The organism is Sporomusa termitida, assembly GCF_007641255.1.
Taxonomy (GTDB): Bacteria; Bacillota; Negativicutes; order Sporomusales; family Sporomusaceae; genus Sporomusa; species Sporomusa termitida.
Genome location: NZ_CP036259.1, coordinates 1,153,432 through 1,268,774 on the forward strand (window position 1 = coordinate 1,153,432; position 115,343 = coordinate 1,268,774).

A 115,343-nucleotide genomic window follows, 5' to 3' on the forward strand; every position below is an offset into this window, starting at 1 on the left:
GGGGCCGGCGTTACCGCTGCCTGGAATGCCGGCGACGGCGCCAACGGCTATATTCAGCTGACCTCCACTGCTGCCGGCAGCACGGCCGCCATTGAATTAGGCGGCACCAATGCCACCTTGGCCAAGCTGTTCGGGGCTATTGACGGCACGACCGACACAACCAGCACCAGTGTGGCGGCAGCCGGCACCGACTATGACAGCAGCAATCCGGACGCAACGACGACGCTGCAGGTATATGATGCCTTGGGGAATAGCTATGATGTGCAGGTAAATTTGTATAAATCGCAGGTTGCCACCTCGGATGGCCAATCGGTAACAACCTGGCATTGGGAAGCGGACTCAGCCGATTCAGGGCTGAATTTAAGCAACAGCAGCGGTACGATCGCCTTTGACGGCAGTGGCAAGATCGTGGACAATGATACCTACGATACCTCGTTTACCCTTAACCTGACGCCAACAAACGGCGCGGCGGCCTCCACCGTTACCCTGGATTTGTCCAAAGTGGCATCTTATGCCACCAGCAGCAGCGACAGCCTGACTAATACTACCGACGGTTATGCTTCCGGTACGCTGGAGGATTTTACTATCGGCAGCGACGGAATTATCTACGGGACTTACAGTAACGGCCAGACCGAGCCGCTGGGCATGATTGCCCTGGCCAGTTTCTCTAATCCGGCCGGGCTGGAGAAGATTGGCGGCAGTTTATATGTTGCCAGCAATAATTCAGGTAATTTTACCGGTGGTGTGGTGGCGGGGACCAATGGTACCGGCGCCTTGAGCGCCGGTACGCTGGAGATGTCCAATGTGGATTTATCAGAACAATTCAGTGAGATGATGATTACCCAGCGGGCCTATCAGGCCAACAGTAAAATAATCAGTGCGGCCGACGAGTGTCTGAAAGCTGCCATTAATATGGTCGGTTAGCCATGGGGTCAACATTTGGCGGTTATAGCATCGCCCTTACGGGCATGAGAGTGAACCAGGCGGCATTAACAGTCACCAGCCATAATATAGCCAATGTGGATACTGCCGGTTATTCCCGGCAGGCAATAGCCCTGACCGAGACTGTCAACGACCCGGCCGGCAGCAATTCGGCCGGCACCGGGGCGACTGTGGCCGAGGTAAAGCGGGCCCGCAGCCAGTTGCTGGATAATACCTATCGTCAGCAGAATACGACAGTCGAGTATTGGTCAAGCAAAAGCGGCACACTGGACTATCTCCAGGAAATTCTGGATGAGTTCGCTATCAGTGATGCGTCTGATGAGGACGCGTCTGCCGACGGCCTGCAGCAGACTATCCAGAATTTCTTTGACAGCTGGGATAATCTGGCTTCAGATCCCAGCAGTGTCAGCACCCGTCAGTCAGTAGTGGAAAATGCTGCTTCCCTGCTGGACACCCTCAGCCAGATTGACGAACAGCTGCAGTCATTGCAGGCCGATGCGCTTACGGCAGCCGGGGATATAGTTGATGAAATCAATGGGATTGCCGGTCAGATATCAGCCTTGAATTTACTAATTGCCAAAGCCGAAGCCAACAGCGGCGAAGCCGGCGATCTAAGAGATCAGCGCGATGACCTCCTGGATCAGTTATCAGCCTATACGAATTTCAGTTCTCAGGAAGCAGGCAGCGGCATGGTAGCTGTCTTTATTGGCGGGGTAGCGCTGGTAAGCGGAACGAAGGCCAACAGTTTAAGCATCAGCGGCGACGGTTCGACCGCGAATCCTTTGCAGGTAACCTGGACAAACACGCAAACCACGGCGAAAATTGCCGGCGGCTCTTTGCTGGCTTGTCTGGAAGAAGCCGATCAAAGCGGGTTTTCTGCAATCAGTGATACTGATAATTATAACTTTACCGCCACGGCAACCAGTTCAATCAGTACGCTGCGGCAGGGGTTAAATGACCTGATCACCACGATTGCCGGCAAAATCAACTCACTCCACAGTGCCGGCACTGATCTTGAGGGCAATACCGGCCTCGATTTCTTTGTCGTTGTGGATGCCGGTCAGCCTCTGAGTATCAGCAACATCCAGGTTAATCCGGAAATAGCGGCCAATAGCAATAAACTTGCTGCCGGTTCAACCGATGCTGCCGGCGATAATACGGTTGCCAACGCCATCAGCAGTTTGCTTGATGAAAAGATTTTTCAATATAATGGCTTATCGCAGGATCTTACCGGTTTTTATCAATCAATCATTGCCTGGGTGGGCACTGCGGGCAGCAATGCAACAAACGCCTATGATGTATATTCCACGTTGGCAACCCAGGCTGATAACCAGAGACTGTCAATCTCATCGGCTTCACTTGATGAGGAAATGTCTAATATGATTAAGTATCAAACTGCCTATAGCGCAGCCTCACGGGTATTAAGCACGATTGACAACCTGATCGGCGATTTGATTGAAGAATTAGGATGACAGGGGGTGGGGGAATGGCATCGACATTCGCCGGACTAAGTATTTCCACGCGGGGATTGTTCACAAGCGCAGCGGCGCTGGCGGTTACCAGCAATAATATGAGTAATGCCAATACTACGGGGTATTCCCGGCAGGTAGTCAATCAACAGGCCGTAGGGCCTGCTGCCGTTTACAACGGCAACTATGTCGGCGCCGGTTCTGAGGTAACCTCGGTTACACATATCCGTAACTTCCGGCTTGACCAGAAATACTGGCGGGAAACCGGACAGCTGGGCGAGCTGCAGACTAAATCAGATATGTTAAGCCAGATTGAAGCGGTTATGGGGGCCACGGATGACAGCTCACTTAGTGCGGTCATGGAGGATTTTTATGCGGCCATGGAGGACCTGGCCTCAGACCCGACCAGTGCGGCAACCCGGGCGGCCATGAAAGAGGCCGGTGTGGCTGTCTGCGAATATCTGAATACAGTATCCTCCCAGTTATCTCAGCTTAAGGAGGATATCAACTCTGAGGTGAAGACCGGAGTCGATCAAATAAACGCTTATGCTACCCAAATCGCCGAGTTAAATGCAAAAATCCGGGTAGCGGCCGCAGCCGGTTCTTCGACCAACGAACTGGAGGACCAGCGGACACTGCTTATTGACCAGCTGTCCGGTTTAGCCGATGTTGAGGTCACACAAACTGTTGTTGGCACCCTGCCTAATGGGGCGGACGATGTCAAATTCTCGGTTGCCATAAGCGGAATCACTCTGGTCAGCAATGACCAGGCCAAGCAACTGGAATGCTACGAGAACGGGGCTGGTATGTATAGTATCCGGTGGCAGGACACCGGCGCAGATTTTGCGCCGGAAGGCGGTCTGCTAAAGGCTTGTTTTGATTTAAGGGATGGCGATGGTACCGGCTCCCAGTATAAGGGAATCAGCTATTACAGTAATCTCCTGGACCAATTCGCCGGCACCTTTGCCGCAGCTTTCAATGCTGCCCATAGCAGCGGCTATGGCCTGGACGGTTCGACCGGTGTTGCGTTTTTTGCCGCCAGTGAATCGGCAGCCGGCATTACGGCGGCGAACATCTCCGTAGCGGCGGCGGTACTGGCCGATACTAATAAAATTGCGGCTGCTTCCGCGGCCGATGGTGGCACCGATAATAATGAAAACATGAATGCGTTGATTAAATTATGTGAAGAATCCAAGCTGTTTGGCAACAGTACGGCGGAAGATTTTATTAATTCTATCGTTTCGACACTGGGAACAGCCAGCCAGCACGCCCAGACGATGACCAATAAACAGAGCTCCTTTGTCACAAATATTGATACCCGCCGGGCGTCGGTAGCCGGTGTTTCCCTTAACGAGGAAACGGCTAATCTGACTAAATATGAGGCGGCCTATAACGCCTCGGCGCAGATGATTGCTGTTTGGCAGGAAATCTATCAAACGACCATCAGCATGGTTAATACCGAGTAAGGGAGGAGGACTATTGTGCGTATTACTAACATAATGATGACTGACGCTTCTGTACGGAGTATCAATAAAAATATGGAGCGGCTGAGCAAAGCGCAGGCGCAGGTATCGACACAATCCAAGATCCAGCAGCCGTCCGACGATCCGGTGGTGGCCTCACGGGCCATCCGCTATCGCAGCTATGTTGCCAGGGTCGAGCAATTTCAGGAAAACGTGAATAATGTTACCTCCTGGCAGAAGGTGACTGACAGTGCTTTGAGTGACCTTAGTGATACGATTGTGCAGCAGTTGAAGGAACTGGTGGTTAAAGCTGCTTCAACCGGTACGCTTAACAGCTCTGATCTGAGCGCCATCAAAGAAGAGGTCACCCAGCTGCAGCAGTCGGCGGTAGATGCGTTAAATACCACCTACGGCGGGCGCTATGTTTTTGGCGGCTATGCTACCGATGTGGCGCCATATTCATTGGACAGTGATAATAATGTGCTGTTCAAGGGCCAGCTGGTCAGCGATTTCACCGATAACGGCGAAGAGCAGGCCATCAAAGCCAATATTGGCTATGGCAGTGCCGTCAGCATCAATGTGGAAGGCCAGGCTGTAACCGGTACCGGCGACAGCAATCTGTTCGCGACCTTTGCCAAGGTGTTGGCCGGGCTTGACAGTGGCGACGGCGAGGCTCTAACAAGCTGTCTTGATGATATTGAAGCAAATCTGGACACAATTCTGGCAGCGCAGGCGGATCTGGGGGCCCGTATGAACTATGTGAGCATGGTGGGGGACCGGCTTGCTAATGACTATACAACCTATAAGGAGATAATGAGCAGTAATGAGGATGTTGATATAGCCGCAGCCAGTGCCGAATCGGCGACAGCTCAGGTTGTATACGAAGCATCTTTGTCTGTCGGTGTCAAAGTAATGAGTAAATCGCTGCTGGATTATCTGGCGTAGATCTGGCAGCTAAAGGAGGAGGGAGTTACATGGCCAGTTCCAGCGGAACAGTCACGACAACCACCGTCAATGGCACGACCAGGCTTACCGGGCTGTCATCCGGCATTGACGTGGATTCTATCGTTGAACAGCTTATGGCTGCTGAGAAAACGAAATTAAACCGGCTTAATCAGCAGGCCCAGTTAATTGAATGGAAACAAGAAGCCTACCGCGATGTAATCAGTGATATCCAGACCTTTGCCAATACCTACTTCAATGTGACTTCGAGCAGCAGTATTATGCGGAAGAGTACCTTCCAGGCCTTTTCCGTCAGCAGCAGCAGCAGCGCGGTTACTGCTGCTTATAGCAGTGATGCGGTTGCGGGCTCGCACACCATCAGCGTCAGCCAGCTGGCTACGGCGGCAGCCAAGCAGACCAGCGGCCGCCTGTCCAAGGACATTGAGGGGACGGCGCAAGCCAGCTTCACGGCGGCAGCCGGAAAAAGTTTCGTTATGACTGTCGACGGCACTGACTACACGATTGTCCTGGCGGACACTGTCACTGATGTCGACGGGCTGCAGGCCGCCGTCGATACGGCTGTCGGCGGCGGCAAAGTGGCAGTCGGGGCTGACAGTGACGGTGTCCTTACGATCGCTGCGGCTGACGATAGCGGTGTCCAGTCCATAAGTATCAGTGATGCCGACAGTGACAGCGCGTTGAGCGATTTGGGCCTGACCGCCGGGGCCGCGAACCGGATTGATACCGCAAGCACACTGGCCGAAATGGCCGCCGCGATGGCCGGCAGTTTCGACTTTGACAGCGATGGGCAGGTTGCTCTGACCATTAATGGGGTTAGTTTTGCTTTTGACCAGGATGTGACGCTGGCGGCAATGCTGACAGAAATCAATGACAGCGACGCCGGCGTTACCATGAAATATGACGCACTTGCCGATCAACTGGTGCTGACGGCGGATAAGACCGGGGCTGGCAACACGCTGGCGGTTACCGAGACCGGCAGCAGTTTTTTGACGGCCGCCCTGGGCCGGGAAACCGTAGCCGGGGTGGATGCCAAGCTGACCGTGGACGGCGTCAGTCTGACCCGCAGTTCGAATACAGTTACTGTGGACGGTATTACCTATACTTTGAACAAGGAAACCACGGAAGAAGCCACTGTCAGTGTGGCCCAGGACGTCGATACTGTTTACAATAATATTACCAGTTTTGTCGATGCCTATAATGAGTTGATCAGTTCCCTGAACAGCCTGCTGTCAGAAGCCTATGATTCTGATTATCCGCCGCTGACCGAAGACCAAAAGGCGGAAATGTCGGAGGACGAAATAGCAAGCTGGGAGAAAAAGGCCAAGGTAGGATTATTGACCGGGGATACAACCCTGCGCAGTTTTCTGAGCAATATGCGCAATGCGATTATTGACTCTGTTGCCGGGCTTGCCACCAGTATTACCAGTATTGGCATTACCACAGGCACCTATGACGAGAAGGGGAAGCTGTACATTGACGAAGACACGCTAAAGGAGGCTATCCAGAGTAACCCGGAAGGTGTTATGACGTTGTTCACGCAGACTTCTGCCAGCTATCCCGGCACTACCTCGGTGCGTAAGCTCAATGCCGGTGCCCGGGCTGTACGTGCCAGTGAAGAGGGGATCGCTTACCGCATCTACGATATCCTGCAGGATAATATTTCCACAATCAGCGACCGTAATGGCAATAAAGGGTTGCTGCTGGTAAAGGCCGGGACGGAAAATGACACATCGGCCAGCGACAACATGCTTACCGAGCAGCTGGAAGCGCTGCAGAAGCGGATTACTAAGGAAGAAAACAGACTGGACGATAAAGAAGACCAGCTTTATGCGCAGTATACCACACTGGAAACATATATCAGCACCATGAATGCCCAGCTGTCGGCTCTGTCTTCGTATCTTTCGTCCTGACAGGAGGTGACCTGATGCTTTACAGAGATAGTAAAGAGCTTTTAGGCAGGAAACTCACGATTATCAGAAAGCTTAATACCAATACGGCAACGCAAAGCCGTTTTGTCCGCAGGCGGGAGCTAAGGGGGCTGAACCGCCTGCTCAGAGAACGGGCAGTTTTGATCGATGAACTTGTTACTGTCAACGCTAAGCTGCAAGGTGATAAACATTGCCAATACTCCGCTGAATTGCAAGCAATGGCTGCTGCCATCGAAAAGGAGCAAAAAGCGGCCCTGACTGCTTGTGATCAGGTTCTCCGGGAAGCGCTGGTCGAGCATCGGCAGATTGCGGCGGAACTCAATAACATCAAGGTACTGCGTCAGGCCAAAGGCCGCTATCTTCAGCAGTGGACGGTAATGGCGGCAGGGGCCAATTTTAATGCCAGAGGCTGAACAAAAATCTCACTTCGACTCGAAGTGAGATTTTTGTTCCCCCAGTGGTCGCAGGAAAAACTCCCCGCTTCTAAGGAAGGGGGAGTTTTTTTCCTATTCCTGTTGTTATTGCAGGAGAGACAATACTTGCTGGGGCAGCTGGTTGGCCTGCGCCAGCATGGCGGTGGCAGCCTGGTTGAGGGTGCTCAGTTTGGTATACTCCGCCATCTCGGAAGCCATATCAACATCACGAATGCGGGATTCGGCCGAAGTCAGGTTTTCGCTGGAGGTCGTCAGGTTGTTGATGGTGTGCTCCAGACGGTTCTGCACGGCGCCCAGTTTGGAGCGCTCAGCGGATACGGTGCTGGTAGCGGCATCAATAACACTAATGGCGGCTGTTGCTTTGTCGGCACTGGAGACGTCAAGGGCGTACTCGGTATTGGTGTCTGAAGTCCCGTCAGTTACTTCCGATACGGCTTTATAGGTAGCGGTTACATCATTGCCGTCATTGTCTTTTACCGTAACGCTGCTGCCGGAGGCTGTCGAAGACACCAGCAGGGCCTGGGAACGCATGTCATTAATGCTGAGGGACATGGTTTGGCCGGTGTTGGCACCGATCTGGAAGGTTGCCTTGAAGGCCTCCTGCACGCCGCCGTCTTTAACGGTAATGCTGTTGCCGGCTTCACCCAGAGAATCGCTGCCGGCGGTAATGACCAGCTTGCTGGCGGTAGTGGCGTCCTGGCTCAGGACAACACCGTCAATTTTAGTACCTACCTGGGCCACGATGTTTTTCACAAGCTCATCGGCTTTGTCGGTATACGAGCCGGCCGCGAGTGCGGTGCTGATATTAACGCCAATGGCGCTGCCGGTGTAGGCGCCGTCATCGGCATTGTAGAATTCAATCTGAGTGCCGTTGATGGTCAGGCCTGTCCCCACCAGGGCCTTAATGTTGGCATCGGTTGTAGCTGCATCAGTCTCTTCCAGGGAAGTGAAATCAATGGCTTTCGTTGCCTGGGTATAGGTGGTGGTGCCGACACTGGCGGTGGCACCAGTCAAAGCGATAGTACCGCTTGCAGTGGCGGCGGCAATATTGCCTTTGGCGCCGTCCAGCGTGCCGCCATCATCAGTTTTCACCGCAGTAATGGCTACAGCGTCGCCTGTAACTGTGACGGTGTAATTGCCTTTCAGCGTGCTGTTGGCGTTAATCATTTCCTGTAAAGCGCTGCCTAAGCCGGCTGCGGTAGTTGCGGCAGTAGGCGTCCCGTCAATAGCCACACTGGCGCTGTTGGCAGTCACCTCATAGCCGGTATTGTCGGCAGTGCCGGAGCCGCTGGCTGTAAAGGTAACTTTCAACGACTCACCGTTAATGGTAAATGTGGCGGTATCGCCGGCAGCAGCAGCGGTTCCAACTGTAGCTGTCTGGGTTGCCTGCGTATAGTCGGTTTTACCGGCAGTGTTACCGGTTCCCACGCCCAATGTTCCGTCAGTAACCAGCTTGGTGGCTGTTAGATTTGTCTGGCCGTCCCCTTTTAGCAGGTTTTTGGTATTAAATTCGGTTGTATTGCCAATCCGGTTCAGCTCTGAGGTTAACTGGGTCATTTCATCCTGCACGGCAGTGCGGTCATCATCGGTTAAGGTGTCGGTGGAAGCCTGAACCGCCAGTTCGCGCATCCGCTGGAGGATACTGGTGGATTCGTCCAGGGCGCCTTCTGCGGTTTGCACTAAGGAAATCGCATCCTGGGCGTTGGCGCTGGCCTGATCGAGACCGCGGATCTGGCCGCGCATTTTTTCGGAGATGGCCAGGCCGGCGGCATCGTCGGCGGCACTGTTAATGCGGTAGCCGGAGGACAGTTTCTCCAGGGACGAGTTCATGAGACCGTTGTTTTTGTTTAACTGATTGTAGGTGTTCAGAGCGGACAGATTGGTGTTGATTACCATTCCCATAATAAATTCCTCCTTGAATTTTGCGTGTTAGCATCCGTGCCGTTTTCGCAACGGGTAAAGCTGGATTCACTCCTTTCCTGCTTGTCTGTTAATTAAATCGCCCCCGTTTATTTAGCAAATGTTTATTAAGCTGTTAGAAAAGTATTAAGAAACAGAAATACAGCTTCCCGGCCAAAAATAAGAAGCCACCGGCGTGTTACCGGTGGCCTGGCATTATGGTTCGTGATAATGACTGTTGCCGGCTAATGCGCAGCACCAGCCCCTTTATCCTTGGCATATAGAGAATACCCGACCCCCCAGATTGTTTTTAGATTAGATATGTTGAGTTTTTTGCGTAGGTAATGAATATACAGATTTACGGTTGTAAATTCAGCTTCCGAGTAATAGCCCCAGACTTTTTGGATAATCTGCTCTTTGGTCACTACCCGGTCATAATTGCGGATTAAGAGCTCCAGCAGCTGGGATTCCTTGAGGGTGAGCTGAATGATCTCGCCGGCTTTGCTTACCTGGCAGCGCATCGGGTTGAGCACCAGGTCACCGGCAGCCAATACGTTTTCGGTCAGTTCCTTACCGCGGCGGCGGGCGAGGGCCTGCAGCCTGGCCAGTAATTCCACGGAAAAGAAGGGCTTGATTAAGTAGTCGTCGGCCCCGGCATTTAAGCCTTCGGCCCGGTCATCAGGCGAATCCTTGGCCGTTAGAAAAAGCACCGGTGTGTCATGGCCCAGACTGCGGAATTCCCGCAGGACGGCCAGGCCGTCCTGATAAGGCAGCATCCGGTCCAGGATAATAATGTCATAGACGCCCGTGCAGGCCATATCGATCCCGGTCTGGCCATCCAAAGCGGCATCGACCACATAGCCGTTTCTTTTCAATAAATGTGATAATGAGTCGACTAATCTACTCTCATCCTCTACTAGCAGCAGTTTCATCCCAAACATCCTTTTTAATGCCACAACCTTGTGAATGATTATCCGTCCGTGGATGTTTTTTAACCCCATCAGAATTATAAAAATTCGATGCTATATCTAAGCGATAAGAAAAAGCTTTACCCTAACGGACCCCGCGGCCTGAAGGGCTTGGCATCAGCCGTACGAGGCCTCGGCAATGTCGGTATCCTGCAAGGAATACCCAATACCCCGCAGGGTCTTGATACCCGGGATATTTAATTTTTTCCGCAGATAATGAATGTACAGGTCAACATTGGCCCGGGTTGCCGGGGAGGAGAGGCCCCAGATTTTTTTTACTATATACTCCTTGGTAACCACCTGGCGGTAATTACGCATTAACAACTCCAGCAGCATTGTTTCCTTGGCGGTCAGCTGAAAGGTGGCGGCGCCCTTAATGACTTCACCCCGCTGAGGGTCTAAGGTGAAGCCGGCGGCACAGAGTGTTGTTCCCAGGAGCTTCCGGTCTTTGCGGCGGGCCAGGGCCCGCAGTCTTGCCAGCAATTCTTCGCCGGTAAAGGGTTTGGTCAGGTAATCATCGGCACCGGCATCCAGGCCGGCGATGCGATCGGCGGCAGTAGACTTGGCTGTTAAGAACAGGACTGGAGTTTCATGGCCTTGACTGCGAAACTCTTTTAATAAGGTCAGATCATCCTTGCGGGGGAGGATTCTCTCCAGGATGATCAGGTCATAACTGCCCGTGCCGGCCATTGCGGCGCCCCTGTCGCCATTAGGGGCAGAATTGACCTGGAACCCGTTTTTACATAATAAACAGGATAAGGCGGCAACCAACTGCCCTTGGTCATGTACCAGCAGCAATTTCATATACGACTTCCTTTACGCCACAACCATGTGAAAAATTTTCCGTCCCTGGATACTTTTCCTAAGTCTATTCTGGCAGATATTTATTGGAATTTTGTTTGGTTTACTGAATGTCTCTGTTTAAAGTTAATAAACTGTTAATATTTACGGGGGTTATGGCGGCTTGTCAGGGCAAATAAATAAATGGGGCCAGCCTAAGCGAGCCCCAAAGAAAAAGCGACGACGCAGCCCGGCAGTAGCCGGGGCGTCTCGCTGTTAACAATAAAATAAACAATACTTATCAGAGGGAAAGCCGGCGACCAAAGGCGGGACCGCCTTCCCGGGCCGCTTTACTGTAGCCGGCATCGTTGGTGCCGGCCAGGTTGAGGATATGATCGACTCTGGCAAAAATGTAGCGGTTAAAAGCCTGGATTAACATCCTTGTTAGCATAACCCGGTCCTCCTGTCCGGCCCCGGGCCGGTAGCGCCCGCCCGCCGCCTGGCGCCTGCGGCCCGGCCGGCAGAGTGGCGGCCGGCGTCGGGGTCCGGTAGCGCAGACCGTTGGCTTGAGCCGGGTTCTATATATATACCCCCTATTGGGCTGGGGCAGAGGCTGCAGGGCAGCCCTGCCGTCAGCTTTTTACAGGGGGAAATCAAAAAGCGCATGCGAGGTTTTTTACCCTACACATGCGCTTGGCTTTGATGTCTGCTATATCCTCATCAATCCCAACAAACCGGACCTGCCCGGCAGGTCCAGCAAGGGCGCAAACCGGCCAGCCCAAATGGCTGCCTTGCTGCCGGCAATTGGCGATCAGGAGAGGCTGAATGTTTTGCTGCGTCCAGTCGCACTCACAGCCGGAGCCTGCCGGCAACGTCCTTCCTTTTATACCCGGCTCCCCGCTTGTCTTGCGGCAGAAGCGCGGTGTATAATAGTAACGTCGTCGTGGACAGCTTGACTGTTACGTGTAGGTGCTTGGTTCACCTGGCGCGGGCCTGGAAGTGCTTGCGACACTTTCGATTTCCATATATTTCCGATTAGAGCTTGTTTCCGGGCAATTGCAAGCAAAGTTATGCTTTTTCCGGTTCGGGGCGGAAAAAGGCGGGCCGCCTGGCGTTTTTTAAACGGTTGGCGACACGCCCGCAGGGGTATAGTTGGTTTCGGCAGCTCGCCTGTTAATTACAGAGAAAACTGCAGGGCCGGCTCCGGCCGCAGCGCTGTGCCGGCGGCGTTTAAAAATATCAGCGAATAATTAAACATTAGATATTTCACAGGCAGATTGCCAAGGACAATCCTGCCTACAGTTAACTAAGCTGTTGTTGGCCATGCTATTTCACCATATAAGGCTGAATCTTTTCCTGCAGATGGCTCCAGGAGCGTTTGGAGAAGACAACCGGTAAAGAAGCTTCTTTGGCTTTGCGTTTAATTAATTCGGCGATATTATGGGATATGTAATCTGTTATCACTAAGACCAGATCGGTATTGGCCGGTATTTGAATATCCTCAGATATCCGCTTGCGACCTTTAAAATGCAACAGCGTTTTGACACCTGCTTTGGAAAGATTGGAAGGTATATTGCCTAACACATCGGCACCGACGATAAATACTGACATAATATCACTCCTATCAATTGAAAATTATTATCATTCTCAATTACATTATAATGGACTTGATGCCTCACGTCAATAGGACAATCGGACTATATTTAAAATATAGCCATGGCGGCGGCAACAGCAGCCACAATCCCCGGCGGTGTGCCGTTAAGGCTTGTCCTGGGCTTGCTCGACGGCTACTAGTTTTACATCAGTCTGGTAGGTAAGCGGCATTGTGCTGGCCACTTCAAAATAGGCGTCGGCATAATTGCCGGCAATGACAGACTCACCGGTTTCCCGGCCGTCAATAATAACGCGGTATACTGGCATGTGTTTTTTCACCTCCCCGATTAGTTTGCCCCGTTTAATGACTAATCCGCCATTGACAAAAATGCCCAAGAAAAGTACAATAAATACGTAAATTCTTCTACCAGCATGCTGATAGCGTGCTTTTTTTCTTACCCCATTTCGCAGCCAGAATCTTAAGGATAAGAAAAATCTATACCTAAAGGGCACAGGTGGCTTCTGCCGGCGTCCTGAGGGACTTGCCACAAACCAAGTTTTTTATAATCAATTAATTTAGGAACGGGATAGCTGATGATTACAGTACGGGAAAAGGTCAGATTTGTGGAAACAGACATGATGGGCGTGGTCCACCATGCCAACTACTTTCGCTGGTTTGAGATGGCGAGGGTGGAGTATTTGCGGCAGGCCGGGGTACTGCTTAACGATTTAATGGCTGAGGATATTGTTTTTCCGATTACCGATGTAGATTGCAAATATCGCCTGTCAGCCAGGTTTGATGATATTATAGTTATCGAAGCGGTGCTGGCGGAAATGTCCAAAGTAAAGATGGTGTTTACCTACCGGGTGCTGCGTGAGCATGACGGCGCCCTGCTGGCTACAGGCCGTACGCAAAATGCTTTTACTAACAGACAGGGGAAAATTGTCCGTCTGCCGGACCACTATTTTAAAAAAATAAGCAGCTCGCTGCCAGATAAGGGTTGTTGACGACACTGCTGCAACAATCCCTGTCTTTTGCATATTATATATGGCGCCAAGGGAGACTAACTTGATAGGAGGTGGCGTCATTGGGAGATAATGCGCCAATCGGGATTTATGATTCCGGGCTGGGCGGGCTGACGGTGGTCAGAGAGGTCCTTAGCCTGCTGCCGGGAGAAGATATAATATATTTTGGCGATACTGCCCGTACCCCTTATGGCTCACGGCCGCCAGCAGAAATTCTGGGATTTATGCAGGAGATTTTGGCTTTTTTTGCGGGACAAAAGGTTAAAATGGCGATAACGGCCTGTAACACGATGACTGCTCTTGGTCTGGAGCAAGCCAAAACAGAGTTTCCGTTTTTATTGATCGGGGTGGACAATGGCGTGCCTGCTGCTTTGGCCGCCAGCCGGAAGCAGCGAATCGGGGTCATTGCCACCGAGGCGACTATCAATAGCGGCAATCATGCCCGGGCCATTAAGGCCGCGGCGCCGGCGGCCCGCGTATTTGCCCAGCCCTGTCCAAGCTTTGTTTCCCTCATTGAGCAGGAAAAGCTGTCCGGACCGGAGATTGAAACCGCCGCCCGTGAGTATCTTATGCCGCTGGCCGCCAGCGGGGTTGATGCGTTGATTCTCGGTTGTACCCATTATCCGTTTATCAGCCCGCTGATCCGGGAGCTTATGGGACCGGCGGTTGTCCTTATCGATCCGGCCCGGGAAACGGCAGCCGCGGCGCGTACTCAGCTGGCCCACACCGATAAGCTCGCCACCCGGGCGCGGGGGCAGGTGCGGTTATGCTTTTCCGCTGACTTGCCGCGGGCCAAGCGGGCGGCGGCCTGCGTGATCGATTTTCCCCGGGCCCGGAGCCAGGCTCCGAGTTTTGCATTGGTTAATTTACAGGCGTATTATTCGGAAGTTTAAAATACAAGGGTTTCCTGGCCGATACCCGATGTGGAGGCATTAGTATGGAAGTTTTAGCTGTTTTACTGATTCTCGTGGCAGGGGCAGCGGTGGCCGTCTGGCTGTATATTGCCAACCAGGGTGATGCTCATTTCCAATTTATTGTTGATCAGCGTACTGATTTTACGCTTGCGGAAATTACCCAGGCGGCCGCAACGTTTAAGGCCACGGTGCCATTTGTCAATAATGGTACGCAGGATGGTACGTTGATGGATGTTTTTCCCCGTCATTTTTTGCCGGGCGAGCAATTTGACGCCGTTGATACTGATGTACGGCTGACGCTGAACAGCGCGAACCGCAGTGATGGTTACTGGGAAGCCTATATTGTTCCTTTCAATACCGGCGGGGCTGTTATTTTAACCGTAACCTTCACCGCCAAAAGCGGCGACATCCGGGAGGCCCTTAAGGATATGGTTGATATGCCGATTGATATTATTTTTCAGGTAGTCGCCCGCAGCCCCTGGTATATTGATAAAAACCGGCTGGTAATGACAGCGGCTGAAATCCACAAGGCTCTTGCCGCCGGGCAGCAAGCTGCAGTCAGATAGGGGGGGATAGATATGACAGAGCAGGCCTTAGCGCTAAAACCGGTACCAACCCGGATTCTTACCGATAAAGATAATATTGTTGATATTATTGAGCACTATGCAAAAGAGGATATCGGCCCCAATGACGTTGTGTCGGTTGCGGAAAGTGTTGTGGCGATTACTCAGGGGCGGATCGTGCGGCCGGAAGAGCTCCAGCCGTCGCTGTTAGCCCGGATACTGTGCCGCTTTGTGCCGCAGAAAGGCAGTTTGTCTTCCGTATATGGCATGCAGGCGGCCATGAATGCCGAAGGCAGCGGCCGGGTTGCCTGGGCCATGTTCCTGGGGATGCTGGGCAAACTGGTAGGCAGGCACGGCCTCTTTTATGAACTGGCCGGTGAACAGGCGGCTTTGATTGATGATGTGACCGGAACGATGCCGCCGTTTGATAAATATTTGGTGTACGGTCCGGCTGACCCTAACGGTGTGGCTGAGGCGATCAAAAAACGTCTGGGCTGTTATGGGGCGGTTGTAGCCGATGTCAACGATCTCAAGCGGGCGGCAGTACTGGGGGTTACCCCGGGGCTTAATCCGCAAGAGATTGCCCGGCTCCTCATTGATAATCCGTTTGGCAATGCCAGTCAAAAGACACCGATCGTGATTATCAAAAACTACGGCTCAGCCGCCCAACGGGCAACAGGACAATAAATTTTGCTTTTTTCCGTAAACAGAGGGTAGGCAGTCTATCCTCTGTTTTAAATATCTATGTGCCAGCCCGGCGTTTGCTTACTAAGCACCGGTGGTGTTTAATCGCCTGGCGTTTCAGCACCCGAGAATCCCCGGCTTTTAGTCAGGGGGAGTGTCAACTTACCAATAGGAGATGTGATTGATATGGCCCGCATCGGCATTACGACTACTGTGCCGGTCGAGATTATTCTGGCCGCAGGGCATACCCCTGTTGACTTAAACAATATATTTATTACCAGCCCCGACGCCGGGCGCATGGTGGAAACGGCCGAGGAGGCCGGTTATCCCCGGAATATTTGCGGCTGGATAAAGGGATTATACGCGGTTGTGGTTAATAAGGAACTAAATGCCGGTTTTGGCGGTATTGATAAGGTCATCGCCGTTACGCAGGGGGATTGCAGCAACACCCATGCCCTGATGGAGACCTATGAGCTGGCCGGGGTCGAAACCATTCCCTTTGCCTATCCCTTTGACCGTGATTATGACCTGTTAAAACTGCAAATGGAAAAACTTATGGACGTCCTGGGGACAGACTGGGCAGCGGTTAACGCCGTTAAAAAACAGTTGGATAAGCTGCGTCTGCAAGTGGCTGAGATTGACCGGCTGACCTGGCAGGCCAATACGGTAAATGGTTTTAATAATCACTTATATCAGGTAAGCTGCAGTGATTTCAACAGTGATGCCGGTGTTTTTGCCCAGGATGTGGACCGGTTCCTGACTGTGGCCGGCAATGCCTGTGAATATGCTGAGGAATTGCGGCTGGGCTATATCGGCGTGCCGCCAATCTTTACTGATTTATATCCTTACCTGGAAACGATGGGGGCCCGGGTTGTCTTTAATGAGGTGCAGCGCCAGTTTGCCATGCCGTTTGCCACTGCTGACCTTGTTGAGCAATACCGGCTGTATACCTACCCTTATGGCGTATTTGGGCGCATCAAGGATATTGAGGCCGAGATTGAGCGCCGCAACCTTGACGGTATTATTCATTATGTGCAGAGTTTTTGTTTCCGGCAAATTGAGGATATGATTCTGCGGCAGAAACTGGCGGTGCCTATTCTGACGATCGAGGGCGATAATCCGGGGCGGCTTGATGCCAGAACCAGACTGCGGCTTGACAGCTTCCTGGAAATGCTGCGTTAAACCAGGACGGTAAAGGAGGAATAGTATGCGATGCGGCATAGATTTAGGCAGTCGCAGCGTTAAAGTGGTGGTTATGGCGGCCGACACACAACAACTGGCCGCAGCTACTGTTTATGAGACTGCCACATTTTACCGTGAGTACGGTCACAGGACGGACCGCGGTTTGGCTGTGGATTTTGCCGCCCTGGGCCTGCCGGCGGTAGCACAGCTGACTGCCACCGGTTATGGGCGCAATACTATTAATATTGTGGGGGCCACGGTCATTCCGGAACTAAAAGCCCATATGCTGGGCGCAATTGCGCAAACCGGCCTGACTGACTTTACCTTGCTGGACTTAGGCGGTCAGGACAGCAAGGTGATTAAAGTACGCAACAGCAGGATGGTGGATTTCCAGACTAACGACAAGTGTGCGGCCAGTACCGGCCGCTATCTGGAAAACATGGCCACTGTGCTGGGGATTGGCCTGGCCGAGCTGGCCGACTATAGTGAGCAGCCGGTCGAACTCAGTGCCACCTGCGCGATCTTTGGCGAGTCCGAGCTGATTGGGCGGATTGTGGAGGGCTTTAGTGTGGCGGAGCTGGCTGCCGGTGTCAATTACACGATCTATAAACGGATAAAACCCATGCTGAATGCCCTGAAGAGCGATATAATTGTGTTTACCGGCGGCGTGGCCTTAGGGGGGGCAATTCAGCAGTTTATTACCCGGGAAATGGGGCTGGAGGTGGTTGTGCCGGCCCACCCTCAGCTTAACGGGGCAATTGGCTGTGCTGTATATAAATAGCCGGCCGCAAGTGTTGGGAGGCGAACAGTTTGTTGTTGGGAATTGATGTGGGTGGAACCTTTACCGATGCCGTAATCATTGCCGACGGCCGCATAATGGCGTCAGGAAAAACGCCGACTACGCATTCGGCTTTGTTAAACGGTATTGTGACTGCGCTTGATAAGGTGCTGGCCGGCCTGGACGCCAGCCGGATAAAGCGGGTGGCCTTATCAACAACGATTGTGACCAATGCCCTGATCGAGGGGACAACCGATAAAGCCGCCCTGCTGCTCATGGCCGGGCCGGGGCTTAATCTTACCGGCCTGGTGCCGGCGTCTCCCTATTTTTTGTCAGGGTATACCGACCATCGCGGCCGGGAGCAGGCGGCCCCTGACCGGACCGAGGTTGCGGCCGCCTGCCGGGAGTTAAGCGGCACGGCCGTGGCGGCCGTGGCCGGCAAGTTTGCTGTGCGCAATCCGCTGCAGGAACAGCTGGTAGCCGGCTGGGTAGCGGAGGAGCTGAACCCGGCCTGTATTTCACTGGGGGCCCAGGTTTCAGGCTCATTAAATTATCTCCGGCGGATTAATTCCGCTTATTATAATGCTGCCGTCTGGCGAATATTCTCCCGGTTTGCTGCGGCCATGGAAACGGCGCTGACGGAACGGGGGCTCATCGCTCCGGTCTATATCCTCAAGGCGGATGGCGGCACACTGCCGCTGGCGGCGGCTAAAGCCAGACCGGTCGAGGCTGTGTTTACCGGCCCGGCGGCCAGTGTGCTGGGGATTATGGCCCTGGCGGCGCCGGCCGGGCCGGCAGTGTCGCTGGACATCGGCGGCACAACCACCGATATCGCTTTATGGCAGCACGGTGTCCCGCTGCTGGCGCCAGGCGGGGCGGCTGTCAACGGCTATCCGACGGCGATACGCTCGTTCTGGCTGCGGTCAGTGGGGATTGGCGGTGACAGTTATGTCCGCCGGGAAAATGGCAGCCTGGCGGTGGGGCCGATGCGCCGCGGGCCGGCGATGAGCAACGGCGGCACGGAACCTGCGGTCGCGGATGCGCTGCGGGTAGCCGGTCTGATTGACTACGGCAATCCGGCGCTGGCCCGGCAGGCGATGGCCAGCGTGGCGGCAGACGGCCAGACGCCGGAAGATGCTGCCTGGGCAACGCTGCGTGTGGCCACAGGTGTTGTGAGCCGGACAATAAGGGCGATGCTGACTGAGCAGGCGGAAAAACCGGTGTATAAAGTGGAAGATATTATCGCTGGCGAAGTCTATCAGCCGGAGCTGGTTATCGGTGTGGGCGGTGCCGCCCTGGGGCTGGCGCCGCTGGTGGCTGAGCAGCTGGAACTGCCGTGGCAGGTGCCGCCGGGATATATGGTGGCTAATGCGGTGGGGGCGGCGTCAGCCCGGTCGACAACGGAAATTACCCTGCGGGCGGATACGGCCCAGGGGTTTTATACTGTGCCGGAGCTGGGCATCAAGCGGCCGGTTGATAAAAAGAATTTTACGTTACAGCAAGCCTGGGCGGCGGCGGCTGTCCATCTGGGCGAACGGGCGGCCGCGGGCGGCATGGCTGAGGCGGCGGCTCACAGTGAGCGGATCTATGAGGAAGAATTTAATGTAATTCGCGGGTTTACGACCATTGGCAAGATTATGACCTGCAGGCTGCAGGCAACCCCCGGCGTATTGATGCCGGTACGGGTGCGGGAGGCGGGAGTATGAGCGGAAAATCTTTGGGGTTAGTCTTTTTTCCGGCTTTTGACTGGGCGATAACACCGGCGCATCCGGAACGCGAAGAGCGTCTGCTCTATACCCGGGACCAGATTGTGGAAGAAGGGCTGCTGGATTTGCCGAATATTAAGGAATTCCGGCCCCGGCTGGCCCGGTTGCAGGATGCCGAGCGTGTCCATATCGGTGTGCCGGGGCTGGCCCAGCTGATTACCGATGCTCACCTGGTGTCGGCCGGCGGGGCCATAACCGCCGCCGAGGCGGTTATGCGCCGGGAAGTACACAGCGCCTTTGCCCTGGTGCGGCCGCCCGGGCATCACGCCATGCGGGTGGTTCATGGTACGCGGGGCTTTTGTACTATCAATATCGAAGCGGTTATGGTAGAATATCTCCGGCGCCATTATGGCCTTAACCGGGTGGCGGTCGTGGATACCGATGTTCATCACGGTGACGGCACGCAGGATGTTTTTTATCATGATCCGGACACTCTGTTTATATCGCTGCATCAGGATGGCCGGACGCTGTATCCGGGGACCGGGGCCATGTCCGAGCTGGGCAGTCCCGGCGCATTCGGCGCCACCGTTAACATCCCGCTGCCGCCGGGCACCACGGACCAGGGCCTGCATGTTGTGCTTGATCAGCTTGTCTTGCCGATGCTGGAAGATTTTAAGCCGGACATGATTATTAACTCGGCCGGGCAGGATAATCATTATAGCGACCCGCTGGCCAATATGGCGATTACAGCCCAGGGCTATGCGCGGCTGACGGAAAAGCTGGGCGCCGATATTGCCGTGCTGGAGGGCGGCTATGCCATCGAAGATGCCCTTCCCTATGTAAATACCGGTATCATCCTGGCCATGGCCGGTTTGGACTATAGCCGGGTGGTGGAGCCTGATATTGCCCGCTGCCCGCGCCAGTCAGAAACCAATACCCGCTATATTGCCAAGCTGGTAGCAGAGTGGCAGGACATCTGGCGCCGGCGGGACGAACTTAAGCGTGAGGCTGTTGCCAAAGCCGGAGACCTTTGGCAGCGCCGGCGGAATATCTACTATGACGACAGCGGCATCCAGGAACAACAGCAGGAAACAGTACGGCAGTGCCCATTCTGTCAGGGCTATCAGACTGTAGCTACCCAGGCTGACAGCAGGGCCGGCGGCAGCAGGTCGGCTTTTGCCGCTATTATTCCCCGCCAAAGCTGCGGCGTCTGCCGGCGTCAGGCCCAGGCCGCCGTACATAATGCCAAACAAGATGGCCGGCACGATCACTACTACCTTCAGGATAAAGAGCAGGATACACTGGAAGAAATCTAAAAAATATCTATTCTTTGAGGAGGTCATTATGACCAGAGCAGACGGACGGGCAGTGAACGAACTGCGGCAAGTTAAGATTACCCGCAATTATTTAAAATATGCTGAAGGCTCAGTGCTGGTGGAGTTTGGTGATACCAAGGTTATCTGTGCTGCAACCATTGAGGATAAAGTCCCGCCCTTTTTAAAGGGGTCGGGTGAAGGCTGGGTGAGTGCCGAATATTCGCTCATGCCGCGCTCCACCCAGAGCCGCAATGTGCGCGAGGCGGCCAGGGGCAAGCTGACCGGCCGTACCCATGAAATCCAGCGGTTAATCGGCCGGGCCCTGCGGAGCGTGATTGACCTTAAGGCCCTGGGGGAAAAAACGATCTGGCTGGACTGTGATGTTGTCCAGGCCGATGGCGGCACCCGGACAGCGGCCATTACCGGCGCCTTTGTGGCGCTGGTTGATGCGGTTAACAGCATTTGGGGGGAGAGCCCCAAGCCTTTTCCGGTGAAAGACTTTTTAGCGGCCGTCAGTGTCGGTATTCTTCCGGCCGGCGTTTATCTGGATTTGTGCTATAGCGAGGACTCCACGGCGGTCGTGGACATGAATCTGGTTATGACCGGCAGCGGTCAGTTTGTCGAAGTCCAGGGAACCGGCGAAAAAGGAACATTTACGCAGACCCAGTTACATGAGCTGCTGGCTGTCGGTGGTCAGGGCATAGAGGAATTACTGGATATACAGAAAGAAACGCTGGGCCAGCTGGCCTGGAAAGTAGGCCGGGAGGGATAACAAATGCCGCAGGCAAGCCAAGAGATTATTATCGCCAGCAAAAATGCCGGCAAAGTGGCTGAATTTAAGGTGGCGTTAAGCCGCCTGCCGTACCGGGTGACTTCTTTAGCTGATTTAGGCAATTTTCCGGAGGCCCCGGAAAACGGCCTGACTTTTACTGCCAATGCCTGTGCTAAAGCGAAGTTTTACGCCCGGCTGACCGGCAAGCTGTGTCTGGCTGACGACTCCGGTTTAGAGGTCGATTACCTAAAGGGGGGCCCCGGGGTTTATTCGGCCCGGTATGCCGGGGAGCATGCCGGTGATAGTGATAACAATAAAAAGCTGCTGGCTAATCTGACCGGCGTGCCGGCGGCAAAACGCAGCGGCCGCTTCCGGTGTGTGCTGGCCTTGGCTGATGCCGACAAAGTAATCCTTACCGCCGAAGGGACCGTGGAAGGCATTATTCTTTCTGAGCCGCGCGGCACGCAGGGATTCGGTTACGACCCGCTGTTTTTGCTGCCGCAATTTGCACGTACGCTGGCGGAAATGAATCAGGAAGAAAAAAATGCCATCAGCCATCGGGGCCAGGCCATCAGAGAATTGGTTAACCAACTGGCGGCGCTGGCCAAATGAGAATAGGCGTTGTCAGTGACAGTCATGGCGACGCCGGGGTGCTGCACCGGGTGCTGGCCGATGCCGGGACGGTTGCGCTATGGCTGCATGCCGGCGATTATTACCGGGACGGCCGGCGGCTGGCTGAGCTGTCAGGGCTGCCGGTGACCGGGGTGGCGGGGAATTGCGACCGGACCCAGGACGTACCTGCCGATGAGTACATCGAAGCGGCCGGCAAGAAAATCTGGCTGACCCACGGCCACCGGCAGCATGTAAAATACGGTGTCGATGAGCTGGTCTGGTGGGGCCGGCAATACGGTGTCGATATCGTGGTTTTTGGTCATACCCATATTCCGTACAATCACCGGCATCAGGAAATACTGATCTTTAATCCCGGCAGTCCGGGAGCGCCGCGGGGCGGAGCAGCGCCAAGCTACGGCATCTTAGAGATCCATGCCGGCGGTACAATTGAGGGAACTATCAGGGAATTATAACCTTGCCGGCCGGCAAGGTTTTTCTTTTTGCCTCAGCAGAATGTAAAAAAATCAATGCTATGTCTAAGCTGAGAAAAATCTATGTTCTAAAGGGCACAGGCGGCTTAGGCCGCTGCATATATTAGTACACAGCGATGCCACAGTAGGGGAGGTGAACAGAGATGGAAGGAGCTGGTGTCGGCATTCGGGCTTTGTCCACAATTGTTGACGGGATATTGCTGGCGGTGATCGGCGGGGCCGTCGCCGCCGCCCTCGGGGGAGCGCATTATTTGTGGTCGTTGGTCATTGGCTTTTGTTACTACACCTACTTTGAAAGCAGTTATGGGGCTACGCCCGGTAAAATGCTGTGCGGGCTTAAGGTTGTGAAAGCTGACGGGTCAGCCTGTGATCTGCGGTCGGCAGCTGTGCGTACTGCCTGCAGGCTTATTGACGGTTTATTTTTCTATTTTATCGGTGCGGTGCTGATCTGGACTTCAGTGAATAATCAGCGTCTGGGAGACCGGCTGGCCGCTACGCTGGTGATTAAGGTACAATAAAATTATCCGGCAAGCCGGCAGCGATAACACCGGCATATATAAGGCATAATAAAGGGGCAGAGCGAGTTCTGCCTTTTTATTATGCTGTTCTTCCGGTGGCTGCCAGCGGGGGCCGCAATGTTAAAGGCATGACTAATTGGCAGAGAAGAGAGAAAAATATAAATTTTTTCTTTTCGTGGTGGATTTTTGCTAAAATGTTCTTGATTTTTGACACATGCTATGGGATAATAATAATGTAAAACAAAATTGGATTAATCCATTAATCCAATAAATTAGGATGATGACTGTGATTGTACAAAAACTTGGCGTGCCGATTTACCTGCAAGTGAAAGCGCACATTTTGGACAAAATAAAAACAGGTTATTACAAACACGGTGACAAGCTGCCAACAGAACGCCAGTTATCAGAACAACTGGGCATTAGCCGGAATACGGTCAGCGCCGCTTACAAAGAACTGCTGCTGGAGGGGGTTTTGGAGGCGCAGCAGGGACGAGGGACCTTTGTGCGCGAACAGACGGCCGATCCCATGGTTGCCGGGGCCGATATTGCCGGCAGCAGGCTGGAGCGGGCTCTTAAGGTGATTGATGCGGCTATGCTGCAGGTAGTGGAATTTGGTTTTACGGTGGAGCAGTTTGCGGCGCTGGTTGCTATCCGGGCCAAAGAAAAGGAGTTTGCCGTCAGGGCGCTCAGGGTTGCGGTTATTGACTGTACCTTTGAATATGTGGAACGGTTTGTGGCGCAGCTGGGGCAAGTGGCCAAAGTACACTTTGAAGCGGTTACGCTGGCCGATGTACTGACAGGAATTGTTAAACCGGAGTTTCTCGCGGCCTGCGATCTGATAGTGACGACAATGGAACACCAGGCGGCGATTGCCGAGCGTCTCGGCAGCGGTAATAAACTGATGGTTGTGGCTACTACGCCGAACCTGGAGGCGGTAATCAAGTTAGCCCGGTTAGCGGCAGGTACGGAAGTGGCTGTTGTTGCCAAGACCCGGGAATTTGTCACAGCCCTGAACAGGCTGCTGGCCAAAATTGGCTGCAGCGGCCTTGTGCTGAACCCGTGCGTCGGTCAGGGCGGCGAGCAGGTAAAGCAATGTATTGCTCATCACAAGGTGGTTGTTACTGCCGACTCAATGCACAGCATTGTGCGCCAGGCAGCCGGTGCAGACCAGGACATCATCACCTTTTATTATGAAATCGACCAGGGATCACTCCAACAGGTTATTAGCCGGTTGGTTACTGAGTCCGATAAAGCAAAGGAGTAGTGGAAATGACAAACAAGGTAAAGGTTATATTAGGTGTGATTGGTGCCGACTGTCATGCTGTGGGTAATAAAATCCTCAATCATGCGCTTACCGCTGCCGGCTATGAGGTAATTAACCTGGGTGTACTGGTTCCGCAAGAGGAATTTGTTAATGCCGCCATTGAAACCGACGCGAAAGCCATTCTGGTTGCTTCTCTGTATGGCCATGGTGAGATTGACTGCCGGGGGCTGCGTGACCGCTGCCGTGAAGCCGGCATTGAAGATATCCTGCTCTATGTTGGCGGCAACCTGGTTGTCGGCAAAACAGATTTTAAAGAGGTAGAAGAAAAGTTCCTGGCGATGGGATATGACAAGGTTTATGAGCCGGGAACGCTGCCGGACGTGGTACTGGCCGACCTGCAAGCGGATTTGATATAAAAAGGGGTCTGGTATTTTGAATAATGTATTGCTCATCGACTTCGGCAGTACTTATACCAAAATTACAGCGGTAGATATTGAACAGGAACAGGTATTAGGTACTGCCCGGGGGATTACTACTGTTACCACCGATATCATGGACGGCCTTAATCAGGCCCTGGCCGCGTTGTTTGCCCGGACCGGCAAGCTTGATTTCAGCCAGGTGCTGGGCTGTTCAAGCGCGGCCGGCGGGCTGAAAATGATCGCTGTCGGCTTAGTGCCGGAGATGACGGCCGAGGCTGCCAAGCGGGCGGCGTTGGGGGCCGGCGCCAAGGTGCTGAAGGTGTTCAGTCATGAGTTAAGTGAATATGAGCTGGAAGAGATTGCCGGGCTACAGCCTGATATTATTCTCCTGGCCGGCGGTACCGACGGCGGCAATCAAAAAGTCATCGTCCATAATGCTCAGATGCTGGCCGGGCTGGGCCTGGACATACCGGTAGTGGTAGCCGGCAATAAGTCGGTAACGCCGGCGGTGGTTAAAATCCTGGCGGCGAAAATGACCGAGGTCCGGCCCACCGAAAACGTTATGCCCAGGCTGGATGAACTTAATATTGAGCCGGCCCGGGTTGTTATCCGGGATATATTTCTGAACCGCATCACTGAAGCCAAGGGCTTAAACCGGGCCAATAAAATGGTTGACCGGCTGGTTATGCCGACACCGGCTGCCGTTTTGAAAGCGGCCGAGCTGTTAAGCCAGGGCGGGGGCGGGGAAACAGGCCTCGGTGATTTAATGGTAATGGACATCGGCGGCGCCACCACCGATGTGTACTCGATCGCTAAAGGCGATCCCACCGTGGGCGGGGTTTCGTTAAAGGGTCTGGCTGAGCCGTTTGGCAAACGCACGGTGGAAGGGGACCTGGGCATGCGCTATAGTGCCGGCGCCCTGTTAAAAGCCGCCGGGGCGGAGATGATTGCCGGCTATGCCGGTGTGACGCCGGCCGCCGCCGCCGCCTATGTCGCCAAAGTGGAAGCCGATATCGATTATCTGCCGGCAACGGAGGCCGAAGCGGCCGTTGAGATTGCGATGGGCAAAGCCTGCGTAAAGCTTAGTGCCGACAGGCATGTGGGGCATCTGGTTATTTACTACACGCCCTTTGGCATCAGCCATGTCCAGAATGGCAAGGATCTGACCAGGGTGGCCACGGTGATCGGCACCGGCGGGGTGATTGTCAACAACCCCAAGCCGGCGGAGATCTTGAAGGGCATATTATTTGATGAAAATAGCCCGGAGGTACTCAAGCCACAGCAACCGGAGTTTTTCATTGACCAGGATTACATCATGGCATCGATGGGCCTGCTGGGCGAAGAATATCCTGCTGCAGCGGTGCGAATGATGAAAAAATACATTATCAAGCAATAGTTGATAAGAGGAGGCTTTTGTTCACATGGAACTTAAGAATAAAAAGTGGACGCATGACGAGTTTTATGCCACCCGCGAGGAAGTCCTGACCCACTGGCCGACAGGCAAAGAGGTCGATTTTGCAGAAGCGGTCAAATATCATGAAAACATCCCGGCCAAACGCCATTTTGCCAAACGCCTGGTCAAAGCCAAAAAAAACGGCGAGACCCTGACCCAACCGCGTGCCGGTGTTGCCCTTATTGATGAACATATAAATTTGCTTAACTTCCTGAAGACGGAAGGGGAAGCCGACCTCCTGCCCAGCACTATTGACAGCTATACCCGCCAAAACCAGTATAAAGAAGCCCAGAACGGTATTGAAGAAAGCCTGAAAGCCGGGCGCTCCCTGTTAAACGGCTTCCCGGCTGTTAATCACGGGGTTGCCGGGGTACGCCGGGTTGTGGAAAGTGTTGACGCGCCGCTGCAGGTTCGTCATGGCACCCCGGATGCCCGCTTGTTAGGTGAGATTACGATTGCCGCCGGTTACACCTCTTACGAGGGTGGCGGTATTTCCTACAATATTCCTTATGCCAAAAGTGTGTCGCTGGAAAAGACGATCTACGACTGGCAGTATTGCGACCGGATGATTGGCATTTATGCCGAACATGGTATTGAGATCAACCGGGAACCGTTTGGGCCGCTGACCGGTACCCTGGTGCCGCCCAGTGTTTCGCACGCGGTAGCGATCATCGAAGGTATTCTTGCGGCCGAACAGGGTGTAAAGAATATCACCCTTGGCTATGGTCAGTGCGGTAATCTGATTCAGGATATTGCCGCCATTCGCGCCCTGGAACAGCTGGCCGAAGAATATATGAACAAACACGGCTACAATGGTTGTGTACTTACCACTGTGTTTCATCAATGGATGGGCGGATTCCCGCAGGATGAGGCCAAGGCCTTTGGGGTTATTTCCTGGGGCGCGGCGACGGCAGCCCTGGCGAAAGCCACCAAGGTTATTGTCAAGACCCCTCATGAAGCCTTGGGTATTCCGACGAAGGAAGCCAACGCCCAGGGGCTGCGCACCACCAAACAGATGATTAATATGCTGAAGGATCAGGCTTTCCCGCTGACGAGTGAGCTGGAGCTGGAAATCAATATAATTAAAGCTGAAACCCGCTGCATTCTGGATAAGGTATATGAGCTGGGCGGCAATGATTATGCCGTCGGGGCGGTGCGGGCTTTCGAGGCCGGTGTGCTTGATGTGCCGTTCGCGCCCAGCAAGTTCAGCCTGAACAAAATCCTGCCGGCCCGTGATAACAACGGGGCTGTGCGCCTGTTCGATGTCGGCAATCTGCCGTTTACGCCGGACCTTGTTGCTTTCCATCAGGACAAGATGGCGGAGCGGGCCAGAGCCGAAGGCCGTTCCGCCAGTTTCCAAATGGTGATTGACGATATCTATGCTATCTCCAAAGGTAATCTGGTAGGCCGCCCGCGGTAAGCCGCCGGTTCTGCTGCTGAACCAGCCGGGTGCGGCGGCCGGTGATTAACCTGACCGCACGCCTGCCTCTTTTTATTGTTAACATAAATACTAAGGAGCGATACAATGAAAATAGTTGATGTAGTTTGCGCCAAAGGCCGGACCGGTTTTTACTTCGATGATCAGCGGGCCATTAAGGCCGGGGCTGCTCATGATGGCTTTACCTATATCGGACAGCCTGTCACTGCCGGTTTCAAGGCTGTCCGTCAGGCCGGGGAAGCCGTATCGGTTATGATTATGCTGGAAGACGGCCAGATTGCTTGTGGCGACTGCGCGGCTGTGCAATATAGCGGCGCCGGCGGCCGGGATCCCTTATTCCTGGCAGAGGATTTTATTCCGGTTATTGAGAAAATGATTAAACCCCGGCTGGTTGGCCGGGAACTGGCTTCTTTCAAGCAGCTGGCGGAAGAGATCGACAACCTGACCTACGACGATGGCAAACGGATTCACACGGCTTTGCGGTATGGGGTTACCCAGGCGATTTTGGCTGCGGTGGCCAAAGCCAAGAAACAGCTGATGTGCGAAGTGATTGCCGCTGAATATAACACCCAGGTAAGTGAGCAGGAAATTGCTATCTTTACCCAGTCGGGCGATGACCGTTATAATAATGTTGACAAAATGATTATTAAGCATGCTGAGGTATTACCCCACGGCCTGATTAATAATGTGCAGGAGAAGCTGGGAGAAAACGGCGAACTGCTATTAGAATATGTGGGCTGGCTGCGGGACCGGGTGGCTCAGCTCAAAACCACGGCCGACTATGCGCCGGTACTGCATATTGACGTATATGGCACAATCGGCCTGGCCTTCCAAAATAATGTTGACCGGATGGTGGAATTTTTCCGCCGGCTGGAACAGGCGGCCGCGCCCCTTACGCTCCGCATTGAAGGCCCGGTGGATGTTGAGGACCGGGAACAGCAGATTGAGGTGCTGGCCGCGATTACTTCCCGCCTGCATGCCGAGCAAATTAATGTTGAGATTGTTGCCGACGAGTGGTGCAATACCTTTGATGATATTAAGGATTTTGCCGACAAAGGCGCCGGCGACATGCTGCAGATCAAAACCCCTGACCTTGGCGGCATTAACAATATTATTGAAGCTGTCCTGTACTGCAAGCAGAAAGGGGTTGGCGCTTATCAGGGCGGTACCTGCAATGAGACCAACCGCTCGGCCGAGGTCTGTGTCCATATCGCGATGGCAACCCAGCCTGTACAAATGCTGGCTAAACCGGGCATGGGCGTAGACGAGGGCTATATGATTGTTTATAATGAGATGCAGCGCATTCTTGCAGTGCGCCGGACTCGCAAACACTAAGAAACTAACTGCTAGAGGTTCCGGGTGCCAGGCAAAACCAGGCCGCTGACAGGGGTTTAGCAGTGCAGAGGGGGGGACCTGTCATGAAATCCACGGTTACACTAGGTCTTGGTGACCAGCTTATGTATTCCAGCTACTTTGCTCCCCGCGGCCGCAACCGCATGTACATCCTGGGGCAGCAGCTGAGTGAACGCTATTTGTCGCCGCTTGACCGGCTTATCGGGATCATCGGCGATGCCGGTGCCGGTAAATCATCGATGGTAAAGGGGATGTTTCCGGGACTGGAGCTTACGAATGATGACGACGGTGTTAATATCAGGCCGCTGCCATTGCTTAAGAATATCGACCGGGGATTTTTCTCCAGCCACACCTATCATCTTGATATGCGGTTTGAACTGGCTTTTACGCAGATCCATGTTTTGGCGGAGGCTGTCCGGCAGGCCCTGGCTCATGATAAACGGGTCATTGTCGAGCACTTTGACCTCCTGTATCCCTTGCTCAAAACCAATGCCGATGTCCTCATCGGCGTTGGCGGCGAGGTTATTGTTGTCCGGCCAACCGTGTTTGGCCCTGTACCGCAGGAAATCAGGGATGTTGTCGTAAAAACCCTCCAATACCGGAAAATGGCGCACACGGCCGAAGACCTTACCACCCGGGTCCTGGTTAACGACTACGGGGCGATCCTGGAATTCCGCCACCGCGATGTTCATCATGGCTTTGTGCTGGAATACCCGCTGGAGTTGTCGGCTGCCTTGCCGGAGGTGGAGCGGAAGGTGAAAAAGCTGATTGAGGAAGAGATCAATATCAGCTATTGCGATGAGGGCCATATTAAGATTGGCGATATGACCTGGGCCTGTTCGGGGCCGCGCACGCATGTGCGCAATACGGAAGAGATTGAAAACTTCCGTCTGATGCCTGAATATAAATTTGATCCCAAAACCCGGACCTATCTTATTATCGGCCTTGTCGGTCCCATGTCGGATACGCTTGATGGGTTTAACCTGTTAAACACTGTCAATTGTTAAAAGGCTGATTACCTGCTTAAGGCTGATCAGTCTTGTTTTTCTTATCCCGGCAGAATTTATAAAATTTGCTGCTATGGGCTAAGGGCAGAAAAATTTTTACCCTAAAGGACACGGCTGGCTTTAGCCGGTGTCCTGGGGGACTTGGCACAAGCCAGGTTTTTTTAACATGATCAGAAAGTATAGCGGTTTCTGATCATAAGTAAGAACGACTAAGACTTCTGCCAGCGTCCTGCCGGACTTGGCACAAGTCAGGTCTTTTCTTAAGGAGGGGTAGTATGAATGAGCTTAAGCCGGCGCAAGCCGGAACTCTTGAATCCAATGATATTATGATAACCGTGGCGCCCGGGGCTCAGGGCAGTGGCATAAGCATTGAACTGGAAAGCATTGTTTTCGCTCAATACGGCCAGGCTATCCGGAAGACAATTACGGCCGTCATTGCTGAGCAGGACATTACTGATATATATATTAAGGCGGTGGACCGGGGGGCGCTGGACTGCACAATCCGGGCCCGTACGCTGGCCGCCCTCACCCGGGCCGGCGTTGTGCCGGCAAAGGAGCTGATATAATGGATTTGCGCCGGACGATGTTATTTATGCCGGGCAATAACCCCGGTATGCTGCAAAACGGCGGTGTCTTCGGGGCTGATGCCATTATTCTTGATCTGGAAGACGCAGTGGCGCCACAGGAAAAAGACGCCGCCCGGCTGCTGGTGGCCGAAGCCTTGAGAACTATCGATTACCGGGCCAGTGAGAAGGTAGTGCGGATTAACCCGCTGGACACCTTTGCCCGGCAGGACATTAAGGCGATTGTGCCTTGCGGCCTTGATGCCATTATAGTGCCGAAAGTGGAGAGCCCGGAAGATATCCGGCAGGCCGCCCGTCTGGTGGCGGCGGCGGAAACGCCGGGGCAGGCGCCGGTTAAACTGATCGCCCTGCTGGAAACCCCCTGCGGTATTGCCGAGGCCTATCCGATTGCCAGGGCGGATAAGCGGGTGGCAGGACTGGCTTTTGGCGCCGAGGACTATACAGCAGCCCTGGGGGCGAAACGGACTAAAGAAGGCACTGAGATATTCAGCGCCCGGACCATTGTGGTGAACAGCGCCGCCGCTGCCGGCATTCAGTCTATTGACACCCCGTTTACCGATGTCAATGACCGGGATGGCCTGCTGGCGGATACTGCTTTGGCCAAACAGCTGGGGTTTAAAGGCAAATTGGCCATTAACCCCCGCCAAATTGATGATATTCATCGTGTGTTTGACCCCACTGCCCAGGAAATTGACTGGGCCCGGCGGGTCATAAAAGCGATCCGTAAAGCGGAGGCCGAAGGTGCAGGGGTGGCTTCGCTTGACGGCAAAATGGTCGATGCCCCGATTGTTGCCAGGGCTGAGCGTACACTGCATCTGGCCCGTTTGCTGGGTTTGGCCGAGGGAGGCTTATTATGAACCAATTAACAAATGCAATCGGCCGCAGTCTGCCGGCCGATGTTGACGGCTACGGACCGGTACAGCCCTTTGCCGGGGCCTTTGCCACCGTCCCTGCTATGCGGCGGCAGGCGCCTAAGGTAAAACGGATTCTGCCGGGCGAGCAAAAACTGACGGCAGACCTGGCCGCAGTCTTCAAGCGTATCCCGGTTACCGATGGGATGACGCTGTCGTTTCATCACCACCTGCGCAATGGCGACGGGGTTGTCAATATGGTGCTGGCCGTGGCGGCCCGGCTGGGACTTAAGAACCTGACTGTCGCTTTAAGCTCGGTTTTTCCTGTTCATGCCCCCCTGGTCGAGCATGTTAAAAACGGCGTGGTAACAGGTCTTGATACGAATTACCTGTCAGGGCCGGTGGCCCAGGCGGTGTCCCACGGTGTGTTCCCCCGGCCGGTGGTGCTGCGAACACACGGCGGGCGGGCCCGGGCCATTGAATGCGGCCAGTTGAAAATTGACGTTGCTTTTATTGCCGCCCCGGCGGCTGATGAGTACGGCAATCTCAACGGTGTTGCCGGTCCGGCGGCCTGCGGCTCACTCGGCTATGCGATGCCTGATGCGCAGTATGCCGACCATGTTGTGGCCATTACCGATTATCTGCTGCCGTTTCCGCTGGCACCGATATCGATCCCGCAAACGCGGGTCGATTATGTAGTGAAGGTTGATTGTATCGGCGACCCGAAGGGGATTGTTTCCGGCACCACCAAGATAACCAGGGACCCGGTCGGCCTGAAAATTGCCGAAACAACCGCCAAAGTGATTAAAGCCACCGGTCTGATTAAAGACGGATTTTCCTTCCAGACCGGTGCCGGCGGCGCATCGCTGGCCGCTGCCTACTATGTCCGGCAGATGATGGAAGAAACCGGCGTAACCGGCAGCTTTGCCCTGGGGGGGATAACCGGTTATATGGTGGAGATGCTGGAAAGCGGACTTTTTAGAAAACTGATTGATGTTCAGGGGTTTGATCTTGAGGCGGTACGTTCGTTAGCGGCCAATCCCAATCATTTGGAGGTGGGCGCCGATTTTTATGCCAGCCCGTTTAACCTGGGCGCCGCTGTCAATAACCTGGATGTGGTGGTCCTGGGGGCGACTGAGATCGATACCGGGTTTAATATTAATGTGGTAACAGGCTCGGACGGGGTGGTTATGGGCGGTTCCGGCGGCCACAGTGATGCGGCGGCGGGGGCGAAAGTGACGATTGTTGTTGCCAACCTGCTGCGCGGCCGTCTGCCTATTATTATGGATAAGGTGCTGACAGCGACCACGCCGGGGGAAACGGTGGACGTACTGGTCACCGAGCGTGGTGTTGCCGTTAACCCGCGCCGCCGCGATTTATATGAGAAACTGCAGGCTGCCGGCTTGCCGTTAAAAACGGTAAACGAGCTAAAGGCCCTGGCTGAGGAAATTGCCGGTATACCTGCGGCTGTGACCACGCAGGCGAAGATTGTTGCCATTGTTGAGTACCGTGACGGGACCGTAATTGATGTGGTCAGGCAGGTCAAATAAAAGATTAAGCAATACGGTGGCCAACAAGCTGGCGATGATCCCGGGCGGGAGAGCAAACCCTCAGCCAGGTGGTCAGCGTCAGCCTGATAATCCGGTGTTGCTGCTGCCGGCGGGTGAACGGGGAGGGGATTGGTATGTGGGCAAACTATGATATCAGAGAGATTAACCTTGATAATACCAGGGAAGTTGAGGCTGTCCGTACTTTTTTGGCCGGTTTTGATCTGACTTATGATGGCAGTGCCGATTATACGGTGGCCTTTTATCAACAGGCCGAGATGATCGCTACCGGTTCCCTGGCCGGCGAGGTATTGCGCAATATTGCCGTTGCCCCTAAGCTGCAGGGGGAGGGGCTGACTGCCAAGGTTGTCAGTCAGCTGATGCAGCAGGCCGGGCAACGGGGAATTTATCACTATTTTATCTATACCAAGCCCGCTGCCGCGCCGCTGTTTACGGCCTTAGGCTTTAAAGAGGTAGCTCGCTGCGAGCCCTTTGCTGTGTTACTGGAATCCGGGCTGGGTTCCATTGACAGTTACTGCCGGCAGGCGGCAGCTCAGGCCGCGCAGTTACCGGCCGGCCCCAGAGCCGCCCTTGTTGTTAACTGTAATCCGTTCACCTTAGGCCATAAAGCCCTGATCGCCCGGGCGGCAGGTGAAAACCAGGGGGTGGTTGTCCTGGTCGTCAGTGAAGAAAAGTCACTGTTTCCCTTTGCGGTGCGGGAGCGCTTAGTCCGGGAGGGACTGACGGAGTACAATAATGTTTTAGTATTGCCGGCCGGCAAATATATTGTTTCCGCTGCGACCTTTCCCGGCTACTTTACCCGCGGCGCAGACACAGAGCAGGCGCAGGCGTGCCTTGACGCCACCATTTTTGCCCGTTATATTGGTCCGGCCCTGGGTGTGAACAGGCGTTATGTCGGCGATGAGCCCTATTGTGCAACCACCAGTGGCTATAATCAGGCATTAGCGGCCATACTGCCGCAGCACGGCATTGAGCTGGTAATGATATCTCGCATCAAGGATGGGGACGAGGCGATCAGCGCCTCGCGGGTGCGGGAGCTGATCCGCCGTCAGGACTGGGCTGCTGTTAAACAACTGGTGCCGGCAACAACCTACCAGTATCTGCTGTCACCGGCAGCGCAGCCCGTCATTGACCGTATTCAGGCCAGCCGTTCGCGGCATTGACAGTCCAGCCGTTCCGCAGTAGCCGCAGCTGTTTACGATAGCCCTTATGCCGGCCAATCAACTGGTCTGTCAGCCAACAGCAAATATATTTAGGGGGTATTTATATGGATGTACGCGAAGCTGCTTTACAACTGCACCGCGATAATCAGGGCAAGCTGGCGGTTGCGCCCAAGGTGCCGCTTTCCAGCCGCTATGATCTCAGCCTGGCCTACACTCCCGGCGTCGCTGAGCCCTGCCAAGAGATCAAAGACAATAAGGAGTTATCCTTTGAGCTTACCTGCCGGGGCAATATGATTGCCGTTGTTTCCGACGGGACACGGGTACTGGGGCTTGGCGACATTGGCCCCGAGGCGGCGCTGCCGGTTATGGAAGGCAAAGCGGTATTGTTTAAAGTATTTGGTGATGTTGATGCTGTGCCTATTTGCCTTGACACCAAAGATCCGGACAAGATTATTGAGACTGTTACCTATCTGCAGCCTACTTTTGCCGGCATTAATCTGGAAGACTTTTCGTCACCCAAGTGTTATGACATAGAAGATCGATTAAAAGAGAAAATGGATATACCGGTGTTTCATGACGACCAGCACGGTACCGCGATTGCCGGCGTGGCGGCTCTGATCAGTGCGTTGCGGTTTGTAAACAAAGACCTGGCTGCCGCCAAAATAGTTGTTAATGGCGCCGGTGCGGCCGGCACGGCCATTGGCCGTCTGCTGGTCAATGCCGGGGCGAAGAATGTAATTATGGTGGATATTCACGGTGCCCTCTATCAGGGGATGCCTGGTCTGAACCGGGTTCAGGCCGAGCTTGCCCAGGTCACTAATCTGACAAAGCTGGCAGGTAAGCTGGAAGTTGCGGCCAAAAATGCCGACGCCCTGATCGGGGTATCGGCATCGGGTGCCTTTACCCAAGCGATTATTAAGCATATGAATAGCGATGCGATTGTTATTGCCATGGCCAATCCTGTCCCGGAGATAAGCTATGCAGAAGCGAAAGCAGCCGGGGCCAGGGTTGCCGGCACCGGCCGGTCCGATGCGCCTAACCAGGTAAATAATGTGACTGTGTTCCCCGGCGTATTCCGGGGCGCGATTGATGTCAGAGCCCGCCAAATCAATGAAGCGATGAAACTTGCCGCTGTGTATGCGCTGGCTGACCTGATTCCCGTGTCCGAACTGCGGGAGGATTATATTGTACCTGATGTCTTTGACCCGCGTGTGGCCCCGGCGGTGGCGGCCGCCGTCGCCAGGGCCGCCATGGAGACTGGTGTGGCCAGGGTTAAGGTTGACCCTGAAGACATTCGGCGAAAAACAGCAGCGCGCATTAAGCAGAACCGCTAAGTAAGGAGGAAAGCATGCGTACAATCGACGCCGCACAAATTACAGCCGCTGTCGCTAAGCTGGCTGTTGACGCCAACTATTATTTGTCCGACGATATTCGCACCGCCTTAGAGTCAGGCCGCGAACGGGAAGAATCCCCGTTAGGCCAAGCGATTCTCGGGCAGCTGGTGGAAAACGCCTGTATAGCCCGGGACGAGCAGATGCCTATCTGTCAGGATACAGGTATGGCCGTTATCTTCATGGAGATTGGCCAGGAGGTCCACATTACCGGCGGCAGCCTGGCTGAGGCCGTCAATGCCGGTGTAGCCAGGGGCTATACGGAAGGCTATCTGCGAAAATCAGTTGTCGCCGAGCCGTTATTCAATCGAAAGAATACCGGGGACAATACGCCGGCAGTGCTGCATACCAGCATTGTAGCCGGTGACAAAATAAAAATTGTGTTAGCACCCAAAGGCTTTGGCAGCGAAAATATGAGTACCCTTAAAATGTTTAAGCCGGCAGATGGCTTGCCGGCCATCCGGCAATTCCTGGTTGATACTGTTTTTAACGCCGGGTCCAATCCCTGTCCGCCTATTGTTGTCGGCATCGGTATCGGCGGCACGATGGAAAAAGCAGCGATTATTGCCAAACAAGCCCTGCTGCGGCCGATTAATCAGCGTAATCCCCAGCCGGAGTATGCCAAGCTTGAACAGGAATTTTTAGAATTGGTTAATAAGACCGGTGTAGGCCCGCAGGGTCTTGGCGGCCGGGTGACAGCCCTGGCTGTCAATATAGAGTATTATCCAACCCACATTGCCGGTCTGCCTGTGGCGATTAACATCAACTGTCATGCCACCCGCCATGCCGAAGTGGAATTGTAAGGGGGACTGGAAGATGGAAGAGGCAATTAAGCTTGTCACCCCGCTGGCGGCTGCCAAAGCGCGTCAGCTTAAAGCCGGAGATTTGGTGTTGATTACCGGTACGATTTATACCGCCCGCGATGCCGCTCACAAACGGATGGTGGAAGCGCTGGCTGCCGGCGAACGACTGCCGGTTGATTTCACAGACCAGATTATATACTATGTCGGCCCGGCACCGGCTAAACCCGGTCAGGCAATAGGTTCGGCCGGCCCCACCACCAGCGGCCGTATGGATGCCTACACCCCGCGCCTGCTGGACCAGGGGCTGCGCGGTATGATTGGCAAGGGCTACCGCTCACCGGCGGTGGTTGCAGCGATGCAGCAGCATGGTGCCGTCTACTTCGCCGCCACTGGCGGGGCGGCCGCCCTGATCGCCAAAACCATTAAAAAATATGAGATCGTGGCCTACGAGGACCTTGGTCCGGAGGCCTTGTCCCGCCTGACGGTCGAAGATTTTCCGGCCATTGTTGTTATTGACAGCGAGGGGCGTAATTTTTACACAGCAGGTCAGTCCAAGTATCGCGAGCTCTGAAAACTGCCAGTGGTGCCCGGCACATAAAAAGTGCCGGCACCAGCTTAAAACATAGAACGACGGGCCATAATCCTCGCTTGACAAACAATCCAATAATAAAGTATAATATATTTTGTGACTACGGGGCGTGGCTCAGTTTGGTAGAGTACCTGGCTTGGGACCAGGGGGCCGCAGGTTCGAATCCTGCCGCTCCGACCACTTAATGTGCGGGTGTAGCTCAATGGTAGAGCACTAGCCTTCCAAGCTAGCTACGAGGGTTCGATTCCCTTCACCCGCTCCATTTTATTTTCAATAATATAAAAATGCGCCTGTAGCTCAGCGGATAGAGCAACCGCCTTCTAAGCGGTTGGCCGTAGGTTCGATTCCTACCAGGCGTGCCAGGAAAATTAAGGCTTCTGGATTCGGAAGTCTTTTTGTTGTGTAAAGAAGTGACTCGAGGGGACGGTTCGAAAGCACTGAAAAAGTCAATAAAGCAAGCGCCCCTGAATTATGGTAAAATATAACGGTAGATATTTGCGTAATGGAGGGGCTTGCCTTGCTAAAAAATGTGCCGCACCAATTAAGTATATATAGCGTGCTCTATGATAAAATTCCCAGTAATCATATTCTGAAGATTATCGCTGGTAATGTGGATTTTAGCTTCATTAACGAGTTGCTGAAGGATTCGTACTGCCAGCATCTGGGGCGGCCGGCCAAAGAACCGGAAATGCTGGCCAAGATCCTCATTTTGCAATATCTATATAACTTATCCGATGTCAAAGTCATAGAAGAAGCCCGATTAAACTTAGCCTATATGTGGTTTTTGGGACTCAATCCCGAAGAGGATCTGCCGGACGCCAGCCTGCTGGCCAAGTTTAGGAAACATAGACTAAAAGAAACCAGTGTGGATGATATGATTCAGGAAGTGGTTCGCCAGTGTGTGGAAAAAGGCATAATTAAAGGAACCGGACTAAGCATTGACGCCACGCATACCCAGGCCAATACTAAAAAAAAAGTGCCGGAAAGAATCATGAAGCATCTGGGAAGAAGAATCATAAGGGCCATTGAGAAAGAAAACGGGGTAATCCCCGCCGAGCTCATTAGCGAAGTTCCCGACTATAAGCTCATAGAAGACCACAACGAAGCGAAGCAGAAAATGAAGTCCTATGTGGAAGAACTGATCGGGAAAACCGAAAGCCATGTCGATTTGTCTATCCTGCCCAACAGCCAACAAGCGGTTAACGAAGCCAAAGAAATCCTGGAAGATCCGAAATTTATGGTCCAAAAAGGAGTCCGATCACTGGTAGACAAAGAGGCGCGCGTAGGCTACAAATCAAAAACAGACAGCTTTTACGGCTATAAAGTAGAATTTGCCATGCTCCCGGAAACAAGGATCATTACGGCGGTAACAGTGGAAAGCGGCGCCTATGTGGACGGCAGCCAATTTGAGGAATTGTATCAGCGAAGTAAAGCCTGCGGCTTACCCATCCAAGAGGTGTATGGAGATAAGGCCTATTTTCGCAAACCGATCTTAGATACCTTACAAACCGAGGCGGTAGAAGCCATCATTCCCGTAAACGCCTGTGTCTACAAGCTAGACGAAAGCCGGTTTAGTTACAACAAAGACAGCGACCAGTGGTTTTGCGAAATGGGCAATCATACCGAGAAGAAAGTGCGCCAAAAATACAAGAACAAAAATGACGTGTACCGCTATCATTTTGTGAAATCGCACTGTGTGCAGTGTCCGCAACGGCTGACCTGTGCTGGCAAGAATACGAAGAAAAAAGTACTGCGCGTCAGTGAACACTGCGCGCAATATTACGAACATAGTCAGCTTGCCAAGAGCGATCAGTTCAAGCTAAAGTACAAAAAGCGAGCCAGCCATGAGTGGAAGAACGGGGAAATGAAACGTTTCCATGGATTAGACCGTGCACGGGGGGTATGGTCTAAAAAGCATGTCCCTGCAAGCCAAACTGACGGCCTTAGCCGTAAATTTGAAAAGGATAGCAGTCCTGATATCCTTTTGCGGCCATGCGTTTATGCAACAAATTGTCAATTTTGCAGCCTATTGCCGATTGACTCCGATTTTTACCCAAGGTTAGTTAAAAAAAACAGGCTTATATCAGTGGTTTCGAACCGTCCCCGTGAGTCTGTGTTGACTTAGTCTAAGATATGTGATAAGTTTTACTCATACCTTTAGTGAAATTCTGGAAAGCTGCCAATAATGTCTAGTGAGCACAAGCAATGATGCTGTAATAATTGCTTGTGCTATTGTTTTTTAACAAGATTGCGCAGGGAATCCAATGATTTGTCAGTCAATGCCCAGAATAAGAGTAATCACGAAAGGAGCCAAGCATATGCAACAAATGGAACGGCCTCTTCTTTATTTTGCTTACGGCATGAACCTCAATTCGCAGCAGATGCAACTGAAGTGCTCGAATTTTCAAAAGGTGGGAATTTCCCGGCTGCCTGGCTACAGAATGGATTTTTTTGAGTATTCCCCTGTTTGGGACGGTGCTATGGCGACGCTCATTCCTGATTCGCAGTCAGAGGTATGGGGCGTTCTTTATCGGCTGACCGACTACAGCTGGGATGAACTGGACAATTGTGAGGATGCCCGTCTGGATGGTACCGGTGCGTATTTTCGCTATCCGGTTGAAGTTCATAGTACCGATGGTATTACCAGGCTGGCGATGCTTTATCTAAAGAACCGGTTGGGGAAAGCCACTCTTGCCAGCTCCGAGTATATGGCGCAGGTGCTGCAAGGAGCAGTGGAGCAGGGCTTACCCGTTTCCTACATTGAAAAACTCCAGGCAATCGCAACAAAACCTGCTGCTTATCCGGTACCGAGGCGGCCGGCTTATGCGCGCGGCGGTTGCAGCTCAATGGGGTGCGAGGCTTGCGGGGCTGATTGTGACGGCAGTACTGAATAAATTCTAAGTCAGCCAATTCCTGATGAACGGAGATAGCAAGCCGGCTATTGTCAGAGCAGGAACCGACAGAGCGTATGGTGGGCCGTAAGAATTCTGCGAAGAACTGAAAGCTTCCCTTCTTCAGGCCCTGCAGGGATAAGCCTGCATAAAAGCGCTTGTTTGCGCCGACGTAACCGATAGGGCAGCTTTTTTTTACAAATGTTAAGGAAGTGACTGGTATGCAGCAATGGCTAAGTACGCTTATTAAAGACTATGTAAGTGAGTATTCACGGCGAAACGCCTGCAAAAGCGAGTGGCAGGAGCCTTTGGTCGGGTTCGTAAATGCTGCTGATGAACGTTTTGCCGGCCTGAAAGAAAGTGTTAGCGCCACGCATGCCTTGCCGGGCGACCTCCTGCCTGACGCACGCACGGTGATTGTATATTTTATACCTTTTGTTGAGCCTATTGTGGTCAGCAATATTCAGGGAGAGGCATGCTCCTACGAGTGGGCGGCGGCGTACATAGAAACCAACAAGCTCATTTTTGACCTGAACACCTATCTGCGTGGGCAGCTGAACCGGCAAGGCTATGCAAGCTGCATTATTCCCGCCACTCATAATTTTGACAAAGTAAAGCTGATCAGTGACTGGTCCCATCGGCATATTGCCAATTTAGCAGGCTTGGGCACATTTGGTCTGAATAATATGCTGATAACGGAAAAAGGCTGCTGCGGACGGGTTGGCAGCCTGATTACCAACGCCGCCGTGGAACCAACGCCGCCGTTGGACCAGGAAAACTGTCTGTACAAACACGGGGGCCTGTGCCAAAAATGTATCGGCCAGTGCCCGGAACAGGCCCTTACCTTAGCGGGGTTTGACCGCCATAAATGCTATTCGGCCAAATGCCTTGAAAATGCTAAAATTTACAGCGAGCTGGGCGTGGCCGATGCCTGCGGCAAATGCCTGGTTAATGTTCCCTGCTCTAAACGTAACCCGGCTCGTGACTCAAGGGGACGGTTCTCTTGAGTCATTGCAAGTGCAAATAATCTTATGCAACAGCCAGGCGTGTACTTAACCGCTAGTTGGTGAATAGGTACTTTATGCTGGCATAACCGGTTATTCAGTACGTGAAACCTAGCTCGGGGGCTTGCATATTCCTTTAGTTTCCATACTGACACCTTCCTCTAAGATTATTATAGATTGCCAGGACATGCGAAGTGACTCAAAAGAACCGTCCCCTTGAGTCATTCCCCTTGATGTACAGCAAGTGATTGGTTATACTAGAATTACAAAGGGAGGATGGGCTGGAAGTGGCTGGTAGGGCCGGGTAAATTATCTCACTTTCATCCTCGAAAAATATGCAATGGCTTAAAAAGCTCCTGTGGTCTGACTTCACAATGGTTATAGTGGCCGGGCTGTATTTCCTTACCCGCACACCAAGAGGGAATCAATTGCAGGTTATAGCAGATACAGTAATCGTTGTTGCGTTGATTGTTATCGGTGTTAAATGGGCGCTAAGGAAGTGGCGGCCGTGAATTACTGTTTTAAGACCAAAGATGATCGGCTGGCTTTTATCCGGAATGAGTTGTTAATACAGCAGGTTATGCAGTTATATACTGCAGCCGGCAGAACGCGTTTGATTTAATTAGTATATATAGCGTGCTCTATGACAAAATTCCCAGTAATCATATTCTGAAGATTATCGCGGCCCATGTGGATTTTAGCTTCAGTAACAATTTGCTGAAGGATTCCTACTGTAAACATCTGGGGCGGCCTGCCAAAGAACCGGAAAATGCCGGCCAAGACCTCATTTGGCAATATCTAATAACTTATCCGATGCCAAAGTCATAGAAGAAGCCCGATTACACTTAGCCTATCTGTGGTTTTTGGGACTCAATCCCGAAGCGGAGCTGCCGGACGCCAGTCTGCTCGCCAAGTTTAGGAGACATAGACTAAAGAGAAAAGTGTGGATGGATGATACAATATCCTTTTATAGCCATGCAGTTTTGGAACAGATGGTCACTTTTGCAGCTTATCGCAGATTGACTCCGCTATTTAGGCAAGTATGTAAAAAAAAACGGGGATATATCAGTGCTTTCGAACCGTCCCCTTGAGTTGCCCTACGGTCGGAAAAGCCAGCTTCCTTTTACAAGGTCGCTGGCTTTTTGTAGTTTATTTTACCTGATTAAAACACTATCGGTACACTGCCGGCAAAGGTTTTTTACTAATTCTTTGAGAATCCAAATTGTATCAGCCACCAGCAAGAATAGGTGAAGACAGATTTATGGTATCGGAGAGTGAAAATTGCAGATGAATAATTCGCTTAAAGCAGTCAAATCCCTGGAGCTTTTCGCTCGGTATGTCTCCTTGTTAGATAGTTTTGCTCAAGCTGTATCCGCCACAATTTTTGTTTCCGACGGGAACGGAAGTTTCCATCAAATCTGGGGCGGTGAAATAATGTTATTTGATACTATTCCCCAGGAGCAGATCAATCTGTTAACCGCGGAACTCAGCCTGGCCGTAGCCAGTCAGTCACCCCGGGGGTTCCGCTACACCACGCAGGACAATCTCACCCTGTTGCATCACATTGTTCCAATGGATTATCAGGTAAATGGTAAAAAGACCGTCGCGGTAATTCTAATCGATATCACCGCTCAGGAAGACGCCCGGCAGATGCTGCAAACGGCTTATGAGCTGCAGCGCCGCAGCGAATTGCTTAACGAAATATTTTATGAACCACAGTCAATCAATGAAGAAAAACTGGCTTATGCGGCCAATCTTGGGCTGAGTTTTACCGGTACATTATTTTGTTGTGCCATAACAATTGATTTTGCCGACAGGGCTCATCATTTTAATAATAAGGATTTTGCCATTATCCAGGAAATCAAAACCAAGCTGCTAACCGATTTATACCCCCTGAAGGGCTGTACATTGTGGCACCACCGTAATGAGCTCGGTGTTTTATGCATACTGTCAGAGCTTGATCCCCGGTATAACCGTGATAACAATGAGCTGGCCCAATATATAAAAGACCGGATTCACTTCCACTATACGGATCTCATTGTGAATATTGGCATCGGTTCCTGCCAGCAAGGCATTGATGGTTTTAAAAAAAGTTTTCAGCAAGCCCTGGAGGCCTCCTTTGCTGCTAAAGCGCTGCGGGGCAGAAGCGGACAAATCGCTCATTACGCCAATCTGGGAATTCTTCAGCTCTATCTGGAGCGGGGAACACGGCTGCGAACCACGGATTTTATTCAAACAACGCTTGGCAAACTGATTGATTATGATGCGCAGAAAGGCACCGATTATCTAATCACCCTGGAAACCATTCTGCGCAGCTCCAGCCTAAAGCAGGCGGCATCGGTATTATTTCTCCATTACAACACCATTGTTTTCCGGAAGCGGCGCATTGAGAAACTGTTGCAAATCTCCTTTGATGATTATGAAACCAGGCTGGCTTTGTCTACTGCCATAAAATTACACAAATTAACAGGACTTTAAAGCATTCCTTTTTAACATTGTTGGTGTTTTTACCTAATAGCAGGGCCTTATTGAGTGGGAAAAATTATACGAGCAACACAATGGCGTTTTAGACTTGTTTCCTTTAAACTAATGAAGATAGCCCTTGGCTGCCTGCTCTTCACAAGAAAGGAACGATGTACATTGAACCATAAAAATCCGATTGAAGTGATCGGATATAGCGCCCACAATATCTTTGACAAATTTGGCAGGCTTTTGCTGGCCAAAGGTGCACCCCTGAATCGTCTGCTTATTCAGCGTCTGGAAAGGCGAAAGATTTTTTTTCAAATGGTACCGCAAAAAGGCGCCGGCAATCATGCTGCCACCCATCTCAGTCTGGGAATTCAGGATACCCGGTTTCAGGTACCGGGACAGCTGGATAAAAAATTTGAAAGATTTGACACAGAGGCAGTGGCACTTGCCTCTAAATATTTAAATCTCTTGCTGGCGGACCTGATGGAGGATCCTTTTTTAAGCAACAATTTGAAGATCCTGGCCCATGGCCGGCGAGCCACCTATTCACATTCTATTAATGTCGCCTTACTTTCCATTACTATTGCTCAAAAACTGAGCTTAGCAAACGCTAAACTGCGTGAACTTGCACTCGGCGCATTGTATCATGATTTAGGAAAAATGTTGTTGCCCAAATCGGTTTTGGATGAGAATGAGACGCTTTGCGAAGGTCAGTGTGAACTCTATCAACAACATACTCAGTTGGGCAGTGAGCTGCTGGCAGCCGATAAATTGCCCAAAAGCATATATCTGGTTGCCCTGCAACATCATGAAAAATATGACGGCAATGGCTATCTTTATGGCCTTGCTGGTGACAAAATACATTTCAATGCCGCTATTGTCGCGGTAGCTGATGCTTTCGACCATTTTACAACAGCTGCCCTGCAAAACCCGGTTCTTGCGGTGGATGAAGCGCTTCATAAAATCTTCACCAGCAAGGGAATTGACTATCACCCCCTGGTTGTAGAACAACTTGAGAAACTGTTCATCAAACTTTCTTTGCCTTCTTAAACTGACAGAGTTTTTTGAGAGCTTTACCGGTAAGGCGAGGCAGTAAATTTTGTATAAAAAAGAATGAAAAATCTTCCTTACTGACAAGAATAAAATGCATTCTATTCTTGTTTAGAAAGGAAGATTTCTATGTTAACAGACTGTAAAGGTCCAGCTGGAGAACTCTAAAAAGCCAGGCTCAATTGTCAATACTTCTGATTCTCGATCTAAAAGAGGCGGCTTAGCGCACGTCAGTCCGTGCTTATATTATCAGAATATAAACATGCGCCGGTCAGGAGGTGGCTTGACTTTTACACACAACCGGATTATACTTAGCTTTAATTTACGTATACAAACAATTTGAAGTAATAAGTGTAACGGAGGAAAATATGCTCCCAATTTTTGATAGTATCTGTATCCTGCTTGCTAAAGCGGAGCAAAAGCATAATCAGTTTGCCAAAGAAATCCTTAACCAAAAAATTGGTATTACACCTGTACAGATGATGGTTCTATATACACTCTATAAAGGCGACGGCATTAGTCTTTCGGAGTTAGGAAAACGGTGTTACTTAGACAGTTCTACACTTACTGGCCTTATTGATCGCATGGAAAGTTCAAAATTGGTTTATAGGGCAGATTCGCCGGAAGATCGCCGTGCATACCATGTTTTTTTGACAGAGAAAGCTATTGCCCTGAAGGATTCAGTGATGGAGGTCTTAAATATAGTCCGCACTGAAATGCTCAAGGAGTGTACGGCGGAAGAAATAATCGTGTTTGAGAAAGTGCTGCGAAAAATTTACCAGACTTTATAATCGGTAGCGGCAAACATTTTTTCAAAAAGGGTATTGAAAATATTCCGCGGATGTATTATGCTGATACTATAAATTACGCATACAAAATATTTGCTAATAAAAAAAGCAAATAAAAAAATTTATAAATTTACTACGTATGCTTAATATCCGGAAGGCTATATTCTGGCTCAAGGGTTTTCAGTCAGCACAAGCATTCATTTTTACCAGGAAGGGGCAAAATTTGACATATGATACGTATGCGTAATATAAGTATACAAACAAAGGAAAGAGAGGTGAATCCCATGATTACAACTTTAATCGGGTTAATATCTTTCGACTTTGCGATGCTGATAGCCGCTGAGGACTATATTAAACGTCTCCCCCATATTAACATTAACTTTTATTAGTCATTTTTAACGATGAATTCTACTTTTTCTATCAGTGGCGCATAGCAAAGCTAGGGGAGGTTGCGCCTAATCAAGGCCACCAGGCGCTTGCTGCATTACAGCAAAAAGGGAATATGGTCATAATAACGCAAAATGTAGACGGTGTTAGTAAGAGCTAGAGCTACAAGTTCAGCATCAGCGCACTGCCAGCCGCCAGGCCGATGGGGGCGCCTACAGCCTAAAACTAACTGTGAACTTCGTCCCGTTCGCCGCAGTCCTGACATCGATCCTGGCGCCATGACGGTCAGCGATGCGGTAGCAGACTGCCAGACCAAGTCCGGTTCCATTAGCCTTGGTTGTCAGGAAAGGCGTACCTAATTTGTCCAGTACCTCCGGCGGTATCCCCGGGCCACTGTTACTGATACTCAGCACCACGTTGTTACTTTTAACACCGGTTTCGATTATCAGCGCCTTGCCAGGGTCCATGGCCTCGAAGCCATTACGGGCCAAGTTCAGGAGAAGCTGGCGGATTTCCTTTTCATCCATTCTGAAACTGGGAATAAGGCTCATATTTATTTTTAGTTTATGCCCGGTGCGCAGCGCTTCGGCTTGTATGAGCGGTTGCAGGGCATTTATAATATCGTTCAAATTATGCAATTTCAGCTCGATTGTCCTGTTTTTTGCCAAAGATAAAAAGTCGGTTATGATGGCGTTGGCGCGGTCGAGTTCCTCAATCATTGTTGCAAATTGTTCGTGGTATTTATCAATTTCCGCTTTGCGCTGGAACATCTGCAGGTAGCCGCGCACCGTAGTTAATGGGTTGCGGACTTCATGGCCAATTGCTGCTGCCATCTCACCGACAGTGTTCAGGCGATCAAGCCGCTGCAGTTCGGTTTCCAGCTTTTTTCTTTCCGTGATGTCCTCTGATACTGTTAACAAAGATTCTACTTGCCCCTGCTCGTCCAATTCCGGAATGACCTGAACCCGGAAATCCTTGCTTTCGCCAGTGGCGTTTGGGTGCTGGGTCTCAAATTCTACTACCGCGCGGGTATGGAGGGCTTGGTTGAATTGTTTCTGCCACAGCCGGTAAATATCCTCCGGGATACCAATATCTCTCCAGGTTTTCCCTTTGAGCAGCTCAATGTTGAAGCCCAGATTGTTTTCCCACTGAGGAGAAACATAGAGATAGCGAGATTCCTTATCATGCCGCGTTATTGCCATGGGGATATTCTCGATAAGCGTCCGGTACTTGCGTTCGCTGCGTTTCAGTTCTTCCGTCCGTTCTGCCACGAGCTTTTCAAGATTATTGCGGTGATGGTACAGCGCTTCGGATAAGAGGCGATGCTTCTCCTCGCTCGCCCGGAGTGCCGCTTCGGCCTGAACCTGGACAATGATGTCCGCCGCCTGACCAGCCAGCAGATCGACATAATACAAGTTAAACTCATCTTGCCCAATGGTCTGCCGGTAGTGGGTGTTCAGCATTCCCGCAAGCCGTCCTTCCCGGCTGATCAGCGGTGTGGACTGAACTGCCATTACCCCCGCCTCCAGTAAGACAGCAAGGGCGGCGGTGCCGGTGAAAATAGGGCTTTTACGCACATCCTCGACAATCACCCGCTGCCGCTGCACACACGCAGCGCCGCAGGACGCCTCACGCCCGCTGCGGTGAGGATAAACGTTGGCAAAAAAATCCAGGAAAGGCGGCTGAAAGCCTTTATGGACGATTATTTTGAGCATACCGGACTGCTCATCGAACAACTGAATGTTGCCCATATCGGCCCTGGACAATGTAATCGCCGTATTGAGAATTTCCGCCATTACCTCTTTCAGATTATGCGGGCCAACCGGACGGGTATTGAGTTCGTAAAGAGATCTAATTGCTGCAAATTCAGAAGGTTGCTGTTTGTGCGATTTATGCGAAAGTATTGCCTGGTTTAGTCTGCGGAATTTTCTTCCCTGTATAGTGCTTTCTTTGCTCAAATCTAATCATCTCCAATGTATCCGCCAATTTCCATAATTAACCTTGAAAATATTCGATTTTAACCACTATTTTCCCTTTGCCAAGATTGCTTTCTTTGTCTGCTTGACTGAAACAATGCCGGCCTTGAGAACTTTTGCTTTGCAAGATGGGTGCCAGAGTAAGGGGATTTGTTTTTTTGCCTGTTTATATTATAATGAAACCATTGACCTGCAATTTTTGAATAGGGCATTTGCGGGCTGAGGTTGGTTTTGCAGGCGGTTTGGGCTGTAAAGTCACCGCTGAGAGGAAGGAAGTAACAAGTGCGGTTAAATGGCGATAAAGGTATTCCATTATATTATCAATTAAAGAAAATCATCCGGGATAAGATCGAAGCTGGTATATGGTCTGCTGGCGAGCAGATCCCGAATGAAATGCAGCTTGTCGATGTGTATCAGGTAAGCCGGGCCACTGTACGTCAGGCGGTTCTGGATTTAGTCCGGGAAGGAATTTTAATCCGGAAAAAAGGGGTAGGGACCTTTGTTTCCAGACCTAAGCTGGCCGGAGATTTAACCATAAATTTTTATTATCCTGAAGAATTTGGCACCAAACATGTCCCGCTGAGCAGCCATATTATTGACCCTCCTGCCTGGGTTGCCAAACAGCTGCAGACCGGGCCCGGGATGAAGGTCTACGAAATTATTCGTTTAAGGCTGTTTACTGAGGAACCGGCTGCGGTGGAAACATTGTATTTACCTATTGAGGTTTTTCCTGACTTGTTGCAGGCCAACTTGGCAGAACGGATCTATGATTTACTTGCCGCACATTTCGGGATAACCATTTCTAAATTCATTTCCTATGTCGAGCCCGTTTTATTGAATGCCTATGAGGCATCATGGTTACAGGCAAGCCAGAACCAACCGGCGTTAAAAATCATAAAGATAGGCTTGAATCAGCAAGATAGCCCTTTTGTGGTCACGGAGAGTGTTTTTCGCGGAGATCGTTATAAACTCTCATTTAACCATGCTGAATAGCCGGCTTATTTTTGCCGCCTGTTTCATAAAAATATAATTGACAGACCCAAAATGTATGTTATAATCTATTTATTGAATATGTACGGACATAGTGACATACGTACATAAAAGCTTGAAATTCTATCTAAAATTATATTGGCTAATAGTCTGATGCAACAAAACAATAAAGCATAAACAACTGGGCTGTATATTAACAAAGCCGTTATTTTGCCTGCCAGAGCAAATAACGGCTTTGTTAATAATTGTTATTAGGGAAGAATGGTACTAAATCAGTTTCTATACAAAGCGGATTTAGGACTTTCTAAAAATATTACAAGGAGAATGGTACTATGAGAGAAAGAATTAAAGAACAGCCGGCCCCCGAAATCATTGAATATTTATTCAAACCAGGCATCAGTAATGATATGGAAAGGTCTTATGCCACTATTTTAGCGGTTAATGCCGCTCATGTCATCATGTTGATGGAAGAAAAAATTATTACCCGTGATGTTTGCCAAAAAATACTGGCTGTGACCAAAGCAATGGCCTTGGCCGGAAAGCCCGAATTTGAGATCAATTATAACCTTGAAGATCTATATTTCAATATGGAAGCTTATCTGATCAAGGCAGTTGGCCTGGAGGTAGGGGGACAGCAGCATACCGGGCGCAGTCGCAATGATATGATTGCCACGATTATCAGGATGGACAGCCGGGATTATTTTTTGAAGATTTGCAGTATGGTTAACGGGTTGCGTGCGGCATTACTTGCTTTCGCCCAAGAACATGCCAGTGTTGTCATGTCCGGGTACACCCATTTGCAGCCCTCGGAACCGATTACCATGGGGCATTATTTTGCGGCGATACTGTACGCACTGGACCGGGATTATCAGCGTATTATCAATGCCTATGGCCGGTTGAACATTTGCCCCCTCGGCTCAGGCGCAATGGCATCAACCTCCTTTAAGATTAACCGCGAAACAACGGCTCAACTTCTGGGGTTTGATGACTATATGGGTAATTCGCTGGATGGTGTTGCATCCCGTGATTATGTTCTGGAAATTGAAGCAGCCTTTGGCATCATGATGAACAATCTAAGCCGTATGGCGCATGACCTGTATCTTTGGTCCACACCGGAATACGGTTATATTGAAGTTGGCGGCTCGGTAGCTGCCTGCAGTAGCATTATGCCGCAGAAAAAAAATCCTATGACTTTAGAACATATCAAAGCAAAAGCCGCGCATGTGGAGGCCTTTTTTGTTTCCGCTTTTAGCGCCTTAAAAAATACGCCGTTTACTCATGCCCGGGATATTAGCTGTGAAGCTGTGAGTTACTATTATCCGGCGTTAAAGGAGGTTGAGGCGGCCGTCCAGCTGGCGACGGTTACGATAAAAACAATTAAGGTCAATCAAGAAATCATGCTGGAGCGGGCGAAAAATAATTTTTGCACCGTAACAGAACTTGCGAATTATTTAGTTCGCTATGAAGGTATTTCTTTTCGTGCCGCCCATGAAGTAGTCGCCGAAATCGTTGCCTACATGCTTGAACATAAAAAGTCCTCGGAAGATATCAGTCCAGAGATTTTAGCTGAGATTGCACTAAACTCCCTGGGTCTGAGAACGACCCTCACAAAAGAACAAATCGCCAATGCACTGAACCCGGTACTGAACGCCCGCGCCAAAGATGTTGCCGGCGGCCCTGCTCCCCGGGAGGTTGAAAAACAGCTGGTTAAGCTGTCAGCTTTGCTGGCGCGTGACCAAAAAGAATTAGCCGCTCAGACTGAAAGAGTTGCCCTGGCCAAAATCGCACTGCAAGCCAAAGTCGACGATATTGCCGGCAACTGACAGGAAGCTGCGAATGCTCAGCCAAGCCCTTAATTGATATTGGAGGTGGACTGTTTATGTTCTTTTTGGAGTTTGCCATTGTACTTATTGTCATGCTTATTGGGGCCCAGTACGGTGGGATATTCTTTGGTATGGCCGGGGGTGTCGGGTTAGCAGTATTGGTGTTTGTCTTTAAACTTGCTCCGGCTTCACCGCCGATTGCTGTCATGCTGATCATTCTGTCGGTTGTTGTTGCCGCCAGTACCCTGGAAGCTGCCGGTGGTATGCAGGTGCTTATTAAAAAAGCGGAAGCATTGCTGCGGAAAAACCCCAGCAGAATTACCTTTTTTTCGCCGTTAATCGCCTGGGTATTTACCTTCATGTCCGGCACCGGGAATGTTTTATACAATGTTCTGCCGGTCATTGCGGAAGTGGCCCGCGAGGCCAAAATCCGTCCGGAAAGGCCAATTTCCATTGCCGTCATTGCTTCTCAGCATGCTGTGGTTGCTTCGCCGATTTCCGCGGCGACGGTGGCGTTGGCGAGTATGCTGGCACCACAGGGTGTTACATTAACGCAAATCATGGTAATTGCCATACCGGCGACACTCATTGGTATCATGGCGGGGGCTCTGGTCGTCAACCGGATGGGCAGGGAACTGGAGGACGATCCGGTTTATCTTGAAAAAATGGCAAAGGGACTGATCCCGGTATTAACGGCTCAGGAACAAGGGGCAATTGCCAATACAAAAGAGGCAAAATTATCGGTTGTTATTTTCCTGATAGGAGCGGTCCTCGTTGTTTTGTTAGGCACGTTCTCCTGGCTGAGACCTGATGTTGTGAATGCTGCCGGCAAAGTGAGCAAACTGAATATGACTAATGCCATTGAGATTGTCATGCTGTCTATCTCGGCATTAATGGTTGTAACGTGTAAAGTCGATGTGAATAAAATCATCTCAGGTTCTGTTTTTAAAAACGGGATGCTGGGTGTGGTCAGTGTATTTGGTCTGGCATGGATGAGTGACACCTTGCTTGTCAACAATATGGATATGATTAAGAATTCAGTACAGGAAGTGGTAAAAGCACAGCCCTTGTTGTTTGCTTTTGCGCTGTTTGTGGCCTCTGCGATTACCCATAGTCAGGGAGCTACCGTAGCAGCATTAGTTCCGTTGGGAATTGCGTTAGGGGTTTCCGGCTTAACCATAACAGCAATGTTTCCGGCCGTATGCGGCTATTTTATTATTCCCAGTACAGGTGTTTTGCTGGCCGGTGTTGCCTTTGACCGGACAGGCACAACAAAAATCGGCAAATATGTCGTCAATCATAGTTATATGGTTCCAGGCCTGGTTGCGACAATCGTCGGCGTTATTACCGGGTTTGTCATACTCCGCATTTTTTTCTAAGGTGCATTTTAAATTTATCATTCAGTAATTTGAATTAGGCAAAAATCCTGCGATTTATTTTTAAAAGATTGCAGGATTTTTGTGCTTTTTTGGGAAAGTATTGGATATAGTGCCGAGCAGGGAGCTTAGTTTCGGTGAATTTCATGGTGCCGCGAGAGATGCTCCAATTAGTCATTTTTAACAGGCAAGGGAACTGAAATAATGTTATTATAATAAGCAAGGATAAATAAAGAGGTGTAGTAATGAGTGAATTGAACTTCGCTAAAAAGCGTCTTGAAGAAATATATCAGGATTTAGAGTCCAAAACCTTGTTTGATGTGGATACTACGATCGCTTTAATTGAAGAGTTGGAAAAATTATGGTTGGGTCAACAACCAGCGGCGGCAGTACCGTCTACCCTGCTGTTTAACGAGGATTCGTCTTTGCCTGGTAAATCTTGCCGTGACCTGCTTGAATGTGCCAGAGGTTTGCGGAGAGAACAAATACAACACTTACCGGCCTTTAGAGAAATATTTGCGTTGAGAGCTTCTCTTTACAGGTATCAGTCGATGTAGGGCCGATACATTTAACGGGCTGTATTTTGCTAGAATCAAACCAGGCAGGGGGGAGAGCAGATGAGCAAAGAAATGGCAGTCGGACAGGATCAAATAGCCGCTATTGTTAAGGCTTGGGCGAATGCAAAAGAACTTGTTGTGTTTACCGGGGCCGGTATGAGTACTGAGTCCGGGCTGCCTGATTTTAGGTCTGCCCAGGGACTATGGAAAGTGCGCCCCGAAAGTTTGGCAACTATGGCGGCACTACAACAACAGCCCGATGAATTCTACTTTTTCTATCAGTGGCGTATAGCAAAGCTATGGGATGCTGCGCCTAATCAAGGCCACCAAGCGCTGGCTGCATTACAGCAAAAAGGGAATATGGTCATAATAACGCAAAATGTAGACGGTTTGCATCAACGAGCCGGCGCCGAAAATGTTGTGGAATTGCATGGTTCCTTGCGGACCGTTCAGTGTCTGCATTGCTATGCCGAATATGATAGCAGAAAGCTGCTGCCGCAGTACTCAGGCTGGGAAGAAGACTATCAGCAGGGGCATTATCGTTATGGTGACGAGTGTCTATGTGCCAAATGTGCCGGCTTATTACGCCCTGATGTAGTTTTGTTTGGTGAGAACTTACCGGACAAAGCATGGGAAGCAGCAGTAAAGCATAGTAAAAACGCTGACTTTTATGTGGTGCTTGGTTCATCATTAGTGGTGTCACCGGCCAATTATTTACCACAGCTAGCCTTGCAAAAGGGAGCAAAATTATTGATTATCAACCAAGAGCCAACCCCGCTGGACAGTTCGGCAGCATGGGTTATTAATAGCAGCATTGGCAGTGTGTTAAGTGCCATAAAGGCTAAAATAGTTAGTTAAGGCTGGCGCTAATGATACCGCCGGCTTTTTTTATGCCTGTCTGCATCAGCCCGGGCAGTGCTTTGGCGAAATAGATGTAAAAAGTTTTTAATGAAACAGAAGAGAACAGGAACTATGTTCCTGTTCTTATTGATTTCCGCAGAGTGATAAGTGCAATATAATGGGATAAAATGACTCAAGGGGACGGTTCGAAAGCACTGAAAAAGTCAATAAAGCAAGCGCCCCTGAATTATGGTAAAATATAACGGTAGATATTTGCGTAATGGAGGGGCTTGCCTTGCTAAAAAATGTGCCGCACCAATTAAGTATATATAGCGTGCTCTATGATAAAATTCCCAGTAATCATATTCTGAAGATTATCGCTGGTAATGTGGATTTTAGCTTCATTAACGAGTTGCTGAAGGATTCGTACTGCCAGCATCTGGGGAGGCCGGCCAAAGAACCGGAAATGCTGGCCAAGATCCTCATTTTGCAATATCTATATAACTTATCCGATGTCAAAGTCATAGAAGAAGCCCGATTAAACTTAGCCTATATGTGGTTTTTGGGACTCAATCCCGAAGAGGATCTGCCGGACGCCAGCCTGCTGGCCAAGTTTAGGAAACATAGACTAAAAGAAACCAGTGTGGATGATATGATTCAGGAAGTGGTTCGCCAGTGTGTGGAAAAAGGCATAATTAAAGGAACCGGACTAAGCATTGACGCCACGCATACCCAGGCCAATACTAAAAAAAAAGTGCCGGAAAGAATCATGAAGCATCTGGGAAGAAGAATCATAAGGGCCATTGAGAAAGAAAACGGGGTAATCCCCGCCGAGCTCATTAGCGAAGTTCCCGACTATAAGCTCATAGAAGACCACAACGAAGCGAAGCAGAAAATGAAGTCCTATGTGGAAGAACTGATCGGGAAAACCGAAAGCCATGTCGATTTGTCTATCCTGCCCAACAGCCAACAAGCGGTTAACGAAGCCAAAGAAATCCTGGAAGATCCGAAATTTATGGTCCAAAAAGGAGTCCGATCGCTGGTAGACAAAGAGGCGCGCGTAGGCTACAAATCAAAAACAGACAGCTTTTACGGCTATAAAGTAGAATTTGCCATGCTCCCGGAAACAAGGATCATTACGGCGGTAACAGTGGAAAGCGGCGCCTATGTGGACGGCAGCCAATTTGAGGAATTGTATCAGCGAAGTAAAGCCTGCGGCTTACCCATCCAAGAGGTGTATGGAGATAAGGCCTATTTTCGCAAACCGATCTTAGATACCTTACAAACCGAGGCGGTAGAAGCCATCATTCCCGTAAACGCCTGTGTCTACAAGCTAGACGAAAGCCGTTTTAGTTACAACAAAGACAGCGACCAGTGGTTTTGCGAAATGGGCAATCATACCGAGAAGAAAGTGCGCCAAAAATACAAGAACAAAAATGACGTGTACCGCTATCATTTTGTGAAATCGCACTGTGTGCAGTGTCCGCAACGGCTGACCTGTGCTGGCAAGAATACGAAGAAAAAAGTACTGCGCGTCAGTGAACACTGCGCGCAATATTACGAACATAGTCAGCTTGCCAAGAGCGATCAGTTCAAGCTAAAGTACAAAAAGCGAGCCAGCCATGAGTGGAAGAACGGGGAAATGAAACGTTTCCATGGATTAGACCGTGCACGGGGGTATGGTCTAAAAAGCATGTCCCTGCAAGCCAAACTGACGGCCTTAGCCGTAAATTTGAAAAGGATAGCAGCCCTGATATCCTTTTGCGGCCATGCGTTTATGCAACAAATTGTCAATTTTGCAGCCTATTGCCGATTGACTCCGATTTTTACCCAAGGTTAGTTAAAAAAAACAGGCTTATATCAGTGGTTTCGAACCGTCCCCTTGAGTCTGTGCAAGTATATTTCTCAGCATTTCTCTAAAACTAATGCTGATTTTACAAAGGAGTGATCTCAGCATGTATTATAGCAGCGGGAACTATGAAGCGTTTGCCCGGCCGGAGAAACCGGCAGATGTAGATAAAAAGTCGGCCTATCTTGTCGGCTCCGGTCTGGCGTCCTTAGCGGCTGCCTGTTTTCTGGTACGTGACGGCCAAATGAAAGGGGAACGAATCCATGTCCTGGAGGAGTTAAACATTGCCGGCGGCGCTTGTGACGGAATCATTGACAGTCAGAAGGGCTTTATTATCCGCGGCGGGCGGGAAATGGAAAATCATTTTGAATGCCTGTGGGATCTGTTCCGGTCTATACCCTCGCTGGAAATAGAAGGCTATTCTGTTTTGGACGAATTCTACCGGCTGAATAAAAAAGACCCGAATTATTCTCTCATGCGAGTGACGGTCAAGCGGGGGCAGGATGCCCGGACTGACGGAAAATTTGGCCTCAGCGATAAAGCGGCTTTGGAAATTGTAAAATTATTTTTTTCCCGTGACGAAGATTTATATGATAAGAAGATAGCCGACGTTTTTTCCGAAGATTTCTTTGTGTCGAATTTCTGGCTTTATTGGCGAACCATGTTTGCTTTTGCAGAGTGGCACAGTGCGTTGGAAATGAAGCTTTACATTCAGCGTTTCATCCATCACATCGGTGGATTGCCGGATTTGTCCGCTTTGAAATTTACCAAATACAATCAGTATGAATCATTGATTCAACCCATGGTAAAATACCTTGAGACTTACGGCGTACAGTTTCATTACGGCAGCCGGGTAACCAATGTAGTTTTTGATATTCACGGCAAGAAAAAGACGGCCGTAAAATTGATGTATTGGCAGGGGGGCGAAGAAAAAGCGATTGACTTAACCAAAGATGATCTGGTATTTGTTACCAATGGCAGTTGCACGGAAAATTCGACATTCGGTGATGACCGGCACGCTCCGGTACCAAACAATTCCAGTGGCGGCTGCTGGGAGCTCTGGCGAAATATTGCCAAACAAGACCCGGCTTTTGGCCGGCCTGATAAATTCTGCACCGATCTAAACGCTACCAGGTGGGAATCGGCGACGATTACTACCCTTGATAACCGTATTCCGCCCTTTATTGAAAAAATTTGCAAACGCGATCCTTTTAGCGGCAGGGTAGTGACAGGCGGCATCGTTACAGTCCGGGATTCTAACTGGCTTATCAGCTATACGCTGAACCGTCAGCCGCATTTCAAGGAGCAGCCCCAACAGCAGCTGGTTGTGTGGCTGTATGGGTTGTTTATAGATGTCCCGGGCAACTACATTAAAAAGCCGATGCAGGAATGCACCGGCACGGAAATCGTAGCAGAATGGCTGTATCATTTGGGCGTGCCGGAACAGGAGATTCATGCTATGGCCGTGCAGTCTGCTCGTTGTATTCCTTGCCTGATGCCATACATAACGGCCTTCTTTATGCCCAGAACAAAAGGGGACAGGCCCAGGGTGGTGCCGGAGGGCTGCGTGAATTTGGCCTTTATCGGTCAGTTTGCAGATACCGAACGGGATACAGTATTTACCACCGAATATTCGGTACGGACAGCGATGGAGGCGGTTTATACACTACTGAATATAAGCCGCGGCGTACCGGAAGTCTTTGCTTCCTGCTACGATATTCGTGTTCTCTTAGAGGCTACCTCCCAAATGCTGGACGGGAAAAAGCTGACTGATATAAAACTTCCTTTTATACTAAGTTTAATAGAGAAAAATGTGTTGCATAAAATCTCCGGTACGCTTATTGAGGAGCTGCTGAAAAAGTATAAGCTTATATAAATCAGGCATCACTAACTTCTTTAACCGTCAGCCATATTTTGACGTTATCCCTGCAATCTGACGGGGCAGGATAATTCTTCTGACTTTCCGGACAAGGAAAGCGGGCTAGTAGTCGGAAATCCTGCAAATTTATTAAAACATTGCAGGATTTTTGCACTTTTTTGGGAATGTATTGGGGTATAGGCACCGCAGGATGATGACAGACAGGCCATGCGCCGGCGTAAGTTTAAGAGCAAAGATTCCGCGAGATCTATAACAGTAACTGATTACAGGCAATGATGAGAAAAAAATCGATCTATTTCTTCAAGGGAGAGCAGCTTATATGAAAAAGTCTGTAGCATTCGTATTGTTAGTTTGCATGGCAGTATTCTGGGGTTCAACAGTGGCAACGGCAGGTCCGGCGCCGGCATTAACTAAGGTTGATATCCACGCTTTTACAGCTCAAAGCTATAATTATCAGTGGAAACTTACCCCGGCCAGCTATCCTAAAAGTATGAATGCCTATTCATTTTCAGGCTCAGAGCTGTATATGGATGTTATATATGGCGGCATTCCCAACTGGAACCTTACTTTCATAAAGGTAAATGGAACACAATACAAGCATTCACAACTCTTTGATCACCAATTCTTTATTACTAATAGCGGGGGAAGCGTTGTCGGTTACAAGATCATTTACAAAATACCGCCAACATATCTGTCTGCTTCTAACACTGTCAGCGTCACTTCGCGTGGAACAAACGGCGGATCAAGAGACAGCATAGCAACCAATATTAAATTTGTAAAATAAATAATCCTGGAGGGACAGGGGGACGGAAAAGTAAAAGTTGAGCAAATGACTCAAGAGAACCGTCCGTAACCACTGAAAAAGTCAATATTAAAACCGATTTCCTACAATATATTGAGAATGAAATTATATTGGACAACTATATATAGTATGTATTCGAGGACGAGTGGCACTTTTTCAGCAGTTTCGAACCGTCCCCCTGAGTCAGAGTCAGAGAATTTTTTTAGCCTGCATAAATTCATCGACCACTTTGGGCAGATACTTGCCTTTGAGGTACCCCAGACAAAAGGTCTGATACAGGTTAAAATTCTTGATCCTAAAATACGCGACTCTGTCCTTTTGGGGGGCATTATAAGCAATAACATCCAGCATAAAGGTAACCCCATACCCTTCCGCCACCAGGGCATGGGCTGTATCCAAATTGGAGGTTTCCAAACCGATATTGGGGGTAAAGCCGGCTTCGCTGCAGGCCTCAAGCACTGTCTTTCTGATCATGCGTCCGGGCTGGAGAACAATAAATTCCTCAAGGGCCAGCTCTTTCAGATCAAGCTCGGGATATTGCCGGCCCTGGCCGGGATGGCGTTGGCTTAGCGGGTGATTTATGGGCAGGGCCAGCAGGATATCCATGTTAAAGATAGGCCGGTATTCAAGCTGGGGATTGTTATTCGGCAAGGTAATGGCAAAGTCAACAGAATTTTTAAGCAGCAGGGTTTCCAGTTCTGTCAGACTGGCTGGTTTAATAGTGAGTTGAATGCCCGGGTATTTTTTGCGGAATTTTGGTAAAACCATAGGCAGATAATAGCGTTCGGCCAGATGGGTTACACCAATAACCAGGGCGCCGCGTTTGTATTCGGCTATATCCTGGATTTGCTGATAGAGTTCTTTGTTGATGGTTAGTATTTTGTGAGCTGTCTCTACAAATACTTTGCCGGCATAGGTAGGCTTTAACGGTATGGTAGAGCGGTCAAACAAGGGGGTCCCCAGCTTGTTTTCGATCTTATTCAAGGCATGGCTGAGGGTGGACTGAGCAACAAATAACTGGTTGGCGGCATTGGATATGCTCTGTTCCTCCGCTATTTTTACAACATACTGAAGCTCTTTAATGTTCACGTATTTTCACCCCAATACAATTAACATATGAATAAAAATCATAATATTTATGTCATTATATCATTTGACAGCATAATCGGAAAGGGCTATACTTTACTCATACAAAATAATTAATTTGCAGGAAAGCAAAGGCGCTTTTTAAGGACTATGGACTATAGGCTTAAAGGCGTTTTTTTTATTACTGCAGGCAGTGCAAAAAGGGAGAAGCACCGGCAAGCTGTAAGGATTTTGTTTTATTGAAAAATACAGACGCCGGTACGGTGGCCACAGCTCATAAGAATACTGGTAAGTCAAAGGAGACTTCGCAGTTACGACAGCGGTGTCTATTTTTTATTACTATCGGTTTGCCGGCTGAACCGACAGTGGATAACTGGCTGCTGTCTTTCTTAAGATCACAGCATCAGAATAGAAAAATAGGAGGGGTTCTACATGATTCGATGTAAATGGCTTTTGGCAGTAATCGCAGTACTGGTTTTGTTGGTAACAACCGCTTGCTCTAATTCTGCCCCCGAGTCAGGCAAAAAGGAAAAAAACGAGCTGAAAGTGGCAATATCGGGAGCGCCGCCAACACTGGATCTGCACAAAACCACTACGCTGATTGCCCAAAAAGTGGGCTGGCATATCTTTGACACTTTGGTTACTCTTGATGAAAATTACCAAGTGGTGCCTATGCTGGCTGAGAAATTTGAGATCAGCCCCGACGGAAAAACCATTACCCTGCCGCTGCGCAAGGACATTGCTTTCCATAATGGCAAGGCTATGACAGCCGAGGATGTGCTGGCCTCTATTAACCGCTGGCGCAAGTATTCTTCTCTGGGGAAAGCCAATCTGGGACAAGCCGAGATTACCGCGCCTGATAAAGATACTATTGTCATAAAGCTGCCGGCACCGTCAAATGCCGTGCTCTTCTCCCTGGCTTATCCCTCGCAGGGGGCATCCATTATGCCGAAAGAGGTTATTGATGAAGCCGGCGACGGAAATGTCAAGCAGTTTGTTGGCACAGGGCCGTTCCAGTTTGTTGAGTGGAAGCAGGATCAATACATTCACTTGAAAAAGTTTGACGGTTTTAAACCACGCCCAGAACCCGCCAGCGGCCTTGGCGGTAAACGGGAAGCCCTGGTAACGGATCTCTATTTCATCCCTGTGGGCGATAATGCGACAAGGGTCGCCGGTGTACAAACCGGCGAATACGATATAGCCGATGAGATCCCCTTTGATAATTATCAAATGTTAAAAAGCAGTGCTGGTTTGAAAACAGATATTGCCCAGGATACGACCTATCTGAATCTGGTGTTTAATAAGAAAAATCCGCTGTTTGCCAATGTTAAAGCCCGCCAGGCAGTGGCTGCCGCCTTGGATATGGATTCCATTATGCAAGCTGTAACAGGAAATCCGGAGTTTTATACACTGGATGCCGGGCTGGTATTCCCCCAAGATGCCTGGTATGTGGATAACGGCAAGGAAAAATACAATCAGAAAAATACCGAATTGGCCAGGAAGCTGCTGGCAGAGTCCGGTTACCAGGGAGAGCCGGTAGTGTTTCTGGTAACCCGTGATTTTGATTATATGTATAAAAGCTCTCTGGTTGTTAAGGAACAACTGGAGCAAATCGGGGTCAATGTCAAACTGGAGGTATATGACTGGGCCACATTAAACGGCAAACGTTCAAACCAGAATGGCTGGGATATGTTTGTGACAACCTCTTCCGGTTTCAGAGAGCCGACCGCGATCTTATTTCTTGACTCGCGTTTAAAGTGGGCCGGCTGGTATAACAACCCGCAAATGGACAATTTGCTTGATCAGATCCGGGGCAGTGTAAATTTTGCAGATGCCAAACAAATTTTTGGCCAGGCCCAGGCGCTTTACTGGGAAGAAGTCCCGACAGTCAAGCTCGGCAATATGAACGGGCTGGTAGTATATCGAAATTATGTACAAGGCTATAAATACTTTATGGAGTCTACATTCTGGAATGTTTCTGTTCAATAATCAGCAAGGGGGAAGAGACTTATGCCGCGCTATATCTGCAAACGAATACTGTCGTTAATTCCCGTGCTTGCCGTTGTTGCGCTGATTGATTTTATTATTATTCATCTGACTCCGGGCGATCCCGCGGTCATTATGCTGGGATCAGATGCCTCAGAAGTGGATTTGGCCAAGCTGCGTGAGCAGCTTGGTCTTACTCTGCCAATTTATGTCCAGTTTAGCTATTGGCTTCTGGGGGCGGTACAGGGAGATCTGGGACGTTCGATTTTTATGGATATGCCGGTCACGCAGGCAATCTGGCAGCACCTGGGGCCTACTGTTTCACTCGCGCTGCTGGCAGAGATTATAGCGATTTTATTTGCCCTGCCACTGGGGGTTATGGCGGCAACCAGGCGTGGCAGCTGGATTGACCAGCTGTTAATGGTTATCGGGTTATTGGGAATTTCTATTCCCAGCTTCTGGCTGGGACTCAATTTCATACTACTCTTTGCCGTAAAACTCAACTGGCTGCCGGCAGCAGGTTATCAGCCGCTGTCCAGTGGTTTGCTGAATCATATTAAGTACTTGCTGCTGCCGGCTCTGTCGCTGGGGATTATGCAGGCTGCCCTGATTGCCCGCATGACCAGAGCCTCCATGCTGGAGGTACTCAGCGAAAACTACATCCGCACAGCGCAGGCCAAGGGCTTAAAACGGCAGGTTATTATCTATAAGCATGCCCTGAGAAATGCCTTTATCCCTATTTTAACGGTAATCGGGCTTACGTTTGCAACCTTGATCGGGGGCGCGGTCGTAACCGAAATGGTTTTCAATATTCCCGGGATTGGCAAGTTAGTTGTTAATTCGGTTTTACGGCGGGATTATGTGGTGATACAGGGCACGATTCTGATGATTGCCACAGCCTACGTATTTATCAATCTGCTTATTGATATACTGTACGCTTATATTGATCCGCGTGTTCGCTTCGACGACCAGGCACGATGAAGGGAGGTTTTGCAGTGGAAGCTATTTCAAGAAAAAGACTTATCCTGCGACGTTTTTTGGCTAACCGGCTGGCAGTAACCGGGAGTAGCCTGGTCCTGCTGGTGATCCTGATGGCTGTATTGGCACCGTTTATTACGGCGTATGACCCGCTGGCCATGAAAGTTGCGGACCGGTTGCAGTCTCCCAGTTCAGTGCATTGGTTTGGCACCGATGAGTTTGGCCGTGATGTGTTCAGCCGGGTTATTTACGGCAGTCAGATTTCCCTGCAGGTGGGGGTGGCTGTTGTTATCATCACCTCACTGGGAGGAATGGTTTTAGGACTGTATTCCGCCTATTACCGCCGGCTGGATATGGTGCTTATGAGTATCAATGACGGGCTGATGGCCTTCCCCACAATATTGCTGGCTATTGCCATTCTTGCGGCTTTAGGGCCGACAATACAAAATGTTATTATTTCCATCAGTGTGGTTTACATCTCCCGGGTGGCGCGGGCTGTGAGGGCTGCCGCCATTGTGGTGCGGGAACAAACCTATATTGAGGCCATCCGCGCCTTGGGGGGGACACCGGCCAGGATTATCTGGCGCCATATCGCTCCTAATTGTCTGTCTCCCTTAATTATTCAGGCTACCTTTATTTTTGCCTACGCGATTATCATTGAGGCTTCCCTTAGTTTTCTGGGGGCGGGTACGCCGCCGCCGCAGCCCAGCTGGGGTAATATTTTAAACGATGGCCGAACCCTGATACGGCAGGCCTGGTGGATTATGATCTTTCCCGGCTGTGCTGTTGTTATGACCGTACTTGGCCTGAATCTTATTGGCGACGGCTTGCGGGACTTGCTTGATCCACACACCAACAAAGCTAAAAGCTGATCTTAACTACAGAAATGAGGGATGAGACCAATGGACAATCTTTATCCTTTACTGCAAGTAAATAATTTAAAAACCTATTTTGCGACAGAGCAGGGATCCGTAACCGCAATTGACGGCATTGATTTCACTGTGCATGAGGGAGAAACTGTGGGGCTGGTCGGCGAATCAGGCTGTGGCAAGAGTGTAACCTCTCTTTCGGTTTTGCGTTTGTTTGAAGAATACAGCGGTACTAAAATAGAAGGAGAAATCCTGTTTGAAGGTAAAAACCTGCTGAATTTGTCAGTGAACGAAATGGAAACCATTCGTGGAAACCGGATAGCAATGATTTTTCAGGATCCCATGACCTCCTTAAACCCGGTCTTTACTGTTGGCGATCAAATTGCCGAGTCGATTATTTTACATCAGCGGCTTGGTAAAAAAGAGGCCTTGGCCAGAGCCGTGGATATGCTGAAACTGGTGGGAATTTCTTCGCCGGAACGGCGGATTCATGAATATCCCCATCAACTATCCGGGGGAATGCGGCAGCGGGTAATGATTGCTATGGGACTGGCCTGCGAGCCCAGACTGCTGATTGCCGATGAACCCACAACGGCACTGGATGTGACCATTCAGGCCCAGATTCTGGATCTAATACTGGCTTTGCAGAAAAAGATTAATATGGGAATTATTCTTATTACCCATGACCTGGGGGTGGTAGCCGAGGTGTGCTCGCGGGTCATGGTTATGTATCTGGGTCAAATTGTTGAGGAATGTTCGGTGGAAACATTATTTACACGGCCGGCCCATCCTTACACAATCGGCCTGATACGGTCTATTCCCACCCTGGAGGGCAATCGCCGCGAACCGCTGCACATGATTGCCGGCAAGGTTCCATCCCTGCAGCAGATTCCACCAGGCTGTCGGTTTGCCCCCCGCTGTCCCCGGGCCGATGCTGTCTGCCGGTCTAAGATGCCGGGCCTGGAGACTGTTGCCACCGCCCATAAGGTACGCTGCTGGCATTATGAAAATCCGGATAAGAGGGTGAACAGTTATGCCGGTCAGTAAGGTCGTTCAGGCAACGGAGCCGTTAATTGAGGTCAAGCATTTAGTAAAGCATTTTCCGGGGAAAAAGAAACTGTTTGCGCCTCCGGCTGTGGTCAAGGCTGTTAATGACCTTTCCTTTACCATCGGCAAAGGAACGACCTATGGCTTGGTCGGGGAGTCCGGCTGTGGGAAAAGTACGACCGGGCGTATGCTGCTGCGACTGATTGAGCCTACGTCCGGGGAGGTCTTTTACCAGGGAAAAGATATTTTAAAGTTAAATAGGCTGGAACTGCGTCAGCTGCGCAAAGACATGCAGATTGTTTTTCAGGATCCGTTTTCCGCCCTTAATCCCCGTATCCGGGTCGGTGAAGCCATCCGGGAAGTGCTGGACATCCATAGCATCGGTGAGCCTAATACCCGCAGAGAACAAGTCTATGAGCTTTTTCACCGGGTCGGATTAAACAGAGAGCAATATGACCGTTATCCGCATGAGTTTTCCGGCGGGCAGCGGCAGCGGATCGTGCTGGCGAGGGCACTGGCTGTAGATCCGGGTTTTATTGTGTGCGATGAAGCGGTGTCAGCTCTTGATGTTTCAACCCAGTCGCAGGTTATCAATCTTCTGGAAGACTTGCAGCAGGATTTGTCGCTGACCTATTTGTTTATTGCTCATAACTTGAGTGTTGTGCGGCATATTGCTGATAAAATTGGGGTTATGTATCTGGGAAACCTGGTTGAAGAAGCCAATACAGATGACCTATTCTCCGAGCCTTTACACCCTTATACCCAGGCCCTGCTGTCCGCTATCCCGCGGACGGATCTGAACAGTAAAAGAGAGCGTATTGTTTTGTCCGGTGATGTGCCGTCTCCGCTCAATTTACCGGCAGGCTGTGTTTTTCACACCAGGTGTCCGGCCGCCAGGGAGCAGTGCCGGCAAGAAGCTCCCCCGCAAAAAAATGTGCCGGCCGGCCGGCGGGTTGCCTGCCACCTTTATTAACCGGGCAGGCAATAGGCTATGTTTTCCTATATCGTCAAAACATGAAAAAAAATCATAAATATAATATTTTATATCGCTTATAGCCATAACAGAGGCGATTTGCGCGGAATGGAGTGAATGGCATGAATACCCCTATTCTCATAAAAGGAGCAACTATCTATGACGGCAGTGGAACCCCGCCTTTTATCGCCGATGTTCTGATTGCCGGCGGTGTCATCAGCAGGATCGGCCGAACGATTCAACCGGCGGGCTGCGAGGTAGTGGAGGCGGCAGGCCGGATTCTCGCGCCTGGCTTTATCAATACCCACAGTCATTCCGAGCTTGAGATATTCAGGGATCCCCGGCTGCTGCAGGTAATCGGCCAGGGCATCACTACCGAGGTACTCGGACAGGACGGCTCGTCAGTCGCCCCCATCGACGACGCCCATGTCCGGGAACTGGCAGAGAATATGGCGCCGTTATGTGGCAAGACAGACCGCCCGTATTGGTGGCGGAGCTATGCCGATTACATGCATGAAATCGAAACGGTCAATCCCGCGGTGCGCTTCGTTGGCCTGGTGGGACACGGCACAGTCCGCATGCGGGTAATGGGCAGCGAAAACCGGGTTCCCACGCCTGGAGAACTCAAGCAGATCTGCGATATCATTGAAGACAGCATGGCTGAAGGTGCCTGCGGCGTTTCGTTCGGTATGATCTATCCACCCAGCAGTTATGCCCCCACCGAGGAACTCATCGCGGTCTGCAGGGTAGTGGCCCGGCATGACGGCATCGTCATGGTGCATACCCGCAACGAAATGGGCCGGTTAATTGAATCCTTTGAAGAGATGGTTCATGTAATGAAGGAGAGCGGCGTCAGGCTGCTGATCTCCCACCTCAAATCACTCGGTTTTCTTAACTGGGGCAAGGTGCTCAGGATCCTTGACCGCATGGAGCAGCTTCAGGCCGAAGGGTATGACATTACCTTTGACCAGTATCCCTGGACGGCAGGCAGCACCGGCATGAAAGTCATTGCGCCCGGCTGGGCCTATGCCGGCGGCGAGGACGAATTCCATAAACGCCTGCATGATCCCGGCCTTTATGAAAAGATCCTGGCAGACACCCGCGAGGAATTGTATGCGCGCGGCAGCGGCAAGAGCGTGCAGATTGCCGCCGTCCCTCCCGGTGAGTTTGAGTGGATGGCCGGCTTGCAGCTTGACGCCGTAGCCAAACGTCTGGACATGGACGAGGCGGTGGCGGTGCTTCATATTCTGGAAAAAACCCGTTCTTCGATCATTTGCGTTTACCATGCCCTTTGCGAGGCGGATGTGCAAAAAGTGATGCAAAGTCCCTATCATTGTGTTTGTACTGACGGTATTGTCGGCGCTGTGCCGCATCCGCGGGCCTATTCAACTTTTCCGCGCTTTCTGGGGCGCTATGTGCGTGAGCTTGGCGTTATACCACTGCAAACAGCCATCCGCAACATCACTTTCGAACCGGCCCGGCGCCTGCGGCTGTGGGATCGCGGACTGGTGCGCACAGGGCTGGCGGCTGACCTGGTGCTGTTCGATTACGAGCGGGTGATGGATACCAACAGCTATGCCGAACCCAAAAAACTGCCGACAGGCATTTGCAAGGTCTGGGTGAAAGGCGTGCTGCGCTATCAGGAAGGAATGTCCTTTTAACTGAATTATTTTAGGAGGCGCTTTATTTTGAACGATCGGCCTATTGGCTTGTTTGACTCAAGTTTGGGTGGATTGACGGTTTACAAAGAGGTAAAAAAGATATTGCCCAATGAGAGTTATATTTATTTTGGCGATACCGGCCGCTCGCCATATGGTTCGCGGCCTGAATCAGAATTGAAAATTTTTGTGAAACAAATTATTCAATTTATGCAAAAGAATGAGGCCAAAGCAATTATTATTGCCTGTAACACAGTTACCGCGCTAGGCTTGGAGCAATTGAGCAAAGAGTACAGAATACCGTTAATTGGCGTAAGCCGTGTTCCGGAACTGACGGCTTCAACTACCAGAAACAAACGAGTCGGCGTTATCGGCACAGAGATTACCGTTCGTTCAGGCTTGCATAAGCAAGCTATTTTGCATATAGATCCTGCTATTCAGGTGTTTTATAAAGCCTGCCCCCAATTTACACCAATACTTAATAGTGGTGACCTGGCAGGAAAAGAAGCCAGAGATGCTGTTGAAGAATATTTAACTCCGTTAAAAGCAGAGCGCATTGATACGCTGGTATTGGGGTGCACAGCTTTTCCGTTTCTGTTGCCGGTAATTAGGGATTTTATGGGAGAAGGTGTCACGATCATTGATCCGGCGGCAGAAACCGCAATGCAGCTCTTTCGTTGCTTAAAACAGGCCGGGCGGCTGCATAAAGCGGAAAATCCGACCAATAAGCTATTATTTTCGGAACCCGATATCGAGAAAATACGACTTATTGCCAGTAAAATCATCAACGTGGATGATTGCCGCTTTCAATATTATGACATGAGCCAGGGCAGTGATCATATCTGACCTTCCCCAAGTGCATCTCCCGGTGAAACGGTTGCGCGCAAAGTCCATGGCCTGGTTGTAGCATGGACGAGACGATAAGGAGGCTAAGCATGAAGAAAAAAGTTGGTATTATTGGCTATGGTACAATAGGAAAGCATGTTTTTGAAAAATTATCCCAAGACGAAGTGGAATTCGCATTTGTGCTTGAGAGGATGGCAATCGCGGATAACAAAAATGGCCACCTATTTACCGACTCCACCGAAGAAATTGTAAGGAAATGCGCTGCGGGAGTGGATCTGGTCATAGAAACTGCAACTTCGCAAGCAGTAATAGAATTAGCTCCTACCATTCTCAAGGTTGCCGATATGGTTGTTTTTTCGGCAACGGCCTTTGCTGATCAAGAATTTCTGCACCAGATCAAGCAAATTTGCCAAACATCCGGACACAATCTCTATATTCCTCATGGCGCCATTTTGGGGCTTGACGGCATATTTGACGGAAAAGACGTTTTACAGGCGGTCTCGGTTACGACAACCAAGCGACCGGAAAATCTTGGCCGCACCGACACCTGCAGAACAATTCTTTACGAGGGATCAACCCGTAATGTCTGCAAGCTGTATCCCCGCAATGTCAATGTCCATGCAGCGATAGCCTTAGCCGGACTTGGCTTTGATAAAACCCAATCCAAGATTATTTCAGACCCTGACTCCCCGGGCAACACGCATAGCATTGAGATCAAAGCACAAGGCTGTTCGTTTAAAATCGAAGTATTAAGCGAGCCGATATCAGGGGTGACAGGGGCCTATACACCGGTTTCCGCCTATTCATCCATACGGCGGGTCTTATTCAATCAGGGGCTGGTAATAATTTGATTTTTAACAACTCAGTCCGCAAGAACTATACCTATCGATATTCTAAATAAGACGGAAGCGTTTTGGCCGCAAAAGGTCATAAGACCTGCGCAAAAAAATACAGGCATTTCGTTTATTTAGGAGAATTTAATTTGGAGGGACGAAAGGAGAAGCACAATGAGTCTATTACATGACAAATTTTCCAAGATCGGTGTTGACAATGCCCCTGGCCAGGAAGTGCGCCAGCACATAGGGGAAATTCGGTTCCGGGGAAAAGAGATACCTGGCAAGCCGGTCGACTTTTCTCATGGCGATGTCAATGCCTTTGAGCCAATCCCCGGCTCGCTGGACGAATTTACTGCCGGCGTCCGGCGCGGCGGCGAGCAGGCCTATACTGAGTATCGCGGCGGCAGCAGCATTCGCCTGGATTTGGCGGCAAAGCTTACCAGGTTCAGCGGTGCTGCAGTTTCTGCTGACAAGGGCCTTATTATTACTCCCGGAACGCAGGGCGCGCTGTTTTTGGCAATAGGCTCTACCGTTGCCAGGGGTGATAAGGTGGCAATCGTTGAGCCTGACTACTTTGCCAACCGTAAGCTCGTCCAGTTCTTTGAGGGCGAGGTCATTCCCATCCAAATCGACTATCTTGGAACCTCCGAGTATGCCGGTTTAGACCTAACCCAGCTGGAGGACGCATTTAAGGCCGGCGTCAGACTCTTTTTATTTTCCAACCCCAACAACCCCGCAGGGGTAATCTATTCACCGGCCGAGATTCGTGCTATTGCCGGCCTTGCCCAAAAATACGGAGCCACAGTTATCGTCGATCAACTATACTCCCGGCTGCTGTACGAGGGGAAAACCTACACACACCTGTGCACGATGGACATCGATCCGGAGAATATACTTACCATCATAGGACCGTCAAAACTGGAATCCCTTAGTGGTTACCGGCTGGGAGTGGCCTTTGGCTCATCCAAAATCATCGACCGTATGGAGAAGCTACAGGCTATTGTGTCCTTGCGTGCTGCCGGCTATAGCCAGGCCGTGTTGAAGACCTGGTTTGCCGAGCCAGCCGGATGGTTAGATAAGCGTATCGTGCTGCATAAGGCAATCCGGGATGACTTATTAAAAATTCTCCGGTCAGTTGAGGGGCTGGCAGTAAGAGTACCGGAGGCCGGCAGCTACCTCTTTCCCCGCATTCCAGCGCTAGCTGTTACTATCCAGGAATTCGTCAAATTTCTTCGTCTTCAGGCCGGGGTAACAGTGACTCCCGGTACAGAATTCGGTTCGCATTTCACCGATAGTTTCCGTCTCAATCTTTCCCAGGATCATGAAGCAGCCGTACAGGCAATCGAACGTGCCGTTAAGCTAATCGAAAGATATCGCCAATAGCGGCATTATACAGTAGGAGCCTCAATATACCAGGCATCCCGGGTCTGACTATGAGGTGATCTCTCGTTTATCATATCCAGGAAGACTAGTGATGACGCTCTCATTATGTACTACTGTTACTGCAGTATATATTAATGAGGAGCGTCTTTTTTTCGTAAGAGCGTTGAGACCCTACAGCGATTTATAGACATACCGATGCCAATGGCAGGATAAGGGCGATAAAAGGCATTAAATGACTCAAGAGAACCGTCCCCTTGAGTCGTTCCCCTTGAGTAGTTTTGGTTGCAGTGTAATTGTATAACTGGTAAAATATAGCTAGCAATTAAATTTGCATTGCGATTTTATTACACTGGAATCCCAGAAGCTGCAGCAGTGAGCTTATAATAAGAATTAACATGATGCCAAGCTTACTTAGTTTCCTGTTAGTGGATCAGGCAGCTTACCAGCAGACAAAGTGAAGGGATGGGGAGCGGTAAAGTCTGCGCCAGCCTTCATTAAATGTAATCTACTGTGAATGGGTATTCGTAGAGAAAGAAGAATTTGACTATGAGACAACAGGAACTATCGCCGATAGTTTGCAAAAATTGCGCGTCCCGGCTTGCTAAGTGGTGTTATGAACAGCATTGGTGGTTCCGGCTGATTCGGGAGCCACTACTGCTGGGTATGCGCAGCATGGCCTGGTGGCATGGGATCGATGCCCGAAAACATGTGGTGCGCAATCCCGAATGTCACGGGTGTATCCGCTTCATGAAGGACGAACTGGAGGCAAAATCGCCTACCTTTCGCTTTCTCAATGAACATCTCGGTAAAAGAGTCAGTAAACTGCGCAATTCAATGCTCACACAGCAGGAACTCGATGAAGCCAAGCGCTATGCCCGGGAAGCTATGGAGGAAAAACGGGAGTAAGTGGCAGCTGAAAAAGAATGGACTGTGAGGTTGCTGGGGAAGAGATCTATAGTTGACAGTAGACCCGCAAGCAAATACACAAAAAGACGCCTGCAGCATCCCGGGTTTTTGCCTGGTACAAGATGTTTTAGGCGTTTTTAATTATCGGTGTCCGGCAGATTTTTTTCAGCCTCCAATCCGGCAAGTACATTCAGCTATATTTTTCATAGTTGAGGGGACTCGTTCATTTTATCGGCTTGTTCAGTGGTTTCGAACCGTTCCCCCGGAGTTATTTTGGTGGCTGAAGCGGGAGCAAACAGATTCTTGCCAAAAGTGAAATAAAAAAAGGTTTTTGTTGTATTTTGACGAAATATTACATAACAAAATAGATGCAGCAATAGAGGACATCTGCATCCACTGAAAAATTGCTTCAGCAAGCCAGCATTTAATCAAAATGGCGGAAGAATTACAACCGGCTGCCGTCAGTTAAAAGTTTAGTTAAATAAACGTAACAAGGATAACCCTTTTAAATTTGATATGAGAGATTATGCTGAATGCTATGTAAATTTCAGGATGGTATAAAACAAGAACCTGACCTGACCAGCGTCAAGTAGATAATTTTCCCAGCAATCAGTACCATCACGCATAAATTGGTACTGATTTTGTTTGTATAGGCATAAATTTGCCGGCCAAAAGGAATGCGGAGATGGACGAATGGCTAATTTATGCAAGCAAGCCGGGATAATGTAAACGTACGGTATCATCTGTGGTCTATTCGTAGTTGGTTTTGGCCTCCTAAGGTGTTTGCTTGCTGCGTTATGTGGGCTGAACGGTCTGTTGAAAGGATGAATCTCTAGCGTGAACGCAACAATGAATATGCATGCTGATCAGTCCATGGAAGAAATCGGGATACTAAAATTATATATATTCGGCCAGTCACAGAAATCCGTAAACGCGTTGGCTAATCTCCGGAAAATTAGCGAGAATAACCTAAACGGGAAATTTTTTATAGAAATTTGTGATTTAGAAATCCACCCTGAGAAAGCCAAGCAAGATAAAATTTTGGCAATACCTACTTTAGTCAAGTGTTATCCACCCCCTAGTATGAAAATAATCGGTGATCTGTCGGATACGGAAAAGGTTCTGTGCATACTGAATGAAGGTGATCATACCTATCACAATGTGGAGGACGATCATATATACCGCATTATTGTCGAGGAAATGCTGGAAGGATTTGTGACACTTGATGAAGATGGGTTTATTCTTTTCTATAACAAGGCATTTGCCAATATGCTGGGGAACAAGCCGGAGGGGATGGTCGGAACTGCCATTACCAATATGATTACCAGCCCTGCCAGCGCCGAAATAGAAAGTTTTTTGAAAAATGGACAACGGAACCTGCGGCGGGAAATAAATCTGTTTACAGATGCAAAGGATAACATACCGGTACTAGTCTCGGCCAGCCGCTTGGATTGGAACGGGAGTAAGATTGTCTGTATGCTGTTTGCCGATCTCACGGCGCAAAAAGATGCCGAGATCACGGTCAAGAGAAAAGAGGAAATTATTACCCGGATGGCATACTTTGACAGCTTAACTGATCTTCCCAACCGGACTTTATTTATGGACAAGCTTGGCGCAGCCATAAGAGAGGCAGAAAGATCGGATGATAAGTTAGCGGTCATATTTATTGATCTTGACAATTTTAAAAGAGTTAATGATACGATGGGCCATGAAGCAGGAGATTTGTTACTCAAAGATATTGGTATTCGCTTCCAGCGAAGTATCCGGGAAGCGGATACTTTGTCCCGTATGGGAGGCGATGAATTTGCGGTTTTTATGCATATAAAGTCAGACATTAAGGAAGCTGATGCGTTAGGGCGCAGGTTAATCCAAGTCGCCAGCCAGCCTTTTACCATAAATAATACAACGCATGTGTTAAGCGCCAGCATGGGGATTGCAATCTATCCGCATCATGGACACACCGAAGAGGAACTGCTGAAAAACGCAGATACGGCGATGTATAAATCAAAAGCCCAGGGAAAAAACAAATGCTGCCTTTTCGACGATTCCATGCGAGAAGAAGTTATGAAAAGAGCCTGCATGGAGGGATACTTGCGGGAAGCCTTACAGCAAAATGAGTTGTCGGTTTTTTTTCAACCCCAGTTTGACATTGGAACAGGGGCTTTACGGGGGATGGAGGCTTTGCTGCGCTGGCATAGCAAACAATTAGGCAACGTTCCGCCCAGTCAGTTTATCCCCCTTGCCGAGGAAAACCGTTTAATTCATCAATATGGCAAATGGATGTTAAGGCATGCCTGTCAGAAAAACAAAGAATGGCAGAATAAAGGTCTGCCGCGAATTCCGGTTTCAGTGAACATATCGCCTAGAGAGTTAGAGCAGGATTGCTTTGTGGAGCAGGTAATTACTATTTTGCAAGAGACCGGGTTGGAGGCCTGCTACCTGGAGCTTGAGATTACGGAAAGCCTGATGATCAATGGGGATATAAAAGCAATAGACAAACTGGAAGCATTGAAAAAAATAGGGGTAGGTATTGTTCAGGATGACTTTGGGACTGGCTATTCATCCTTAAGCTATCTCAACAGTTTGCCTATCCAGATATTAAAAATCGATAAAAGCTTCATCGCTAATCTGCAACGCAAAGAGAGTGATATTAGCCTGGTTAAGGCAATCATATCCCTGGCGCACAATCTTGGCCTGAGGGTTGTGGCTGAAGGGGTGGAAAATACCGAACAGGTCAATATCCTCAAAGAGTGCCGGTGTGATTTTACCCAGGGATTTCTGTATTCCCCGCCTGTAGATGCCAGGACGGCGGAAGAATTTTTAAAAAACAAGGAGTAGTTTATGGAATCAACTGTTATTCAAAGGGATCAGTGTTTGCAAAAAATACCAACCGGTATTAAGGGCTTCGACGAAATTACGTATGGCGGTTTGCCGCGGGGGCGGGCGGCGCTTGTTTGCGGCGCGGCCGGTTGCGGCAAGACGCTGTTTGCTATGCAATTTCTTGTAAATGGCGCAGTTTTGTATAACGAGCCAGGAGTCTTTATGTCGTTTGAAGAAAACGAGGCCGAGCTTGCCGAGAATTTTGCCTCGCTTGGCTTGGATTTGAATGAGCTTGCCGAACAAAACAAAATCCGCCTGGATCATGTATTTATTGGCAAAAGTAAAATTGTCGAAAACGGTGAATATGATTTGGCAGGGCTTTTCGTACGTCTTGATTCCGCCATAAACGCTATCGGCGCCAAACGGGTCGTCCTTGACACCATCGAAGCCCTGTTTTCCTGTTTGAGCGATACGAAACTGTTGCGGGCCGAGCTTCGCCGGCTATTTCACTGGTTGAAGGAAAAAGGGGTTACGACGATAATAACCGGTGAGCGGGGAACGGATGCTCTGACGCGTCATGGGATCGAGGAATATGTTTCCGACTGTGTGATCGTGCTGGATCATAAGGTTATTGACAACATCTCAACCCGGCATTTAAGTATTATGAAATACCGTGGTTCTGCCCACGGGACCAATGAATATCCTTTCCTCATTGATGAGCATGGCATTTGTATTATGCCGATAACTTCGGTAGAACTTGATGCGGTTGCTTCCACAGACCGAATTTCCAGCGGCGTTGCGCGGTTAGATACCATGCTTGGTGCCGATGGCTTTTATGTTGGCAGCAGTGTCCTGATTTCCGGGACCGCAGGGACGGGGAAGACGACTTTGTCTGCGCACGCGGTCCATGCCGCCTGTGGCCGGGGTGAGAAGAGCTTATATTTCGCCCTGGAAGAATCACCCAATCAAATCATTCGCAATATCAGGTCGGTGGGGATAGATTTGCAGCAATGGGTGGATAAGGGGCTGCTGCAATTTTTGGCAGCCAGGCCAACCTGCTTTGGCCTGGAAATGCATCTGGTAACAATGTATAAAACAATTACCGAATTTAATCCGCGTCTGGTCATAGTGGATTCCATGTCAGACCTGGTCTCGATGGGGAGCGCCAAGGCTGTCAAAAGTATGCTTACCCGGCTGCTTGATTTCCTTAAGCACAAGCAAATCACCGTCATCTTACTGGAATTATCAACAGTAAATAGTATCGAGCTAACCAAGGTTGGCATATCCTCGTTGGCTGATACCTGGATCGCGTTGCGCGATATCGAGCTTGGCGGCGAGCGCAATCGCGGCCTCTATATCTTAAAATCCCGCGGCATGGCTCACTCTAATCAGATCAGAGAGTTTGTCCTTACCGACCAGGGCATTGATTTATTGGATGTATACACCGGCCACGAGGGTGTATTAACCGGCTCTGCCCGCTTTACCCAAGAGGCTAAGGAGAAAGCCGAGCTGCTGCTACGTCAACAGGATATTGAACGCAGGCGTCAGGACATTGAGCGGAAACGTAAAAAGGCGGAGGCGGCAATAGCAGAAATACAAACTTGTTTTGAGGCTGAAAAAGCTGAGCTGGAAGACCTCATAGTACACGGCGAAGCGGAATTAAAAATATTTGCCAAAGGCAGTGAACAAATTGCCCTAATGCGCAAAGCTGACTAGGGCATGTCGTTACCGGTAGCAGTGAGCCATGGCCCGCTTTTATTAATTGATCAAATGGAGATAATCGGCATCTCACATGGGGTTATGAGAACCGTTGACGGAAATGGCTGTCCCTATTGTTCTCACAAAAGACAAAATACCGGGAGGTTGCAACGTGGCGAAGAGACATCGTATAGTCAGTGTGCTCAGTGTGTTGTTTTTGTTGCTTGCTGCTGCCGGCTGCGGCAAGGCGCAGTCCAATGTCGAGCAAATTCAGTTGCCGCCGGGATTTCGTATAGACGTGTATGCCAGCGGGGTTGAAGGCGCGCGGTCGCTGACGCTGGGCGATAACGGCATTGTTTTTGTCGGATCGCGCAATGCGGGGCGCGTGTATGCATTGGTTGACGAGAAAGGCGATGGGTCTGCCGTTGCGGTTATTACAGTTGCCGAGAACCTGGACACGCCGAACGGAGTCGCCTATGGCGGCGGTGCGCTTTATGTCGCCGAAATCAGCCGGATTCTGCGGTATGACAATATCATGACCAATTTGCGGCAGCCGCCGGCGCCGGTGGTGGTTACCGACAGGTTGCCGCAGGAGCGGCACCACGGCTGGAAATTTATGGCCCTTGGGCCTGACGGGAAACTGTATGTGCCGGTAGGCGCGCCCTGCAACATCTGCGCAAGCCAGGGTGAGCACTTTGCCAGTATTATGCGGATGAATCCGGATGGTTCAGGGCTGGAAGTATTTGCTCAGGGGGTCCGCAACACGGTAGGCTTTGACTGGCATCCGGCTACGCAGGAATTGTGGTTCACCGATAACGGGCGCGACTGGCTTGGCGACGACCTGCCGCCCGATGAGCTTAACCATGCTCCCCGCCCGGGAATACATTTCGGCTATCCGTACTATTACGGCGATAATGTTCCCGACCCTGAATTCAGCCAGCGCCCGGACAGTGCCGCTTTTACCGGGCCGGCCCTGAAGCTTGGCGCGCATGTGGCTGCTTTAGGGATGCGGTTCTATACGGGCACCATGTTTCCGGCAGAATACCGCAACCAAATCTTTATTGCCGAACACGGTTCCTGGAACCGGACGGCACCGACCGGCTACAGAATTAGTTTAGTGCGCCTGCAAGCAGGCAAGGCGGTCAGCTATGAAGGTTTTGCCGAAGGCTGGCTGCAAGCGATCAACGCCTGGGGCCGGCCGGTAGATGTTCTGGTCATGCCGGACGGAGCGCTCCTGGTTTCGGACGACCGATCGAACGCCGTTTATCGCATAAGCTATGAAAACAGGCAGGGGAACAACTGATGCGAACAAGTTTTTTTGCTGAATCAGCCTGTTTAAGCGGGAGAATCAACGTCGGCGCCGGCGCTTGTTTTGCGCAGGGGACGCGAACCTCTTGACGTAGAAAACCTGCTGCCTTGGTCAACAGAAATTCCGCTTTATTGCAAAAGGGATGCTGGCAGTAACTGGGCGCGGCACGAAAACATATACCTCAGATTCGTATCTAACCTTGGATATGAACGTTCGTTATCAAGCGACAAAGGATACGCAGGTTTACTTAAAAGGCTATAACCTGACCAATGAAGCTTATGAACTTGTTAGTCAAAATTATGGTAGTACAGGAGCATAGCCGATGCCAGGGAGAAGCTTGGCCATTGGCGTGGAACAATGCTTTTACGTTTTCTAGCTAGATAGCTTATAAGGAGAATTGATGGGACAAGGAACCTGTCGTGCGCCACGAAGGCGATGGTTGAGAACAACAAGCATCGCTAAGCTTAACTAGAGATGGAGGAAGGTCCTCCGAACCGCCATTCAGGTGGAGGACTCAAACCACCGTAAGCTGCTGTGGACAAAAGCCATGGTAGTGAGCGTTACGGAAAAGGCGAACTGAGAGTTTGTCAGGTAAGTGCCAATGGAGACGAATAAAAATGAACCGCTGTTGAAGTATCGAAACTTGCAGGAGTCGTCAAAACCAGGAGCAGACAGGTATCCTGGGAAGAGTCTGGAGGAAACCTGATTACCGACCAGAGGGCGACCGGTATAGAGGCGGCGTGAATGTGGTACAGGCTTTAGTTAGGAACGTGGGAACCTACGACCCTGATGAGAAAGGAAAACTCCAAGCGGAGACCCCGCAAGGAGGAAAGTACGGATGCGGGGTATAGGGGCGGAATAGCTCGTAGTAGTGAGGAAACTTTTGTAATGAAAGCAGAGCGAAGGAGCTATGTTATCTGGTTTTGAAAATTGGTCAACCAATAGGGAGGAACTAATGGACAAAACAAAATCGTTTGTAATTCCCCGAGAAGCAGTAAAACAAGCATACGAACAGGTAAAAGCGAACAAGGGGTCAGCCGGTGTTGATGGGCAATCCATAGAAGGATTTGAAGAAAACCTGGCAGATAACCTGTATAAGCTGTGGAACAGAATGTCCTCTGGAAGCTACTTTCCACCGCCAGTCAGAGCGGTAGAAATACCGAAAAAGAGTGGCGGGAAAAGAATGCTAGGAATACCGAGTGTAAGCGACAGAATAGCACAAATGGTCGTGAAAATATACTTGGAACCCATGGTAGAACCACATTTCTGTCAGGATTCGTATGGCTACAGACCAGGGAAATCGGCTATAGATGCAATAGCGATAACCAGACAGAGATGTTGGAAATACGATTGGGTATTGGAGTATGATATCAAGGCATTATTTGACGCGATAGACCATGAGCTACTCATGCGGGCAGTAACGAGACATACGGATTGTAAGTGGATAATATTGTACATCAGGAGATGGTTAGCAAGCCCATTGGAAAACAGCAGATGGAAAAATAATGGTGAGAAAAGCGGGAACGCCACAAGGCGGGGTAATTAGTCCGGTACTAGCGAACCTATTTTTGCATTATGCATTTGATAAATGGATGGCGCGAAACAATCCACAAAATCCATGGGCAAGATATGCAGATGATGGAATAATCCACTGCAAAACCAAAGAAGAGGCAGAAAAGCTACTCGGTAAACTAGACCAGCGATTCAGAGAATGCGGACTTGAACTTCATCCAGATAAGACGAAGATTATTTATTGCAAAGACAATAAACGTACAGGGAATAATCAGGAAACAACATTCGATTTTCTAGGATACACCTTTCGGCCAAGAAGCGCTCAAACAAGAGAGGGAGAGCGGTTTCTTAACTTTTTACCAGCAGTCAGCAGGAAAGCAAGCAAAGCCATGCATCAGACGATACGCGGGTGGAAACTTCACCGGAAAACCGATAAAGAACTTGCGGATATAGCCAAAGTAGTAAATCCAGTAATTAGAGGCTGGGTTAACTACTATGGCCGCTTCTACAGGTCTGCGATGTATCCAATCCTGCGAAAATTAAACCAGGGCTTAATTAGATGGGTAACAAAGAAGTACAAGCGAGTCAATGGCCGCCCAAAGCAAGCGCAAAACTGGTTGGCAAAAAATAGCGCAGTGTGAACCTAGTCTTTTTAGCCACTGGCAAATGGGAATTATTCCAATGATTAGATGATGGGAGCCGTATGAGTCGAGAGGCTCAAGTACGGTTCTGAGAGAGCCTGGGGGTGGAACTCCTCCGGGCTACTTACCCCTGTGTCCCTGTCTCTGTGTTATAATGACAATGGATGGTTGTGTATGTTTGGGCGCAGATACAGAGGAGGAACTATGATTGGTTCGCATGTTAGAGCCTTCAGGTGCCGTGCCTGCGGCTACTGTTGTTATAGAAATAAAGTATGGGATTCCTATCTTGAATTGGATGAAGTCACTTTTGAAAAAATAACCAACGAGGGCATGGACGATATTAAAAGCAATATAATTACAAGCCAAAATCAGGTAAGACAGTTGAAATGTACTGGCAATCAATGTTCATTTTTAAATAAAAATAATTTATGCGATATAAATTTGCAGTATGGTTACGAGTATTTGCCTGACGCCTGTAAAACCTATCCGCGAATCATCGGCTTAAGTACACGGGGAATTGAAGCTTCGCTAATCTTTGTTTGCCGTGAAGCCATTAAAACAATTATCAGCCAAAATAAAATCACTTTCAGTGACGAGAAGATTAAGGGGTTAATACATCCCAATATTTATCACTACGAACTTTCCTCTACAGATGAATATGACATACAACGCATAAAACAATACTTTGAGTTTTTACCGAGGGCCATAAACGGCTTGCAAAATAGATGCCTGTCATTAAAAAAACGTTTACTCATTCTCGGTGAAGAATCCCTGCGCATGAGTGAATATACCGAAACTATAAATTTCTCAGAACCGAGTCTAAAGGATTCCTTAGGAATCTTGCACGAAATTATTATCAGTAGAACATATGAAGCAGATAATGATTATACCGAACAATACATCGATAGCCTACGGAAAATTCGTTCCATTATAGATGATAAAACTTTTTCCTTGGCGGCATTCAAAAATACTAAGGAAACGTTTATTGGTAGAGAATATGACCAATATGCCTATATATTAGAGAACTATTTAGTTAACTTTATGACTACTAACATATATTTTTTTAATGGCTCGGCCTTTGGTTATATTATGCTGATGATTCTATTATCTTCAATTCAGTTATTTATGGCCGGCTATGCTGCGTTTTATAGGCGTACCCTGGATGAAGAAATAATAATATTAGCCATTCAAAATGTAGATACGGCATTCTTTGGCCATATTAATTGGTTTTCGAATAAAATAACTGATATTATCAAACAGCACGGCCTTTCTACTTCTACCAAAATGGCCGTAGTGCTAGGACAAGTATTGTAATTCTTTCGGACGCAGACTAGTACTTCGTCTCCCTCAAAACCAAGGATAGTTTGCGCAGCTTTTCCCGCACTGCTGCGTTGTCGTCACCTTACCTGTGTCCGATAGGCGCGGCCCGCGCAAGTAATAAGAGACCCATCACCTACCGGCCTTATTAAAGCAGATCTTACTGAATCAGTTAGCGTCCTCCGCCTCGCCTTGCAAAAAATCCCCGCGAATTCTTTTACGCTTTCAATGTAGTCAGACCACTAGCGCCTCCGCCTGATATTATATATTAAACCAGGTGGAGGCTTTGGTTTACGAAAGTGACAAATGAAACGAGTGCCCCCCTGTCCCCGCGTTTGTTCCCGCGGTAATTGTATTTTTCGCCAACAAGCGAAAACAATAGCCTGTGTCCGTGTAATAAAAACTGTCCCTCCGGCCGAGGGACAGTACGAAGTTTATATATGAATCAGGTTATACTTTCGTATCTTTAACATGGTCGCTAACCAGTGACTGCCGCCTAATGGTCATTTCAATCCGTTCAATAGGCAGCATTCGTATGATGATTACGCAAATAATGCATTCCATACTTAGATAGCTTGCATTAAATAAGAAGGAATACAGATATGGCGATACCGTCGGCGGCGCATAACTGGCAAAAAACACGATCCCGGAAATATAATGGAATATAAACCGGCCTATAATACCGACGGCGGTTCCCGCCAGATACCGGCCTTTGAAATATCCTGCCAGCCCTAAAGCCATAAAGGGCAGCGGATAGTCAAACAACACCTGGACCGGGTGCAGGATAAAGGGATCCTGGATCAAATTAATCAAGCCAAATAAAAACCCGGTAAGATACCCAACCTCAGGCCCGTAAAAGAAGGCCATAAGCAGGATCGGGATCATACTGCCAAGAGTTACGCTGCCTCCCTGCGGCATATGGTATAGCTTAAACGCGTGCAGGATGGCGGCCAGAGCCAGCGCCAGCCCGATATGGGACATCAGCCTGGCGTTGAATGTTACCTGCTTCATTCTCAGCAGCGCTACGACTAACAAAATGACTCCTCCCAACGTCAATAGTGTAGTCGGGCTTGCTGCAATCGTTGCTATGTTGTCCGGCAAGTTGCCTTTCATACCTCGTACCCCCATTTTGAAAATAATTTTAAGCCGCAGGCCTTTGCTGGACTGCGGCTTTCCTATTGCGTCAAGTCGCTTCCCTACGCTGGCATTACCCAGGTCAGGTTAAGGGTTAATGAAATCTGATTTCATCTCTCAGCCCGTAGGCACCCCTAGCACATTTGGTATTTTATTCCATTATAACATTATTTTGTTTAACCGACAAGTAATTTATAAGTTTTGTAAGTTTTGTTCTTATTTATCATGCTGCCATTGTAGATAAATGCCCAACAAGCCTGCCGTCACCGCTACCGTTACTTCCTGGCAATCGCCCAGTGGCTGGTTACTAATTGCGTAGGGCAGATTCCGCTGGAGTTCGGTTTTTTGCAAAGGCCAGCGCACACCGTCAATCGTAACCCCTAAGCAGCAGTCTGACAGGGAAATCAGGGATATGATGTCAGGCATAGCATCAGCTTTGATTCTTACTGTATCCTGGTCTGCGATAAAAAACAAGACTTCAGACTCATCGGCGGCAATACCTTTGCCGCCAAGTGCTTCCCAACCGGCTAAGGATTGGATGTTGCTAAAAGCATGGTCAAACCGTCCGCCCCAGACACCGGTGACAACGGCAGTGGCCGGACCGTGCATATCCCGGGCTCGAAGTAAAGCCAGCTGAAAATCGGTATAATCCTTATCGGCAGGATAGACCTCCACCGGGACGCCCAGGCTCTTACCCCAGGTCCACGCCGCCGGGCTGGCGCTGTCGCCGTCACCGATGATCCGTGCCGGTGTTATACCGGCTTGACGGCAAATCTGGATACCGCTGTCAATACACCATAAAGGAGCCTTTGTTGCTATCTTTAGAAACCACTCTGCGGCCGGCGGTCTGCCGCCTGCCGCCATTAACAGCATTGCCGCCGGCAGCGGTTTCCTAAATACAAGCTCAGCCTGCGGCAGCATTACACTATAGCTCATGTTTACACCTGTCCCAATTCCCATACTCTAGATTATTTACTTCACCCTCTCTGCTTTATTATCCTCTTTGCCCTGATAAGCATTTAAAGACAACTCCCCTATTGCCGCGTACCTATGGCACCGACAAGGTAAAGGGCTGGACTTTTTTATATGCAACAGCGCCGGACAAAAATATCCTCCTAGTTTTGACAGGACAATATATTGGTTCTCTGTCCCGGGTTGGCCGTGTTTGGGGACAGATTCCGCAGGTCATCAGCCAATTCCTGCGTTTGGTCGCAAATGTATGTTGTGATTATCAGCAAGCAGCTAGTATTATAAACGTTTGTTCCAAATTACATTCAACCTGTTTGTATAAAACAATGAAGGTGAAATAAATAAAATCCGCTGTATCCATAATCATCGGAATAACAGCGGATTTTTTGTTTTTCTTTATGACGCATATAGTCGTTTTTGCGGTCGACCCAGATAGGCGCCAGTTTTACTGCGGGAGTCATGGCCCGATTAGGTTTACCGGCAATCTTTAAAGTGTTTGGATTAATGGTTCCACATTTAATTATTCTTTTCTTTTTGGACATGGATGCACCTCCTATACTGATACCATTATAATCTAATAGCGATCTATTGGCAAATTGTCCAATATTGTATTGGCACAAATAAAGGATTACGAGTTGCAAAGCGAATATACTGCCGGAAGGCTGCTTTTGATATAAAAAGAAATACCGCCTTTAGGCGGTATAGCGTCATTTTTCTTTCGGTATTTGTGGCATATTGATCGAATTCACTTCTTTGGCACTTTCCTGGTTAGAAACCTCTTTAGGATCACCAAGGGTAACACGGGGAGAATTGCCGGTTTTTTTGCTTTGATATAGATCGCTCATCATGCACCTCTTTTGAGTAATGGTTGAAGTTAGTTTTTCCATGAATAAGATAAGCCATACTCGCAGTAATAATTGAATTGGAGGGAGAACAATGAAAGCCATAACAATCCTGGAGCCGTGGGCAAGCCTAATTGCCTGCGGCGCGAAACAGATCGAGACACGGAACTGGTCGACTAAGTACCGGGGGCGGATTGCGATTCACGCAGGGAAGGAAACGAAGAGGGCGTTTTATAGCCTGCCTATTATTACCGCTTTGGGAGTAAGTTGTGTTTCTGAACATTGGTTGAATATTCGTCTAGGCTCGGTGATTGCTATAACTAATTTAGTTGACTGTCTTCAAGTTAGAGGTACATCCTCTTTAAAAATCTGTAATGAACAAAGAGTTGCCGCTATTTTAGAAAATAACATGAGGGTCATGGGCAATGAACTTGAGTTTGGTGATTATACACATGGCCGCTATGCCTGGATACTCGCCAATGTGCGCCGAATCGAGCCGGTACCGGCCAAGGGGAGGCAGCGGCTTTGGGAATGGGAGGCGCCAAGCGGGGATCACTGTTAAACGAAAACAAGAGAAGTGGTTAGCCACTTCTCTTGTTTTCGTTTATCGGTCCCGCTTGGGAACATCCTGTTGATTCTCGAATTCGGGATTGATTGATTTCTTTTTATCGTGCTGTTTGGATAGCGGTTTTTTATCCTGATCATCTTTAGGGGGAAGCGGCTTTTTGCCATTTGTGTTGCATGGTTCATTTACTGGATGTTGTTTGTCACAGTTTGATTTGTGTTGGATGGGGTGATTATTTTGGTCCTGACTGTGAACAATGGGCGGTCTTTCCGGTAACTGCTCATTCGGGGCGGCAAAGGCGGACATAGTGCCGGCACCGTACACCATCGCTAATCCTAATGCAAGAGACAAAACTGTTTTATTTTTAGTAAACATATCTTCAACCTCTTTCTGAATTGTTTTTAGTACCTTGTTTGGTACGACTTTATCTTAACAATTAGTTCTTAAAATTCTTTTAAAGTGAAACTTTTATTATTTTCCAATTAGGTTGTAATTTTAAAAAAAGGATAAAAAAAATCAACTTTTCTCCAAAACAAAAATAAGTTGAAAAATATCATATACTTATAGGCAAATTACTCCATTGAGCAACCCTTGCATTCGTTGGCAACTTACGATTAGTAATATGCCCAATGAATAGCGGCCGCCTTAAGAGGCGGTTCCTGGAAACCGGGACAAGGAAATTCTAGTTATAAGGTACTCACTTTACCTGGAAAATTCATATTTGCCGGCCGGCAAATACTGGGGTTTGACATTTTTTGATAATTTCGCAGGCTGCTGATTGAGAAAAACGATAATCTATTTAACTAGTATAGACATCTTAATGACTAAACTTTTAAAATTTTTAAACGATATAAACAGTAAGCACCTATAACGGCATACTTGTCGAAAGGCAAGGACGCAAAGCCATGGGTCTAAAGGCTGGAAAGCCTATGATTGCCAGGTTGCAAATTCGGTTCTAAATCGATAATGCCAGGCCTGCCATGGACAGGTCTGGCATTATCGATTTATTTACGTGCTACCCTGCAGGAGCTTATTCACAGCAGCACCAAAGGCGATCAGGCACAGCCGATAGAGCGTGAACAGCGAAAGGGGGCCTGGGGTATTTTCAATGATATAGGGGTAGTGATCAAAGCGCGCATATGTATGCTAAAGATCACTGACCACATCGAATGGAGATGTTGAATATGAAAAGTATCAAAGCAAAACTTGCGGCTATAGTTATCTCTTTATTTGTGATCGCTCTGGGCGTGCTGGCAGGGCTTAACTTCTGGCAATCCCAAAAAATGCTGACCCACGATGTCGAGAATGAACTTGCCCTTACCGCTCAGACCAATGGGGAAGCAGTCGGCATGTGGCTTGAGGGGCATAAGAAAGAACTGGAGGCAATCGCCCGGTCGCCCCTGCTGATTAATGGCAGCCGTGAAAGCCGGGTGGCTTACATTAGCGCGGAAATTAACAATAATAAGCTGTATGAAAACATTTTTTGGACTGATGCCAACGGTGACTACATCGACACCCGGGGTGCCTCCGGCAACTCAACCAACCGGCCGTATTTTGCCAGTGCGATTGCCGGCAATACCTTTATTACCGACCCGATTATATCGCCGACAAGCGGCAAGCTGGTCGTGGTTATCGCTACCCCGATCAAAGCCGATGGCCGCGTTGCCGGGATTTTGGCAGGGGCCATCAATATTGAAGAAGTGGAAAAACGCATTCTCGGTATAAAGGTGGCCCAAACCGGCTATGCCTATGTTCTGCGGACCGATGGCACAATTATTGTTCATCCCAATAAAGAGATAGTAAACAAAACTAATATTAACAATGATCCACATGCGACCCCGCCGTTACAGGCGGCTGCGGCCAAGATGCTGCAAGGCGAAAAGGGGATTGCCGGCTACCACTATGAGGGAATAGAAAGATACCTGGCTTATGCGCCAATTACGGGAACCTCCTGGTCGATTGGCGTGACTGTTCCGGCGGCTGAGGCCAGGGCGCAGCTGAGAACCTTTGCCTGGATTTCATTGCTTACTATTGTTGCAGTACTTATTGCAGCTATTCTTGTTATCCTGGTTGCCGCTGCGCGTATTGCCAGACCGCTGCAAATACTGGAAGGCGCGGCCAACCGTGTTGCCGGCGGCGATCTCAGCGTAACGAATATTAGTGTAAATTCCCAGGATGAACTGGGGCGTTTAGCCAGGGCTTTCGAAATCATGGTAGAAAATCTGCGTACCCTTGTACGCAAAATTGACACTTCGTCTGAGCTGGTAGCGACGTCGGCCGAGGAATTGACCGCCGGTGCGCACCAGTCGTCACAGGCTGCGAATCAGGTAGCCGGTTCCATTACCGATGTTTCCAGCAGGATGGAAGAACAACTGAAGGTAGCAAACAATACTTCTGCAGTCGTACAACAGATGTCAGATAATATTCAGCAAATCGCCGCTAATGTGGATCAAGTGGCGGCGCAATCAACCCAGGCTAGGGAAAAGGCTGCCGCCGGGAATAAATCGGTGGATAAAGCAGTTAGCCAAATGGCGCATATTGAACAGACTGTGAATAGTTCAGCCGGCGTTGTCGCTAATTTAGGTGAGCGGTCGAAAGAAATAGGGCAGATTGTAGATACTATTGCCGGAATTGCCGGGCAAACCAACCTGCTGGCACTTAATGCCGCTATTGAAGCGGCGCGGGCCGGTGAGCAGGGCCGGGGTTTTGCCGTAGTCGCCGAAGAAGTCCGTAAATTAGCTGAACAGTCGCAGGAAGCAGCTAAGAAAATCGCGGCACTGATCAGTGAAATTCAGGAGGATACCAACAAAGCCGTAACCGCTATGGATGAAGGAACACGCGAAGTAAAGCTGGGAGCAGAAGTGGTTAACGCCTCCGGCCAGGCTTTTCTGGAAATTACTGCCCTGGTGACTCAGGTATCAGGGCAAATAGGAGAAATCTCTGCCGCCATCAAGCAAATAGCTAACGGCAGCCGGCAAATGTCGGTTCGGTACAGCAAATGGATGACTTGAGTAAGAAAACAGCCGGCGAAGCGCAGACAGTGGCGGCGGCGACCGAAGAACAATCGGCATCAATGGAGGAAATTGCAACGTCAAACCAGGTATTGGCTAAACTGGCAATGGAGCTCAGAGAAGCGGTTAATAAATTCGCTGTGTAAGAAATATTCCGGTCTGACGCCCCTTGGCCGCCCTCTTCTACAATTATATGCAAAAGCATATATAAAATTAAGGAGGGGTTGCATGGTTATCAGACAGGTGAATGTTGGGCGCTGGAAGACTATTTTGGTTGGCCTGGTTTTTCTTGCCTGCCTTACCACGGCCCGGCTGGCAGGAGAAGTAACTACCCTGCCGCGTCCAGACTCAACCGGTGCTGCCAACTATTACGAAATGAAACCCAATCCCTATTACCTGTCCCTGGGTGTCAAAGGCTATCAGCAAACAACTGACTATACCTGTGGTCCGGCGGCTGTCATGTCGCTGTTACACTGGTATAATATATTAAGTGACGAAGCCATGAACCATGACACGGAAATGCGGCTTGCCCGGGAGATGGGGACCGGCGGCCTGGGCCATAAAAACCCCGGTACTCCTCCGCAGCAGATAGAAGCTTGGTTAAAGAGCAACGGTTTTGAGGTGACGCTCGGGTATGACGGCACCCTGGAGCTGCTGCGGGAAAACCTGGCGCGGGGAATTCCCACCCTGGTGGAGTGGATCGACTGGGGCGGCCACTGGGTGGTTGTCACCGGCTACTATGCCGCCTCCGAATCACCGTCCCGGGGTGTTGATTCCATCTTCTTTGCCGATCCGGCTGTCCAGTGGACGGCTGACAACAACCCGGACGGAATTTCTTCCTTTAATGCCTGGCGGTTCCGGGATATGTGGTTTGATGCCAAGTATTTAAATCCGGGCAATATAGTAAACAATGTATATATTATTGCTGTCCCCCGGCGGCAGTAAGCAAAGCAACCAGCCTGCTTGCAAGGCTGGTTGCTTTGCTTATTATAACTCAGACAGGGGCCGGCCCGCCACCACCGGCTTGGGGACTAACGGGCGTTCAGGCCTGACCGGCAGCCAGGCGAACATACCAACAACCGCCAAGGCGGCAGTGGTCATGATGGCCGCTTGCCAGCCGTAATGAGTTGAGTAGCTTTTGTCTCATAATGACCTCCTGAAAAAATATAAATGCTAAAACAGGGAAAAACTGCCGCGCGCAGGACAATAAAAAAATCCCTTATCCCCTAGAATAAATCTAAGGGGCAAGAGATTAATCCCGCGGTACCACCCTCATTAACCGTCTGTATGAACAGCGGTTTTCTCGTCAGGTCAAACAACCCTAAGCAAATAACGGTTGCACTCGTTGGAGCCGAGTCCGGCGAAGCTTACTTGGCCGCAAAAACACTGGCCGTTGGGCTTTGCAGTTCAGGAGTGATTAGTCTATACCGGTTTGTTACTGACTCGCACCATCCGTCAGTTCTCTGCAACGCCGCGGCAAGCTTGTCTCCCTCATCACTTTTACTGGTTATTTCATATTGTAAACTTGTAAAGCTTAATACAAAGTATAGTCATCCCCGGATTATCCGTCAAGCAATTTTTTAGGATATACAAGGGGAATGGTAGAACAGGATAAAATAAAATGATAAAATAATTAAATAGCGAATTTACTGACAGGAGAATTGCAATGAGAGTACTAGGGATCGTTGCCTCGCCCCGGCGGGTTGGCAATTCGGAGATCGTCGTGAAAGAAATGCTGGCTGTGCTGCCAGATACCTGGGAGAAAGGGATGATCAATCTCAATGATCTGGTCATTGAGCGCTGTAAGGCCTGTTATGCCTGTCTGCCGAAGGAGAAAAGATGCATTCTCAATGATGATCTGAACTTTTTTTTAGATCAGCTCCGGGCCGCCGATAAGATCATTATTGCCGCACCGGTATATTTCCTGGGCCAGCATACTGTCTTAAAACAGATTAATGACCGCCTGATATCCATTTTAAACAATGGCCCTGAGTATTTTACCGCTAAGCAGTGTGTGATTGTCATACCTTACGGCATAAAAGACTGGGAGGGGTACGCCCGGGAGGCAACTATGCATTTTGCCCGTTTCCTGGGCTTGCAGGTAAGCGGGACCCTGCTTGTCAAGGCTACCCTGCCCGGTGATGCTGCCGAGGCAACATCACTGGCCGCCGTTAAGAAGCTGGCTAAGTCGCTGGCCGATAATACAGTCGTAGATTTTGCCGAGCCGGATCAGGTATATTGCCCGGATTGCGGCAGCAGTCTGTTGCAGATTCAGCATAAAGCCAAGTGGCGGTGTGTGTTCTGTGGTGCCGGCGGTGAATGGGCGGTTGCTGACGGGCAATTTGCCATCACCTGTGTCCCCCGGACCCGGCAGCGTTTTTCCCTGGCCGGAATGACAGCCCATGGGGAACTGCTGACTCAGGCCAAAAATGAATTTATCAGCAACCGGAAACAAGTGGCTGCCATTCAGCAGCAATATAAAGACCCCGATTACTGGCTGAAACCGGGTTCTACCTAAAGTCGTTTTATGTTAGAATTTGAAAGTAATTAACTAAATTTAGCAGGATTTTGCGGAAAAATTTCGAAATAAGTTAAAAAGAGAACATGGATTACTGTATACGTTGATACTAAGTTGGCAAACTTATCGAAAGATAGGGACGCAAAGCCGTGGGTCTACAAGCTGTTTGCGCTCAAGACTGCCAGGTTGCAATCTGCATCCTGGCAGTCTTTTCATTTGCCGCCGCCAGTAATGGCCAAATGACAGTCAGTACAGAGCTTTACCAGGATCAATAATAAAATATTATGTTATGAAAGGACAGGTTACTATGAAGATTACAAGTATCAGAACCAAGCTGTTGCTCGTCTTACTGCCTTTTTTCATGCTGACTTTCGGATTATTGCTGGGGGTGAATTATTACCTGGCCGAAGAAGCCCTGACAACAAGCATTGATGAGAATGCAGTGGCAACCGGCAGTGATTATTCCAACCGTATTGAGTCCTATGTGCAGGGAGCGGCACTGCAGCTGGAGGCTTTTTCAACAAACAAAGCCTTATATAATCCGGCCGACAGGCAGCAGTTGCAGGCGGCCCTGCAGGATTGCGCCAAACGCCTGGGGAATTTGGAGAATGTAACCTACATTGCCACCGACGGCGCCGCCCTGCGCCCGGACGGCACGACTACCCAACTGGGCGAACGGGAATATTTCAGGCAGGTTGTGGCTACCCAAAAAACGGTGGTTTCTGATGTGCTGGTTTCCAAAACCACCGGCAAGGTCGCTGTGAATGTGGCTGTACCGCTGGTGCATAACGATCAGCTTACCGGCGTGTTAACCGGTACTGTTTCGCTGGCGAAACTGACGGAACTGATTGCCGATATGCAGTTTCTGACCACCGGCTATGGGGCGATTGCCGACAAAACCGGCAAACTCATTATTCACCCCAAACTGCCGGAGCTTGTCGGTAAAATAAGCTTCACCGAAAAAAAGCTGGACCCGGCGCTCAATACCAAAGAAGCCGAGCTTGACGATCATTTTATCAGTCTGTTTACAACGGCGGCCGAAACCGGCAAGCCTGTGCGGGGAACCTATAAATTTGTTGACGGTGTTACCAGAATCGGTGTTTTTACACCAATCCAGCTAGCGGGTGGGCAACAGTGGATTTTGATTGTAACCGCGCCGGCGGTTGAAGCCACGCAGGCTATGACTACCTTCACCTATGCCATGCTGAGCGGCTCCCTGCTTTGTGTTGTTTTAGCCGCCTTGTTTATCATCCTGCTCAGTAAAAGGCTGACGAAGCCAATTGCGCTGATGCGGGACGAATGCCTGCTATTGGCCCGGGGGGATCTGCGTGCGCAGCCGGCCAGCGTCTTTAGTCAGGATGAAGTGGGCCAGCTGGCGCAAGGTTTCCGGCAAATGCGCGATAGTTTGCGGACCCTGGTAACCAATGTTCTTTCCCAGTCCGAAGCACTGGCCGCTTCCAGTGAAGAGTTAACGGCCAGTGCGCACCAGTCGGCCGATGCCGCTAATCAGGTCGCCGGTTCGATTACGGAAATCGCCCAGGCGGCCGAAAACCAGGTCGCTGTTGTGAGCCAGATCACTGACCAGTCCCAGGCAATGGCTGACCAGGTAAATCAGATATCGCATGCGACCCAGGAACTGTCTCATATTGCGGAAGACACGGCGGAGGCTGCCAGGCAAGGCCGTCAGTCTGTGGATCAGGCCGTAGGCCAGATGAATGAAATTGGCAGAAACACAGACATTACCCAGGCCACGATTGGCGAATTAACGCAAAGCTCCCAGGAGATCAGAGAAATTGTTACCCTTATCGCCTCCATTGCCGGCCAGACCGATTTGCTGGCCTTAAATGCGGCGATCGAAGCGGCGCGCGCGGGCGAACAGGGGCGCGGCTTTGCCGTCGTGGCGGAAGAGGTCCGGAAGCTGGCCGAACAGTCCAATCGGGCGGCCCGTAAGATTAGTCAGTTAATCGAAAAAAATGAGTCCAATCTTAATGAGGTTGTTGTTATTACCCAAAACGGCGCCAGCGGCATTCAAACCGGTATCGCCCTTGTCAACAATACCGGTGAAAGCTTTAGCAGTATTGCCGATTCCATTCTGGCCATTGCCCAACAGGTCCAGGAGGTGGCGGCCGCTATCAACCGGATTAATGCCAGCAACGCCACCCTGATCCGGTCAATTCAGGAAATTGACACTGCCAGCGCCAGGACTGCAGCCGAATCGCAGAACGTTTCGGCCGCTACCGAAGAGCAATCGGCGGCCATGCAGCAGATTGCCGCCTCCAGCCAAAGCCTGGCCGTACTGGCTGCCGACCTACAGGCCGGGATCGCAAAATTTCGCTTATAGGAGTGGTGTGATTATGGAAAAAAATATCTATTCCTTTGCTACCCCAAATGCACGACCTGCCAAAAGGCAAAAAAATGGCTTGATGCCCATGGCCTGGCCTATGAACTGCGGAATATTAAGGACCACAACCCAACGGCCGCCGAGTTAAACCGCTGGTGGCAGAACAGTAATGTTCCGGTCCGCAAACTATTTAATACCAGCGGCAGTTTATACAAATCCCTGGCCCTGAAGGACAAACTGGCAGCCATGCCGGCAGCGGAGCAGCTGGCCTTGCTGGCAACCGACGGCATGCTTGTAAAACGGCCGCTGCTGATTATCGGCGATAAGGTTTTAATCGGGTTTAAAGAGGCGGAGTGGGAGGCCCTCCTTTAGTAATCGCCTACAGCTTGCCTGAACGGATAATGGCGTACAGGAGCCAGCCAAACAGGAGCATGGCGATCCCGAAGCCGATTTCGACAACCGGCAGTTTCCATAACAGGGAATATTGCCCGGCAATACTCAAACTGATGATAATACTGGACATAATCAGGCTGAAGGCCAGGAGAACTACGCTGAAGGACAAGCGGTTACTTATACGGTCCTGGGCTTTCAGGATCTGCTCGATCGCAGGCAATGCTATCTCCACCTGCAGGCGCCCGTGTCTGACAATGGCTCTTAGCTCATGAAAATGCTGTGGAAACTGAAACAAGATCTCACTAAAGTCATTCAGGTTTCGCAGCCAGGTTCTGGCCAGGTTTTTAGGATGCAGGCGCTCTCGCAGCAGCTGCCGGCCGAAGGGTTCGGCAATATCCAGAATGCTTACGTTGGGGTCAAGCTTTTCCACAACCCCCTCCATGGTCAGCAAGGCTTTGCCGACTAACACCAAATCGGCCGGGATCTTAATTTTGTGTTTGAGGGCGACGGCAAAAATGCTGCTGACCGCCTCCCCCAGACTGACCTTGCTTAACGGCACACCATAATATTTTTCCCGTAACATCTCAATATCTGCCCGCAGCTGCAGCCTGTTGACCTGATCGGGAACCGTTCCCATCCGGAAAATGGCATTGGTTAATTCCTCCGCATTCTGACGCATTAAGCCGATTACCACTGACGATAGATTATATTTCATTTCGGTGCTGAGGCGGCCGACCATGCCAAAATCCAGAAACGCAATGACTTCTCCCGGCAGCACCACAACATTGCCGGGATGAGGATCGCCGTGGAAGAAGCCTTCCATAAAAATCTGCTGCAAGATCCCTTCGGCAAACCGTTCGGCTAAGAGGGAGAGATTATAGCCCTGTTGCGCCAACAATTCACTGCTGCTGATTTTTATGCCTTCGATATATTCTGCAGTCAGCACCTTGTGCGTCGAATACTGCCAATATACCCCGGGGATGTAAATCAGGTGGTTATTGATAAACTGTTTGGCAATTTTTTCGGCATTGCGGGCTTCACTTGTGTAGTCGAGCTCACGCAGGAGCGATTTTGCGAATTCATCAATCATATCGACAAGCTGGTATGATCTTGCCCAAAGAAACCGGCGTTCGGCCAGGCTCGCCAGTTCGTACAGAATTTCCAAATCGGTTTCTATCGCGGTGACAATACCGGGGCGCTGAATCTTTACGGCAACGGTCTCGCCACTGGTCAGCACGGCCTGGTGGACCTGGCCGATAGAAGCCGCTGCCAACGGCTCCGGCGTAAACTGCAAAAATAGTTCTTCCAGTTTTCCCCCCAACTCTTCCTCAAGCACAGAACGAACCCCGGCAAGAGGGAAACCAGGTACTTTATCCTGCAATTTCTCCAGCTCATGAATAAGATCCCGGGGCAGCAGATCCGGCCGCGTACTGGCAATCTGGCCCAGTTTGACATAGGTGGGGCCTAATTGCTGCAGCACCAGCCGGATACGTTCACTCACCCCGCCGGTGCTGCCGGCTGTAATTACCGGACGTACGCGCTGGTAATAAGGGATCTTCTGCAGTAAGCCGATTTCTTCGACAATATAGTCAAATCCCTGGCTTAGCAGTGCTGTTGCAAGCTCACGGTAGCGGTTAATATGGCGCACTTTCTTTTTAAACATAGTATCCCGGCTCCTGTAGTAATCAATCAGTATTTTGTCAATATCCCCGCTTATGGCTAGGCATATACCCGGTGATTAGCGAAAAAATCCAATTTATCCCTTGTAAGAAAAGCAAACACGTGCTAAAATATAAACAATTTAAGAAACTTGGTCAATGAAGACCTCCCCAGAGCTTGGCCGGGGAGGTTTATTTTTGTGTAACCGTTACTTGTACAATACAATTACTCCGGTTACAAAGTCGGGTTCCAGGTTGAGGTCAGATGTTTTTGATAAAGTAGGAGCGATTTTTATGAAAGTAGCGGATACAGATTTAAAGCAAGAGATTGCCCGGGTTAATAATCAGGTCAACCTTTCCCTGTTTGGGACAGGCCTGCGGAAACAGCGGGTAACCCTTGTGGAGGACAAGATTATTATTACCGCCGATCATAAGCGCATTCCGGCCTTGGCTGCCATTGACCAGCAGGACCGGATGTCCTCCCGGATTGCCGATGTGGCGATATTAGACGAGTATAAACGCCGTTTAAAGCAGGAACTTATCGAGCAAATCCAGCTGCCTGTCATCTGTGTTCTCAAAGATTATGCGCCTGAATATGAATTGGCTGTAACCTTTATCTTGCTTAGCAATACGCGTTAAGCAGCAAGTGGAACAGCATTAGCAAATAAAATATCTGAGGTTGGCCGTAGGAACTCTGCACGAGAGCTGAAAGCTACCGCTTTGTGTAATGCCGCCGGCTGCGTAAAACATGCGCAGCCTGTGCCAGGACTAAGCGGTAGCTTTTGTTTTTTATCCTGTCACAAGCCAATACCCAAAGGACACTGGCGGCTGCTGCCGGCGTCCTAAGGGGCTTGCTATAAGCCAAGTTTTCCTAACAACAAGGAGGTTGGACAAAATTATCAGAGTAAAAGATGTTTTGGCGGCACTGGATCAAATTACCGGCGGCCGGTGTGTTAAAAGCCTGGCGGACATTTTCAGCGGCAGCAATAAATTCGTCATCATGAAGTCCTCCCATATCCCCGGCAAAGCCTGTATGGAGCTGCCGGGGCTGGTGTGCGGCGACTTGGAAGCACCGGTAAAGAAGCTGGCGGTGACGATGACCCTGACCGAGTGCAATATTGAATTGGCCGGGGCAACCGGTGTTGATGCCATCATTGCTCATCATCCGGTGGTGGATGCCGCCAATTCGGGCGGCGTCAATATGCGCGGCTATTTAGACCTGTACGGGTTGTCGGTTTTTGAACTGCATGAGGCTTTCCACGGGCTGCATCCCGGTATCGCCTATATCCATGGACACCAGGCTTTCCGGGTAGACATTGCTTATGGCAATATCCCCGGCAATATCGTCTATGTCGGCCGGGCGCTGGCGGATGTGCCAACCATCGGCGCTATTTTGGACAGGCTTAATGAATTTATGGGGATGGGTGAGGAACAAAAAATGCTGCTGACAGAAAAAAACGTGCGCGATTGCAATGAAATCTGTGAAACCAATGTTGCTACCGGCGGCAAGCTGCTTGTCGGCAGCCGGGAAAACAAGGTGGGGACTATTATCCATATATTTCCTCATACCGGTTTTACCGCCCAGCACCTTGCGCGGATAAAGCAAGAGCATCCGGAAGCAGATACTGTCATCGCCTCCATCAGCCGGGTAAGGGAGGATAGTGAGTTAGTGAACAAGGCAGCGGAGTTAGGCCTTAACTTTGTTGTTGGCAATTCGCATGCCATGGAAATGCTGGAGAACGGGCTGCCGCTGGCTGCGGCCCTGCATAACCTGCTGCCGGCGGTGGAGGTTGTCCTGTTTCGCGAGCGGATTACTTCTACCCCCCTCTATAGGGTTGGTACCACTGCAATCAGGAATTATGCGGATTATATTGCCCGTGAGTACCTGATTAACAAAGCAAGGAGGTATGAGTAAAACATATAAGCGGGGACCGCAGCTGTGCTCAAGCACTCTCGTCAATTATAAAATATTAGGAGGATAAGATAATGGCAACGATAACAGACCGTTTAGGTAATCTTCCCCTGGGTAGTTTTCATTACCGTCTTTTACTGTTAATGGGCTCCGGTATTGCCTTTGAAGCCCTGGATACCGGCCTTATTGCCTTCGTACTGGCAAAAATGATCGGGGCCTGGAACCTGTCGCCGGCCCAGATCGGCTTTATCAGCAGTGCCGGCTTATTAGGTATGGCGGTTGGCGCCATTTTGTCAGGCACGCTGGCCGACCGGATCGGGCGGAAAAAGATTTTCGTCGCTACGCTGGGCATCTATGCTATTGGTACCGGCCTGTGCGGCCTGGCCTGGAATTATGAATCTTTGCTGGTTTTCCGTTTTTTAGTCGGCGCCGGCGTCGGCGGCCAGCCGCCGGTAGCCAATGCCTTAATGAGTGAGTACGCCCCGGTAAAGCACCGCGGGAAAATGCTGGTGCTGCAAAATAGCAGCTGGGCTGTTGGCTGGCTGCTGGCCGCGGTGCTGTCTTATCTGGTTATTCCCCGATATGGCTGGCAGCTGGCTTTTTATATCGGCGCCCTCCCGGCGCTGGTGGTGGTTTATGTCTGGCGGATACTGCCTGAATCGGCCATGTACCTTGCCAGCAAAGGCCTGCATACCGAAGCCCATGTGCTTGTCGCCAAAATCGAGCGGGAATTGGGCGTGCCGGTGGGAGAACCGTCGCCGGTGCCCCCCCTGGCGGGAATTACTGCGAAAAAGTTCGGCTTTATGGACCTCTGGTCCCCCTTATATCGCCGGCGCACCATTTGCCTGTGGGTCCTCTGGTTCGGTATGGTATATTCCTATTACGGTATATTTACCTGGCTGCCCTCGCTGCTGGTACAAAGCGGGCATACGCTCATCCGTTCTTTTGAATTTCTCTTATATATGACGCTGGCGCAGATTCCCGGTTATTTTGCCGCCGCCTACTTTGTGGATAAGGTGGGCCGCAAGGCGACTATGGGGACATTATTAGTGGTTTGTGCCTTGTCGGCCTTTATGTTTGGCCAGGCCGCCTCGGCCGACAGTATCATCCTCTGGGGCTGTGTGATGTCCTTTTGCAACTTAGGGGCCTGGGGAATAACCCATGCCTATTCGGCCGAGCAATACCCCACCCATGCGCGGGCTACCGGTGTGGGCTGGGCCGCAGCCTGCGGCCGGACCGGCGGCATTATCGCCCCGATTGTGGTGGGAGCGCTGATGACCGGCTCCGACCAGTATGGCACTGTGTTTATGATGTTCACGGCAGTGCTGGCAATGATTGCGTTCGATATTATCTTTCTGGGGAAGGAAACTATGAATAAATCCCTGGATGAACTGACAGAAAAACAGTCTGCACCGGCGCTGGCACTGGCAAGTACCGGTTCCCCGGGGAGTGAGGCCAAGGGGTAAACCCTGGCGGGGACTCTGGCCACAGCTGTGGCCGCTTGCTGGTTAGAGTTTATCAATACTGACGACAACGGTACCCCGTGACGGCCAGTTAAGCCGTACAGCCGGCTGGTTAAGGCGAATATGTATCGGCGGCTCATTCTCCTGGCCAACGTCTAACCACAGGCAGGAAGCCAGCAGGCCGGGATCAAGGATAATATCAGTGGTAATTTTAAATAATAGTGCAGAGGGCTTGCTCTGGCAGGCTACCCAGGCGGACGGCGCGGCTTCCATCGCGCCCGGTCCCGGCCGGGCCGCCCTGTCTTCCCGGCGGCAGACATTATTTCGCCCGCACCCTGCCAGGCGGTGTCCGGCTTTAATCAAGCCGGCAACCTGGAATTCGTCCCAGCCGGCTGCCGCCTGGCCGATACCGTCTGGGGCCGGCACCCTGGTGGTAAAAAAATTACGGGGAATTACCGGGATGTCCTGTTGGGCCTTCCATTCCCAACAACACTTCATTGTTAATCACACACCCCCCTGATTTCCTGTATATTATGATGCCTCGGCCTGTTTTGTTCCAGGGCCGGCGCGGCAGCGGGGTGAGCCGGTGAGCATAAGTCGAATAAATTAAATTCCAGCGTAAGCTGAGGAGGGATCAAATGAGCAAAAAAATAGTGATTGCCGGTGGCGGCTGGTCGGGGGCCGCCGCTGCCCTGGCAGCCAGGAAAACCGGTTGTGAGGTTGAGTTGTTTGAACGGGCTGACATGCTGCTTGGCACCGGCCTGGTGGGCGGGATTATGCGTAACAATGGCCGTTTTACCGCGACCGAAGAGTGTATTGCCATGGGCGGCGGTGAGCTGTTTCAAATCTGTGATGCCCATTCACGCCATAGAAACATCTCATTCCCCGGGCATAACCATGTTAGTCTGTATGATGTAGCCGCTATTGAGCCGGCGGTCCGCCGGGCCCTGCAGGCTGCCGGCGTAAAACTTCATATCAAAACCCGGATCAACGATGTTGTCATGGATGGTGCTAACGTTGTGCAAGTGGCGGCCAGTCTGCTGCACGGTGAGGCGATTGCGGCTGACGGCGACGCGTTTGTCGATGCATCAGGTACTGCCGGTCCTCAGGGCAATTGCATGAAATACGGCAATGGCTGTGTCATGTGTATCTATCGCTGCCCGACCTTTGGCCCCCGGTTCAGCATTGCCGCGAAAGCGGGGGTGCAAGAAATTATTGGCGAAAAAGCCGATGGCACCTTGGGGGCCATGAGCGGCTCCTGCAAGCTGCATAAAGATTCGCTTGATCCGGCAGTCCGGGAACAGCTGGACAGAACCGGTGTCTGCGTAATTGCCGTTCCGCCCCGCCTGCAAAAAAGTATGGAATCTCTTGGCCAAAAGGCGTGCCAGCAGTACGCCCTCAAGGAATTTGCCGAGAATATTGTCCTGCTCGATACCGGTCATGCCAAACTGATGTCAGCCTATTATCCGCTGGAGGTATTGCGGCAAATACCCGGCTGTGCCAATGCCCGTTTTGAAGATCCCTATGCCGGCGGCATCGGCAATTCCATGCGCTATTTCGGCATGCTGCCCCGGGACAATACCTTAAAAGTGCAAGGTCTGAACAATGTTTTTTGTGCCGGCGAAAAAGCCGGGCTGCTTGTCGGCCACACCGAGGCCATTGTTACCGGCACCCTGGCCGGTCATAACGCGGCCAGAGTGGCGCTGGGGCAAAAGCCAATCGAAATTTCCCGGGAACTGGCCTGCGGGGATGCTATTGCCCATGTAAATGAAAAGATGCAGACCCCGGAAGGTCTGACTAAAAAGTACACCTTCTCCGGGTCTGTGTATTTTGAGAGTATGAAAAAGAAAAACCTCTACAGCACCGATGTGGCAGCGATTCGGCAAAAAGTAATGAAAACCAACATGGGTGGGATCTTCGCCTAACCGGCAAAAGCTGAGTTCCAAGCGCAAACCGGGAAACAATACCCTAAATCCGGCCGCTGCCAAAAAGCGCGGCTTTTAATCCGGACCCAGGGACGGTGAGTGTGTTTTTTTGAAAAAACAGTCGCTAACTGTGGCCCGGTTTGTGGTAAAATTAAGGCAGCTAACATTGCTTAATGAATTTCACAAAAACGGATAAGGGGTAATGCAATGATAAAAAATTTTGCAGAGATTATCCAGGCCGCCCAGGCTAAAGGGCCAAAAACAATTGCTGTTGCCGTTGCGCAGGATGCGGAAGTCCTGCTTGCCGTACAACAGGCTCAAGCACTGGGGATTGCCGATGCCATACTGGTGGGTAATGCGGCGCAAATCCGGCAAATTGCCCGGGAACGTCATATCGGGATCGAACGTTTTACCATTGTTGATCAAGCCGATAACACGGCGGCATGCCAGACCGCCGTGCAGCTTGTGGCCCGGGGCGAAGCCCAGGTTGTTATGAAAGGCCTGGTAGAAACGGCCGTAATCCTGAAGGCGGTTCTGCACAAAGAAACCGGACTCCGGACAGACAATGTACTGTCGCATGTAGCCGTAGCTGAAATCAGCGGCTATGACCGGTTATTTTACATTACCGATGCCGCCATGAACATTGACCCGGATGTGTTGATCAAAAAGCAAATTATTGACAATGCGGTACAGGTTGCCCGGGCACTGGGCAATGACCAGCCTAAGGTAGCCTGTGTCTGTGCTGTTGAAAAAACCAACGCCAAGATGCAAGCCACCCTGGATGCCGCTGCGCTGGTGACCATGAATGAAAACGGCGAGCTAAAGGGCTGCACAGTTGCCGGTCCTTTGGCGCTGGACAATGCAGTATCGGTGACGGCGGCCCGGCATAAGGGGATTGTCAATCCGGTGGCCGGCCAGGCGGATATATTGTTAATGCCTTTTATAGAAGCAGGCAATATGCTGTATAAATCGATCGTGTTTTTTGCCAGAGGCAAAATAGCTGGCATTGTTGTGGGAGCCAAAGCCCCGGTTGTCCTAACCTCGCGCGCCGATTCTGATATTGCCAAGCTAAATTCAATCGCAATCGGCATCCTGATGGCCTGCAATGCTCCTGGTTGTGGCGGACAAAGCGTTGTGTAAGCCTGTTGAGCTTGCCGTAATGTTTCTTTTTATGTATGATGCTGAGATAGATAATTAGCATACATTATGAGGTGTGGGATAACATGAAAAACTTTATCGATACTCCGGTTTACTCGCAGATTGCCCTGGATATAGCGACTCGTATTGCCAAAGGCGAGCTGAAGGAAGGGTCCCGGATATCGGGGCGTTCTTTACTGGCAAGTGAATATAATGTATCACCGGAAACGATCCGGCGTTCGCTGCGCTTGCTGGAAGACATGGGGATTGTCGAGGTGCTTACAGGCAGCGGCGTAACCATTAAGTCCCGGGTAAATGCCCTGCAGTATTTGGAAAAATATAATACCGGCAAAGACTTACGGGACCTGAAAGCCGATATCTATAAAAAAATTGGCGAACGCAATAGCCTAAACCAGGAGATATTGGAAACCATTGAGCATATGTTTGATCTTAGCGAACGGCTGCGGAATATTAACCCTATCCACATTATGGAATTTGAGGTGCCGTTGAATTCACCGCTGCTGGGAAAAATGATCGGTGATGTGCAGTTCTGGCAGGGTACCGGCGCCACGATCGTGGGCATCAAGCGGGACGGCAAGGTGATTGTGTCACCGGGCCCGTATGCTTGCTTTATGCCTACCGATATCATTCTGTTTATTGGCGATACCGGTGTCTTTAAGCGGGTGGAACGGATGATGACTGAGGGTTAACCGGATAGCAACCGCTGTTCAGCAGCAGGCACGGCCATTGCTTTTTAAGCCGCTAAGCGGGTTAGCAAGCAGGCCGTGCCTGTTTTATTCTTTTTGTTTCTGTCTTGACAGAGTAACAACTTGCATACTAAAATAAAGTTGTGAGTTGTGAACGAAAAAGGAGTGAAGATATGTTGAAAAGGAAAACGGTACTTTTGCTGCTGATCATTGGTGCCATGCTGGTATTGCTTGCCGGCTGCGGCAGCAGTCAACAATCATCTGACCGACAGGTTACATTAAAGTTTGCTGATGCCGGTTGGGACAGCATTAAGTTTCATAATGCCGTGGCTATGTTTATGATCCAGCACGGTATGGGGTACAAAGTGGAAGAGACCAGCGGCACCTCCACGCTTACCTATCAGGCCATGAAAAATGGCGATCTGGATATTTACATGGAAGCCTGGACCGATAATCTGTCCGATTACAAAACCGATGTGGAACAAGGCAATATCCTAGAGTTAGGTATAAATTTTGATGATAATGCGCAAGGCCTGTATGTTCCCCGCTATGTGATTGAGGGGGACGAAGAACGCAATATCCGGCCATTGGCGCCAGAACTAAAAACTGTACAGGATTTAAAGAAATACAAAGAGGTTTTTGCTGACCCGGAAACCAGCGGTAAAGGGCGCATTTACGGGGCCATCCCCGGCTGGGAAGTCGATAAGATCCTCTATAAAAAGTATATGAATTATGGTCTGGATAAAGACTTCACCTATTTCCGTCCCGGCTCCGATGCCGCCCTGGCGGCAGCGTTTACCACCGCTTATGAAAAAGGGCTGCCGATTGTGGGCTATTACTGGGAACCGACCTGGCTGACCGGCAAATATGACATGGTCAGACTGCAGGATACGCCTCATGATCCGGACACGTTTACCGAAGGCAAAGGTGACTTTGCTGCCGTCAAAGTCACGATCAGCACCAATAAAGATCTGGCGGCGAAAGCACCGGATGTTGTTGACTTCCTGAAAAAATATAAAACATCAAGCGATATTACCGCTAAAGCGCTGGCTCATATGAGCGAAACCAAGGCCGGTTATCCTGAGACTGCCAAATGGTTTCTGGCCAACAATGAGGCTTTATGGCAGCAGTGGGTAACACCCGGACAGGCCGAAAAAATTAAAAATGCCCTTAAATAATGAATCAGGTGGGAGAGAGTAGTGGAACACTTGTTTACGACATTTCCGGAAGTATTGCAATTTGACATCGGTACTCCCATTAATCAGGCCATCCTGTATTTGAGTAAAAATTATGGTGGGGTTTTTGATTTTATTAAAGCCGTACTATCTGGTTTTACTCTGAGTATTCAATTTGTAGTGGAATTGATTCCCTGGTGGCTGACAGTCATTGGGGTTGGTGTGTGGGGCTGGCGGACAAACGGCAGGCCGGCCCGGGGTCTGCTGTTTAGCTGCCTGCTGCTGAGCATTGGTTTTCTGGGCTTATGGCAGCTGATGCTGGAAACGATTTCGCTGGTAATCGCCTCAGTCCTTATATCTTTATGCATTGGTTTCCCGCTTGGTATCCTGGTGTCCGGCAGTGACAAAGCCAATCAGGCTGCCAGACCGGTCCTTGATGCCATGCAGACCATGCCGACCTTTGTCTATCTGATACCGGCAGTTATGTTTTTTGGTCTGGGGCAGGTACCGGCAGTGATTGCCACCACAATCTACGCAGTGCCGCCGGTGATCCGCCTTACAAGCCATGCGATCAGGCAGGTAGATGCCGAAGTGGTGGAAGCCGCCCGGTCCTTTGGTTCCACCTGGGGCCAGACACTGGTTAAGGTCCAGATCCCCCAGGCCCTGCCAACCATTATGGCCGGCGTCAACCAGACAATTATGATGGCTGTTGCCATGGTGGTCACTTGTGCCATGATTGGTGCCAAGGGTTTAGGCATGGAGGTGCTTATCGGGATTAACCGCCTGGAAATCGGGCGCGGGTTCACGGCCGGGGTGGCGATTGTCATTGTGGCGATCATTATTGACCGCCTGACCCAGGGGGTTTCAGCCGTTAAGAAGCAATAAGGAAGGAGACCGCCCCGTGAAGGAGATTTTAAGGGTACACCAGTTAAGCATGCTATTTGGCACCAACACGGCAGCCGCGCTAAAAAAACTGCAGGCCGGCGCCGAAAAAAACGATATACAAAAGTCTACCGGGGTAACAGTGGGGATTTTTGATGTCAGCCTGTCGATTGGGGACGGCGAGATTTTTGTTATTATCGGTTTGTCCGGTAGTGGCAAATCCACGCTTGTCCGGTGTCTGAACCTGCTGCATCAGCCTACTGCCGGCGATATTTTTTTTAAGGACGCCAATGTCACCAGGTTTTCCAAACAGCAGCTCATGGAATACCGGCGTAATAATATTGCCATGGTTTTTCAGAATTTTGGCCTCATGAGCCACCGCAATGTATTGGGAAATGTGACTTATGGCCTGGAAGTAAAAAATACGCCGGCCCCGGAGCGTGAGCAAACAGCCCTGGCCATGATCGAACTGGTCGGCCTGTCCGGCTGGGAGCAGCACCCGATCAATGCCCTGAGCGGGGGAATGCGGCAGCGGGTCGGTCTGGCGCGGGCCCTGGCCAATGATCCGGATATATTATTGATGGATGAACCGTTTTCGGCGCTTGACCCCATTATTCGCCGGGATATGCAGTTTGAGCTGTTAAGTATTCAGAAAAAAGTGCGCAAGACGATTATCTTTATCACCCATGATATTAATGAAGCCTTTAAGATCGGTAATCGGGTGGCCATCTTGAAGGACGGCCGCCTGATTCAGACCGGCACACCGGAGGAACTGCTGGAAAAACCGGCTGATGGATATGTTGAAAACCTGATCAAAGATATTGACAGGACCAGGATTTTATCTGTCAGGCAGGTCATGACCGCTCCGTCGGCAATCATCATGGCCGGGGCCGGCTGGCATGTGGCCATGCAGCAGATGCGCTCCAGCGGTGTTTCCAGCGTCTACATGGTGGATGAAAACATGCGGCTGGCAGGGTTGTTGACGCTTGATCATGCGATGCGGGTCCGCAGTGGCGAGCTTACCCTGGAGGAGGCTGTTATCCGGGATATCCCGCTGACAACGCCGGAGGTATCGCTGCAGGAACTGATGCCTGTTGCCGCTGAGGCCAAATACCCCATTGCCGTTACCAACGACAACGGACAGCTTGTCGGGATTGTAACTAAAGCAGCTGTCCTGTCTTCGCTGGTTGTGTAATTCAAAATAATATTTGCTGCCGCCGGCAGCTTGCTATGGTGGAAAAACCGAGCCGCTGCTAATGACTGTTTACAGTCATTAGCAGCGGCTCGGTTTAATATTTACAGAATAGTTTTACTTTCAGCCTTTTTCAGGAATTTAGCAAGATCAATGATGTAGCGTTCGTGTGTGCCCTGACCTATTTTCTCCCTGTCATCATAGGCTTCAATAGTAAAGGTCAGCTTTTTACCGGCGATTGCCGTCAGCTCGGCTGTAGCCCGGACCGTCATGCCAACCGGCGTGGCCGCCAGATGCTTGACGGCAAGCTCAATCCCCACTGTAGCCAGGCCTGACGGCAGGTGCGGATCAACTGCCGCCAGGCAGGTTCCCTCCATGAGTCCGACCATGGCCGGCGTGGCATATACGGCGACGCCGCCACTGCCATATTTAATAGCCGTGTTTTCGCTGGTCACCTGTTCTGATCTTTCTGCTTTCATACCTGTCTGTAAATTAAATTCCATCTGAATCCCCTTTCCTTTGGTGAACTACCTGCGGCCGGAGAGGCTTAGGCCTTATAGCTCACGGCTTTTTTTTCCGGCTTGACCACCGCTTATTTTTCGCCGCCGCAAAGCCAGGCGCAGGCAAAAGACCAATTCTTTGTTGGTAAAATCCAAATTCACGATATCCATAATTTTTTCCAGCCGGTTAGAGAGTGTATTCCTGTGAATATACAGTTCACTGGCCGTTTCCGTCAGGCTTTTGTCACATTCAAGATATTTTTCCAGGGTTTGCAATAGATCGGTGCCGGAGTTTTTCTCCCCATATTCCAGTTTCTCAATAATCGAGCTGCAGACCTGCGCTAAGATGGCGGCCGCAGCATCGTTTTCTAAAATGGAGTAACAGGCAATCTCATAAGGAAAAGTAATGTGGCCATTGCCCTTGATTTGCTGGCCCAGGCGCAGGCAGGTTAAGGCATTATGAAAACTTTGCCGGGCATCACTTAGCTTAGTCGACAGTGTGCCTACGCCAATCGAGATGGTAAGGTCCTGATACAGGCTGGTCAAGGTGTTATGCAATATTATCCCTAAATGTGGCTCATTATTAATAAAGCTGTTGGCAGAGGCCATAAGAACAATGATTTTGCCTGTGCGTTCCGACACGATGGACAGGGGACTGGCGGCTGTGACCAATTGCTGCGTGGTTTTGTAAATGCGGGTTAACAGGACCGGGATGTTTACCACATTCTCGTCTTCAGCCAGTTGAACAACCCAGCACTCAAAGAATTTAGCATGCATTAGCCTGGAGCCGGTTAACACTTCGGCCACATTAGGTTTTGCCAAATCATCGAATAATATATATTCAAGTATATCGCGGGAATGTAACCGGCGGCTTTGGGCGATTGCTTTTTGCTTGGCGAAATCCAGGGCAGCCACGATGCAGGTTTGTTCCAACGCCACATCGTTAATATCGGCGAAAGTGTCATTTAGCTGGACGATTGAGATATGGCCAAAGGTTTCGTTGTCAGACATAACCGGGAAGGAGGTGAGCAGATAGCAGCCGGTTTCGATGCTGAGACTCTGGGTCCAGGGGGATTTTGTCCGGGCCAGCAAACCCTGCAGCTCGTCATTGTTTTCCACTTGCTTCTCCAGCAGGGCGGCAATTTGCCTGACAATACGGTCAGGTATCCCCGGCAGGTTTTCCGGGAGCCAGCGGGCGAGCGGGGAACCGTTGACATCATAGCAGCCGACAGGGCACTGGGTGAGCTTGCCGAGGCAGGTTATAATCGAGCATAAGCCCTCACCCTGAATGGCAACTCTGGTCAGGGCTTTCTGGATTTCGATCGTCCGGTGTAATACATAGGATTGCCGGTTGGCAATATTGCTGATAATCGGGTTCATAATTTCGGACAGGGACATGTCCAACGGCAGGTCAAGAATGGGAAAGCTCAATTCATCGGCCGTTTTTTTTATAATAGCGGGAATTTCCGGCAAAAACCGCTTGGTTTTGATACCCAGCCCGGCAGCGCCGATGGCGGCAAGATCTTTGATTAAGCGCTCCTGCAAGACCGGATCGTCTTTGGCAATATAGGCAGTTGTTAAGATCAGATCACCGGGTTTTACCCAATTCAGAATATCCGGTGCATCCATAATATTTACGGATATTACGGTATTATCCAGTCCGGCCAAGCCAGCCGCCAGGGATACTGATTTGTCCTGAAAAAGCTGGAGAACATCTTTGATGAGTAAATGCATAATTAGCCCCCACCGTAAATAATAGAAATGTAAGCTTGATTCGACATTCTGCTGCAAATTCCTGCCAAATTGGCATCATTATGCAGAACAGCTGCCGAATGGGCCTAAGGTATATTGTCGCAATTGAATGAATATGCAATATGCACAGTTATGCCTGATTTATTTACAAACTATGCACTGGTGGAAAAATAAAAAGATTCAGTATAATTAACCTAACTTACAAGGTACCCGCAGTGTTTCCAGCCTTGTAAAACAGGGATATCAGGCACAGGGAAAGCGCTCTCCCTTGGGATGAGTTTTTATATATTGGCAATTCAGGAGGGAAACCATGAGTACGTTTGATTTTGGACAGGAAACCGAAAAACTTCTCCACTGGCTGGGCGAATTTGGTAAAGATTCGACTGGCGGAGTCTCGCGTTTCCTCTATAAACCCGAGTGGGTGGAGGCGCAACAGGCGTTGGCACAATATATGCAGCAGGCCGGCCTTGTTGTTCAATACGATGACGTCGGCAATTTATTCGGCCGGCTGGCAGGATCAGTTTATCCGGAGGAGACAATTTTAACAGGTTCCCATGTGGATACTGTGAAAAATGGCGGGTTGTATGACGGTCAGTTCGGGATCATTGCCGGAATTATTGCGCTGAAGTACTTGCAGCAAGAATATGGACAGCCACTGCGTAATATTGAAGTGGTTTCTATGGCTGAAGAGGAAGGCAGCCGCTTCCCTTATGCCTTCTGGGGCGTAAAAAATATTCTGGGGCTTGCCAGGCGGGCAGACGTGGAAGACATGGAGGACTTTGCCGGCATATCCTTTACCGAGGCGATGGGCAAAGCCGGTTTCCGCTTCCGGCCCGAGGGCAGTGCCGTAAGGCAAGACCTGCAAGCATTTGTAGAGGTTCATGTCGAGCAGGGCGGTGTGCTGGAAGCGGAAAACAAATCAGTAGGGATTGTGGAGCATATTGTTGGCCAGCGGCGTTTTACCGTCGAGATTACCGGCGAGGCCAATCATGCCGGCACAACCCCGATGGGGTACCGCAAAGATGCAATTTATGCCGCCAGCCGTATTATTTGTGCGATTATGGATATAACAGCAAGCTACGGTGATCCCCTGGTAGCGACAGTGGGCAAAGTGGAGCTGGAGCCCAATATCGTTAATGTAGTACCCGGCAAGGCATTGTTTACATTAGATGCCCGCCATACGCATAAAGAAGTTTTGGCTGGTTTTACAGAAGCAGTGACGGCCAGAATGCGGCAGATTGCCGGTCAGGCCGGTGTGAAAATCGATATCGACATGTGGATGGATGCCGAGCCGGTGCCTATGGATACTGCCATTGTTGAGGTTTTAAAAAAGCAATGCGAGCAAAACGGGCTGAGTTATAAAATGATGCACAGCGGGGCCGGACACGATTCTCAGATTATGGCTCCCTTCATCCCCACGGCAATGTTGTTTGTGCCAAGCCATAAAGGCATTAGCCATTCACCTTTGGAGTATACCGCGCCCCGTGACCTGGCTGCCGGGGTACAAGCCCTGGCCGGCGCGTTATATGAATTAGCATATAAATAAACAGAAGGAGTGGAACACAGTATGGGATATCCCAAAGACTTATTGGTCAGCAGAGCCGTTATCAAACATGGCAGTTATGCCATCATTCCGCCGGCAGGCCTGGTGAATAATGTGATACCGGGGTTTGAACAGTGCAAAGTGTCGATTCTGGCATCGCCGAAAATGGGCGCAAGCTTTGTGCATTACCTGGTGGCAATGGAGCCGGAGGGCCGGAATACCCGGGGTTTTGGCGGTGCCGGCATAGAAACCTTTGTCTATTGTATGGCCGGAAAAATAAAAGCCCATACCGAGGCCCAGGCCGCGGTCCTGGAAGCCGGCGGCTATATGTACTGCCCGCCCGGGGACAAGCTGTTCCTGCAAAACCTGGCCGACAATGAAACCCAGCTTATTCTGTATAAACAGAGGTATGAAGCAGTAGAAGGGACCCAGCCCTGGGTTGTTGTCGGCAATGTCAATGAAATTGCCGAGAGAATTTATGACGATATGGAAAACGTCAAAATCATTGATCTGCTGCCAACTGATTTGGCGTTTGATATGAATATGCATATTCTCACATTTGAGCCGGCCGGAAGCCATCCCTTTGTCGAGACGCATGTACAGGAACACGGGGCGTATTTATTCTCCGGTGAAGGCTTGTATTATCTGGATAATGAGTGGATTCCTGTCAAGAAAGGGGATTATATCTGGTTTGGTCCGTACGTGCCACAGGCTGTTTATGCCGTAGGCCGTGAGAAGCTGTCTTATCTTTATTCGAAAGATTGCAATCGTGATGCCGCTTTATAAGGTGCAAATACTAAGGATTTGAGGTGCTGACATGAGAATAGCAAGAGCTGAATTAAAAGAACTGATGAAAAGAAAATTCTGCCGGGCAGGCTTAAACGACGAGCACGCGGATATTGTTGCCGATGTCCTGGTGCACGCCGATGCCAGGGGCGTGCATTCTCATGGCGCCATGCGGGTGGAATATTATGCCGAACGGATTGCCAAAGGCGGGACAAATACGAAGCCGCACTTTACCTTCACCAGAACCGGGCCCTGCAGCGGTATTTTTGAAGGCGACAATGGCGCCGGCCACGTTGCTGCCAAGCTGGCTATGGATGAAGCGATTAAAATGGCCAGGGAAACAGGCATCGCCGTCGTTGGGGTCCGGCGGATTGGCCACAGCGGCGCCTTATCCTACTTTGTGCAGCAAGCCGCCAAAGAGAAGCTTATCGGCATTGCCGTGTGTCAGTCAGATCCGATGGTGGTTCCTTACGGCGGGGCCGAGCCCTATTACGGAACCCATCCCATCGCTTTTGCCGCCCCCAGTCAAGACGGCAGGATATTAATGCTGGATATGGCTACCACGGTTCAGGCCTGGGGCAAGATCCTGCATGCCCGGTCCAGGCAAGAAGCAATACCGGATACCTGGGCGGTGGATGAAACCGGTGCCCCGACCACAGACCCGTTTAAAGTCAATGCTTTGGTACCGATTGCCGGTCCTAAGGGCTATGCCCTGCAAATGATGGTGGATGTTTTGTCAGGCGTGCTGCTGGGAGTTCCTTTTGGCGGTAAGGTAAGCTCGATGTATCATGATTTAAGTGAGGGACGAAATTTAGGCCAGCTGCATATTGTGATCAACCCTGAATATTTTACAGACCTGAATGAGTTTTTACAAAATATAAACCAAACGATGGCGGACTTGAATAACATCAAGCCGGCGCCTGGCTTTGCCGCGGTTATGTACCCCGGTCAGTCCAGTCTTATCAGAGAACAGAACTACGAGAGAGACGGCATTGAAATTGTGGATGATGTTTACAATTACCTTGTTTCTGATGTCATTCATAACAATGCTTATGATAAAAAAGGGGCTTTTGCCAGGTAAACAGGGCTGCAGGTTGAGCAAAGCACCCCTTTTGTCCAGGTCAGTGCGGATATTGTTAAGGGAGGTTTTACCATGTTTAATCTGGTTATCAAAAACGGCAGGATTGTAACGGCAGACCGGATTTTTGCCGCCAGCCTGTGTATCCGGGCCGGCAAAATTGCCGCCATAGCAGAGCCGGGGGCCGCTGTCACAGGCGATGAGGTCATTGACGCGCAGGGCAAGTATATTTTCCCGGGCGCTATCGACAGCCATGCTCATCTGAATGATCCGGGCTATAACTGGCGGGAGGATTATGCCCACGGTACTGCCGCCGCCGCGGTAGGCGGGTTTACCACAATCGTGGACATGCCCCTGCAGAATGAGCCGGCGCTTACTGACGGCAGCATTTTTGACAAAAAGCTGGCCCATGTTTCGTCTCAGGCTTATGTCGATTACTGCTTCTGGGGCGGGCTGGTGGACTATAATCTTGCCAGCCTGCAAGAACTTGACGAGAAGGGCTGTGTTGCCTTCAAATCCTTTATCGGTCCGGTTTCCCCGGATTACGTATCTTTAACTATCGGTCAGGCGAAAGAAGCTATGGAAATTCTACAGCAGGCCGGCGCCCGGGCCGGCTTCCACTGCGAGGATTATTCCATCATCAAATGGGAGGAAACCCGGGCCCGGAGGAAGGCTAAGCATGACTGGCAGGATTTTCTCGATTCAAGACCGGTTATTGCTGAACTGATTGCCACGCAAAACATCATCAGCCTGGCCGGAGAGCTGGGGGCCAAGATTCATATCTGCCATGTAAGCCACCCGCGAGTGGCAAAAATCATCAGGGATGCCCAGCTGGACGGGGTTGATGTTACCGCGGAGACCTGTGGCCACTATCTTACCTTTACCGATCAGGATGTAATCAAAAACGGCAGCCTGTTCAAGTGTGCGCCACCGCTGCGGGAACCGGCGGCCGTAGAAGCAATGTGGGAATATGTTAATAACGGCACCCTAAGCTGTATCGGCTCAGACCATTCACCCTGCGAACTCAGCGAAAAAAGTGAACAGAAACATGGCATTTTTGGGGCCTGGGGCGGCATCAGCGGCATCCAGAACACCATGCAGGCAGTATTCAGTGAAGGTGTGGTCAAGAGAGGCTACAGCCCGACCATCCTCGCCCGGGCCCTGAGTGCCGGACCGGCCCGCGTTTTCGGAATATACGGACAAAAAGGGGCCATTGAAGTGGGCTTCGATGCCGATCTTGTTATTTTAGATCCGGACCAGGAATGGGAGATTACCCCGGAGTCTTTGTATTATGTTAATAAAATTTCAGCTTTTGTGGGCTTAAAGGGCGTCGGTCTGCCTGTATGCACTTTGGTCCGGGGCCAGGTTGTCGCCAGCGGCGGCAAGCTTATTGGCCGGCAAGGGTTTGGCGAATTTGTTAAAAAAATAAGATAAGGGGGGAATTAGGTGAATAAGCGCTATGAGGTCATTATTCGTAACGGGCTGCTTGTTTGTCCGGAGGGGGTAATAAAAGCGGATGTTGCTGTTTGTGATGAAAAGATTGTGGAAATAGCCGAAGAAATAGCCGGCGAGGCGAGGGAAACGATTGATGCAGCAGGGCAGCATGTATTTCCCGGCATAACAGACGGACATGTGCATTTTAACGACCCGGGGAGAACCGAGTGGGAAACGATTGCGACCGGCAGCCAGGCCCTGGCCGCCGGCGGCGGCGTGCTTTACTTTGATATGCCGCTGAACTGCAGCCCCTGCACGCTGGACGCCAAAACCTTTAATGCCAAGCTGGCGGTGGCCCAGCGGGATTCTTTGGTTGATTATGGCTTTTGGGGCGGGTTTACTCCCAACAATCTGGATAAACTGGCAGAGCTGGCGGAGTGCGGGGTAATTGGCTTTAAAGCCTTCTCCTGCTTTAGCGGCATCGATGAATTCGGCCGGGCGGACGACTATACGGCCCTGGTAGGCATGGAAACACTGGCCAAGCTTGGCCTGCCGCTGATGGTGCATTGTGAGAATGCCGAAATTACAAGCGCGCTGACCGCAAAGGCGCTAATGCATAATAAAACAACAGTACGGGATTATTTTGCGGCCCGCCCGCCCATTACGGAGATAGAAAATGTTGCGCGTATGATTTCTTTGGCCGAGGAGACGGGCTGTAAACTGATCATCGCTCATATCAGCACGGCCAGGGCCGTGGCGCTTGTTACCGAGGCCAGACGCAGAGGGGTTGATGTCTGCTGCGAAACAATCGGCCATTACCTGATTCTTACTGCTGACGATGTGGAACAGCTGGGTACAGTGGCCAAATGCTCGCCCCCGATTCGCGATCCTAAAAACCAGGCGAAAATGTGGGCCCGCTTGTTAAACGGCGAGATCGCCTTTGTTTCCTCCGACCATTCACCCTGCGACCCGAAGCTGAAAGACGGGGAATTCTTAAAAGTCTGGGGGGGAATCTCAGCCTGTCAGACAACCCTGCCGGCCCTGCTGACCCATGCCGGCCATGCCCGCAAGGTTGCCCTGGAGGACATCGCCCGGCTGACTGCCCAGAATGTTAACGAAATATTTAACATTCCGGGCAAGGGGAAGATTGCTGTTGGCTATGACGGGGATTTTGCCCTGGTAGATTTGGCGAAGAGTTTTGCCTTACAGGCAGAGGACCTTTTCTACAAGCATCAAGTAAGCCCTTATGTCGGTGCCACCTTCCAGGGAACCGTGACGCAAACAATTCTCCGGGGGACAACTGTTTTTAAACATGGCCGGATTGTATCAAAACCGATTGGCAAACACGTGAGACCCAAGTTCTAAACCGATCATTCTCCGTACGGCGGCAAGAATAAAAGAGAGAAGGTGTGGTTTGACGATGTATACAAAATTAGAAAGCGGCGATTCCACAACAGTGCCGGTCCAGCCGGATATGGGCGTCGATGAGTCCCTCGGTCCGAAGCCCGCGTCCGGCCGGACGGTTGGCCCGGTCGACTATATGTTTATGTGGCTGGGCGATGGCGTTAATTTAGGCAATATGACCCTTGGAGCCAGTTTGGTGGTGGCGGGAATTGCAACCCTGAATATCTTTCAGACCTTTGCCGCCGCAATTATTGCCATTGGCATTATCTCCGGTGTGTTCGCTTTAAATGACAGGCTTGGCTACAGAACCGGCATACCCTATGTTGTCCAGCTCAGAATGTCTTTCGGGATGAAAGGCTGCATAATATCATCCCTGCTGCGCGGCATTCCTGCTATTATCTGGTACGGGTTTCAAAGCTGGATCGGCGGTACGGCGCTGAATGAAATCGCAAAAATTATTACCGGCGGCAGTTTTGACAATATTTTTGTTTGCTTTGTCGTGCTGCAGTTAGCGCAGATCGTGCTCTCGCTCTACGGCTTTCATGCCATCAAATGGGTGGAATCGGTGATATCGATTGTTATCATGGTGGCGCTGATTTATGTGTTTGGTATTCTTCTGAACGCTCACAGCGGCGTGATTGTGGAAAAATGGGTTCATGCCCAAGGCACCTGGGGCTTGCCGTTCTTTGCCTTCATCATGATGTTTATGGGAAATTATGCTGCTATTTTTTTAAGCGCAGCCGACTATTCCCGAGAACTGAAAGCCGGTATTAGTGATGCCAAGCGGGGATTTTTATACTTCCTGCCGATTCTGATAGCCTACGGTTTCGTCTTATGTATCGGGGCAATGCTGGCGGCGGCAACCGGTGTTTCTAATCCCGTAAAGGCCTTTGCCATCGTAATTAATAACCCGTATATTACCTTCTTTGTATCCGCCTTTATTGTTATGGGGGCAGTAGCCGTAAACATGGTTGCCAATATTATTCCGCCGACTTATGTGATTACGCTAATTACGAAGCTGAAGTATAAAACGGCAGTTACCATCTCCGGACTGCTGGCCTTAGGGTCCTGCCCCTGGGTGCTTGTGCAGGATTCCTCCGCCGAGGGGCTGGGGATGTTCATCCTTATCTATTCGGCATTTTTAGGGCCGATCGTGTCCATCTTACTGATCGAATACTATATATTAAGAAAGCAAACAGTAAATGTTGCCGATTTATATAAAGAAGACGGTCCCTTTGCCGGTTATAACCCCAGCGCGATTCTGGCCATGCTGATTGGCGCCGGTGCTGCCTTCATGAAAGTGGAACTGGCCTGGGTTATCGGTTTTGTTGTCGCCGGGATCGCCTATATCCTGTTAATGAAGTTTGCCTTTAAAGAATCAAGCTTCAGAAAAGGTACAATCTTTGAGGAAAGCATCAATGGGGCAACGCCGCCTAAGCCCTAAGTAACCGTTCAATAAGATAGCAAGCATCATAGTAGGAAGGGCTGCTGCCGATAGGAGCAAAAACTATGGGCAGCAGCCCCTGCTTATATTTACGGGGTGTAGCCGGGCGGTGTGCATTGTGCCTAGCGATTATTCATTTCTTTGGCGCAAATGCACTATGAATATAATTAGAAAATTCATTATAATGGAACTCAGGAAGGTGATATAGTTATGCTGCGACTTAAGGCTGCCGCAATTTCCACAGCGCTTGTACTGCCGGCGGACAATACAATTGGGCAGATAAAATCCCTCCACCGTGACTATATCAATATTTTTACTGCCGGCGGTATGGTAACTCTGGTTCGTTCCGGCCTTGATCATATTCCCTTCGGCCTGGAGGTGGACATTGCGGGCAGCTGGCTTTGTACCGGGCTGGACCAGCAACAAAAGGTATTGTACCTTGCCGATGCGATTATAATTGGTGAGACCCTGACAATACAGGGGGTGCAGCAGTGTCCGCGCTTTTCCTGCCAGTATGCTTATTATCCTGCAGCTGCCGGGAATTTTTCGCTGCGGCTGCAACTGCTCCAGCAGTTGTATCATGACACCGGCAGGCCGGGCGGCATGATGGCTTATATTGGTGAGTTTGATGCCGGGATGATGTGCAGGGCCGGAGCAATACCCGGTTTGTCCGGGGAAAAAGTGCCGCAGCTCATCCGGCTGCTGATCGCCGGTAGCCTGGAAGATCAGGAGCCTTTACTGGCCGAAGGAATCTGCGGCCTGCTTGGCCTGGGACCGGGTTCAACTCCCTCCGGCGATGATTTCCTGCTGGGCTTTCTCGCTGGTCTTATTCATACCCGGCCGCAGTGCTGCCGGCCGGCAGCGGCAAAAATGGCGCAGCTGCTGGTGCGGAACGCTCCCGGGCTAACCACCCTGCTGTCGGTTGAGTATCTGCGGTATGGCGCCCGGGGCTGGTATCATCAGCGCTTGGGGGAAGTGATACAGGCGTTTACGGACGGAACTGACCGGGAAATGCTTGATAAAGCCCGCAAACTCATGCAATTAGGGCACTTTTCCGGTGCCGACTTATTAGTAGGTTTCGTGTATGGCGGTTTTACCGCCCTGTCTGCAGGGATAACCGTGATGTGAAAGGGGTCAGTAAATGAAAATCCATAATGTAGTACGCAAAAACAACTATTATGATTCAGTTACCCTCATGCTTATTTCCAAACAGCTTAAACAAGTGGAAGGATTGGATGATGTTTCCGTTATGATGGGAACACCGGCCAATCGGGTGATTTTGCAAGAGGCTGATTTGTTAGGGCCTGAGGGAGAGAACGCCGGCCCCAATGATTTGATTCTGGCCTTCCGGGCGCCGGCCAATATTGATGTGCAGTGGGTTTTAAACAAAATTGATGAGCAGATGGGGAAAAAGGCGGCTGCCGGCGACAGTGCTGAACAGCTGATTGTCCGCTCGGCGGCTAAGGTTTATCAGGAGGACCCGGACACCAATCTGGCCTTTATCTCTGTTCCCGGTGAATATGCGGCTAGCGAAGCAGAGCGGGCCCTGAAGTATGGAAAAAATGTATTTTTATTTAGCGACAATGTTGCGGTCGAAGAGGAAGCTTATCTGAAAACACTGGCGGCCGCAAAAGGTTTGCTGGTTATGGGGCCTGACTGCGGTACCGCAATTATTAATGGTAAAGGGATTGGTTTTGCCAATAAAGTCAAAACCGGTGATATTGGCCTGATTTCCGCTGCCGGTACCGGTTTGCAGGAAGTAATCTGTTTGCTGGACGCGCTGGAACTGGGCATTAGCCAGGCGATTGGCACCGGTGGCCGGGATTTAAAGGATGCCATTGGCGCGGCGACGATGCTGCAGGCGCTCGAGCTGTTAAGCAATGACAGCAATACCCGGCTTATTGTGCTTATCTCCAAACCGCCGGCTCAGCCGGTTGTGGAGAAGATTCTGACAAGGCTGGCCGGGATCAGTAAACCCGTTGTTCTCTGCTTTCTCGGCAGTGTGATTAAGCCGGCAGCAGCCAATATAACGGTTGCCGCCACGTTGGAAGAAGCCGCAGTAAAAGCAGCGCTGCTGAGCGGTAAACAGCCGGCACTGCCTACGCCGGCAGCGATACTGAAGAACTGGGCGGAAACGGCAACCGCCAA

104 protein-coding genes, 3 tRNA genes, 3 pseudogenes and 3 riboswitches (2 of these 113 only partly in view) are annotated in these 115,343 nt (G+C 50.3%); of the genes and pseudogenes, 93 read left to right on the forward strand and 17 right to left on the reverse strand.

Annotation, left to right across the window (positions count from 1 at the left end; genetic code table 11):
- The 6 genes in view from SPTER_RS05160 to SPTER_RS05185 are tightly spaced (at most 44 nt apart) and all read left to right on the forward strand, a layout consistent with a single transcriptional unit that may run on beyond the window.
- A protein-coding gene (locus tag SPTER_RS05160; protein ID WP_144349347.1) for a flagellar hook protein FlgE crosses the window boundary here: on the forward strand, positions 1 to 924 show its 3' portion. It extends 768 nt beyond the left edge of the window; 924 of the gene's 1,692 nt are visible here — the last part of the coding sequence; its start codon lies off the left edge, out of view; it ends in the stop codon at positions 922 to 924.
- A gap of 44 nt (positions 925 to 968) precedes the next feature.
- Entirely contained in the window at positions 969 to 2,414 is a 1,446-nt protein-coding gene (flgK, locus tag SPTER_RS05165) for a flagellar hook-associated protein FlgK (RefSeq protein ID WP_246105490.1), read from the forward strand.
- Positions 2,415 to 2,428: 14 nt separating this feature from the next.
- On the forward strand, positions 2,429 to 3,877 hold the full coding sequence (gene flgK, locus SPTER_RS05170; protein WP_170233154.1) for a flagellar hook-associated protein FlgK: 1,449 nt from the start codon (positions 2,429 to 2,431) through the stop codon (positions 3,875 to 3,877).
- 15 nt (positions 3,878 to 3,892) lie between these two features.
- Complete coding sequence (gene flgL, locus SPTER_RS05175) at positions 3,893 to 4,819, forward strand: flagellar hook-associated protein FlgL (protein WP_144349350.1); 927 nt, start codon at positions 3,893 to 3,895, stop codon at positions 4,817 to 4,819.
- A 29-nt stretch (positions 4,820 to 4,848) separates the two neighbouring features.
- The gene (fliD, locus tag SPTER_RS05180) at positions 4,849 to 6,747 is read left to right on the forward strand and encodes a flagellar filament capping protein FliD (protein WP_144349351.1); all 1,899 of its coding nucleotides are present in this window, start codon (positions 4,849 to 4,851) and stop codon (positions 6,745 to 6,747) included.
- A gap of 14 nt (positions 6,748 to 6,761) precedes the next feature.
- A complete protein-coding gene (locus SPTER_RS05185) occupies positions 6,762 to 7,178 on the forward strand; it encodes a hypothetical protein (RefSeq protein ID WP_144349352.1) in 417 nt (138 codons plus the stop codon).
- 105 nt (positions 7,179 to 7,283) lie between these two features.
- Here the strand turns inward: SPTER_RS05185 and SPTER_RS25595 are convergent, their stop codons facing one another.
- The 6 genes from SPTER_RS25595 to SPTER_RS24570 form a co-directional block, all read right to left on the reverse strand.
- The gene (locus tag SPTER_RS25595) at positions 7,284 to 9,101 is read right to left on the reverse strand and encodes a flagellin N-terminal helical domain-containing protein (RefSeq protein WP_281289500.1); all 1,818 of its coding nucleotides are present in this window, start codon (positions 9,099 to 9,101) and stop codon (positions 7,284 to 7,286) included.
- Positions 9,102 to 9,343: 242 nt separating this feature from the next.
- A complete protein-coding gene (locus SPTER_RS05195; protein ID WP_144349353.1) occupies positions 9,344 to 10,030 on the reverse strand; it encodes a response regulator transcription factor in 687 nt (228 codons plus the stop codon).
- A gap of 153 nt (positions 10,031 to 10,183) precedes the next feature.
- Complete coding sequence (locus SPTER_RS05200; protein ID WP_144349354.1) at positions 10,184 to 10,870, reverse strand: response regulator transcription factor; 687 nt, start codon at positions 10,868 to 10,870, stop codon at positions 10,184 to 10,186.
- A gap of 277 nt (positions 10,871 to 11,147) precedes the next feature.
- Positions 11,148 to 11,297, reverse strand: coding sequence for a hypothetical protein (locus SPTER_RS24565; protein WP_170233155.1), 150 nt, complete (start codon positions 11,295 to 11,297; stop codon positions 11,148 to 11,150).
- An 875-nt stretch (positions 11,298 to 12,172) separates the two neighbouring features.
- Positions 12,173 to 12,457, reverse strand: coding sequence for a DUF2325 domain-containing protein (locus SPTER_RS05205; RefSeq protein WP_211367480.1), 285 nt, complete (start codon positions 12,455 to 12,457; stop codon positions 12,173 to 12,175).
- 147 nt (positions 12,458 to 12,604) lie between these two features.
- Positions 12,605 to 12,766, reverse strand: a complete 162-nt coding sequence (locus SPTER_RS24570) for a hypothetical protein (protein ID WP_170233156.1) — start codon at positions 12,764 to 12,766, stop codon at positions 12,605 to 12,607.
- Positions 12,767 to 13,033: 267 nt separating this feature from the next.
- Between SPTER_RS24570 and SPTER_RS05210 the strand changes: the two genes are divergently transcribed.
- From SPTER_RS05210 to SPTER_RS25845, 38 genes and pseudogenes are all read left to right on the forward strand, one after another.
- Positions 13,034 to 13,447, forward strand: a complete 414-nt coding sequence (locus tag SPTER_RS05210; RefSeq protein WP_144349356.1) for an acyl-CoA thioesterase — start codon at positions 13,034 to 13,036, stop codon at positions 13,445 to 13,447.
- 80 nt (positions 13,448 to 13,527) lie between these two features.
- On the forward strand, positions 13,528 to 14,358 hold the full coding sequence (gene murI / locus SPTER_RS05215) for a glutamate racemase (protein WP_144349357.1): 831 nt from the start codon (positions 13,528 to 13,530) through the stop codon (positions 14,356 to 14,358).
- A gap of 44 nt (positions 14,359 to 14,402) precedes the next feature.
- Positions 14,403 to 14,945, forward strand: coding sequence for a hypothetical protein (locus SPTER_RS05220; RefSeq protein ID WP_144349358.1), 543 nt, complete (start codon positions 14,403 to 14,405; stop codon positions 14,943 to 14,945).
- Positions 14,946 to 14,957: 12 nt separating this feature from the next.
- Positions 14,958 to 15,629 carry a coenzyme F420-0:L-glutamate ligase gene (locus SPTER_RS05225; protein WP_144349359.1) on the forward strand — a complete coding sequence of 224 codons (672 nt, stop codon included), beginning with the start codon at positions 14,958 to 14,960 and terminating at the stop codon, positions 15,627 to 15,629.
- Between the two features lie 183 nt (positions 15,630 to 15,812).
- Positions 15,813 to 16,808, forward strand: coding sequence for a 2-hydroxyacyl-CoA dehydratase family protein (locus tag SPTER_RS05230; protein WP_144352759.1), 996 nt, complete (start codon positions 15,813 to 15,815; stop codon positions 16,806 to 16,808).
- A 25-nt stretch (positions 16,809 to 16,833) separates the two neighbouring features.
- Positions 16,834 to 17,589 carry an acyl-CoA dehydratase activase gene (locus SPTER_RS05235; protein ID WP_144349360.1) on the forward strand — a complete coding sequence of 252 codons (756 nt, stop codon included), beginning with the start codon at positions 16,834 to 16,836 and terminating at the stop codon, positions 17,587 to 17,589.
- Positions 17,590 to 17,618: 29 nt separating this feature from the next.
- Positions 17,619 to 19,292 carry a hydantoinase/oxoprolinase family protein gene (locus tag SPTER_RS05240; RefSeq protein ID WP_144349361.1) on the forward strand — a complete coding sequence of 558 codons (1,674 nt, stop codon included), beginning with the start codon at positions 17,619 to 17,621 and terminating at the stop codon, positions 19,290 to 19,292.
- Positions 19,289 to 20,608: a histone deacetylase family protein gene (locus SPTER_RS05245; protein ID WP_144349362.1), complete on the forward strand. Its 1,320-nt coding sequence runs from the start codon at positions 19,289 to 19,291 to the stop codon at positions 20,606 to 20,608. Before SPTER_RS05240 ends, SPTER_RS05245 begins: the two co-directional genes overlap by 4 nt.
- A gap of 28 nt (positions 20,609 to 20,636) precedes the next feature.
- Positions 20,637 to 21,380, forward strand: coding sequence for a ribonuclease PH (rph, locus tag SPTER_RS05250; RefSeq protein WP_144349363.1), 744 nt, complete (start codon positions 20,637 to 20,639; stop codon positions 21,378 to 21,380).
- 3 nt (positions 21,381 to 21,383) lie between these two features.
- Complete coding sequence (locus SPTER_RS05255) at positions 21,384 to 21,992, forward strand: XTP/dITP diphosphatase (protein WP_144349364.1); 609 nt, start codon at positions 21,384 to 21,386, stop codon at positions 21,990 to 21,992.
- Positions 21,989 to 22,465, forward strand: a complete 477-nt coding sequence (locus tag SPTER_RS05260) for a metallophosphoesterase family protein (protein ID WP_144349365.1) — start codon at positions 21,989 to 21,991, stop codon at positions 22,463 to 22,465. Before SPTER_RS05255 ends, SPTER_RS05260 begins: the two co-directional genes overlap by 4 nt.
- A gap of 161 nt (positions 22,466 to 22,626) precedes the next feature.
- Positions 22,627 to 23,001 (forward strand): RDD family protein, encoded by a 375-nt coding sequence (locus SPTER_RS05265; protein ID WP_144349366.1) that lies wholly within the window; start codon positions 22,627 to 22,629, stop codon positions 22,999 to 23,001.
- A gap of 286 nt (positions 23,002 to 23,287) precedes the next feature.
- Complete coding sequence (locus SPTER_RS05270; protein ID WP_144349367.1) at positions 23,288 to 24,265, forward strand: GntR family transcriptional regulator; 978 nt, start codon at positions 23,288 to 23,290, stop codon at positions 24,263 to 24,265.
- 5 nt (positions 24,266 to 24,270) lie between these two features.
- Positions 24,271 to 24,681, forward strand: a complete 411-nt coding sequence (glmS, locus tag SPTER_RS05275) for a methylaspartate mutase subunit S (RefSeq protein ID WP_144349368.1) — start codon at positions 24,271 to 24,273, stop codon at positions 24,679 to 24,681.
- A gap of 16 nt (positions 24,682 to 24,697) precedes the next feature.
- Positions 24,698 to 26,080, forward strand: coding sequence for a methylaspartate mutase accessory protein GlmL (gene glmL / locus SPTER_RS05280; RefSeq protein ID WP_144349369.1), 1,383 nt, complete (start codon positions 24,698 to 24,700; stop codon positions 26,078 to 26,080).
- Positions 26,081 to 26,105: 25 nt separating this feature from the next.
- Positions 26,106 to 27,557, forward strand: coding sequence for a methylaspartate mutase subunit E (locus tag SPTER_RS05285; protein ID WP_144349370.1), 1,452 nt, complete (start codon positions 26,106 to 26,108; stop codon positions 27,555 to 27,557).
- A gap of 105 nt (positions 27,558 to 27,662) precedes the next feature.
- Positions 27,663 to 28,910: a methylaspartate ammonia-lyase gene (locus SPTER_RS05290; RefSeq protein WP_144349371.1), complete on the forward strand. Its 1,248-nt coding sequence runs from the start codon at positions 27,663 to 27,665 to the stop codon at positions 28,908 to 28,910.
- 83 nt (positions 28,911 to 28,993) lie between these two features.
- Complete coding sequence (locus tag SPTER_RS05295) at positions 28,994 to 29,935, forward strand: P-loop NTPase family protein (RefSeq protein WP_246105491.1); 942 nt, start codon at positions 28,994 to 28,996, stop codon at positions 29,933 to 29,935.
- Between the two features lie 275 nt (positions 29,936 to 30,210).
- The gene (gene citD, locus SPTER_RS05300) at positions 30,211 to 30,501 is read left to right on the forward strand and encodes a citrate lyase acyl carrier protein (protein ID WP_144349372.1); all 291 of its coding nucleotides are present in this window, start codon (positions 30,211 to 30,213) and stop codon (positions 30,499 to 30,501) included.
- The gene (locus SPTER_RS05305; RefSeq protein ID WP_144349373.1) at positions 30,501 to 31,376 is read left to right on the forward strand and encodes an HpcH/HpaI aldolase/citrate lyase family protein; all 876 of its coding nucleotides are present in this window, start codon (positions 30,501 to 30,503) and stop codon (positions 31,374 to 31,376) included. The genes citD and SPTER_RS05305 overlap by 1 nt, the downstream gene beginning before the upstream one ends.
- Positions 31,373 to 32,920 carry a citrate lyase subunit alpha gene (gene citF, locus SPTER_RS05310; protein ID WP_144349374.1) on the forward strand — a complete coding sequence of 516 codons (1,548 nt, stop codon included), beginning with the start codon at positions 31,373 to 31,375 and terminating at the stop codon, positions 32,918 to 32,920. Before SPTER_RS05305 ends, citF begins: the two co-directional genes overlap by 4 nt.
- Positions 32,898 to 33,071, forward strand: a complete 174-nt coding sequence (locus SPTER_RS24575) for a hypothetical protein (RefSeq protein ID WP_170233157.1) — start codon at positions 32,898 to 32,900, stop codon at positions 33,069 to 33,071. The genes citF and SPTER_RS24575 overlap by 23 nt, the downstream gene beginning before the upstream one ends.
- Positions 33,055 to 34,101 carry a [citrate (pro-3S)-lyase] ligase gene (citC, locus tag SPTER_RS05315; RefSeq protein ID WP_144349375.1) on the forward strand — a complete coding sequence of 349 codons (1,047 nt, stop codon included), beginning with the start codon at positions 33,055 to 33,057 and terminating at the stop codon, positions 34,099 to 34,101. Before SPTER_RS24575 ends, citC begins: the two co-directional genes overlap by 17 nt.
- A gap of 104 nt (positions 34,102 to 34,205) precedes the next feature.
- Positions 34,206 to 35,435: an NAD(P)-dependent malic enzyme gene (locus tag SPTER_RS05320; RefSeq protein ID WP_144349376.1), complete on the forward strand. Its 1,230-nt coding sequence runs from the start codon at positions 34,206 to 34,208 to the stop codon at positions 35,433 to 35,435.
- Between the two features lie 14 nt (positions 35,436 to 35,449).
- Positions 35,450 to 36,295, forward strand: a complete 846-nt coding sequence (locus SPTER_RS05325; protein WP_144349377.1) for a fumarate hydratase — start codon at positions 35,450 to 35,452, stop codon at positions 36,293 to 36,295.
- A gap of 13 nt (positions 36,296 to 36,308) precedes the next feature.
- Positions 36,309 to 36,866, forward strand: coding sequence for a Fe-S-containing hydro-lyase (locus tag SPTER_RS05330; RefSeq protein ID WP_246105492.1), 558 nt, complete (start codon positions 36,309 to 36,311; stop codon positions 36,864 to 36,866).
- Between the two features lie 121 nt (positions 36,867 to 36,987).
- Positions 36,988 to 37,064 (forward strand) — tRNA-Pro (locus SPTER_RS05335).
- An 8-nt stretch (positions 37,065 to 37,072) separates the two neighbouring features.
- A tRNA-Gly gene (locus SPTER_RS05340) sits at positions 37,073 to 37,146 on the forward strand.
- Positions 37,147 to 37,170: 24 nt separating this feature from the next.
- Positions 37,171 to 37,246, forward strand: a tRNA-Arg gene (locus SPTER_RS05345).
- Positions 37,247 to 37,386: 140 nt separating this feature from the next.
- Positions 37,387 to 39,009 (forward strand): IS1182 family transposase, encoded by a 1,623-nt coding sequence (locus tag SPTER_RS05350; RefSeq protein ID WP_144349379.1) that lies wholly within the window; start codon positions 37,387 to 37,389, stop codon positions 39,007 to 39,009.
- Between the two features lie 193 nt (positions 39,010 to 39,202).
- Complete coding sequence (locus tag SPTER_RS05355) at positions 39,203 to 39,778, forward strand: gamma-glutamylcyclotransferase family protein (RefSeq protein ID WP_246105493.1); 576 nt, start codon at positions 39,203 to 39,205, stop codon at positions 39,776 to 39,778.
- A 218-nt stretch (positions 39,779 to 39,996) separates the two neighbouring features.
- The gene (locus SPTER_RS05360) at positions 39,997 to 40,782 is read left to right on the forward strand and encodes an epoxyqueuosine reductase (protein ID WP_144349380.1); all 786 of its coding nucleotides are present in this window, start codon (positions 39,997 to 39,999) and stop codon (positions 40,780 to 40,782) included.
- Positions 40,783 to 41,114: 332 nt separating this feature from the next.
- The gene (locus tag SPTER_RS24580) at positions 41,115 to 41,291 is read left to right on the forward strand and encodes a hypothetical protein (RefSeq protein ID WP_170233158.1); all 177 of its coding nucleotides are present in this window, start codon (positions 41,115 to 41,117) and stop codon (positions 41,289 to 41,291) included.
- 109 nt (positions 41,292 to 41,400) lie between these two features.
- Positions 41,401 to 41,712: pseudogene (locus SPTER_RS25240) on the forward strand (transposase); the annotation flags it as partial.
- Positions 41,713 to 42,213: 501 nt separating this feature from the next.
- Entirely contained in the window at positions 42,214 to 43,257 is a 1,044-nt protein-coding gene (locus SPTER_RS05370) for a PucR family transcriptional regulator (protein WP_170233159.1), read from the forward strand.
- Between the two features lie 54 nt (positions 43,258 to 43,311).
- Positions 43,312 to 44,298: an HD-GYP domain-containing protein gene (locus SPTER_RS05375; RefSeq protein ID WP_246105494.1), complete on the forward strand. Its 987-nt coding sequence runs from the start codon at positions 43,312 to 43,314 to the stop codon at positions 44,296 to 44,298.
- A 368-nt stretch (positions 44,299 to 44,666) separates the two neighbouring features.
- On the forward strand, positions 44,667 to 45,089 hold the full coding sequence (locus SPTER_RS05380) for a MarR family winged helix-turn-helix transcriptional regulator (protein ID WP_144349383.1): 423 nt from the start codon (positions 44,667 to 44,669) through the stop codon (positions 45,087 to 45,089).
- Between the two features lie 427 nt (positions 45,090 to 45,516).
- Entirely contained in the window at positions 45,517 to 45,633 is a 117-nt protein-coding gene (locus SPTER_RS25845) for a Sir2 family NAD-dependent protein deacetylase (RefSeq protein ID WP_425474357.1), read from the forward strand.
- Positions 45,634 to 45,685: 52 nt separating this feature from the next.
- On the opposite strand, the gene SPTER_RS05390 is transcribed toward SPTER_RS25845, so the two are convergent.
- On the reverse strand, positions 45,686 to 47,431 hold the full coding sequence (locus tag SPTER_RS05390; RefSeq protein ID WP_144349384.1) for a sensor histidine kinase: 1,746 nt from the start codon (positions 47,429 to 47,431) through the stop codon (positions 45,686 to 45,688).
- Between the two features lie 300 nt (positions 47,432 to 47,731).
- Between SPTER_RS05390 and SPTER_RS05395 the strand changes: the two genes are divergently transcribed.
- From SPTER_RS05395 to SPTER_RS05430, 8 genes are all read left to right on the forward strand, one after another.
- Entirely contained in the window at positions 47,732 to 48,442 is a 711-nt protein-coding gene (locus SPTER_RS05395; RefSeq protein WP_144349385.1) for a GntR family transcriptional regulator, read from the forward strand.
- A 329-nt stretch (positions 48,443 to 48,771) separates the two neighbouring features.
- Complete coding sequence (argH, locus tag SPTER_RS05400) at positions 48,772 to 50,262, forward strand: argininosuccinate lyase (protein ID WP_144349386.1); 1,491 nt, start codon at positions 48,772 to 48,774, stop codon at positions 50,260 to 50,262.
- A gap of 56 nt (positions 50,263 to 50,318) precedes the next feature.
- Entirely contained in the window at positions 50,319 to 51,641 is a 1,323-nt protein-coding gene (locus SPTER_RS05405; RefSeq protein WP_144349387.1) for an anaerobic C4-dicarboxylate transporter family protein, read from the forward strand.
- A gap of 242 nt (positions 51,642 to 51,883) precedes the next feature.
- Positions 51,884 to 52,195: a hypothetical protein gene (locus SPTER_RS05410; RefSeq protein WP_144349388.1), complete on the forward strand. Its 312-nt coding sequence runs from the start codon at positions 51,884 to 51,886 to the stop codon at positions 52,193 to 52,195.
- Positions 52,196 to 52,255: 60 nt separating this feature from the next.
- Positions 52,256 to 53,053: an NAD-dependent deacylase gene (locus SPTER_RS05415; protein ID WP_211367482.1), complete on the forward strand. Its 798-nt coding sequence runs from the start codon at positions 52,256 to 52,258 to the stop codon at positions 53,051 to 53,053.
- A gap of 262 nt (positions 53,054 to 53,315) precedes the next feature.
- Positions 53,316 to 54,875, forward strand: coding sequence for an IS1182 family transposase (locus SPTER_RS05420; RefSeq protein ID WP_144349389.1), 1,560 nt, complete (start codon positions 53,316 to 53,318; stop codon positions 54,873 to 54,875).
- Between the two features lie 115 nt (positions 54,876 to 54,990).
- Positions 54,991 to 56,760: an oleate hydratase gene (locus SPTER_RS05425; RefSeq protein ID WP_144349390.1), complete on the forward strand. Its 1,770-nt coding sequence runs from the start codon at positions 54,991 to 54,993 to the stop codon at positions 56,758 to 56,760.
- Positions 56,761 to 57,082: 322 nt separating this feature from the next.
- Positions 57,083 to 57,547, forward strand: a complete 465-nt coding sequence (locus SPTER_RS05430) for a hypothetical protein (RefSeq protein WP_144349391.1) — start codon at positions 57,083 to 57,085, stop codon at positions 57,545 to 57,547.
- A gap of 207 nt (positions 57,548 to 57,754) precedes the next feature.
- On the opposite strand, the gene SPTER_RS05435 is transcribed toward SPTER_RS05430, so the two are convergent.
- Positions 57,755 to 58,654: a LysR family transcriptional regulator gene (locus tag SPTER_RS05435; protein ID WP_144349392.1), complete on the reverse strand. Its 900-nt coding sequence runs from the start codon at positions 58,652 to 58,654 to the stop codon at positions 57,755 to 57,757.
- A 429-nt stretch (positions 58,655 to 59,083) separates the two neighbouring features.
- Here SPTER_RS05435 and SPTER_RS05440 point away from each other — a divergent pair, with 429 nt between their 5' ends.
- From SPTER_RS05440 to fliB, 17 genes and pseudogenes are all read left to right on the forward strand, one after another.
- Positions 59,084 to 60,640 (forward strand): ABC transporter substrate-binding protein, encoded by a 1,557-nt coding sequence (locus SPTER_RS05440; RefSeq protein ID WP_144349393.1) that lies wholly within the window; start codon positions 59,084 to 59,086, stop codon positions 60,638 to 60,640.
- Positions 60,641 to 60,661: 21 nt separating this feature from the next.
- Positions 60,662 to 61,618, forward strand: a complete 957-nt coding sequence (locus SPTER_RS05445; protein ID WP_144349394.1) for an ABC transporter permease — start codon at positions 60,662 to 60,664, stop codon at positions 61,616 to 61,618.
- A 14-nt stretch (positions 61,619 to 61,632) separates the two neighbouring features.
- The gene (locus SPTER_RS05450) at positions 61,633 to 62,487 is read left to right on the forward strand and encodes an ABC transporter permease (protein WP_211367484.1); all 855 of its coding nucleotides are present in this window, start codon (positions 61,633 to 61,635) and stop codon (positions 62,485 to 62,487) included.
- Positions 62,488 to 62,517: 30 nt separating this feature from the next.
- Positions 62,518 to 63,531 (forward strand): ABC transporter ATP-binding protein, encoded by a 1,014-nt coding sequence (locus SPTER_RS05455; RefSeq protein ID WP_144349396.1) that lies wholly within the window; start codon positions 62,518 to 62,520, stop codon positions 63,529 to 63,531.
- Complete coding sequence (locus SPTER_RS05460; RefSeq protein ID WP_144349397.1) at positions 63,518 to 64,504, forward strand: ABC transporter ATP-binding protein; 987 nt, start codon at positions 63,518 to 63,520, stop codon at positions 64,502 to 64,504. The genes SPTER_RS05455 and SPTER_RS05460 overlap by 14 nt, the downstream gene beginning before the upstream one ends.
- A 122-nt stretch (positions 64,505 to 64,626) precedes the next feature.
- A complete protein-coding gene (locus SPTER_RS05465; protein WP_144349398.1) occupies positions 64,627 to 66,165 on the forward strand; it encodes an N-acyl-D-amino-acid deacylase family protein in 1,539 nt (512 codons plus the stop codon).
- Positions 66,166 to 66,192: 27 nt separating this feature from the next.
- Complete coding sequence (gene murI / locus SPTER_RS05470) at positions 66,193 to 67,008, forward strand: glutamate racemase (RefSeq protein WP_170233160.1); 816 nt, start codon at positions 66,193 to 66,195, stop codon at positions 67,006 to 67,008.
- A gap of 89 nt (positions 67,009 to 67,097) precedes the next feature.
- Complete coding sequence (locus tag SPTER_RS05475) at positions 67,098 to 67,859, forward strand: aspartate dehydrogenase domain-containing protein (protein ID WP_170233161.1); 762 nt, start codon at positions 67,098 to 67,100, stop codon at positions 67,857 to 67,859.
- A 156-nt stretch (positions 67,860 to 68,015) separates the two neighbouring features.
- A complete protein-coding gene (locus SPTER_RS05480; RefSeq protein ID WP_144349401.1) occupies positions 68,016 to 69,227 on the forward strand; it encodes a pyridoxal phosphate-dependent aminotransferase in 1,212 nt (403 codons plus the stop codon).
- A gap of 546 nt (positions 69,228 to 69,773) precedes the next feature.
- Positions 69,774 to 70,133, forward strand: a complete 360-nt coding sequence (locus SPTER_RS05485) for a nitroreductase (protein ID WP_144349402.1) — start codon at positions 69,774 to 69,776, stop codon at positions 70,131 to 70,133.
- Positions 70,134 to 70,970: 837 nt separating this feature from the next.
- Positions 70,971 to 72,971, forward strand: coding sequence for an EAL domain-containing protein (locus SPTER_RS05490; protein WP_144349403.1), 2,001 nt, complete (start codon positions 70,971 to 70,973; stop codon positions 72,969 to 72,971).
- Positions 72,972 to 72,974: 3 nt separating this feature from the next.
- Positions 72,975 to 74,669: a circadian clock protein KaiC gene (kaiC, locus tag SPTER_RS05495; protein WP_144349404.1), complete on the forward strand. Its 1,695-nt coding sequence runs from the start codon at positions 72,975 to 72,977 to the stop codon at positions 74,667 to 74,669.
- A 154-nt stretch (positions 74,670 to 74,823) separates the two neighbouring features.
- Complete coding sequence (locus SPTER_RS05500; protein WP_211367485.1) at positions 74,824 to 75,954, forward strand: PQQ-dependent sugar dehydrogenase; 1,131 nt, start codon at positions 74,824 to 74,826, stop codon at positions 75,952 to 75,954.
- Between the two features lie 148 nt (positions 75,955 to 76,102).
- Positions 76,103 to 76,279: a TonB-dependent receptor gene (locus SPTER_RS05505; protein WP_144349406.1), complete on the forward strand. Its 177-nt coding sequence runs from the start codon at positions 76,103 to 76,105 to the stop codon at positions 76,277 to 76,279.
- 864 nt (positions 76,280 to 77,143) lie between these two features.
- Positions 77,144 to 77,720: pseudogene (locus tag SPTER_RS25245) on the forward strand (reverse transcriptase domain-containing protein); the annotation flags it as partial.
- Positions 77,721 to 77,861: 141 nt separating this feature from the next.
- A complete protein-coding gene (locus tag SPTER_RS25250) occupies positions 77,862 to 78,113 on the forward strand; it encodes a group II intron maturase-specific domain-containing protein (protein ID WP_246105602.1) in 252 nt (83 codons plus the stop codon).
- 204 nt (positions 78,114 to 78,317) lie between these two features.
- Positions 78,318 to 79,427, forward strand: a complete 1,110-nt coding sequence (fliB, locus tag SPTER_RS05515; protein WP_170233162.1) for a flagellin lysine-N-methylase — start codon at positions 78,318 to 78,320, stop codon at positions 79,425 to 79,427.
- Positions 79,428 to 79,880: 453 nt separating this feature from the next.
- Here fliB and thiT read toward each other — a convergent pair whose 3' ends face one another.
- From thiT to SPTER_RS05535, 4 genes are all read right to left on the reverse strand, one after another.
- The gene (gene thiT / locus SPTER_RS05520; protein ID WP_425474358.1) at positions 79,881 to 80,441 is read right to left on the reverse strand and encodes an energy-coupled thiamine transporter ThiT; all 561 of its coding nucleotides are present in this window, start codon (positions 80,439 to 80,441) and stop codon (positions 79,881 to 79,883) included.
- Between the two features lie 165 nt (positions 80,442 to 80,606).
- Positions 80,607 to 80,710: riboswitch (TPP riboswitch) on the reverse strand.
- Between the two features lie 70 nt (positions 80,711 to 80,780).
- Positions 80,781 to 81,500 carry a thiamine diphosphokinase gene (locus SPTER_RS05525; RefSeq protein ID WP_144352765.1) on the reverse strand — a complete coding sequence of 240 codons (720 nt, stop codon included), beginning with the start codon at positions 81,498 to 81,500 and terminating at the stop codon, positions 80,781 to 80,783.
- Positions 81,501 to 81,838: 338 nt separating this feature from the next.
- Positions 81,839 to 82,075: a hypothetical protein gene (locus tag SPTER_RS05530; RefSeq protein WP_144349409.1), complete on the reverse strand. Its 237-nt coding sequence runs from the start codon at positions 82,073 to 82,075 to the stop codon at positions 81,839 to 81,841.
- A 165-nt stretch (positions 82,076 to 82,240) separates the two neighbouring features.
- Positions 82,241 to 82,420: a hypothetical protein gene (locus tag SPTER_RS05535; RefSeq protein ID WP_170233163.1), complete on the reverse strand. Its 180-nt coding sequence runs from the start codon at positions 82,418 to 82,420 to the stop codon at positions 82,241 to 82,243.
- Positions 82,421 to 82,469: 49 nt separating this feature from the next.
- Here SPTER_RS05535 and SPTER_RS05540 point away from each other — a divergent pair, with 49 nt between their 5' ends.
- Positions 82,470 to 82,937, forward strand: coding sequence for an ASCH domain-containing protein (locus SPTER_RS05540; RefSeq protein WP_144349411.1), 468 nt, complete (start codon positions 82,470 to 82,472; stop codon positions 82,935 to 82,937).
- Between the two features lie 42 nt (positions 82,938 to 82,979).
- Here SPTER_RS05540 and SPTER_RS05545 read toward each other — a convergent pair whose 3' ends face one another.
- On the reverse strand, positions 82,980 to 83,315 hold the full coding sequence (locus tag SPTER_RS05545) for a hypothetical protein (protein ID WP_144349412.1): 336 nt from the start codon (positions 83,313 to 83,315) through the stop codon (positions 82,980 to 82,982).
- A gap of 487 nt (positions 83,316 to 83,802) precedes the next feature.
- Positions 83,803 to 83,889, forward strand: a riboswitch (cyclic di-GMP riboswitch).
- A 235-nt stretch (positions 83,890 to 84,124) separates the two neighbouring features.
- Between SPTER_RS05545 and SPTER_RS25255 the strand changes: the two genes are divergently transcribed.
- From SPTER_RS25255 to SPTER_RS05570, 6 genes and pseudogenes are all read left to right on the forward strand, one after another.
- Positions 84,125 to 85,951 carry a methyl-accepting chemotaxis protein gene (locus SPTER_RS25255; RefSeq protein WP_246105495.1) on the forward strand — a complete coding sequence of 609 codons (1,827 nt, stop codon included), beginning with the start codon at positions 84,125 to 84,127 and terminating at the stop codon, positions 85,949 to 85,951.
- Entirely contained in the window at positions 85,939 to 86,097 is a 159-nt protein-coding gene (locus tag SPTER_RS25260) for a hypothetical protein (protein WP_246105496.1), read from the forward strand. The genes SPTER_RS25255 and SPTER_RS25260 overlap by 13 nt, the downstream gene beginning before the upstream one ends.
- A gap of 82 nt (positions 86,098 to 86,179) precedes the next feature.
- Complete coding sequence (locus SPTER_RS05555; RefSeq protein WP_144349413.1) at positions 86,180 to 86,896, forward strand: peptidase C39 family protein; 717 nt, start codon at positions 86,180 to 86,182, stop codon at positions 86,894 to 86,896.
- A 721-nt stretch (positions 86,897 to 87,617) separates the two neighbouring features.
- Positions 87,618 to 88,469, forward strand: coding sequence for a flavodoxin family protein (locus SPTER_RS05560; protein WP_144349414.1), 852 nt, complete (start codon positions 87,618 to 87,620; stop codon positions 88,467 to 88,469).
- Positions 88,470 to 88,575: 106 nt separating this feature from the next.
- Positions 88,576 to 88,663, forward strand: a riboswitch (cyclic di-GMP riboswitch).
- Positions 88,664 to 88,776: 113 nt separating this feature from the next.
- Entirely contained in the window at positions 88,777 to 90,810 is a 2,034-nt protein-coding gene (locus SPTER_RS05565; protein WP_144349415.1) for a methyl-accepting chemotaxis protein, read from the forward strand.
- 18 nt (positions 90,811 to 90,828) lie between these two features.
- Positions 90,829 to 91,182: pseudogene (locus SPTER_RS05570) on the forward strand (arsenate reductase family protein); the annotation flags it as partial.
- A 7-nt stretch (positions 91,183 to 91,189) separates the two neighbouring features.
- Here SPTER_RS05570 and SPTER_RS05575 read toward each other — a convergent pair.
- The gene (locus SPTER_RS05575) at positions 91,190 to 92,866 is read right to left on the reverse strand and encodes an ABC1 kinase family protein (RefSeq protein ID WP_144349416.1); all 1,677 of its coding nucleotides are present in this window, start codon (positions 92,864 to 92,866) and stop codon (positions 91,190 to 91,192) included.
- A gap of 289 nt (positions 92,867 to 93,155) precedes the next feature.
- Here SPTER_RS05575 and SPTER_RS05580 point away from each other — a divergent pair, with 289 nt between their 5' ends.
- From SPTER_RS05580 to SPTER_RS05590, 3 genes are all read left to right on the forward strand, one after another.
- Entirely contained in the window at positions 93,156 to 93,500 is a 345-nt protein-coding gene (locus tag SPTER_RS05580; RefSeq protein ID WP_170233164.1) for a Na-translocating system protein MpsC family protein, read from the forward strand.
- Positions 93,501 to 93,747: 247 nt separating this feature from the next.
- Positions 93,748 to 94,776: a Nif3-like dinuclear metal center hexameric protein gene (locus SPTER_RS05585; protein ID WP_211367487.1), complete on the forward strand. Its 1,029-nt coding sequence runs from the start codon at positions 93,748 to 93,750 to the stop codon at positions 94,774 to 94,776.
- Positions 94,777 to 94,847: 71 nt separating this feature from the next.
- Positions 94,848 to 96,239 (forward strand): MFS transporter, encoded by a 1,392-nt coding sequence (locus tag SPTER_RS05590; protein ID WP_144349418.1) that lies wholly within the window; start codon positions 94,848 to 94,850, stop codon positions 96,237 to 96,239.
- A gap of 42 nt (positions 96,240 to 96,281) precedes the next feature.
- Here the strand turns inward: SPTER_RS05590 and SPTER_RS05595 are convergent, their stop codons facing one another.
- Complete coding sequence (locus SPTER_RS05595; protein WP_144349419.1) at positions 96,282 to 96,734, reverse strand: hypothetical protein; 453 nt, start codon at positions 96,732 to 96,734, stop codon at positions 96,282 to 96,284.
- Between the two features lie 140 nt (positions 96,735 to 96,874).
- On the opposite strand from SPTER_RS05595, the gene SPTER_RS05600 reads away from it, so the two are divergent.
- The 6 genes from SPTER_RS05600 (at position 96,875) to SPTER_RS05625 (ending at position 103,257) form a co-directional block, all read left to right on the forward strand.
- Entirely contained in the window at positions 96,875 to 98,161 is a 1,287-nt protein-coding gene (locus SPTER_RS05600) for an FAD-dependent oxidoreductase (RefSeq protein WP_144349420.1), read from the forward strand.
- Between the two features lie 207 nt (positions 98,162 to 98,368).
- Positions 98,369 to 99,301, forward strand: coding sequence for a phosphate butyryltransferase (locus SPTER_RS05605; protein ID WP_144349421.1), 933 nt, complete (start codon positions 98,369 to 98,371; stop codon positions 99,299 to 99,301).
- Positions 99,302 to 99,384: 83 nt separating this feature from the next.
- Positions 99,385 to 100,008 carry a GntR family transcriptional regulator gene (locus SPTER_RS05610; protein WP_144349422.1) on the forward strand — a complete coding sequence of 208 codons (624 nt, stop codon included), beginning with the start codon at positions 99,385 to 99,387 and terminating at the stop codon, positions 100,006 to 100,008.
- 170 nt (positions 100,009 to 100,178) lie between these two features.
- Positions 100,179 to 101,183, forward strand: a complete 1,005-nt coding sequence (locus SPTER_RS05615; protein ID WP_144349423.1) for an ABC transporter substrate-binding protein — start codon at positions 100,179 to 100,181, stop codon at positions 101,181 to 101,183.
- Between the two features lie 21 nt (positions 101,184 to 101,204).
- Positions 101,205 to 102,065, forward strand: coding sequence for an ABC transporter permease (locus SPTER_RS05620; RefSeq protein WP_246105497.1), 861 nt, complete (start codon positions 101,205 to 101,207; stop codon positions 102,063 to 102,065).
- 16 nt (positions 102,066 to 102,081) lie between these two features.
- Positions 102,082 to 103,257 (forward strand): quaternary amine ABC transporter ATP-binding protein, encoded by a 1,176-nt coding sequence (locus SPTER_RS05625; RefSeq protein WP_211367489.1) that lies wholly within the window; start codon positions 102,082 to 102,084, stop codon positions 103,255 to 103,257.
- Between the two features lie 101 nt (positions 103,258 to 103,358).
- On the opposite strand, the gene SPTER_RS05630 is transcribed toward SPTER_RS05625, so the two are convergent.
- Together SPTER_RS05630 and SPTER_RS05635 are read right to left on the reverse strand one after the other, a co-directional pair.
- Positions 103,359 to 103,757: a thioesterase family protein gene (locus SPTER_RS05630; protein WP_144349424.1), complete on the reverse strand. Its 399-nt coding sequence runs from the start codon at positions 103,755 to 103,757 to the stop codon at positions 103,359 to 103,361.
- A 51-nt stretch (positions 103,758 to 103,808) separates the two neighbouring features.
- Positions 103,809 to 105,488, reverse strand: a complete 1,680-nt coding sequence (locus SPTER_RS05635) for a PucR family transcriptional regulator (protein WP_144349425.1) — start codon at positions 105,486 to 105,488, stop codon at positions 103,809 to 103,811.
- Between the two features lie 328 nt (positions 105,489 to 105,816).
- Between SPTER_RS05635 and allC the strand changes: the two genes are divergently transcribed.
- From allC to fdrA, 8 genes are all read left to right on the forward strand, one after another.
- Positions 105,817 to 107,052, forward strand: a complete 1,236-nt coding sequence (gene allC, locus SPTER_RS05640; RefSeq protein WP_144349426.1) for an allantoate deiminase — start codon at positions 105,817 to 105,819, stop codon at positions 107,050 to 107,052.
- Positions 107,053 to 107,073: 21 nt separating this feature from the next.
- Entirely contained in the window at positions 107,074 to 107,835 is a 762-nt protein-coding gene (gene allE / locus SPTER_RS05645) for a (S)-ureidoglycine aminohydrolase (RefSeq protein ID WP_144349427.1), read from the forward strand.
- 31 nt (positions 107,836 to 107,866) lie between these two features.
- The gene (allD, locus tag SPTER_RS05650) at positions 107,867 to 108,916 is read left to right on the forward strand and encodes an ureidoglycolate dehydrogenase (protein ID WP_144349428.1); all 1,050 of its coding nucleotides are present in this window, start codon (positions 107,867 to 107,869) and stop codon (positions 108,914 to 108,916) included.
- A gap of 72 nt (positions 108,917 to 108,988) precedes the next feature.
- Positions 108,989 to 110,347 carry an allantoinase AllB gene (gene allB / locus SPTER_RS05655; RefSeq protein ID WP_144349429.1) on the forward strand — a complete coding sequence of 453 codons (1,359 nt, stop codon included), beginning with the start codon at positions 108,989 to 108,991 and terminating at the stop codon, positions 110,345 to 110,347.
- Between the two features lie 12 nt (positions 110,348 to 110,359).
- Positions 110,360 to 111,712 carry an allantoinase AllB gene (gene allB, locus SPTER_RS05660; protein ID WP_144349430.1) on the forward strand — a complete coding sequence of 451 codons (1,353 nt, stop codon included), beginning with the start codon at positions 110,360 to 110,362 and terminating at the stop codon, positions 111,710 to 111,712.
- A 55-nt stretch (positions 111,713 to 111,767) separates the two neighbouring features.
- Positions 111,768 to 113,195 (forward strand): NCS1 family transporter, encoded by a 1,428-nt coding sequence (locus SPTER_RS05665; protein ID WP_144349431.1) that lies wholly within the window; start codon positions 111,768 to 111,770, stop codon positions 113,193 to 113,195.
- Positions 113,196 to 113,405: 210 nt separating this feature from the next.
- A complete protein-coding gene (locus SPTER_RS05670) occupies positions 113,406 to 114,323 on the forward strand; it encodes an oxamate carbamoyltransferase subunit AllH family protein (protein WP_144349432.1) in 918 nt (305 codons plus the stop codon).
- A 13-nt stretch (positions 114,324 to 114,336) separates the two neighbouring features.
- Positions 114,337 to 115,343 carry the 5' portion of an acyl-CoA synthetase FdrA gene (gene fdrA, locus SPTER_RS05675; protein ID WP_144349433.1) on the forward strand. The gene runs 544 nt beyond the window's last position, so the window shows 1,007 of its 1,551 coding nt (coding positions 1-1,007); its start codon is at positions 114,337 to 114,339; the stop codon falls past the right edge of the window.

Bases quoted from the DNA above. Each gene is read 5' to 3' on its own strand.
- fliB (WP_170233162.1), top strand. From the start codon at position 78,318: ATGATTGGTTCGCATGTTAGAGCCTTCAGGTGCCGTGCCTGCGGCTAC.
- SPTER_RS05195 (WP_144349353.1), bottom strand. From the start codon at position 10,030: ATGAAACTGCTGCTAGTAGAGGATGAGAGTAGATTAGTCGACTCATTA.
- SPTER_RS05565 (WP_144349415.1), top strand. From the start codon at position 88,777: ATGAAGATTACAAGTATCAGAACCAAGCTGTTGCTCGTCTTACTGCCT.
- fliD (WP_144349351.1), top strand. From the start codon at position 4,849: ATGGCCAGTTCCAGCGGAACAGTCACGACAACCACCGTCAATGGCACG.
- SPTER_RS05330 (WP_246105492.1), top strand. From the start codon at position 36,309: ATGGAAGAGGCAATTAAGCTTGTCACCCCGCTGGCGGCTGCCAAAGCG.
- SPTER_RS05485 (WP_144349402.1), top strand. From the start codon at position 69,774: ATGAGACAACAGGAACTATCGCCGATAGTTTGCAAAAATTGCGCGTCC.
- SPTER_RS05415 (WP_211367482.1), top strand. From the start codon at position 52,256: ATGAGCAAAGAAATGGCAGTCGGACAGGATCAAATAGCCGCTATTGTT.
- allE (WP_144349427.1), top strand. From the start codon at position 107,074: ATGGGATATCCCAAAGACTTATTGGTCAGCAGAGCCGTTATCAAACAT.
- SPTER_RS05370 (WP_170233159.1), top strand. From the start codon at position 42,214: ATGTTATTTGATACTATTCCCCAGGAGCAGATCAATCTGTTAACCGCG.
- SPTER_RS05665 (WP_144349431.1), top strand. From the start codon at position 111,768: ATGTATACAAAATTAGAAAGCGGCGATTCCACAACAGTGCCGGTCCAG.
- SPTER_RS05480 (WP_144349401.1), top strand. From the start codon at position 68,016: ATGAGTCTATTACATGACAAATTTTCCAAGATCGGTGTTGACAATGCC.
- SPTER_RS05635 (WP_144349425.1), bottom strand. From the start codon at position 105,488: ATGCATTTACTCATCAAAGATGTTCTCCAGCTTTTTCAGGACAAATCA.
- SPTER_RS05285 (WP_144349370.1), top strand. From the start codon at position 26,106: ATGGAACTTAAGAATAAAAAGTGGACGCATGACGAGTTTTATGCCACC.
- SPTER_RS05230 (WP_144352759.1), top strand. From the start codon at position 15,813: ATGGCCCGCATCGGCATTACGACTACTGTGCCGGTCGAGATTATTCTG.
- SPTER_RS05420 (WP_144349389.1), top strand. From the start codon at position 53,316: ATGGAGGGGCTTGCCTTGCTAAAAAATGTGCCGCACCAATTAAGTATA.
- SPTER_RS25255 (WP_246105495.1), top strand. From the start codon at position 84,125: ATGAAAAGTATCAAAGCAAAACTTGCGGCTATAGTTATCTCTTTATTT.
- SPTER_RS05595 (WP_144349419.1), bottom strand. From the start codon at position 96,734: ATGAAGTGTTGTTGGGAATGGAAGGCCCAACAGGACATCCCGGTAATT.
- thiT (WP_425474358.1), bottom strand. From the start codon at position 80,441: ATGAAGCAGGTAACATTCAACGCCAGGCTGATGTCCCATATCGGGCTG.
- SPTER_RS05605 (WP_144349421.1), top strand. From the start codon at position 98,369: ATGATAAAAAATTTTGCAGAGATTATCCAGGCCGCCCAGGCTAAAGGG.
- SPTER_RS05210 (WP_144349356.1), top strand. From the start codon at position 13,034: ATGATTACAGTACGGGAAAAGGTCAGATTTGTGGAAACAGACATGATG.
- SPTER_RS05630 (WP_144349424.1), bottom strand. From the start codon at position 103,757: ATGGAATTTAATTTACAGACAGGTATGAAAGCAGAAAGATCAGAACAG.
- SPTER_RS05265 (WP_144349366.1), top strand. From the start codon at position 22,627: ATGGAAGGAGCTGGTGTCGGCATTCGGGCTTTGTCCACAATTGTTGAC.
- SPTER_RS05425 (WP_144349390.1), top strand. From the start codon at position 54,991: ATGTATTATAGCAGCGGGAACTATGAAGCGTTTGCCCGGCCGGAGAAA.
- SPTER_RS05220 (WP_144349358.1), top strand. From the start codon at position 14,403: ATGGAAGTTTTAGCTGTTTTACTGATTCTCGTGGCAGGGGCAGCGGTG.
- SPTER_RS25595 (WP_281289500.1), bottom strand. From the start codon at position 9,101: ATGGGAATGGTAATCAACACCAATCTGTCCGCTCTGAACACCTACAAT.
- SPTER_RS05355 (WP_246105493.1), top strand. From the start codon at position 39,203: ATGCAACAAATGGAACGGCCTCTTCTTTATTTTGCTTACGGCATGAAC.
- rph (WP_144349363.1), top strand. From the start codon at position 20,637: ATGACCAGAGCAGACGGACGGGCAGTGAACGAACTGCGGCAAGTTAAG.
- SPTER_RS05350 (WP_144349379.1), top strand. From the start codon at position 37,387: ATGGAGGGGCTTGCCTTGCTAAAAAATGTGCCGCACCAATTAAGTATA.
- SPTER_RS05325 (WP_144349377.1), top strand. From the start codon at position 35,450: ATGCGTACAATCGACGCCGCACAAATTACAGCCGCTGTCGCTAAGCTG.
- allC (WP_144349426.1), top strand. From the start codon at position 105,817: ATGAGTACGTTTGATTTTGGACAGGAAACCGAAAAACTTCTCCACTGG.
- SPTER_RS05590 (WP_144349418.1), top strand. From the start codon at position 94,848: ATGGCAACGATAACAGACCGTTTAGGTAATCTTCCCCTGGGTAGTTTT.
- SPTER_RS05445 (WP_144349394.1), top strand. From the start codon at position 60,662: ATGCCGCGCTATATCTGCAAACGAATACTGTCGTTAATTCCCGTGCTT.
- SPTER_RS05290 (WP_144349371.1), top strand. From the start codon at position 27,663: ATGAAAATAGTTGATGTAGTTTGCGCCAAAGGCCGGACCGGTTTTTAC.
- SPTER_RS05475 (WP_170233161.1), top strand. From the start codon at position 67,098: ATGAAGAAAAAAGTTGGTATTATTGGCTATGGTACAATAGGAAAGCAT.
- SPTER_RS05545 (WP_144349412.1), bottom strand. From the start codon at position 83,315: ATGTTTACTAAAAATAAAACAGTTTTGTCTCTTGCATTAGGATTAGCG.
- SPTER_RS05380 (WP_144349383.1), top strand. From the start codon at position 44,667: ATGCTCCCAATTTTTGATAGTATCTGTATCCTGCTTGCTAAAGCGGAG.
- SPTER_RS05205 (WP_211367480.1), bottom strand. From the start codon at position 12,457: ATGTCAGTATTTATCGTCGGTGCCGATGTGTTAGGCAATATACCTTCC.
- SPTER_RS25260 (WP_246105496.1), top strand. From the start codon at position 85,939: ATGGATGACTTGAGTAAGAAAACAGCCGGCGAAGCGCAGACAGTGGCG.
- SPTER_RS05460 (WP_144349397.1), top strand. From the start codon at position 63,518: ATGCCGGTCAGTAAGGTCGTTCAGGCAACGGAGCCGTTAATTGAGGTC.
- SPTER_RS05305 (WP_144349373.1), top strand. From the start codon at position 30,501: ATGGATTTGCGCCGGACGATGTTATTTATGCCGGGCAATAACCCCGGT.
- SPTER_RS05295 (WP_246105491.1), top strand. From the start codon at position 28,994: ATGAAATCCACGGTTACACTAGGTCTTGGTGACCAGCTTATGTATTCC.
- SPTER_RS05575 (WP_144349416.1), bottom strand. From the start codon at position 92,866: ATGTTTAAAAAGAAAGTGCGCCATATTAACCGCTACCGTGAGCTTGCA.
- SPTER_RS24575 (WP_170233157.1), top strand. From the start codon at position 32,898: ATGTGGTCAGGCAGGTCAAATAAAAGATTAAGCAATACGGTGGCCAAC.
- SPTER_RS05320 (WP_144349376.1), top strand. From the start codon at position 34,206: ATGGATGTACGCGAAGCTGCTTTACAACTGCACCGCGATAATCAGGGC.
- SPTER_RS05560 (WP_144349414.1), top strand. From the start codon at position 87,618: ATGAGAGTACTAGGGATCGTTGCCTCGCCCCGGCGGGTTGGCAATTCG.
- citC (WP_144349375.1), top strand. From the start codon at position 33,055: ATGTGGGCAAACTATGATATCAGAGAGATTAACCTTGATAATACCAGG.
- allD (WP_144349428.1), top strand. From the start codon at position 107,867: ATGAGAATAGCAAGAGCTGAATTAAAAGAACTGATGAAAAGAAAATTC.
- flgK (WP_246105490.1), top strand. From the start codon at position 969: ATGAGAGTGAACCAGGCGGCATTAACAGTCACCAGCCATAATATAGCC.
- SPTER_RS05530 (WP_144349409.1), bottom strand. From the start codon at position 82,075: ATGTCCAAAAAGAAAAGAATAATTAAATGTGGAACCATTAATCCAAAC.
- SPTER_RS05235 (WP_144349360.1), top strand. From the start codon at position 16,834: ATGCGATGCGGCATAGATTTAGGCAGTCGCAGCGTTAAAGTGGTGGTT.
- SPTER_RS05615 (WP_144349423.1), top strand. From the start codon at position 100,179: ATGTTGAAAAGGAAAACGGTACTTTTGCTGCTGATCATTGGTGCCATG.
- SPTER_RS05360 (WP_144349380.1), top strand. From the start codon at position 39,997: ATGCAGCAATGGCTAAGTACGCTTATTAAAGACTATGTAAGTGAGTAT.
- SPTER_RS24580 (WP_170233158.1), top strand. From the start codon at position 41,115: ATGCAATGGCTTAAAAAGCTCCTGTGGTCTGACTTCACAATGGTTATA.
- SPTER_RS24570 (WP_170233156.1), bottom strand. From the start codon at position 12,766: ATGCCAGTATACCGCGTTATTATTGACGGCCGGGAAACCGGTGAGTCT.
- flgK (WP_170233154.1), top strand. From the start codon at position 2,429: ATGGCATCGACATTCGCCGGACTAAGTATTTCCACGCGGGGATTGTTC.
- SPTER_RS05505 (WP_144349406.1), top strand. From the start codon at position 76,103: ATGCTGGCAGTAACTGGGCGCGGCACGAAAACATATACCTCAGATTCG.
- SPTER_RS05610 (WP_144349422.1), top strand. From the start codon at position 99,385: ATGAAAAACTTTATCGATACTCCGGTTTACTCGCAGATTGCCCTGGAT.
- SPTER_RS05540 (WP_144349411.1), top strand. From the start codon at position 82,470: ATGAAAGCCATAACAATCCTGGAGCCGTGGGCAAGCCTAATTGCCTGC.
- kaiC (WP_144349404.1), top strand. From the start codon at position 72,975: ATGGAATCAACTGTTATTCAAAGGGATCAGTGTTTGCAAAAAATACCA.
- SPTER_RS05225 (WP_144349359.1), top strand. From the start codon at position 14,958: ATGACAGAGCAGGCCTTAGCGCTAAAACCGGTACCAACCCGGATTCTT.
- SPTER_RS05255 (WP_144349364.1), top strand. From the start codon at position 21,384: ATGCCGCAGGCAAGCCAAGAGATTATTATCGCCAGCAAAAATGCCGGC.
- SPTER_RS05670 (WP_144349432.1), top strand. From the start codon at position 113,406: ATGCTGCGACTTAAGGCTGCCGCAATTTCCACAGCGCTTGTACTGCCG.
- SPTER_RS05430 (WP_144349391.1), top strand. From the start codon at position 57,083: ATGAAAAAGTCTGTAGCATTCGTATTGTTAGTTTGCATGGCAGTATTC.
- SPTER_RS05465 (WP_144349398.1), top strand. From the start codon at position 64,627: ATGAATACCCCTATTCTCATAAAAGGAGCAACTATCTATGACGGCAGT.
- citF (WP_144349374.1), top strand. From the start codon at position 31,373: ATGAACCAATTAACAAATGCAATCGGCCGCAGTCTGCCGGCCGATGTT.
- SPTER_RS05245 (WP_144349362.1), top strand. From the start codon at position 19,289: ATGAGCGGAAAATCTTTGGGGTTAGTCTTTTTTCCGGCTTTTGACTGG.
- glmS (WP_144349368.1), top strand. From the start codon at position 24,271: ATGACAAACAAGGTAAAGGTTATATTAGGTGTGATTGGTGCCGACTGT.
- argH (WP_144349386.1), top strand. From the start codon at position 48,772: ATGAGAGAAAGAATTAAAGAACAGCCGGCCCCCGAAATCATTGAATAT.
- SPTER_RS05580 (WP_170233164.1), top strand. From the start codon at position 93,156: ATGAAAGTAGCGGATACAGATTTAAAGCAAGAGATTGCCCGGGTTAAT.
- SPTER_RS05185 (WP_144349352.1), top strand. From the start codon at position 6,762: ATGCTTTACAGAGATAGTAAAGAGCTTTTAGGCAGGAAACTCACGATT.
- SPTER_RS05405 (WP_144349387.1), top strand. From the start codon at position 50,319: ATGTTCTTTTTGGAGTTTGCCATTGTACTTATTGTCATGCTTATTGGG.
- SPTER_RS25250 (WP_246105602.1), top strand. From the start codon at position 77,862: ATGCATCAGACGATACGCGGGTGGAAACTTCACCGGAAAACCGATAAA.
- SPTER_RS05440 (WP_144349393.1), top strand. From the start codon at position 59,084: ATGATTCGATGTAAATGGCTTTTGGCAGTAATCGCAGTACTGGTTTTG.
- SPTER_RS05455 (WP_144349396.1), top strand. From the start codon at position 62,518: ATGGACAATCTTTATCCTTTACTGCAAGTAAATAATTTAAAAACCTAT.
- allB (WP_144349429.1), top strand. From the start codon at position 108,989: ATGTTTAATCTGGTTATCAAAAACGGCAGGATTGTAACGGCAGACCGG.
- SPTER_RS05200 (WP_144349354.1), bottom strand. From the start codon at position 10,870: ATGAAATTGCTGCTGGTACATGACCAAGGGCAGTTGGTTGCCGCCTTA.
- SPTER_RS05555 (WP_144349413.1), top strand. From the start codon at position 86,180: ATGGTTATCAGACAGGTGAATGTTGGGCGCTGGAAGACTATTTTGGTT.
- SPTER_RS05535 (WP_170233163.1), bottom strand. From the start codon at position 82,420: ATGGAAAAACTAACTTCAACCATTACTCAAAAGAGGTGCATGATGAGC.
- SPTER_RS05260 (WP_144349365.1), top strand. From the start codon at position 21,989: ATGAGAATAGGCGTTGTCAGTGACAGTCATGGCGACGCCGGGGTGCTG.
- SPTER_RS05410 (WP_144349388.1), top strand. From the start codon at position 51,884: ATGAGTGAATTGAACTTCGCTAAAAAGCGTCTTGAAGAAATATATCAG.
- SPTER_RS24565 (WP_170233155.1), bottom strand. From the start codon at position 11,297: ATGCTAACAAGGATGTTAATCCAGGCTTTTAACCGCTACATTTTTGCC.
- SPTER_RS05600 (WP_144349420.1), top strand. From the start codon at position 96,875: ATGAGCAAAAAAATAGTGATTGCCGGTGGCGGCTGGTCGGGGGCCGCC.
- citD (WP_144349372.1), top strand. From the start codon at position 30,211: ATGAATGAGCTTAAGCCGGCGCAAGCCGGAACTCTTGAATCCAATGAT.
- SPTER_RS05525 (WP_144352765.1), bottom strand. From the start codon at position 81,500: ATGAGCTATAGTGTAATGCTGCCGCAGGCTGAGCTTGTATTTAGGAAA.